Raw genomic sequence first — 113145 nt, 5'->3', positions numbered from 1 at the left:
GGAAGGTGTGCGCGGCCTCCAGCAGGGACCAGCCGCCCAGGGCCACCAGGACGCGCCGGCGCCGCCACAGGAACCGCCGGCCCTGGGCGGCCACCCCGGGGGCCTCCGGTCCGGCCGGCTCCGTCGCGGCCGGTGCGGCGGCCCGGGCCTCCACCGGCCCCGCCACGGTCTCCGTACCCGTACCCGTATGCGTATCCGTCTCTGTCTCCGCCGCCGTCACCGGTCCGCCTCCGGGGGTACCGGGGCGGCGGCCGGCGCCGGTTCGGTGTCCGGCTCCGGGACGGCGAAGAGGGCGCGGTAGCCGGGGTCCCGCCACAGCTCGTGGTGCGGCCCGGTGGCGCGTACCCGGCCCCGGTCCAGCCAGACCACCAGGTCCGCCCCGGCGGCGCGGGAGAGCCGGTGGGTGACGAGCAGCCGGGTGCCGGGCCGTACCTGCTGGGTGAGGGCCCGTTCGACCTCCCGCTGGGTGACGGTGTCCAGGCTGGACATGGCGTCGTCCAGCACCAGCAGCCGGCCGGCGTGGGCGAACGCCCGGGCGAGGCCGAGCCGTTGCCGTTCGCCGCCGGAGAGCGGGGCGTCCGCGACCGGGGTCCGGTAGCCGCCGGGCAGCCGCTGGACGAAGCCGTCGGCGCCCGCCGCCCGGCCGGCCGACCGTACGGCGCCGTCGTCCGGCGACGCGGCTCCGAAGGCGACGGCCGCGCCGACCGTGGCCCCGAAGAGCGCGGGACGGGCGAAGGCATGGCCCACCTCCCGGCGCAGTTCCGCCGGGTCGAGCGCGGCCAGGTCGACGCCGTCCAGCAGCACCCGTCCCCGGTCCGGGGCGAGCAGCCGGCCGGCCACGGCGGCCAGCAGTGACTTGCCGGCGCCGGACCGGCCGACGACCGCGACGGTGGCCCCGCCGGGCAGCGTCAGGTCCACATCGGCCAGCACCGCCGTCCCGGCCCGCTCCACGGTGACCCCGCGCAGCTCCAGGGCACCGGGACCGCCCGGGGGCAGCAGGGCGCGGCCGTGCGGCAGCGGCGGCAGGGCCGGCACCTCCGCCGTGCGGCGGGCGGCGGCGCGGCCGCGCACCACGGCGCCGAGCAGCCCGGAGACGGCGCCGACCCCGGCGGCCAGGGCGGCGTACCGGGAGGCGGCGACCAGTTCACCGACCCCGAGCGCGCCCTGCGCCAGCCGGATCCCCCCGACGGCCAGGACGACGCAGACCAGCACCGGCATCAGCACCCCGCTGTGGGCCACCGCCCGGCCGTAGACCAGCCACATCGCCCGTCCCTCGGCGGCCAGTTCGGGAAGCCCCGGGGGGCCGGTGAGGATCCGGTGGCGCTCCCGGGCGGCGGTGCCGGCGGCGGCGACGGTGTGGGCGCCGGCCAGGGTTTCCAGCAGCCGGCCGGCCATGGCGGACTGGACGCGCTGGTAGCGGGAGACGCTCTCGGTGGAGCTGCGGGCGAAGGCGCGCAGCAGCAGCAGGAGCAGCGGCACCCCGGCCAGGAAGGCGGCGGCCGTCCAGGCGTCGATGAGCAGCAGCGCCGCCACTCCGCCCAGCGGGGGCAGCAGGGCGGCGAGTCCGGCGGCGGCCGAGGCGGGTACGGTTCCGGCCTCGGTGGCGTTGGCGGTCAGCCGGGTGGCCAGGTCGCCGGGGGCGAAGCGGGCCGCGTGCTCGGGCGAGGCGGCGAGCAGCCGGGTGACGGCCCGGCCCCGGAGCCAGGCGGTGGACCGGGCGTTGGTGGTGCCGGTGAGCAGGGCCACCACGGCGTCCAGCACCACTTCGGCCACGATCAGCGCCGTGCAGAGGAGGACCAGACGGCCGGCGGCCGGGTCGTGGCCGAGGAGCAGATCCAGGGCGCGGCCGAGGACGGCCGGTTCGGCGAGCGCGGCCAGGGCGGAGGCGACCGAGCAGACCAGGATCGCCGCGCCACGCCCCCCGCTGTGCCGGGCGGCCCGCCACAGCAGCCGGTCGGCGGCGCTCCGGTCCTCCGGGTCCTTGCCCGGCCCGTCGCCGGGTTTCTCCGGAGCCGGCCCGGGCGGCCGGGCGACCGGAGTGGCCGTGGGGGGCGGGGAGGTCATGAGTGGGGTGCCTCCTCGGGGAACAGCTCGGGACACAGCCCGGTCCCGGACGGTGAGACGCCGTCCGGGACCGGGTGATCCTTTTACCGTCGGGCGCGCGGCATTCGGCACCGCGCGACCGACCCTGGATCAGTTACAGGTGGTGACGCTCAGGCTGCTGTCGCCGCAGAGCAGCAGGCTGGCGCGGCTGCCGGTGGCGACGTCGCCCGTGGCCTCGTCCTTCGGGGTCTCCATCGACTGCAGGTCGAGAAGGGTCATGATGGTTCCTCTCTCTCATGGGGACGGTGTGCGGTTACGACCCCTGGCTGGGGCCGGCTCATGGGCCGCCGGAGCGGCGGCAGGAACGGCAGCTGCGCGTGGCCGTCGGTGGCGGCGCTGCCGAGGGCGAGCAGACAGCCCGCGGTGCCCGTGGCGAGATCCATGGACAGCCGCATCATCTGTTCGCCGGGGAAGGCCAGATGGCCCTGGTACGGGACGGCGTGCCGGGCGAGCGCGTCGATCTGTCGGCGCACATCGGCCGGGGCGGTGCCGGGCCCCGGGGTGGTCGTCCGGCTGAGGTACAGGACCATGCCGGCGGCGCCCCGGAAGAGCCCGGGCTGGGCGTAGAAGGTGGCCTGGGCGGCCTGGACGATCTCCCGGCGCGCTTCCTCGAACTGCGCGTCGGTGCGGTGGGCCAGATAGTCGTCGAGGACCATTCCGATGCCGGCGCTGCCGGCGCCGAGGTAGGGCATGGTGCGCCAGCCCTCGTCCACCTGGAGGGTGCCGCCGGCACTGCGGACGCACCGCGCCAGATCCTGCCGGAGCGCCTCGGCGGCGCGGTCCAACAGGGCGCTGTCGCCCGTGCGTTCGTAGAGCCGCACCAGGAGCAGGGCGGCGCCGGAGGCACCGTACAGCAGCCCGGCCCGGGTCAGTCGCGGGGTGGCGGCGGCGACCAGTTCGGCGCAGCGCAGGGCGGCGTCGTGGAGTTTGGCCTCGCCGGTGGCGGTGGCCAGCGCGTCGAGCGCGAGGCCCACGCCGGCCAGTCCGCCGTGCAGATCGGGAGCGATGTCCTCCCACGGCCGGCGGAGGGTCAACTCCGCCAGTTCCACCGCGCGTTCGCTGTGGCCGAGCCGGTCCAGGGTCCAGGCGACCCCGGCGAGCCCGTCGTAGAAGCCGATCGGGGTGCCGGATTCCGGTTCCTTGGTCTGGCGGAGCAGCCACTCCTCGGCGGCCGGGCAGGGCGGCGCACCGGTCTCGGCGAGCGCGTAGAGGACTCCGGCGGTGCCGTAGCCGAAGGTCAGTCCCCCGCCGGCGGCGGCGAACTGGGCGATGTCGCCCGGGAAGTAGCGGTCCTCGCGGTCCGGGGTGGCCGAGGCGAGCACGGCCGCGGCCATCGAGTCCCGGCTGCGCGGCCAGTCGCCCGGGGCCACCGGGAGATAGGGCGCCGCACTCCTGCCCAGTCCGGTGCCGTCCAGGATCTCGTCCACCGCCTCGTCCAGGAACTCCCGGTCCACCGGGAACTGTTCGGCGGTGATCTCCGCGAGGTGCCGGGCCTTCTTCCGGTCCAGGGCGAAGAGGCTGGTCAGCGGGATGAACAGGGCGAGCCGCAGACAGGCGAGGGCATAGCGGTCGACGGCGAAGCCGCGCCGGTCGGCCGGGGCCACGAAGGCGGGGTTGGCGACGGTCTGCCGCCGGCCCTCGTCGATATGGGCCGCCGCCTCGAAGTCGAGCAGCGCCACGGCGGACTCGTCCTCGGAGACCATGATGTTGAAGAGATGGAGGTCGTTGAAGACCACGCCCCGGGAGTGCACCGCGGCGACGGCCTCCTCCACCAGCCGGTAGACGCGCAGCGCCCAGTGGGTGTACTCGGCCAGCCGTTCCGGGGTCGGGTCCGCCTCGATGAGCGGGTGGCGTCTGGCGAAGAAGGTGTTGAGGGGCTTGCCCTCCAGGAACTCCATGGCCAGGAAGTGATGGTCACCGAGGACGAAGGTGCCCCGGACCTCGGGGGTGCACGGCAGTCCGGAGAGCCGCTCCAGCGCGGTCTGTTCGCGCCGCAGCCTCGCCACCGCGTCGGCCCCGTCGGCGGCCAGTCCGGCGTGCGGACGGCCCTCCTTGAGGACCACCTTCTCGCCGGTGGCGCGGTCGCGGGCGATGTACACCCCGCCGCCGTTGGAGAAGTGCAGCGCCTGCTCGATGGTGTACGGGATCTCGGTGACCGTCACCGCCGAGCGGGCCTCCAGGTGCGGACGGAGGCAGTCGGGCGGCGTCACCCACTCCGGTATCCGGAAGGCCGGGCCGCGCGGGTCGGGCACCAGCCGCCCGTCGGCGTCCTCGATCGCCGGACAGAGCTCACCCTTGTCGTCGTAGCAGTGCCGGCGGGTGAAGCTGCCGTACCGGACGTAGACCGGGCCCTCGCCCCAGCGGAGGTCGCTGAGGATGTACGGGCCGGGCTCGCCGGCCAGCAGCTCCGCCAGGTCCTCGGCGATGACCCGGAACTGCTCGTCGTCGGCCGGGTAGACGGTGATGAACTTGCCGCTCGCCGCGCGGTCCGCGTACTTGGCGTTGCGGGTGTGCAGCAGATAGCGGCTCGGCACGAACTTGAAGGCGATGGAGCGGGTCAGGCAGTACTCCGAGACCCGGGCCAGCACCGACTCGGCGTTGCCGAGGGTGGCCGAGACGTGGATCTTCCAGCCCTGGGCGGGCAGGCGGTGGTCGACGGGGCGCAGCGCGAGCCAGTCGCCGCTGCGGTGGCGGTGCCAGCCCTCCGGCACCGGGGCCAGCGCCGCGTCGTACGGCGCTCCCCCACGGCCGGAGTCCGCGTCCTCGGACAGCCGGTACGGCGCGTCGTAGAAGTGGCGGTCCGCGTCGCAGTAGACGGCGTATCCCTTCATCACACCCCCACTCCCTTCCGTCCGGTAGTCCGGTACCGGTCTGCCCGGTTCTCCGATGTCCGCCGCGTCCGGTACCCCGGGTCTCCGGTGTCCGTTCGCCGCTGACGAGGAAGAGATTGCCAGCCGCCGGGAGGCGCCAACAGTCTCATCCGTCAGCAATCGGCCGTGCGGAACGCACGAGTAACCAGAGCGGTGATCGTGCCCCCATTGCCCCCATTTGCCAGCCGCTTCGCCCAACTACACCTCTGTATAGGGCAGTTGTGGAACAGCGAGCGGCCCGGTACGGCTCCGGTGCCGCGCCGGGACCTCACGTCGCCGGGCGGCACCGGCTCCGTGCCGGGCCGGTGGGGTGGGTACGGGCCTTCGCCGCCGCGCCGGTCAGGGCGCCGCGTCCCGGTCCTCCGCCGTCCTCCCCTCTCGGGCGGCCAGAGTGAAGGAGTGCCCGGCCGGGTCGGAGTAGGTGCGGACGTCCCGGGGGCCGGAGTTGTCACGGGTCTCGATCGGGCGGGCTCCGAGGCCGACCGCGTCGCGCTCCGCCTCGTCCATGTCCTCCTGGGCCACCAGAATGAAGAGATGGGCCTGCTGGGAGTCGTCCGGCCGGGGCCAGCTGGGCGGCGCGTAACCGTGGTCGCGGCGGACGGCGAGCCGTACGCCGGTGTCGTCCACCACCTCGATGAAGTCGGGGTCGTTGCCGCGGCGGGCCCGGGCGCCCAGAAGCTCCGCGTAGAAGCGCGCCAGATCCTCGGGTTCGGCGCAATCGAGCACGATCACACTGGTCTTGGGCACAGTCATGCCAGCCTTCTGCCCCCTGGGCGACCTTCCATGGCGCGGACGGCCGTGCGGGCGTCCCCGGCCGGGGCAGCCGTGCGGGCGTCCCCGGCCAGAACGGCCCGCAGCTTGGCGAGACCGCGCATCCGGTTGCGCTGGACCGTGCCCCGGTGCGCCCCGAGTCGCTCGCCCGCGCCGTCGTGGGTCAGGCCCTCGATGTCCACGAGGAACACCGCGGACGCCTCCTTGGGCGACAGCTTGCGCAGCAGCCCCAGCACCGTGACCTCCGCCTCCCGGGCGGCGAATCCGCCGTCCCAGCCCCGCTCGGGCAGCCGGTCGGTGCACTGCTCGCGCCGGGCCGGCCGGGCCCACTGGTCCCGCAGCAGGTTCAGCGCCGCCGCGCAGGTGTAGGCGTAGGCATGGCGCTGGTGGGCCAGGGTGCTGGCCCGGGCCCGGCGGGCGAGGCGCAGATAGGTCTCCTGCACCAGGTCGTCGGCGTCGTACGGGTCGCCGGTCATGGCCAGCAGCCGGCGGCGCAGCCTCGGCATCACGGCGGTGAACGCCGCGTCGAACTCGGCGGCCGTCATGGTGCCGTCGGGCTCACCCTCGGAGCCGGCACGGCCGGCCCGGTCGCTCCCGGGCGCCCGGGCCCCCGCGTTCCTCATCGTCCCGGCCGCCCCGGTCGGTTCGGTCGGTTCGGTCGGCTCGGCCGTCCCGGCCGGCGTCGGGGCCGGTGCCGGCCGGTTACGCATGGTCTCCACGGTGGTTCCCCCGGTGCGGTGATGGTGCGGCGTGCTGGTGTGCGCGGTGCCGGCGTGGCAGCCGGTGGGGCGGCGTACCGGAGCCGGACGCGGCGGATGGGCGGTGACGGGTGGACGGTGGGCGGGTGGACGGTGGGCGGGTGGACGGTGGGCGGGTGGACGGTGGGCGGGACGCTCCCGGTCAGGACGGCGGCGCGGACCGGTCGGCGGCCCGGGTGACGGGGCCGTAGAGGGCGCTCGGTGCGCCGGTGAGCAGGGCCCAGTACCGGTCGCCGTAGGACCAGTGCCACCACTCGGTCGGGTAGTTGACGAATCCGCCGGCGGTGAGCGCCCGGTCCATCAGCTCCCGGTTGGCCCGCGCCTCGGCGGTGATGCCGGGGGCGGCGGTCCGGCAGCGGCCCGCGCTCTCCTCGGGCGTGGCGTTCAGCTCGCTGCCGAGCGGCAGTTCGGTGCCGTCCTCGGTGCAGAGCGTCAGGTCCACCGCGCCACCGCTGACGTGCGGTGCCACCTCCGGCGGGGAGATGTACGCGCTCGCCAGCTCGCGTATCCGCTCCGGCGAGGCGTCCGGGTGCGCCGCGCGCAGGCCGGTGGCGTACCTGTCGAAGTACCGGCGCTGGAGGCCGGGCGGCCGGTACCCCTCCACCAGCAGGAAGCCGATGCCGTCCGGCAGTTGGCGCTGGGCCAGCAGCAACCGGCTCAGTACGTCCGTCCGGAGGTGGGCGTAGGAGCCATCGGCATCGGCCTTGCGTCCGTCGACCCGGAGCCAGGTGGCGTCCCGGGCATCGGCCAGCGGTTCTCCGTTGTCGGTGACGCGGACCCCGGAGACCCGTGGGTCCGAGAGCAGGATGACCTCCGTCATACGGACAGCGTGGCCGGACGTTCTGCAAAAGCTCTGCAGATTCTCTGCAGTCGTCTGCGGTCCCCCGCCGTTCCCCGCAGAGCACCGTCAGCAGGGCTGCCCGGCCCCGCCCGGTTCCTCGGCCCCGCCCGGCTCTCCGCTCCTAGCCGGTCGCCCGGCCCCGCCCGCCTCACTGGTCCCGTCCGGCTCTGCGGCCCCGTCCGGCTCACCGGCCTCGTCCAGCTCACCGGCCTCGCGGGCGCCCAGGGCGCGGAAGATCCCCAGCGCCTCGTCGCGCAGGACACGGGCGGCCCGCGGGTCACCCCGGCCCGCCGCGCCGGTGGCCAGGTCCCGGAGCGTACGGGCCCGCCACAGCGGCAGCCGCAGTTCGTCCCAGAGGGCGAGGGCACTCCGCAGCGGCTCCTCCGCCGCCCGCCACTCCCCGGCGGCGAGCCACCACTCTCCGAGCGTCCGCAGCACCAGGGCCTCCCCGAACCGGTCCTGGCGCTCCCGGGTGGTGGCCAGGCACCGGTCCAGCCGGGCGCGGGCCTCGGGCAGCCGGCCCTGCCGGAGCCGGACCTTGGCCAGCGACTGACCGGCGTACATCATGCCGAAGGTGTCACCGGTGCGCTCGAAGATCTCCAGCGCGGCCGTCAGCAGTTCCTCGGCCTCGGCCAGCTCCCCCAGGGCCCGGTGGCAGAGTCCCAGCGCCCGCAGCACCAGGGCCTCCCCGTGCCGGTCGCCGGCCGTTCCGTACAGGTGCCGGGCGGCGGAGAGCTCGTCCCCGGCCTCGGTGAAACGGCCCCGCTCGCGGTGCGTACAGCCGATGCCGTAGCGCACATGGGCCTGGCCCGCCCGGTCGTCCAGCACCCGGTAGGCCGTGAGCGCGGCGGTCAGCAGGGCCAGTGCCTCGTCGAAGCGGCCCTGTTCCCGGCGGGTGGTGCCGAGACCGGCCAGCGCGACCGCCCTGCCGCGCACCGATCCGGTCTCCCCGAACAGCCGCAGCGCGTCCTGGAAGAAGGCGTACGCGTCCTCGAATCTGTCCTGCTCCAAGCGGAGTTGGCCCAGGCCGCCGAGGAGCAGCGCCTCGCCCTCGACGTCTCCGCAGCGGCGCACCGCGTCCAGCGCCACGGTGTGGGAGTGCGACCAGGTGTCGAACTGGTTGTAGAGCGCCACCGAGCCGGCCATCAGCGCGGCTGCCAACTCCCGTGCCCGGTCGGCCAGACCGAGGGCGGCACAGTGCTTGACGGCGACCAGCAGGGAGGGGTGTTCCGCCGCGAACCAGGCGGCGGGGTCGGCCGCGGGCACCGCCGCCAGGCCGGGTGCGAGGGGCCCGGCCGGGTCGGGCCCCGGGAACAGCCGGGCCGCGCCGCCGGGTGCCCGGGCCGCGGCGACCCTGCTCAGCGCCAGCCAGCAGTCCACCAGCCGCCGGACGGCCGCCGCCCGTTCCACCGCCGGCTCCTCGGCCAGAGCGCGTTCCCGGGCGTGTTCCCTCGCCAGGTCGTGGATGCGGTAGCGCGTCCGGCCGGTGCCGTCCACGCCCACCACGTCCACGAAGTGGCAGTCCACCAACTGCTCCACCACCTCCTCCGCCTCGTCGGGGCCGAGGTCCAGCAGGGGCGCCGCGATCCAGGCGGCGAAGTCGGGCAGGTCCAGCAGGGCGAGCCGGCGCAGCGTCCGCCGCTCCGGCCCGGTGAGGTCGGCGTAGGCGAGGCCGAGGCTGCCGCGCACCTCCAGGTCCCCCACCTGGAGCTCGTCCAGCCGGCGGTGTTCGTCGCGCAGCCGGGCGGCCAGCCGGGTCGGGGACCAGTGCGGCCGGGCCGCCAGCCGGGCGCCGGCGATTCGTACGGCCAGCGGCAGCCGGCCACAGAGCGCCAGGATCTCCGCCACCGGGTCCGGTTCGGCGGCCGCCCGGTCGGCGCCGGCGACCCGGGCGAGCAGTTCCAGCGCCTCCGGCTCCGGCGGCGCCGTCAGGTCCAGGTGGGCGGCGCCCTCCAGGGCGACCAGCCGCCGTCTGCTGGTGATCAGCACGCCGGAACCGCCGCCGGGCGGCAGCAGGGGGCGCAGCGGGGTCTCTCCGACGGCGTTGTCCAGGACGAGCAGTATCCGGCGGTGGACGATATGGCCGCGGTAGAGGTCCACCAGCTCCGCCGGGTCGTGCCGGTGGCGGTGGAGGGTCCCGGGATCGGCGCCGAGCGCCCGCAGCAGCCGGAGCAGGGCGTCGGCGGTGTCCACCGGCTCGGAGCCGGCGGCGCGCAGATCGAGGAAGAGCTGCCCGTCCGGGAAGTGGGCCGCCACCCGGTGGGCGGCGTGCACCGCCAGTGCGGTCTTGCCGATGCCGGAGCGCCCCGAGATGACACCGATGAGCGGGGCGGTCCGCGGCGGGTCGCCCCCGGCGGCGGCGAAGAGACCGGCCGCCCAGGCGAGCTGCTCGGCGCGGCCCACGAAGTCCGCCATGTCAGGGGGGAGCTGGAAGGGCGGGGGCGGGACCGGGTGTTCGGCGGTCACCGGCCGGCGGACCGGCCGCTGCGGCAGGACAGCGGCCCCGGCCGGGCTCCCCGGCGCACCCGGGCCCGTCGTGGACCGGGCGCCGTCCGCGTTCCCCGGACCGGCCGGCGCGGGCGCGGAAGCCGGTCCGGCCTCCGGTGGCCCGGCCTCCGGTGGCCCCGGCGCCGCCCCGGGTACGGCCTCCATCCCCGGTACGGCCGCCGCCGGACGAGCGGGCGGTCCGGACCGGGGCCCGGGAAGGACGGGAGCGGGCGAGCCGGACCGGGGCCCCGGAAGCGCGGGCGCGGGCGGACCCGACCGGGATTCCGGAAGCGCGGGCGGACCCGACCGGGCCTCGGGGGCCCCGTGACCGGACGGCCCCGAACGGACCTCCGGAAGGCCGGCTCCCGGCGCGGCCGGCGGACCGGCGCCCGGCGCATCCGGCCGGGTGCCCGGCGGACGACCCGGGCGGAGCCCGCCGGAGAGCGGGGCCGGGTCCCCGGGGAGCGCCGGAGGCCCCAGCACCCCGGAGTCGCCACGCAGCACGGCCTGGTGCAGGGCCCGCAGCTCCCGCCCGGGATCGATGCCCAGTTCGGTGCGGAGCAGCCGGCTCCCCTCCTGGTAGACCCGCAGCGCGTCCGGCACCCGGCCGGTCCGGTGGAGCGCGATCATCAGCTGGCCGCGCGGCCGCTCCCGCAGCGGATTGGCGGCCACGTGCGCGAGCAGTTCCGCGACCAGTTCCGCCCGGCAGCCCAGGGCCAGTTCGGCGGCGAACCGCACCTCCTGGGCGACCAGCCGCAGCTCCGCCAGCCGCACCGCCTCCACCCGGGCGAAGGACTGGCCGAGCCCCTCCAGCGCGTCCCTGCCGCGCCAGAGCCGGACGGCCGCCCGCAGGGTGTCCACGGCTTCGGCGGCCCGGCCCGCGTCCGCCAGGAGCCGGCCCTCGGCCAGCGCCGCCTCGAATCTGCGGGCATCGACCCGGGCGGCCGGGAACTCCGCGAGGTAGCCGGGGGAACGGGTCCGGATGGCACCGTCCTCCCCGGTCGTCGCCAGCGCGCGCCGCAACCCGGAGACATGCGAGGCGACCAGGGCCCGGGCGGTGGCCGGCGGCCGCTCCTCCCAGACCATGTCCACCAGCCGGTCGACCGAGAGCACTTCACCCGGATGAATGACCAGCGCGGCGAGCAGCGCCGCCGGTTTGGGACCGTTCAGCGGAATTCGCCGTTCCCCGTGCCACAGCTCGACGGGTCCGAGAAGGCGCACTTCCATCGTCGTCCCCCGAAGAATCGCGGTGATCGCGTCGATCACGGTCGCGCAACAGGCAGGGACAACATACCGGTGGGCAGCGCCAGGGCATGCCTGGTCCCGGGCCGCCGTCGTGCCGCCGGGCGGTCCGTCCTCGCGCGCTTCCGCGCCGCTCACACCGGCCCTCCGGAGGCCCGCCCTCCTTCCTCACGCCTCCCCATGGGCTCGTGCACGAGAGGAGACGGCCGACGGGACCGTCCCGTATGACCGCCGGCCCGGCCGGTGCCGGCCGAGCCAAGGGACCCGGCCACGGTGATCGCCGGCGGAGGAACCCGGCCACGGTGGCCGCCGGCGGGGTCGACCGGCGCCGGACCGGCACCTACATTGCCCCTGTCGGTCCGGGCGCCCGGTGCTCCGCCCGCCGCCCGGCGGTCCCGCTGCCGGTCCGGGCGCCCCGGGCCGAACCGGAAGGCCGGGGCAACCACTGCCCGGTGTCCGCGTCGCCCACGTCCGAAGCACCCACGATCACCCATGACGCGCCGTCCGTGACCCGCCCCCCGCAACCCGTCATCCGCTCTTCGTCAGTCGTCATCCGTCCCCCGGTCGTCCGGTCGCCCGGTCCTCCGGTGAGAGGAGAGGGACCGTGTTCTACCGCCTGCTCAAGTACGTTCTCCTCGGCCCCCTGCTGCGTCTGCTGTTCCGCCCCCGCACGGAGGGCCTCGAGCATGTGCCCGAGTCGGGCGCGGCCATCGTCGCGGGCAACCATCTGTCGTTCTCGGACCACTTTCTGATGCCCGCGATGCTCAGCCGGCGCATCACCTTCCTCGCCAAGCGGGAGTACTTCACCGGTACCGGGGTCAAGGGCCGGCTGACGGCTGCCTTCTTCCGCGGCGCGGGGCAGATCCCGGTGGACCGGACGGGCCGGGAGGCGGGCCGGGCCGCGATCCGCGAGGGGCTGGCGGTGCTGGCCAGGGGCGAGCTCCTGGGCATCTACCCGGAGGGCACCCGGTCCCATGACGGCCGCCTCTACAAGGGCAAGGTGGGGGTGGCCGTGATGGCGCTGGAGGCGGGCGTTCCGGTGATCCCCTGCGCGATGGTGGGCACCTTCGAGGTCCAGCCGCCGGGCAAGCGGCTGCCGAAGCTCCGCCGGGTGACGATCCGCTTCGGCGCCCCGCTGGACTTCTCGCGGTATGCCGGGGCGGCGGGCGAGAAGGCCGTGCTGCGGGCCGTGACCGACGAGATCATCTATCGCGTACGGGAGTTGTCGGGACAGGAGTACGTGGACGAGTACGCCGCCGTGGTGAAGGCGGCCCGGGACGCGGAGCGGCCCGCCCGGCTGCCGGGCCTCGGCCGCTGAGCCGATACCGGCCACCGGGGTCGGCCGCCGAGCCGGATCGATCCCGGCCACCGGCCGGGGCGGCGGGCAGTCGCACGGGGCCGGTGTGCGCGGGAGGCATGCAATCGCCGGCCCGGGCAACACGGACTCCACAAGTTGCCCCAGAGCAGGGAGAGTTCTCATGGCCGGTTACGGCAGCAGCGGGACGCACGGGTACTCGGGATCGCGCGCGAACGGTCTGGCCATCGCCGGACTGGTCTGCGGCATCGTCGGCATCTTCTTCGCCAATGTGATCCTTGGCCCGCTCGCGATCATCTTCGGTGCGATCGGCCGGAAGCAGGCACCCGCGAAGGGCGGGGCGGGGATGGCGACGGCGGCGATCGTGCTCGGTGTCATCGACCTGCTGATCTTCTTCGTCCTGCTGGCGGTCGCCGCCTCCTCGGGCGGCTTCGCCTGGTACGTCGGCGGCTGACCCGGCCCTGTCACACCGGCCCGGGGTCCGGTGCCGGGCGGCGCCGACCGTCGCCGCCCGGCACCGGGCCCCGTCCTTCACCCGTGGTCCCCTCAGCCGGCCCCGAGCCGGGCCGCCGCCTCGTCCAGCGTCCGGCGCAGTTCCCGGGCATCGGCGGCGATCGCGGTGACCAGCGCGGCGGGGCCCGCGAGCGGCACGAGACACGCCGTCGGCCCCAGCGACTCCGGCTCCACCGGCTTCATGGCGAACTCCTGGCCCGCCACCAGAAGTTGCCCGACGGCCCGGTGCCCCGCCAGAACCGCGCCGCCGTCCCAGCCGCCGGGCACCCCCGGACCGAAGGAGAGTTCCTGGTCCAGCAGGGGGCGCCCGGCCCGGCGGACGGTGAGCCGGGTGGCGAGGGTGCCGGGTCCTTCCGCGTGCCGGCCGAGGATCTGCTCCTCGCGCAACACCAGCCGGGCGGTGGCGGCCAGTTCGACGACGGTACGCATCCGGAGGTCGGAGCCGCGCCCGGAGACCAACTGCTCCGGGAGCCAGCGTAGCTCGGCCTCCTCCCCCACCGTCAGCCGTACGTCGTAGTGGGCCCGCTCCCCCGTCCGCCCGGGCAGGGCGACGGTCGCCGCCGCCGCGTCGACGGTGAGCCGGGCCCCGTCCCGTACATCCGCCTCGATGGCCAGCCGGTCCCCGCCGAGCGGGGCGGTCATCGCTCCGACGACCGTCACCCGGGCCCCGGCCTCGGGCCGCCGGATTCCGGTGCGGCGCAGCGCGAGCGGTCCGTCGCTCTCCAGCACCGGCAGGGCGCCGCCCCGCTCGGCGACGATCCGCGCGGTGGCGCGGAGGCTCACGCGGTCCAGTCGGCGAGTCGCTCGCGCACCCAGCCGGCGACCGGGGCGACCCCGACCCCGCTGGTGAGCGAGGTGAAGAGCACGGGCAGGTCGCCGCGCTGCTCCTTGGCGTCCCGGGCCATCCGTTCCAGATCGGAACCGACGTAGGGGGCGAGGTCGGTCTTGTTGACCACGAGCAGGTCGGCGGTGGTGACGCCCGGGCCTCCCTTGCGCGGAATGTCGTCGCCGCCCGCGACGTCGATGACGAAGATCTGCGCGTCGACCAGCCCCCGGGAGAAGGTGGCGGTGAGGTTGTCGCCGCCGGACTCGACCAGGATGAGATCGAGCGGGCCCACCGCGTCCTCCAGGTCCTCCACGGCCTCCAGATTGGCGGAGATGTCGTCCCGGATCGCCGTGTGCGGGCAGGCGCCGGTCTCCACGGCCTGGATGCGCTCGGGCGGCAGTACCGCGTTGCGCAGCAGGAACTCGGCGTCCTCCCGGGTGTAGATGTCATTGGTGACGACCGCCAGGGAGAGCCGGTCGCGCAGTTCCCGGCAGAGCGCGGCGACGGTGGCGGTCTTGCCGGAGCCGACCGGCCCGCCGAGCCCGATGCGCAGGGCGCGGCGGCTTCCGTCGGGGCGGCGGGCATCGGCGCTCACGGCGGTGAGGTGGGTGTGGTCGTGGTCCAGGTGCATCGGGGTGGCTCCCTCGGTCATCGGGTCGGATCGGATCATCTCGGGGTGGTCACGTCGGCCGGGAGCGGCCGGGACGGCTCCACCGGAAGGAAGCGCCGGAAGGGCGGGGCAGAGGCCGGCGCGGCGCCGGCGGGCCGGGCGGCGGCCACCCGGCCCGTGCGGCCGGGACTTCACCGGCTCAGGAGGCGAAGAGCCGTACCGGCCAGGCCGCGTGCTGCTCGGCGGTGATGTCCAGCAGCGGCGCGGAATCGGCGGGCAGGGCGTCGACCCCCTCTCGCGCGGCGGTCGCGGCCCGCGCGGCCACCTGGTCCATCTCCGGGGCCAGCCGGGCCAGTACGCCGGTGGCCTCGAAGGGGTCGAGCCCCAGCAGCCGTACCGTCGCGGTGGCGGGCCCGCTGACGGTCTCGTACGCCACACAGTGCGCGGCCTCCTCGGGTCCGAGCCCCGCCGCCCGGGCCGCCACTCCGAGGACGACCGGCTGGTGCGTGCCGCGCGGGAAGGCGCGTACCAGTGCGTCGAGTTCGGGGCTCGGCCAGGTGGACCGGGCGGCCCGGGCCATTTGCCGGCCCAGCCTCCGGGCGGCGGCCCGGAGGGCGGGCGAGGGGGTACGGGCGTCGGCGGCGTCGTCCAGGGCACGGACGTCCAGGCCCAGCGCCGCCGCGGCGGCGAGGGCCGCCGAGGTGAGGCCGGTGGTGTGCAGCCGGCCCCGGCAGAAGGCGGCCAGTTCCGCCGCGTTCCGTATCCGGCCGGCCTTCACCGCCGCTTCGGCGCCCCCGGAGTGGGCGTGGCCGCCGGCCGGGAAGCGCCCGTCGGCGAGGACGAGCAGGGCGGCGCGGCTCATGGGGACTCCTTCTCGGACGGACATCGGGCCGGCGGCCGGCCCGCAGGTGGCACAGGCACCCCCTCAGAAGAGGAAGTACCGCTGCGCCATGGGAAGTTCGGCGGCCGGGGCGGGCTCCACCGGGACGCCGTCGATGGTCACGGTGAAGGTGTCGGCGTCCACCTCCACCCGGGGCAGGGCGTCGTTCTCCCGCATGTCCGCCTTGGTGATGCCCCGGGTGCTCCGGATCGGCACGAACCGCTTGCCGAGGCCCAGCCGTTCGGGCAGCCCGTCCGCCAGCGCCGTCGCCGTCACGAAGTTGAACGAGTTGGCCGCCGGGGCCGCGCCGACCGCGCCGAACATCGGTCGGGGCAGCACCGGTTGCGGGGTGGGGATGGAGGCGTTGGCGTCGCCCATCTGCGCATAGGCGATCTGCCCGCCCTTGAGCACGGTCTGGGGCTTCACCCCGAAGAAGGCGGGCTCCCAGACGACCAGGTCCGCCAGCTTGCCGGGTTCCACCGAGCCGATCTCCCGGTCGAGCCCCTGGGCGACGGCCGGGTTGATCGTGTACTTGGCGACATAGCGGCGGGCCCGGTGGTTGTCGGCGCCGCCGTCACCGGGCAGGGCGCCCCGGCGCCGCTTCATCACATGGGCGGTCTGCCAGGTCCGCAGGATCACCTCCCCCACTCTTCCCATGGCCTGGGAGTCCGAGGAGATGATCGAGATGGCACCGAGGTCGTGCAGGATGTCCTCGGCCGCGATGGTGGAGGGCCGGATACGGGATTCCGCGAAGGCCAGATCCTCCGGCACCGCCGGATTGAGGTGGTGGCAGACCATCAGCATGTCGAGGTGTTCCTCAAGCGTGTTGACGGTGTGCGGCCGGGTCGGATTGGTGGAGCTGGGCAGCACATGGGGCTCGGACACCACCGTGATGATGTCCGGGGCGTGCCCGCCGCCGGCGCCCTCGGTGTGGTACGCGTGGATGGTGCGGCCCGCGATGGCGGCCAGGGTGTCCCCGACGAAGCCCGCCTCGTTGAGTGTGTCCGTGTGAATGGCGAGCTGGGCCCCGCTCTCCTCGCAGACCCGGAGGCAGGCGTCGATGACGGCGGGGGTCGCTCCCCAGTCCTCATGGATCTTGAACCCCAGCGCCCCGCCCCGCAGTTGGGAGCGCATGGCCTCCTGGGACATGGTGTTGCCCTTGCCGAGCAGACCGATGTTGACCGGGTACGCCTCCAGCGCCGCGAACATCCGGGCCAGGTGCCAGGGGCCGGGGGTGACGGTGGTGGCCTTGGTGCCCTCGGCGGGTCCGGTGCCGCCGCCGACGAGTGTGGTGATCCCGGAGCCGAGGGCCTGGTCCACCACGGTCGGGGTGATGAAGTGGACATGCGCGTCGATCGCCCCGGCCGTGACGATCTTGCCGTTGCCGGCGATGATCTCGGTCTCCGGGCCGATGACCAGGGCGGGGTGGACGCCGTCCATGGTGTCGGGGTTGCCGGCCTTGCCGATGCCGGTGATCCGGCCGTCCCGGATGCCGATGTCGGCCTTGACGACGCCCCAGTGGTCCAGCACCACGGCGCCGGTGATCACGGTGTCGGGGGTGCCCTCGGCGCGGGTGGCGCGGGACTGGCCCATCGACTCGCGGATGACCTTGCCGCCGCCGAAGACCGCCTCGTCCCCGGAGCGGCCGGGGCCACCGCAGCGGTCCTCCTCGATCTCGATGAGCAGGTCGGTGTCGGCCAGCCGGATCCGGTCGCCCGTCGTGGGCCCGAAGAGGCCGGCGTAGTCGGCGCGGTGCAGCTCAGCCACGACGACCGTCCTTCGGCCCGTCCGCACCGGCCGGCCCGTCCGCACCGGCCGGCTCGCCCGGACCGGCCGGCCCGTCCGGACCGCTCGGCCCGTCCAGCGGTCCTGCGGTCTCGCCACGCAGCCCCGGGACGACCCGGAGCCCGCCGAGCGGAACGAGTTCGACATCGACCGGGACACCCGGTTCGAACCGCACCGCCGTGCCGGCCGCGACATGGAGCCGCAGTCCCCGGGCGGCGGAACGCTCGAAGCGGAGGCCCGGGTTGGCCTCGGCGAAGTGATAGTGGGAGCCGACCTGGACCGGGCGGTCGGCGGTGTTGAGCACGGTGAGACGGACGACGGGGCGCCCTTCGTTGAGGACGACCGGCTCGTCCGCGTACAGGATCTCTCCGGGGATCATCGGTGCCGCTCCCCGGTCAGATGATGGGCTCGTGGACGGTGACCAGCTTGGTCCCGTCGGGGAAGGTGGCCTCGACCTGCACGTCGTGGATCATCTCCGGGATGCCCGTCATCACCTCGTCGCGGGTGACCACCTTGCGCCCGGAGGCCATGAGTTCGGCGACGGTGTGGCCGTCCCGGGCCCCCTCCAGGATGTGCGCGGTGATGAGCGCGACGGCCTCGGGGTGGTTGAGCCTCACCCCGCGCGCCCGGCGCTTCTCGGCCACATCGGCGGCGACATGGATGAGCAGACGTTCCTGCTCGTGCGGAGTCAGTTGCACGGTCCACCTCACAGTCTTCCGCCCGACCGGTCCCGGGCTGGCAGCGGGACACTATCCGGCTTCAACACACTGTTGACCTTCGCCGACGAGTGTGACCGAGAGATATTTCAAACTCGGGCGCAACTTTTTCCGTGAGGTTAACTGCCGCTTTGCGCTTTCATGGCCATGACACTCATGACGCCGGGACCCGGCCCGCGCCGTATACGGCCCCGGTCGATCCCGGCCACCGACGCCGACGGTGGGCGTCACGCGCCGGAGGCCCGCTTCCGCGGTGCCGTTCGGGCCCGCGCGGGTGCCTGACCCGGGCCGGCGCGGTCACCTTCAGTGGTCGCGGCGAGAGCCGCCCTGCGGGGCGCCCGGGGAGCGATGCTCGGCCGCGATGCCGAACCGGCCCCGGTCGGCGGGCGCGGAGTAGGGGCGCGCCTCGGCGACCGTACTGATCACCCGCTCCTCGCCGCTCTCCGCCGGCTCCCCGGCGCCGGCGGCGTCCGCCTCCAGTCGTCGCAGATCCTCTGCGGAGACCAGGGCCACGAGGGGCTTTCCGTGCCGGGTGACGACCACGCGCTCGCCGCCGTACACGACACGGTTGATCAGCTCGGCGAGCTCGGCGCGTGCCTGTGTCACCGGAATTTCGTAGGCCATGGACCCATCATAACGCTCCGTACTTTCCTTACGATCTTTACGTCCTGTACATTTTTTACGGACGCTTCACCGCTGGAGGTACGTCATGAGCCCTGCCCTGCCCGAAGTTCCCCGCGCCACCGGTACCGCCGGCCCCCCGGACAGCCTCCGGGCCGGCCGGTCCCCGGCCGCCCGCCAGGTACTGCCCGAGTTCACCGAGCGCACCGGCGGCGGCTCCCGGACCCTCGATCCGTACGCCAAGCTGCTGGAGGAGCGGATCGTCGTCCTCAGCACCCCGCTGGACGACATCACCGCCACCGATGTGGTCGCCCAGCTCCTCTGCCTGGAGTACGCCGCGCCCGAGCGGGACATCTCGCTGTATCTCAACTCCCCGGGCGGCACGGTCACCGCCATGACGGCGGTCTACGACACCCTGACCGCGATCGGCTGCGACGTGGAGACGGTGTGCGTCGGCCAGGTGGCGTCCACCGCCGCCGTGCTGCTGGCGGCCGGCACCCCGGGCAAGCGGCTGGTGCTGCCCGCCGCGCGGGTGGTGCTGCGACAGCCCGCACTGGAGGAGACGTACCAGGGCCGGGCTGCGGATCTCGACATCCACGCGCGCGAGTTGCTCCGGCAGCGGGAGCAGCTGGCGGAGCTGCTCCGGCGCCACACCGGACAGTGCCGGGAGCGGATCGACGCGGACATCGAGCGGGACACCGTCCTCGACGCCACGGCGGCCCGGGCGTACGGCCTGGCGGACCATGTGGTCTCCGCGCGGGGCAGGTGACCCGGTGCTGCCACCCGAACCACCACCGCTCCCCGCGCTGACCCGTGCCGAGGGGGAGGTGATCGACGGCTATCTGGCGGCGGTCGACCTGCTGGGACGGATCAACCCGGCCCGCACCACCCACACCTATGGAGCCCTGCGCGCGGCCCAGGCGCTCGTCGGCCGGGCGGCCGCGCTGCGGGACGCGCTGGCACTGATGCACGACCGGGGCGAGACGGAACTGCACGCCCCGACCCTGGCGCGAGCACTCCGGATGCTGGACGGCGAACGGCGCACCGCCCGGACGACCCTCCCGGAGGCCGCGCCCCCGCACTGAGCCTCCGGGAAGACCCCACAGGACCCTCGACACCCCCCTCGACCCCTCGGCACCCCTCTCAAGGCCCGCCAAGGCCCTCTCAAGGCCCCTCCCAGTCCTCGCTCAAGGCTCTCTCATGGCTGAATCCGCTCCCTCGATGGCTGAAAATCCCCCACTTGTCGACCTCCGAGCCGGAGCCGTCCTGGAGGCGCGCCACCGCCTCGCCCATTCGGCGCAGGCAGACGGATGAAATTCACACGATCCAACTTGCGGTTTTCCCGTCCCAAGCTGCCGGAATCTCAGGTTCCGCCGCTGGTACGGGCGGTGCTGGAACTTCACATTCCGCGCTCTCCCGGGGCCCAAAACGGCCGTGTCCACCTGAACGGATCAGTCGTGAGGAGCCTCACAAAACATGGTTTCGGTTCGGAAAACCGCCCGGGCATGGGACAAGATCCGTGACGACGACAAGCCCCCGCCGCCGCGGCGGGGCGGTCCGGGCGGACGCCGAGTCCTGCCGCCGTCCGGATGACTGGTCGACAAGAAGTGGATCGGCAGGAGTGGAGGACCCAAGCAGTACGGAGTGACCGCCCACGGTCGCTCCTTGGGGTGAAGCCGCGCCAGCGGCCGGGCATCTTCGCCTGCCCGAACCCGACAGGTCATCCTTCTCAGGCGGACTGACGAAGGGTTGCGCATGACTGCGCAGATTCATGTCCCGTCTCTGCTGTCGCGAGCCGGTGCCGTCTCGGCACTGACCCTCGCCGCCGTCGGCGGCACACTGCTGGCGCCCGGCGCCACGCCGGAGGCTCAGGCCGCCCCGGCGCACGCGACCAAGGCGCTCAACATCGCCGCGTCCAAGAAGGGCGCACCCTACAAGTACGGAGCAGTGGGCCCGTCCCGGTTCGACTGCTCGGGACTGACGCTCTACGCGTACAAGAAGGCGGGCAAGGCACTGCCGCGCACCGCGCAGCAGCAGTACAACAAGACACGTCACATCTCGGCGTCCGGCCGCCAGAAGGGTGACCTGGTCTTCTTCCACAGTGGCAGCAGCGTCTACCACGTCGGTATCTACGCGGGTAACAACAAGATCTGGCACTCGCCCAAGACCGGCTCCGTGGTGAAGCTGGAGAAGATCTGGTCCAAGTCTGCCTGGTACGGCCGGGTGCGCTGACCCCGCACGTGTCCCACGGTGGTACAGGGGTGTTCGCGGCGCCGGCGCGCCCCTGTACCGCTCCCGGAGGTCCGTAGCGCGGAGCCGTACCGCGAGACGGCTCACTGAGACTCAGTGAGGCTCACTGAGGTACCGGGGTCGCCCAGGGAAGGGCGATCCACACCGTCTTGCCGCCCTCGTCGGTGGGGGTGACCGTGAGCCTGCCGCCGCACTCGGCGGCGAGCCAGCGAATGATGACCATGCCCCGGCCGTTGTCCTGCTGGACGGCCGCGGGGAGCCGGCGCGGCCGACGCGGGTGACTGTCGGTGACACCGATCCGGAGCCGCTCGTCCCGGTCCAGCCGCACGTCCACCGTGAAGGTCGGTGACTGACCGAGGGTGTGCTGGACCGCGTTGGTGGCCAGTTCCGAGACGATCAGCCGGACCGTATACGCGAGCTCCGCCGCGTCGGGGAGGCCCCACCCCACGAGAACGTCCGCCACATAGCGGCGAGCGGTGGCGACCGAGGCGGGATCGCTCGGCAGAGTGAGGGAGGCTTCCAGGTGGTCTGCCATGGCGATGGTGTCCCTTTCCCCCCGGGGCCGGGCCCCGGCACCAGGCGGATGCCGGACATGGGCGGCCTCGGATAGCGCTTCGCGCCAGAGTGCCACTTATGTCGCCCCGGCTGCGGGCGTTCCCTCAAGAACCGTCCGTATCCGGGTCATTCTGTCGCTCGATGCGGTGAGCCCTGCTACGGGAGACCGTATTCCACCAGAGGTCGCACCCCTGAGGTGATCACACAGCGTGACCAACCAGGGGCCCCTGTACGGCTGCGACTCCGGGGCTGCGACTCCCGGGCCGTGGCTCCGGCTCCGGCTCCGGCTGTGACTGCTGCCCCTGCCCCTGCTCCTGCTCCTGCTTCTGCTCATCACCGGTCGGCGGGCGTGGGCCGTCTCTGGCCGGCCGACACCTGACGCCCGGTATGACGGCCGGCTCGCCCGCGCCGTATGAGCGCCGGGACGGTGACGAGCGCGACCGCCCTCCCGATGAGAGCGATCGCCGGCCACCGGCCCGGGCGCCCGTGGCGGTACCGGCGCCTCTGCCGTACGGCCGGCCATATGGCCGAGAGGATGTCAGCGGGCCGGTGCGGTACGGAGGATGATGGCCACCGCCTCCGTGACCTCCCGCTCCGTCAGATCCGCCCGGGCGGTGAGCCGCAGCCGGGAGATCCCGTCCGGCACCGACGGCGGCCGGAAGCAGCCGACCGCGAGCCCCTCCGACCGGCAGTCGGCCGCCCACTGGAGCGCCTGCTCCGGGGAGGGGGCCCGGACGGAGACCACGGCCGCGTCGGGCCGCGCCGCCGTCAGTCCCGCGCCGGTCAGCCGGCCGTGCAGCTCCGCCGCCACCCGCCGGACCCGGCCCGGCAGTTCGGGCTCCCGGCGGAGCAGCCGCAGGCTCGCCAGGGCGGCGCCGGCGGCGGCCGGGGCGAGGCCGGTGTCGAAGATGAAGGTCCGTGCCGCGTTGACCAGGTGCTCGATGACCCGCGCCGGTCCGAGCACGGCCCCGCCCTGGCTGCCGAGCGCCTTGGAGAGGGTGACCGTGGCGACCACGTCGGGCGCGCCGGCCAGCCCGGCCCCGTACGGCGCACCCCGCCCGCCGGGTCCGAGCACACCGAGGCCGTGGGCGTCGTCCACCACCAGCGCCGCCCCACGCTCCCGGCAGACGGCGGCCAGAGCGGCGAGCGGCGCGGCGTCCCCGTCCACCGAGAACACCGAGTCGGTCACCACCAGCGCCGGGCGCCCCGGACCGGCCGCCAGCGCCCGGTCCACCGCGTCCGGATCGGCGTGCCCCACGACGGTGGTCCCGGCCCGGGCCAGCCGGCAGCCGTCCACCAGCGAGGCGTGGTTGCCCGCGTCCGAGACGATCAGCCCCGGGCGGTCCCGGTGCCCGCCGAGCGCGGTCAGCGCGGCCAGGTTGGCGGCGTAGCCCGAGGAGAAGACCAGCGCCGCCTCGAAGCCGCAGAACTCCGCCAGTTCCCGTTCCAGTTCGGTGTGCAGCTCGGTGGTGCCGGTGACCAGCCGCGACCCGGTGGCCCCGGCGCCCCAGCGGCGGGCCGCGCCGGCCGCGGCGGCGGTGACCTCGGGGTGCCGGGTGAGGCCCAGATAGTCGTTGCCCGCCAGATCGAGCGGCCCGGCCCCGGCGGGGCGCGGGCGCAGGGTGCGGACCAGGCCCGCGGCGGCGCGGCCGGCGGCCTCCGCGTCGAGCCAGTCGAAGGCGGCTGTGGCGGCGGCCCCGGGCGGAGCGGCCGCCGGCGGGTGCACGACGGCTCCGGGCGGAGCGGCCGCCGGCGCACGGGCGGCGGGACCGGGCACGGGGCCGGCCTCCGGCGGGCGAGCGGGGGCGCCGGGGGCGGACGGGGCAGGAGCGGGTGCCGGCGGCGCGGACCGAGGCAGCGGAGCCTGTGGCATGAGCGGGTCCCTGTTTGTAGGCAACGCACAGACCCTAACGGCGCGCAACCGGGGTGGGCGTGTGGTCATACACACACCTCGGGCCTGCTCTCTTGTCCGGTTCCTCCTTGGCCGGGAGGTGTCCGGTAGGACAGGATCGGCGCCATGGACCTGGACCTGTTGCTGGACACACTGGTGGACAAGGGCCTGCGGCGCGAGCTGCCGACCCGTGAGGAAGCGCTGGCCGTTCTGGCCACGTCCGACGACGACCTGCTCGATGTGGTGGCCGCCGCGGGCAGGGTGCGCCGCCAGTGGTTCGGCCGTCGTGTGAAGCTCAACTATCTGGTCAATCTCAAGTCGGGGCTGTGCCCCGAGGACTGCTCCTACTGTTCCCAGCGGCTGGGCTCCACGGCCGGGATCCTCAAGTACACCTGGCTGAAGCCGGACGAGGCGTCGAAGGCGGCGGCGGCCGGGGTGGCGGGCGGCGCCAAGCGGGTCTGCCTGGTGGCCAGCGGCCGGGGACCGACCGACCGGGACGTGGACCGGGTCTCCAGGACGATCGAGGCGATCAAGGAACAGAACGAGGGCGTCGAGGTCTGCGCCTGCCTGGGCCTGCTCTCGGACGGCCAGGCCGAACGGCTGCGGTCGGCGGGCGCCGACGCGTACAACCACAACCTGAACACGTCCGAGGAGACGTACGGGAAGATCACCAGCACCCATACCTACGCCGACCGGGTGGACACCGTCCAGAAGGCGCACGCCGCCGGGCTCTCCGCCTGTTCGGGGCTGATCGCGGGCATGGGCGAGAGCGACGCGGACCTGGTGGACGTGGTGTTCTCGCTGCGAGAGCTGGACCCGGACTCGGTGCCGGTCAACTTCCTCATCCCATTCGAGGGCACCCCGCTCGCCAAGGAGTGGAACCTCACCCCGCAGCGCGCGCTGCGCATCCTGGCGATGGTCCGCTTCGTCTGCCCGGATGTCGAGGTCCGGCTCGCCGGCGGCCGTGAGGTGCATCTGCGCACGCTCCAGCCGCTGGCCCTGCACCTGGCCAACTCGATCTTCCTGGGCGACTACCTGACCAGTGAGGGTCAGGCGGGCAAGGCGGATCTGGACATGATCGCGGACGCCGGCTTCACCGTGGAGGGCACCGACACCACCACCCTGCCCGCGCACCGGGCGGACGCGGCCACGGGCGGCTGCGGCGAAGGCGGTGGCGGTGGCGGTGGTTGCGGCTCCGGTTCGGTGTGCGGCCCGGCGGCGGAGACCGTGCCTTCGCCGGCGGAGCCGGCACCGGTGGGACAGCGGTCCGGACCGGAGGCCGATCCGGTCGCCGCGGGCGCGGGGGCCGCCGGGTCGCGCACCGATCTGGTGACGGTACGCCGCCGGGGCGCCGGTACGGATCTCGCGCCCAATGCCTGAGCCGCTTCCCGGCGCCGGGGGCGGGAACACCGCGGTGGCGCCGGCCGCCGGCGAGCGGGGCACACTGTCGCCCGCCGGGCTGGTGGCGCTGGACCGCGCGCACGTCTGGCATCCGTACGGTCCCATGCCCGGCCGCGAGGACCCACTGGTGGTGGAGTCGGCCTCCGGGGTACGGCTCCGGCTGGCCGAACCTGCCCATGGGCAGCGGGAGTTGGTCGACGGCATGTCCTCGTGGTGGTCGGCCGTGCACGGTTACAACCACCCGGTGCTCAACGCGGCGGCCCGCGACCAGCTGGACCGGATGAGCCATGTGATGTTCGGCGGGCTCACCCATGAGCCCGCCGTCCGGCTGGCCACCCGGCTGGTGGAGATCACCCCCGAGCCGCTGCGCCATGTCTTTCTCTCCGACTCGGGCTCGGTCGCCGTCGAGGTCGCGGTGAAGATGTGCCTCCAGTACTGGCGTTCGGTGGGCCGCCCCGGAAAACAACGACTGCTCACCTGGCGGGGCGGCTACCACGGGGACACCTGGCAGCCCATGTCGGTGTGCGACCCGGAGGGCGGGATGCACGGGCTGTGGGCCGGTGCGCTGCCGCGCCAGGTGTTCGCCGGTCCCCCGCCGGCGGCGTACGAGGAGGGGTACGCGGACGAGCTCCGCACCCTGATCGGGCGCCACGCGCACGAGTTGGCCGCGGTGATCGTGGAGCCGGTGGTGCAGGGCGCGGGCGGTATGCGCTTTCACGACCCGGCCTATCTGCGGGTGCTGCGGGAGGCGTGTGACGAGCACGAGGTGCTGCTCGTCTTCGACGAGATCGCCACCGGTTTCGGGCGGACGGGGACGCTGTTCGCGGCCGGGCACGCCGGGGTGGCCCCGGATGTGATGTGTCTGGGCAAGGCGCTGACCGGCGGCTATCTGTCGATGGCGGCCACCCTCTGCACGGCCGCGGTGGCCGAGGGCATCTCCTCCGGCGAGGTGCCGGTCCTGGCACACGGTCCGACGTTCATGGGCAATCCGCTGGCCGCGGCGGTGGCGTGTGCCTCGGTCGAGCTGCTGCTCGGCCAGGACTGGGCGGCCGAAGTGGCCCGGATCGGCGCCGGGTTGCGGACCGGTCTCGCACCGGCCGCCGGACTGCCCGGGGTGGCGGACGTACGGGTGCTGGGCGCCATCGGAGTCGTCCAGCTGGACCACCCGGTGGATGTGGCGGCGGCGACCGCGGCCGCGGTGCGCGAGGGAGTGTGGCTGCGGCCGTTCCGCGACCTGGTGTATGTGATGCCGCCCTATGTGACGGACGACGAGGACCTGGCGCGGATCTGCCGCGCGGTGTGCGCTGCGGCGCGGGAGGGCTGAGATGCCGGTACTGGTGGTCAGTGGTACGGGGACGGAGATCGGCAAGACGGTGGTCACCGCCGCCGTGGCCGCGCTGGCCCGGGCGGCGGGCCGGTCGGTGGCGGTGCTGAAGCCCGCCCAGACCGGGATGGCGCCCGGGGAGCCGGGTGACGCCGATGAGGTGGTCCGGCTGGCCGGGGAGGTGACCGCCGCCGAACTGGACCGGTTCCCCGAGCCGTTGGCACCGGTGACGGCCGCCCGCCGGGCCGGTATGGCACCGGTGCGGCCGGACCGGGTGGCCGAGGCGGCGGAGAAACTGGCCGCCGAGCACGATCTGGTGCTGGTCGAGGGCGCGGGCGGGCTGCTGGTGCGGTACGACGAGACGGGCGGCACGCTCGCGGACGCCGCCCGGCTGCTGGCGGCGCCGGTCCTGGTGGTGGCCACCGCCGGGCTCGGCACACTCAACCAGGTGGCCCTCACCGGCGAGGCACTGCGGGCGCGGGGCCTCGCCCAGCTCGGTGTGGTGGTCGGCGCCTGGCCCCGGGAGCCCGGCCTTGCCGAGCGGTGCAACCTGGGCGACCTGCCGGAGTCGGCGGGTGCCCCGCTGCTGGGCGCGGTCCCGGTGGGCGCCGGCCGGCTGGACCCGGCCCGTTTCCGGGCGGCGGCTCCCGGTTGGCTGGCCCCGCCGCTGGGCGGCACCTGGGACGCGGCGCGGTTCGCCGCCACCATCCACGAAAGTCCGTGAACACCGCTCCCGGCGCCTGATCCCTCTGCCTTCTTCCATCTCCTCCCCGTCTTCTTCCGCCTTCTTCGGCCGTCGCCTCCGGATCAGGCACGGATCGCGCGCGTACGCTCGGGGCCATGATCCGAGCACGTGTGGAAGAGATCGTCCTCGACTGCGCCGATCCGGCGGCGCTGGTCCGGTTCTGGGCCGCGCTGCTGGGCGGTGACCCGGTGGACCGCTCTCCGGACTGGTCCTATGTCGACCCGGAGGGCTTCGTACGGGTCGCCTTCCAGCGGGTGCGGGAGGAGAAGGCCGGCAAGAACCGGCTCCATCTGGACCTGTACGCGGGCGAGGTCGACCAGGCGGCGACGGCGGCGGTGGCGCTGGGCGCGACGCGGGTGGGCGGCATCGTGACCGACGAGTACGGCCACTTCCAGGTCCTGGAGGACCCGGAGGGCAACGAGTTCTGCTTCGTCCAGGGCTGATCCCCAGCGGCCCCGGCCGGCCCGGGCCGATCACGGCCGACCCGGGCCGATCACGGCCGACCCGGGCCGATCACGGTCGGGGCGGTGGGCCCGGTACCCATCCCACGTCGATGATGTAGTGCGACAGGGATTCGCGGAGGGCTTCGGCCGCCGGGTCGATCACGTCGCATCCGTGGGCCGAGGGGTGACCGGCATACAGGCCGCACACCTCGCCCTGGTCGGCGTTCACGTCCGGGCACCAGGCCAGCACTTCCTGACGTACGGTGTCGCCGGTCCAGAACAGCCACCTCTTTGTCGCGGTGCACTGTTTCGGGCGGAACCTCCCCGGCGGTGGTTGGCTGTCCGGCTCGGCCATGGCGCGCTCCTTGTTGTGGGCGAGGGCGCGGGCACGGTTGGCCTCGCCCCGGTCGCGGATCTCGACTCCGTCGTCCACGAGCCGTTCGCGCAGCCACTCGCACCTGACCGCGTACTGACGTGCCAGGACGGTCAGCGCGGTCCCGGACTCGTAGGCGCCCCGGATGTCGGAAAGGTGATTCAGTGCCTTGATCCTGTGTGCCTGGCGTTCGTGCGGCGACTGCGAAGGCATCGTGTCCCTTTCCCATGGGGTCCCTCCCCGCCCGGGGGATTCCAAGCCGTGGGGGACTCGGTTTCGGTACGTCCGGGCGGGGAGGGGCTTGTGGCGGCCTGGTGGTGGGAGTGCCCGCCCGGCTGCCGGCTGTCCCCTTGCGTGGCGGCAGCCGGGCGGATTCCCCGCCCCCTTCGTGCCGGATCCAGGGGCACATATAGCAAGGGGACGGGAGCCTTGAAGGGGGCGGGGTTTCAGCGCGTCAGCACGACGGCCAGCAGCCAGCCGAGCGCCGCGTAGGAAGCGAGAGCTGCCAGACAAATCAATGCGGTACGGGCCGCCGCCCATAAGCCCGTTCCGTGTCCACGCTTTCGATGACGGGCGGGCGGATCGCACTTCGCCCGACCAACACCATCCGCTGCGGGGGAGGTTGACCGGTTGGGGCGGGCCGAGAGCGTGACCCGGTGGTACGGGTCGGAGAACACGGTGGTCCACACCTGCCCCGCCTTGACGCGCTGGCGCGTGTCGCTCTGGCCGGCGGCGTCCTCGCACCAGGCCCGTAACTGCCCGGCACACGACACCACCACGCGTTCCCCACTGACCTCGGGCGCCCGGCCCAGCGGGTTGCGGTCCAGGGTCTCCGCCGCGCGCCAGGCCGCCGAGCGCAGCCAGCGAAGCACCAGCTTCGGCCCCAGCAGGGACGTGGGCGACGCGTACGCGTACGGCACCGTGACACCCTCGGCAATGAGTTCCTCCACCAGGACTTCGCACCGGTAGTAGCCGCTCTCCGCCGCGCTCACAGCGTCCGCCCCAGCCACCCGCGCTCCCGGCCCCGCCGAGCCTCCACAGCCCGCAGCCGCGCCGTGCCGGGCCTCTCCCGGCGCATCCCCTCCGGCGTCTGCGCCTTGTACGGGCAGTCGGGGTTGGGGCACCGGCACGGCGGCCAGGACAATACCGTCCGCGATGCCGGCTCCGGCGCGCTCACATCAACCGCCAGTCCGTGGAGCGCCGGTGCGGGTGCTGACGGATCACCGCGCCCCAGTCCAGCGCACCGGCCGAAGCCTGCTTCTCGCGCGCCGCCCGGCATACCAGGCACCGTTCGAAGACGACGGGCGCTGCTCGCTCCCCCGGCTGCGGATCAGTCCGCCGCCGCCCCCGGCTCAGCACCCAGGCGCGGGCACCGCCGAGGGCCCCTCCCGTCCTTGTCCGTGCGGACGTACTCTCGTTCACGTCGGCGCCCTTCCGCAGCGTCGTCCACGCCCCCGGGCCGGTCGCACGGTCGCGGGGGTCTTGCATGCATCCCCAACGTCCTCTTCACGCGAGTCGGGGCATAGCGGCCACGTGTCGGCCAACTGTCGGCCAGAATGGAGGCATGACCAGTGCCACTGGGGCCAACATCAAGCGCCTACGCAAAGAGAGAGGCTGGAGTCAGGCGCGTCTAGCACGAGAAACGTGCCGCGCCGCAGGCATCAGCGGGGATCCGATCGGCCGACAGGAGATCAGTCGGTACGAAGTGGGCAAGCGGACTCCCCGAGAGTGGTTGCCATTCATTGCGCAGGCATTGGGCGTCGCGGTACAGGCCCTCAGAGAGCCCGCGAAGCCTGCTGTGCCGCCTTTGCCGACACTGGCGGACTTCCTCCCCGATGGTGATCCACTGAGCCCCCTAAAGGCCCGCTCAGGGCGCCAAGTCGACGCCGCCAAAGTAGCTGATATACAAAAGCGCGTGCACGGACTACGACTGGCAGATGATTTCCTTGCTGGGGGTGACTTGATTCGCCCCGCACTTCGCGAACTCCGTGCCGTTGTAAAGCTTTACCGGGAGGGGAAGCACACCAGCGAGGTGGGGAGGGAACTGCTACGTCAAATTGGCGAGCTGGCACAAATTGCCGGATGGATTGCTAGCGATGCCGGCCAACATGAAGAAGCAGAGCGAATTTACCGACTGGGCATCAGCGCTGCGAAACAAGCAGAAGATAATACCCTTGCGGGAAATCTTGCCGGGTCTCTGGCCTATCAGATGGCCAACACCGGCCGTGAAGCCGAAGGGTTGATCCTCGCTCAGGCAGCGTTACATGGCGCGGGAGCGCAAGCCCCACCGAAAGCCCGCGCCCTGTATCTGGATCGCGTCGCATGGGCGCACACAAAAGCCGGAGGCGCAGAGAACGAACAACAGGCAATGCGCGCCCTGGGGGAAGCCTCTGAGGCGCTCGACACACACGATCAAGGAGAATCTCCCGCCTATCTGTACTGGGTTAATATTGGAGAACTAAGGGTGATGGAATCCCGCGTTTACACGGAGCTGCATCGACCGTTGCGTGCGGTCCCCCTACTCCGAGACGTGCTCACTGGATACGATGCAACACACACCCGAGAAATAGCTCTTTACCTCTCGTGGCTCGCGGTTGCCCTTCTCGATGCAAACGAGCCCGAGGAAGCGGCATCAGTAGCAGAGCGTGTAATTACATTGTCTTCTGAAATCACGTCCGAGAGGACAGCTCAGCGGGTCAACCTACTCCTTCACCGCTTGCAGAAATACGCAGACGTGCCAAAAGTTTCGGCTCTGCTCGCTGGGCATCAGGCGGCGTGAAAGCGGAAATCCCCGCACCTAGCTCACATAATTGAGGTAGGTGCGGGGTTTCTCTATTCACTCACGATTCCAGCGATACCATACATCCAGTTCCTTGTGATGCCTTCAGTCCCAGATATCCGAGTCGTCGTCATCAGGTTCCGGCACGGTGATCGCGGTGCGTGCGCTCGGGGAGAGTTCGCGGATTTAGCGGGCGAACTGGGCGCGGTACTGGCCGGCGATGGTGGTGGCGCCGTTCTTCTGCCACCCAGCGACCGCCGCGACTCCGGGAAGTGATCCGCCACCGTCGCCGGCGCGGAACACAGAACGCACCACGGGTTCGCGTACAGGTAGCGGCGGCGGATCCCCGGCCACCGAGGGCCGTACGCGCTCGTCCCCGCGTCACCCGCTGCGCCGTCGCTTCCCGCTGATGCGCCGGGCACCGACCGCCCCGGGCAGTCAGCTCCGGGCACCCGGGGACGGTGCACGGAGGGCGGGGTCGTCTGGGCATAGGGGTACCTCCTTCGGGAGTGGGGCGGCGTTGATCTTTGGCGCCTTTGGCGGCATTGGCCATTGACAGGTGTTGTGCGGGACACCCGGCTTCCGATCCCATAGAGACATGCCAATGGAAGCCCAGACCGACCACCGCCCCGCGCTCGAACTCCGCTGCGGCGGAATGCACTTGACCGTCCAGCGCATCCCCGGATGGCTCGTCGCCCTGGCCACCGCATTCGGCGGAGCCGCCGGGGCCTGGTGGACGCAGCGGTGAGCGGAGCCCGACCCGCGAGGCATCGTCAGGGCCGGGCACTGCCGAACTCGGTAGCGGTCTTCAACGCGTGGCACGAACGGCACAGCACCCGAACGTTGCTGTCCACGCCCTCACCCCCGAGGGCGAGCGGGCGCACGTGGTCGATCTCCACCTCGGCCGCCGGGAAGTCGTTCAGGCACCAGCCGCACCACGCGGTGCCCCGGTCGCCCACCCGGCAGCGAAGCCGTGCCGCAGCGCCCCGGCGGTCCGCCCTCCGCCGGCCACGGGACCGCCGACTCCGGATGGCCGGTCACCCCTCGTACGCCCCGTGGTGAACCTCGCAGCGGCCCCGATGGGTCGCGGGTTCCTGTCTCGCAGCGGCACCCCTGTCGTCAACCTGTGGCAGTCTCTGCGCCCGGGGCCGTGTCAGCCCATATGACCAGGACCGACGCCACCATGCCGACACTCCAGAACTGCTAGTTCTGAGTGTTGGGAGACCCGGAGGGCAACGAGTTCTGCTTCGTCCAGGGCTGAGACACCCGTACGGGGGGGGAGGGCCTGGGGGCACCGCCGCCGAGAGCGCGCCCCGAGGCGGCCAGGAGCGCGCCCAGGAGCCGCTCATGGCCGCGCTCAGGAGACGAGAGGCACGCTTCCGGCGCAGGGCGGCCCATATCCCGCAAAGCAGCTTGGACATGCCGTAAAGCGCATCTCTACGCATCCCTCACCCGACTCCGGAGGAGCCGTCGGCACCGGCAGACACTCCGTCAACTTTCGGCCGTCAACCTCTTGCGCCGTCACCCCGGTGTCTGCGAGATTCACCGCAGTCGAACCTGGCATGAACGCAACAGGGTCTACCCAGCCCGCGTTTATGCGCGCCTGCATGTTTATGCGGCGACTGTCCTCAAGAAGGACGCTCCAGCCCCCACACAATGGAGAAGACTGTGCGCATCACCCGTCTCGTTCCCGCCCTCGCGGCCACCGCGCTCTCGGTGCTCACGCTCGCCCCCACCGCGTCCGCCCAGGCACCGGCGCCCGCCGCCGTCCCGCAGGCCACCGCCGTCCAGCCGATCATCGGCGGCGGCTACGCCAACAACGCCCCGTGGGCGGCCCGGCTGTTCTCGAACGGTCAGCAGACCTGTAGCGCCTCGATCATCGCCCCGACCTGGATCCTCACCGCCAAGCACTGCGTCAGTGGCGGCGGGCTGTCCTTCCGCATCGGCAGCCTGGACCAGAGCAGCGGCGGTACGGTCGCCAACGGCGTCAGCGTCTACAACAACTCCTCCGCCGACCTCTCGCTGGTCAAGCTCGACCGCTCCGTCTCGGCCACCTACGCCCGCCTCGGCCAGCCCGGATCGGTGTCGGTGAACCAGACCGTGCAGGTGTACGGCTGGGGGGCCACCTCCCAGTGCGGCTCCGAGATCAACTGTCAGTCGCGGTACCTGAAGGTCGCGGACGTCATCGTGACCGGCGGCTGCCAGGACGCGTACAACGGCTCGGCCATCTGCGCCCGCCGGGGCAACGGCATCACCGCGGGCGGCGACTCGGGCGGTCCGATGGTGGCCAATGGCGCCCAGGTCGGTGTCGCCTCCACCAGCGACCGCCAGACCACCACGGCGTACACCAATGTGACCGCCTACCGCTCCTGGATCAAGAGCGTCGCCGGCGTCTGACCGGAGCGGCTCCGGAGGCCGAGCAGGGGTGGGACCCTTCCGCCAGGGCGGGGGGTCCCACCTCTTTCGTGTCCCCTCCCCCGGAGCCGGAGCCGCCGGCGATCCGGGGCGGGGCGGGAGCCGGGGACGAGGGTCCGCACCGCCCGGGAGCCGTACGTCCCGGAGCCGGGCGGGAGCCGCGACCGGGCCGGGGCCGCCCGGCGGTCGCCGGGTCGCGGGCCGCCCGTGCACACGGCCGGTGCCGCACGGGATCGCACGCGCGCGGAATCGTACGGCTCAGGCGGTCGCCGGGTCCTGGGGCAGGCGGGCCTCCCAGCCACTGCTGCCGAGCGGATAGTCGAACCCGGGCCGGGAGTTGTTGGCGCTGGTCCGGAACGGCTGCCCGTGGTCGTCGATCCGCAGGACCCCTCGCCGGTTCCCGCTCGACCAGTGCAGCTCCAGGTACCAGCTGACGTCATGGGCCCGGGTACGGGCCCGGACGTAGAACACCTCCGGGTCGCTGTGGCTGGTCTTGAAGGCGAACTCCGGCTGCCCGGCCTCCGGCGTGGTACGGGGCCGTGGCGAGTCCAGGTCGACCGCGTAGGAGGCCGTCTCCACCCCGCCGCCGCAACCGACGGCGCTGGAGAAATCGTTCCAGGCCAGCGGCGGCGCGGACCGGACGGTCCGGACGGCCAGTTGCTCCAGGACGACGGTCTCCGACCCGGTGCCCTGAACGGTGAGTCTGACGAGCTGCTCGTCCGAGGCCACGGCGCCCAGGGCCGACGTCCAGCCCGGGGCGTCCTGTTCGGTGGGCGGCGGCGGCACCTGGGTGGCCTGCCGGTCGACCAGGAAGTTGGGGCCGCAGGGGTTCTCCCAGACGTGCGACGTGACGCCGACGGTCACCGGGGTCCCGTCCGTCCCGCCCCCGGGCGCCGCCCCCTGCGGGCCCGCCTCGCCGTGGCCGCCGGACGACGCGGAGGCGGAGGCGCGCGAGGACGGGGATGGCGAGCCGCTCGTCCCCGGCCCGGCCGACCGGGACGGGGACGGGGACGCCGACGGCGTTCCGGCCGACCGGGGGGCCCGGGGCAGCGGAGACTGGGCGGCCCGGGCACCGGCCGTCGCCGCCACCTCGGCGCGCGCGCCTTCCTCCTTCTTCTCCCCCCAGGGGCTCAGCAGCGCGACGAGCGACCCGGCGCAGAGGGCCGTGGCGACGGCGACACCGATCAGCACGGTGGTACGACGGCGGGGCCCACGCCCGCGCACCGGAACGGCCACCACCCCGGCGGCCGCGCCCGGGGCAGGCGCACCGGCCGCGCCGGTCTCCCCCGCTTCCCCTGTCTCCCCGGCATCACCGGAGTCCGGCGTGCCCCGCGGGTCCGGTGCCGCGCCGGCCGTCCCGGAGGCGCCCGCACCGGAACCGTCCGGCGCCGGGTCACCACCGACCGGGTCACCACCGACCGGGTCACCACCGACCGGGTCACCGGACACCGGCGGCGCGCTCCGGTCCGTACCACCGGACGCCGGTCCCGACCCGGCCCGCGGGGCGGAAGCCGAGGGGACGGAAGCCGACGGGGCGGCGGCGCTCGGGGCGGCGCCCGCGGCCCCGGCCGCCTGTTCGGCGCGGCGAGCGGCCTGCCGGGTGGCGGTGGCGACCACCCAGAGCCGGTGCAGTTCGACCAGCTCGTCCGGCCTGGCCCGGCAGGCCCTGGCGAGCCGTTCCACCGGCGCGTAGTCCACCGGAACCGCGTCCCCGTTGCAGTAGCGGTGCAGCGTGGACGTGCTCAGGTGCAGCCTCTTGGCGAGCGTGCCGTAGCTCAGCCCGGCCCGCTCCTTCAACAGCCTCAGCAGTGCCGCGAACTCGTCCGTCGGCCCCGTGCCAGCCATCGTGTTCTCTCCCCCGAGCATGTCGTCCGTCCCGTTCCAGCGTCCCAGGGGAGGGTCGTTTCCCCAGGTCAGCGGCTGCGTGGCCGTTCCACCGTCCCATTCCCCCGGCATCGCTGGCCGATGGGACGGATCACCCCGCAAGCTGTGGCCATCCAAGCACGCCGCTCGCTGCGAACGACCGTGCACCCCGGTCACGTTGCCCGCCCGAGCGGCTTCCGGCGCCCCCGCGCGCCGGGCCCGGAGGCTCCGGCCGCCACCGGATACGTACACGATCACGTCTCAGCAGCGGTTCCCGCATCCGTATCAGTTCAGTTCAGTAAGGAACAGAGCCCATGCGTCTTCGCACCCGTCAGCTCCTCGCCGTCACCGGCACCGCCCTCGCCACCGCCGTCGCCCTGGGCGCGCCCTCGCAGGCGGTGGCGGCCGGCCGCGGCGAGCCCGCCCGGGTGACCTGCGCCGCCGCCACCACCAAGGTGACCGTCACCCCGGTGAAGAGCCCGGTCAACCACCTGCTGATCACCGTCAAGAACACCGGCAAGACGCTCTGTGACGCGTACTACGCCCCCGCGCTGCGCTTCGACGACGCTCAGGCCGCCACGACCGTCAACCGGGACAGCCAGCCGCAGGCCGTCGTCTCCCTCATGCCGGGCGAGAGCGCGTACGCGGGGGTGACCACCTCGGCGGCCGACGGCTCCGGTACGCACGGCTACACCGCCCACCGCCTGGAGGTCCACTTCGTGAACAGGACCGACACGGGCTCCGTCGGCGCGCCCGCCAAGCCCGCGCTGCCCAAGGCCGGTGTCTGGGTGGACAGCTCCGCCCAGGTGACCTACTGGCAGTACACCGCCGCCGACGCCCTCATGTGGTGACGACCGCACCGCCGGTCCACACACCCCGGGCCGTCCCGCCGCACCCTGCCCCCGGGTACGCGGCGGGGCGGCCCGGTCCCATGCCGTCCCCCTGCGGTGCGCGGCCGGGTCTCCCCCGCTCGGGCGGGAACTGGTCGGCGCCGAACCGGGTAGGGACGCTCCATGCAGACCTTCCTGCCGTACCCGGACTTCCTGGCCTCCGCCGCCGCGCTCGACACCCGCCGCCTGGGCAAGCAGCGAGTGGAGGCGCTCCAGGTGTTCCGGGGGCTGACCGTGCCGGGGTACGGCTGGGCCAGGCACCCGGCGGTGAGGATGTGGGCCGGGTACGAGGAGGCGCTGGTCCGCTACGGCCTGGACGTGTGCGGGCACTGGACGGCGCAGGGCCGGGCCGACACCTGCGCCGGCACCCTGCTGGCCGGGTTCGGCGACCACCGCCCCGGGACGGTCGTACGGGATCAGGGCCTGCTGGCCGGGGCGGGCGAGCTGCCGCCCTGGCTGGGTGACCCGGACTTCCACCGCAGCCACCAGTCGGCGCTGGTCCGCAAGGACCCGGACTTCTACGGGACGCGGTTCCCCGGCGTACCGGACGACCTGCCGTACGTCTGGCCCGGTTCCGACCGGGGCGAAGCCGGGAAGGCGGGCCGATGAGCGCCCGGCTCCGGACCGGGCCGGGCACCGTGCGGGCCCCCGGACCACCGGGTCCCGTCCCGTTCTGTCCCGTGTTCTGTCCCGTCCTGTCGTCATGCCCGCGCCCGGTGGCGGATCATGGAATGGAGGTGATCCGATGACCGAAGTGCTTCTGCTGTTCGTCGCGCTGCTGCTCTCCGTGCTGTGCGGCGCCTTCGTGGCAGCCGAGTTCTCCCTGACCACGGTGGAACGGAGCGAGCTGGAGCGGGCCGTCGAGCGCGGTGACCGGGGCGCGGCGGGCGCGCTCGGCGCCGTACGCTCGCTCACCTTCCAGCTCTCCGGCGCCCAGCTCGGCATCACGGTGACCAATCTGATCGTGGGCATGCTCTCCGAGCCGTCGATCACCGCCCTGATCCGGGGGCCGCTGCGGGATCTGGGTCTCGCCGACTCGATGGCCTCCTCGGTGGCGCTGGTCCTCGGCACGGGTCTGTCCACGGTGGTGCTGATGGTGGTGGGCGAGCTGGTGCCCAAGAACTGGGCCATCTCCTCGCCGCTGGCGGTGGCCCGGGTGGTGGCGACCCCGCAGCGGGTGTTCACGGCCGCCTTCAAGCCGCTGATCGGCCATCTCAACAACACGGCCAACCGGATCGTGCGCAAGCTGGGTCTGGAGCCCGCCGACGAGCTGGCCTCGGCGCGCGGACCGCAGGAGCTGGTGGCGCTGGCCCGGCACTCGGCCAAGGAGGGTGCCCTGGAGGCGGACACGGCCGAGCTGTTCGTCCGGACCCTGAATCTGGCCGAGCTGACCGCGGAGAACGTGATGACCCCCCGGGTGCAGGTGGTGGCGCTGGACGCGCAGGCCACGGCCGAGGACGTCGCCAACGCCACCCGGGCGACCGGGCTCTCCCGCTTCCCGGTCTACCGGGGCGGTCTGGACTCGGTGGTGGGCACCGCCCACATCAAGGACGTGCTGACGGTTCCGGCGGCGGACCGGAGCCGGAAACCGGTCGCGGACATCCTGCGGGAGCCGCTCTTCGTACCGGAGACGCTGACGGTGGACCGGCTGCTGGACCGGCTCTCCGGGAAGGCCACCATGGCCGTGGTCATCGACGAGTACGGGGGCACGGCCGGGGTGGTGACGCTGGAGGACATCGTCGAGGAGGTCGTGGGCGAGGTGCGCGACGAGCACGACCCGCACGAGACGCCGGATCTGGCCCGGGCGGGCGAGGACGCCGGGGGCCGGGCGCTGTGGTCGGCGGACGGCGCCGCCCGGACCGATCAGCTGGAGCGGATCGGGCTGCGGGTGCCGGACGGCCCGTACGAGACCCTCGCCGGTCTGGTCGCGACCGAGCTGGGCCGGATACCGGCGGTCGGTGACCGGGTGGAGCTGGCCGGCTGGTGTCTGGACGTGGTGGACTCCTCCGGCCGGCGGGCGGCCCGGGTACTGATGCACGCCCCCGACCGCCCGGAGCCCCCGGCCGGACCCGGCGGGCGCGGCGGCGCCGGCCCGGACACGCCCGGCCGCCGGGGCGGCGACGGCACCCCGGACGGCTCAGGACCGAACGGCCGCCGCTCCCGGCGCCGCTCAGGACCGGACGGCCGCGGGTCGGACACCGGCCCACGCGACGGCTCAGGACCCGGCACCGGCCCCGGCACCGGCTCGGATCCCGCGTCCGCCCCGGGCAGCGGCGCCGGCGACGGCGCCGGCCACGGCTCGGGCCCCGGACCCGCTTCCGGGAGCGGCCCGGACGGCCGCGCCTCCGGGAGCGGCCCGGCCACCGGGGAGGCGGGCCGATGACCGGGATCCAGTTGCTGATCGGCCTGCTCACCCTGGTCGCCAACGCGTTCTTCGTCGGCGCCGAGTTCTCCCTGATCTCGGTGCGCCGCAGCCAGGTCGAGCCGGCCGCCGAGCAGGGCGACCGCCGGGCACGCAGTGTCATCTGGGGCCTGGAGCACGTCTCGGCGCTGCTGGCGGCGGCCCAGCTGGGCATCACGCTCTGCACCCTGGTGCTCGGCATCGTGGCCGAACCGGCCATCGCCCATCTGCTGGAGCCGGTCTTCGACGCGGTCGGGGTGCCGCACGGCGTGGTGCACCCGATCTCGTTCGTGATCGCCCTCTCCGTGGCCACCTATCTGCACATGCTGCTGGGCGAGATGGTGCCGAAGAACATCGCGCTGGCCGAACCCTCCCGGCTGGCGCTGCTGCTCGGGCCCCCGCTGGTGGCCATGGCGCGGGCGCTGCGCCCGGTGATCTTCACGGTGAACGCCGTCGCCAACGGTCTGCTCAAGCTGTTGCGGGTGGAGACCCGGGACGAGGTGGCGGCGACCTTCTCGGACGACGAGCTGGCCCGGATGGTGACCGACGCCAGTGACGCCGGGCTGCTCGACGACCGGGCCACCGAGCGGCTGCACGACGCCCTGGAGCTGGGGCGGCGGCCGGTGCGGGACGTGGTGATGCCGCTGGAGCGGGTCGTCCGCACCCGGGTCGGCACCACGCCGGAGGAGCTGGAGGCGCTGGCCGCCGAGTCCGGGTTCTCGCGGTTCCCGGTGGTCGACGCCAACCGCCGGATCCTGGGCTATCTCCATGTGAAGGACGCGCTGGACGCCGCCCCGCGCGATGTGCCGTTCCCGGTCTCCGCGATGCGGCCGATCGCCCGGGTGCGGGCCGCCTCCCCGCTGGACGACGTGCTGACCGCGATGCGCCGCAGCCGCACCCATCTGGCCGCCGTGCTGGACGAGGACGGCCGGCTGGCCGGGCTGGTCACCATGGAGGACGTCCTGCGCGAACTGGTCGGCCGCCCGGCGTCCTGACACCGCCGGTCACCCGGGCGGTCCGCCGGCCGGCACGCGGGGCCGGCCCGGACCCCGCGCCCCGGCGTGCGGGGACGCCGCCCGGGACGCGGCCTCGGCATGGGGGTGCGCCGCCCGGGACGCGGACCCACCGGGCAGGGACACCGCCCGGGACGCGGACCCACCGGGCAGGGACACCGCCCGGATCGCGGACCCCTCGCACGGGGTGGCGCCGCTCCGTCTACCATGGGCTCGCCATGGAGACGGATGCTAGATACACCAGTTTTGTCGCGGTGGGCGACAGCTTCACCGAGGGCATGTCCGACCTGCTGCCGGACGGCACCTACCGGGGCTGGGCCGATCTGCTGGCGGCCCGGCTCGCGGCCCGGACGCCCGGCTTCCGGTACGCCAATCTGGCGGTGCGGGGCAAGCTCATCGCCCAGATCGTGGCCGAGCAGGTGGACCTCGCGACGGCGATGCGGCCGGATGTGATCTCGTTGGTCGGCGGGCTCAACGACACCCTCCGTCCGGGGTGCGACCTCGGGCGGATCCGCGCCTCGCTGGAGGAGGCGGTGGAGCGGCTGGCGCCCGCCTGCCGGACGCTGGTCCTGATGCGCAGCCCGGGCCGGCGGGGCCCTGTGATGGAGCGGTTCCGGCCGCGCATGGAGGGGCTCTTCTCGTACGTGGACGAGCTGGCCGCCCGGCACGGCGCCCTGGTGGTGGATCTGTACGGGGCCGAGGTGCTCGGGGACCAGCGGCTCTGGGACGTGGACCGGCTGCACCTGACGGCCGAGGGGCACCGGCGCGTCGCGGAGGCGGTCTGGCAGGCGCTCGGGCTGCCCGCCGAGGAGGACTGGCGGGCCCCGCTGCCGTCGCATGTGCCGCCGGGCTGGATGGCCCGGCGGATCGGGGACGCCCGGTTCGCCCGGGAGCACCTGGGCCCCTGGATCGGGCGGCGGCTGACCGGCCGCTCCTCCGGCGACGGCCGCCCCGCCAAGCGCCCCGAGCTGCTGCCGTACGGCGAGCCGGCGGACCGGGCCGTCCCCGACCCCGGGCACTTGTAGCAAGCCACAACCGGGACCGTGGCCCTGGCCTGCGTAAACCGACAGTACAATCTGGTCACGTGACTGCTGCGTCTGAGAAGCCCCGCATCCCCAATGTCCTCGCCGGCCGCTACGCCTCCACCGAGCTGGCCGTCCTCTGGTCGCCGGAGGAGAAGGTGAGGCTGGAGCGCCGGCTCTGGCTCGCCGTGCTGCGCGCCCAGAAGGACCTGGGGATCGACGTCCCGGACGCCGCGCTCACCGACTACGAGCGGGTGCTCGACCAGGTGGACCTGGCCTCCATCGCCGAGCGCGAGCGCGTCACCCGGCACGATGTGAAGGCCCGGATCGAGGAGTTCAACGCGCTCGCCGGCCATGAGCAGGTCCACAAGGGCATGACCTCCCGCGACCTCACCGAGAATGTCGAGCAGCTCCAGATCCGGCTCTCCCTGGAGCTGGTGCGCGACCGTACGGTGGCGGTGCTGGTCCGGCTGGGCCGGCTGGCCGCCGACCACGCCGAGCTGGTGATGGCCGGCCGCTCGCACAATGTCGCCGCCCAGGCCACCACCCTCGGCAAGCGGTTCGCCACCGCGGCCGACGAGCTGCTGGTCGCCTTCGCCCGGGTCGAGGAGCTGCTCGGCCGGTATCCGCTGCGCGGCATCAAGGGCCCGGTCGGCACCGCCCAGGACATGCTGGACCTGCTCGGCGGGGACGCGGCCAAGCTGGCGGAGCTGGAGCGCCGGATCGCCGCCCATCTGGGCTTCGCGCACGCCTTCACCTCGGTCGGCCAGGTCTATCCGCGCTCGCTCGACTACGAGGTGGTCACCGCCCTGGTCCAGCTGGCCGCCGCGCCCTCCTCGCTCGCCAAGACGATCCGGCTGATGGCCGGCAACGAGTTGGTCACCGAGGGCTTCAAGCCGGGCCAGGTCGGCTCGTCCGCGATGCCGCACAAGATGAACACGCGCTCCTGCGAGCGGGTCAACGGTCTGATGGTCGTCCTGCGCGGCTACGCCTCCATGACCGGTGAGCTGGCCGGCGACCAGTGGAACGAGGGCGACGTCTCCTGCTCGGTGGTCCGCCGGGTGGCGCTGCCGGACGCCTTCTTCGCGCTGGACGGCCTGCTGGAGACCTTCCTGACCGTGCTGGACGAGTTCGGTGCCTTCCCGGCGGTCGTCGCCCGCGAGCTCGACCGCTATCTGCCCTTCCTGGCCACCACCAAGGTGCTGATGGCCTCGGTGCGGGCGGGGGTCGGCCGCGAGGTGGCGCACGAGGCCATCAAGGAGAACGCGGTGGCCTCGGCGCTGGCCATGCGCGAGGGCGGCGCCGAGCGGAACGAACTGCTGGACAAGCTCGCCGCCGACGAGCGCATCCCGCTGGACCGGGCCGGGCTGGACGCGGCGATGGCGGACCGGCTGTCGTTCACCGGTGCCGCCGCCGCCCAGGTCGGCGTGGTGGTCACCCGGATCGAGGAGCTGGCGAAGCGCCACCCGGCGGCGGCCGGTTACGCCCCCGGGGCGATCCTCTGAGCCGGATCACCCGCGAGGAGCTGGAGGCCGCTCGCGATCGCACCGTGCCGGATGTGATCGCGAGCGGCCTGTCCGTGCTGTTCTGCGGGATCAACCCCGGTCTGCTCTCCGCCGTCAAGGGCGAGCACTTCGCCCGGCCCGGCAACCGCTTCTGGCCGGTGCTGCACCTCTCCGGCTTCACCCCGCACCGGCTGAAGCCCTCGGAGCAGGGGGAGTTGCTGTCGTACGGGCTCGGCGTCACCAACGTGGCGGCGCGTGCCACCGCCCGGGCGGACGAGCTGTCCGAGGAGGAACTGCGCGAGGGCGGACGGCTGCTGGCGGCGAAGGTCGAGACCCTGCGCCCGCGCTGGCTGGCGGTGGCCGGGGTGACCGCGTACCGTACCGCCTTCGGTGACCGGGCGGCCCGCATAGGCCCGCAGGAGCGGACCATCGGCGACACCCGGATCTGGGCGCTGCCCAACCCGAGCGGGCTCAACGCGCACTGGTCGCTCACCACCATGGCCGAGGAGTTCGGCCGGCTGCGGGCCGCCGCCGGCGAGCCGCCCAGGTCCTGAGCCGGAGACAGCGGCGCGCCCGGAGCCGGGGCCGGTGCCCCGGCTCCGGACGGTACCGGTCGGCGGGCGGGTGCCCCCGGGCGACCCCGGCAGAATGGCGCCCCGGCCGACGGCTCCCCCGGCTCGCCCCGGGCCGACTCGGGACCCCGTACGGGGCGGGCCGGCTCAGGGGGCGGGGCGGGCCGGCTCAGGGCGGGTCGGTCGTGGTGACGGCGGCGAGCAGCTGGAACGCCAGCTCCGGACCCCACTGCGCCACGCCCAGCGCCAGCCACCGCTCCCCCACCCGCCAGAGGTACAGGTCCGGCACGGTGTGCGCGAGCCCGGCCCAGGGCTCCGGTATCTCCTCGCCGGCCAGGGCGCGCCGCCGCAGCGACCAGAGGCCGAACCGCTGCGGCGGCCCCCAGCGGCCGGCGAGCAGCAGGGCGAGGGCCTCGCGCTCGGCGTCGTACTGCTCCTCGGCCGCCGCCCGGCCGGCGCCGCCGTCCTCGTGGAACGCCTCACCGGCGGCCAGCTCGGCCAGATGGAAACCCGGACCGCTCTCGACCGCGCCGGACCTGCCGCGCCGCCCGGGGAAGGGGCGGGAGCGCAGCTGATCGATGGTCAGCAGATGCCGGGCCGTGGTCATGGCTCCAGTAAAGCCCGCCCCACCGACAATTGGCGTTCCGTCACCGGGGGCCAGCGGTGCCGTCCGCCGGCGACCGGTCGTCCGGGCGGGTCCCGGCCCGGCGGAGGTACGGGCGGGGGCGCCGGCCGGAGCGAGGAGCGGCCGGACGGCGGCCGTCACGAGCGCGGGCCGTGGCTCGTGTGGGCGGCCACAGGTACGGACCGTCGCGGGCGCGAGCCGTCGCGGGCGCGAGCCGTCGCGGGCGCGGCCACGGGCCGTCACGGGCACGGGCCGTCACGGGCACGGGCCGTCACGGGCACGGGCCGTGGCTGGCGCGGGCCGCCACAGGTACGGGCCATCACGGGCGCGGGCCACCGCGGGTACGGACCGACGCGGGCGCGGGCCACCGCGGGTACGGACCGACGCGGGCACGGACCGACGCGGGCACGGCCGGAGGAGGGCGCGGGCCGACGCGGGCACGGCCGGAGGAGGGCGCGGGCCGTCGCGGGCACGGCCGGAGGAGGGGCCGGGTGCCGGCGGGGCGGGGCGGCGGGTGGCCGGGGGGCGCTCGCCGCCCCGGCGGCCATTGAGTACCATCCGGCAGACACGCGCTCGACCTGGGAGGACACACCGTGGGGCGGCTGACCGGCGGCGATCCGTCGCTGTTGCGGCGGATCAATTCCGCGGTGGTACTCCATGCGCTGCGCGGCGCCGATCTGCTCACGCTCACCGATCTGACCCGGATCACCGGGCTCTCACGGCCGACCGTCGAAGGGGTCACCGAGGGTCTGATCGAGAGCGGCCTGGTGGTGGAGGCGGCGCCCGAGGGGGGTGAGGCGCGGCGCCAGGGGCGTCCGGCCCGGCGGTTCCGCTTCCGCGCGGAGGCCGGGCATCTGCTGGGCATCGAGATCGGCCCGCACCGGGTGGCCGCGCTGATCTCCGGTCTCGACGGGCGGATCATCGGCGCCGGGTCCCGGGAGGTACGGGAGGACGCCCCGGCGGACGAACGGCTCGACCGGGTCCGGTCGGTGGTCGCGGATCTGCTGCGCCGGTCCGGGGTGGCCCGGGACAGCCTGCGGGCGGTCGGGGTCGGCACTCCCGGCATCGTCGAGGCGGACGGGAGGGTACGGCTGGGCACGGCGCTGCCCGGGTGGACCGGGCTGCCGCTGGGCGAGCGGCTGCGGCGGTCGTTCCGCTGCCCGGTGCTGGTGGAGAACGACGCCAACGCGGCGGCGGTGGCCGAGCAGTGGAAGGGCGCCGCCAGCGACTCGGACGACATCGTCTTCGTCCTGGCCGGGCTGAGCCCCGGGGCCGGTTCACTGATCGGCGGGCGGCTGCACCGGGGGTACGGCGGAGCCGCCGGGGAGATCGGCGCGCTGCATCTGCTGGGCCGGGAGGCGACCCCGGAGGCGCTGCTCTCGACGACGGACGAGCCGCTGCACCCGCTGGACGAACAGGCGGTGGCAAAGGTGTTCGCGCTGGCCCGGCAGGGGGACGCGCGGGCCGGGGCGGCGATGGACCGGTTCATCCAGCGGCTGGTGCACGATGTGGCCGCGCTGGTGCTGGCGCTCGATCCGGAGCTGGTGGTGGTCGGCGGCTGGGCGGCCGGTCTGGACGGGGTGCTCCAGCCGCTCCGGGACGAGCTGGCGCGGTTCTGTCTGCGCCCGCCCCGGGTGGCGCTGTCCCTGCTGGGCGAGGCGGTGGTGGCCACCGGGGCGCTGCGGCTGGCGCTCGACCATGTCGAGGAGCAGTTGTTCGCGGTGGAGGGCACGGTGACGGCCCGCCGCTGAGGCGGGGACCCGGGACGGCGGACCCGGACGGGGAGCCGGGAATTCCCCGGCCGGGCCGGCCGGGGCGCGGGCCGGCCGGGTGAGACCCCGGCGGTGGCTCAGGAGGCGATGCGGAAGTCGCCCGCGTCGCCGAAGGTGAGCCGGCAGGTGTCGGCGCGGTAGGTCGCCACCGAGACGGCGGCGGTCCGGCCGGCCGAGAGATAGCGGGTGGTGACGACCAGCACCGGGGCGCCCGGCAGCCGGTCCAGCTCGCGGGCGTCGTCCGCCCGGGCCGAGCCGAGCTCCACCGACCGGTCCTGGCCGGCCAGGCTGAGGCGCTGGAGCTCGCGCAGCACCGCCCGGGCGCGGTCCTGACCGGCCGGGGCGTCGGCGGCCGGGAGCCCGGGCACGGAGGCGGCCGGGACGTACAGCTGCTCGGCGGCGAGGGCCTGGCCGTGGCTCAAGCGCAGCCGGCGCACGGTGTGTACGGCCTCGTCCCCGGCCAGCTCCAGCAGCCGGGCCACCGCGGCGGGCGGCACGGCCGAGGCGCAGTCCACCGGGTCCCAGCCCTCGTCGGAGGCGTCCGGCCAGGCGTGCTGGGAGGTGGAGACGTCCACCCCCATCCGGGGCGGGGCGACGGTGGTGCCGACACCGCGCCGGCGCTGGAGGCGGCCTTCGAGCTCCAACTGCTCCAGGGCCTGGCGGAGCGTGGCCCGGGCGACGCCGAAGCGGGCGGCGAGTTCACGCTCGTTGGGCAGGATCTCCCCCACCGCGAACTCCGAGTCGAGTGCTTCCGCGAGAACGGTCCGAAGGTGCCAGTACTTGGGCTCCGGCACCGTCTCCAGCTGCGTGGTCCCCACCCTGATCCTCCGCCATCGCCGCGCCGCCGACCGGCTTTCCGTGGCCTTGTTTATTAAAGGTTCCTGCACTAACCGCTCGACCATAGGACGGCACACCCCCTTGGTCAAGACCAATGCCGGACGGCTCGCTCTCCGTGCCCGGCCGGCAGCCGACCGTGCGGGCGCGGCGGCGGTACGGGCTCCGGCGACGCGTGGCGGATTCCCGGCGGTCGGGGACCGGGGCCGCGACCGCCGCCGGGAGACGGGACCGGGCGCGGCTCCGCCGGGAGTCGGGGACCCGTTCCGTCCGGGGACCGGGGGCGAAAGTCCGATCGACCGGCCGGCGGTGGCCCGGCCAGGATGAGGGCGTGTTCCTCGACTCCCCCGAACCCCTCGGACCTCCCGGAAGGCAGGACCGTCATGCCCCTCGGTGCTTCCTCGCACATCCGCGTCGCCCGCCCGTGCCGCGATCTCGCCGCGGCCGAGCGGTTCTGGTCCGGAGGGCTGGGGCTGCGGGTGGTGCACCGCGACCCCGGCGGGCGGCGCCCGGGCGAGCACGCGCTGCTGATGCTGGGGTGGCCGGAGGCCGGCTGGCACCTGGAGCTGGTGCACGAGGCGGCCCACCCCGTCGAACCGCGCCCCACCGAGGAGGACCTGCTCGTCGTCTGTCTGGCGGAGCCCGTGCCGGCGGGGCTGGTGGCCCGGCTGGAGGAGTACGGCGGCAGGCAGGTCGCCTCGCCCAACCCGTACTGGAACGAGTGGGGCGTCACCATCGAGGACCCGGACGGCTACCGGCTGGTCCTCTGCGCCCGCGCATGGGCCAACACCCCGGTCGAGTGAGGAACACCGGCCCCCTTCTCACGGCACCCCCCACCCCAGCCCCGCCACCACCGCCGCCGTCCCGGCCCCCGGTCCGTCCGGTGATCCGCCTCCCGGTCCGTCCGGGTGATCCGCCAGGTGGCCTGGGTCCGCCATGCGGGTGATCCACCAGGTGGCCGGGGCCGCCGTCCGGGTGACCGAAGGAGGGAGAAAACCGGACACCGGAGGACCAGAGCGGCGCTTAACCCATCAGTCACAAAGCGTTTGTGATCACGCAACACCACTCCGCCAGAGTGCCGGTATGACCCCTGCGACATCCGCGAAGAGCACCCGCGAGCACACCCGCCACCACCGCTCTCACCGCCACCACTGGCGCCGGGACCTGGTCGAGCTGGCCGCCCTGTTCACGGCGGTGGCCGTGGCGGACGCCGTCGCCAACACCGTGGCCCACGGCCCGGACGGGCCCTATCTGCTGGTGGTCTCCGCGATCGCGCTGCTCGCCACGGCCGGCTTCCACATCTGGTGGTCCCGCCGCCCCGGCCATGCCCCACCCGCCCCGCCGGGCACCGATACCGGCGGCGTCCCGGCACCGGAGACCTCGGCGGCACCGTCCGCCGGGGCCTCCGCCGCCGGGGCGCCGGCCGGCGGTGGGCGGGCGGCGGCCGGTACCGCGCTGTGGCGGATGCGTACCACCGTGCGCGACGAGCCCGGCAGTCTGGCCGCGCTGTGCACGGCCCTGGCCGGGCTCGGTGTCGACATCCTCACCCTCCAGACCCATCCGCTGGCCGACGGTACGGTGGACGAGTTCCTGCTGCGCGCCCCCGCCGCGCTCCGGCCCGCCGAGCTGAACCGCGCGGTCGCGACAGCGGGCGGCCGGGACACCTGGGCCGAGCGGGCGGACGCCCACGATCTGGTGGACACCCCGACCCGGGTGCTCGGGCTGGCCACTCGCACCGCGCTGGACGCCGCCGAACTTCCGCTGGCTCTGCGTCAGTTGCTGGGCCGCTGCACCATCCACTCGGTGCCCGCGGTGTCGCTGAGCGGCCGGCCGACCGGGGCCACCGCCCCGGTGGAGGGCGCGCTGGAACGGGGCGAGACGGTGATGCGGCTGCGGGACCCGAACGGCGGTGTGCTCACCGTCGAGCGGCCCTATCTGCCGTTCACCCCGACCGAGTTCGCCCGCGCCCGGGCGCTGGTGGAGCTGGACGCGCGGCTCGGGCCCCGGATGCCGCACGACCGGGACGTGGCCCTGCTGCCGGAGGGCGACCGGATCACGGTCCGCCGGGCCGGGCCGGACGATCTGCCGGCCGCGCGGGCGATGCACGACCGCTGCTCGGACCGGACCCTGGGGCTGCGGTACCACGGGCCGGTCGCGGACGCCGACCGCTATCTCGGCCATCTGCTGAGCCCGCGCTTCGGGCGGACCCTCGCGGCGGAGACCGCCGGGGGCCGTCTCGTCGCCCTGGGCCATCTGCTGTGGGACGGCGACGAGACGGAGGTCGCCCTGCTGGTGGAGGACGACTGGCAGCGCCGGGGCGTCGGCGCCGCGCTGCTCGAACGGCTGGTGGCGCTGGCCACCGAGGCGCGGTGCGAGAGCGTCTACGCGGTCACCCAGGCGTCCAACACCGGCATGGTGACGGCGATGCGGGCGCTCCGCCTCCCCCTGGACTTCCAGATCGAGGAGGGCACCCTGGTCATCACCGCGCGGCTGGACCCGTCCGGTGCGCCCCGGCTGCGGCCGGCCGGCCGGGCCGAGCGCTGAGCCGGCCGGCCCCGCCGGTCCGGTCGCCGAGCGCCTCGGCGAGATCGCGCCAGAGGTCCTCGACGTCCTCCAGGCCGACCGAGAGGCGGAGCAGCCGGTCGCTGACGCCGGCCGCCCGCCGGTCGCCCTCGTCCACCACCCGGTGGCTGATGGAGGCCGGGTGCTGGATGAGGCTGTCCACGCTGCCGAGGCTCACGGCGGGGGGGATCAGCCGCACTCCGGCGATCACGTCGTGCGGGTCGCCGTACACCTCGAAGGCGACCATGGCCCCGCCGATCCCCGGGTAGCGCACCCGGGCGACGCGCGGGTCCACGGCGAGCCGCCGGGCCAGCTCGGCGGCGGAGCCGGAGGCGGCCCGTACCCGTACCGGCAGCGTGGCCAGACCGCGCAGCAGCAGATAGCCGGCCATCGGGTGGAGCACTCCCCCGGTGGCGAACCGGATCCGCCGGAGCTGGGCGGCGAACTCCTCGTCGCAGGCGACCACCCCGCCGAGTACGTCGCCGTGGCCGCCCAGGTACTTGGTGGCGCTGTGCAGGACGATCCGCGCCCCGTCGCCGGCCGGCCGCTGGAGGACCGGGGTGGCGAAGGTCGAGTCGACCAGGAGCGGCACCGAGCCGCAGGAGTGCGCCACGGCCCGTACGTCCACCTCGGCGAGGGTCGGGTTGGCGGGGGTCTCCACCATCACCAGGCCGGTGTCCGGCCGGATCGCCGCCGCGATGCCCGCCGGATCGGTCCAGGTGACCTCGGTGCCGAGCAGCCCGCCGGTGAGCAGATGGTCGCTGCACCCGTAGAGCGGGCGGACGGCGACGACATGGCGCAGACCGGCACTCGACCGGGCCAGCAGTACGGCGGTGAGCGCGGCCATGCCGCTGGCGAAGGCGACCGCGCTCTCCGTTCCCTCCAGCCGGGCGAGCGCGGTCTCGAACCGGGCGGTGGTCGGGTTGTCGAGCCGGGCGTAGACGGGCGGGCCCGCGGGCCGGGCGCCGGTCGCGGCGAAGGCGTCGACCCGGGCCGCTTCGGCCCGGGCGTCGGCGGAGGGGTAGGTGGTGGAGAAGTCCAGCGGCACCGCGTGCAGCCCCTGGGCCGCCAGGTCCTCGCGCCCGGCGTGCACCGCCTCGGTGGCGAACGCCCGGTCGCCCCGGGGGGCCGTACCGCAGGCCGGGGAGAAGGCGGTCGCGGGAGAACCCATGGAGGGGGCCGGGGAAGGTGCCGTGGAAGCCTGCGGGCGGGAGCGGGGGAACGTTCCGGAGGCGTCCGGGGTGCCGGTGGCACCCGCGCCTCCCTCCTTGAACATGTCCATGGCGGCACTGTGAACACCGGACGGGGCACGGCGGGGAAACCCCGTGCTACGTTCGCCGCATGGCTGATTCCGTCGTACTGGATCCGGTCGATCTGCACATTCTGCGCCTTCTGCAGAACGACGCCCGGACCACCTACCGGGATCTGGCCGCCGAGGTGGGTGTCGCCCCCTCCACGTGTCTGGACCGGGTGGCGCGGCTGCGGCGGACCGGGGTGATCCTGGGCCACCAGCTACGACTGGATCCGGCCAAACTCGGACGCGGACTCGAAGCACTGCTCTCGGTCCAGGTACGCCCGCACCGCCGGGAGCTGATCGGCCCGTTCGTGGAGCGGATTCGCGCCCTGCCGGAGTCCCGGGCGCTGTTCCATCTGGCGGGACCGGACGACTATCTGGTGCACGTCGCCGTGGCGGACACCGCTGACCTGCAACGACTCGTGATCGACGAGTTCACCTCACAGCGGGAGGTGGCCCGGGTGGAGACCCGGCTGATTTTCCAGCAGTGGCACTGCGGCCCGCTGCTGCCGCCCCTCCCCCCGCCTGCGCGCATGTCGGCCGACCGGCCTCCGGACGCCGCCGGGCACGGATGACGGCGGCCCCGGCGGCATAGAAGGATGGCCGCATGCCAGACACCGCCAGCAGCGCTCTCCCCCGCCAGGTCGCCGACGCCCATGTGGACGACCTTGTCGAGCTCGACCCGATCACCGGCACCTATCTCGGCGTGCGGACGAGCGCCGGGCTCCTGCCCGATCTCTCCCCGGCCGGTCAGGAGCAACTCGCCGCGCTCGCCCGGGAGACCCTCCGCCGGCTCGACGCGGCGGAGCGGCTGCCCGGGGCCGCCGGCGACGCGGAACGGCGCTGCGCCCGGCTGCTCCGCGAGCGGCTGACCGCCGAACTCGCCGTGCACGAGGCCGAGGAGGGGCTCCGCGCGGTCGGCAATCTGCGCTCCCCCGCGCACAGTGTCCGGATGGCGTTCACGGTGATGCCGACCGCGACGGAGGACGACTGGGCGGCGGTGGCCGAGCGGCTGCGGGCGGTGCCCGCCGCCCTGGAGGGCTACCGCTCCTCCCTCGAACTGGGCCTGAAACGCGGCCTGCTGGGCGGCCCCCGGGCCACCGCCACCTTCATCGGCCAGCTCACCGAGTGGTCCGGCGGGATCCACGGCGGGCGTGGCTGGTTCGAGGCGTTCGCGGCCGACGGCCCGGCGGTGCTCGGCGCGGAGCTGGAGACGGCGGCGCACGGGGCCACCGAGGCGGTACGGGCGCTGCGCGACTGGATGCGCGAGGTGTACGCGCCGGGCGTCGAGGGCGCGCCGGACACGGTGGGCCGGGAGCGGTACGCCCGCTGGTCCCGCTACTTCAACGGCACCGACTTCGACCTGGACGAGGCGTACGCCTACGGCTGGGACGAGTACCACCGGCTGCTCGGCGAGATGCGGACCGAGGCGGACAAGATCCTGCCCGACTCCGACCCGTGGGAGGCGCTGGCCCATCTGGACGTCCACGGCACCCATATCGAGGGCGTGGAGGAGGTACGGCTCTACCTCCAGGGCCTGATGGACGAGGCGATCGACGCGCTGGACGGCACCCACTTCGAACTGGCCGAGCGGGTACGGCGGGTGGAGTCCCGGATCGCCCCGCCGGGCGGCGCGGCGGCGCCGTACTACACCGGCCCCTCGGAGGACTTCTCGCGTCCCGGCCGCACCTGGCTGCCGGTCGACGGCGAGACCCGCTGGCCGGTGTACGACCTGGTCTCCACCTGGTACCACGAGGGCGTGCCGGGCCACCATCTCCAGCTCGCCCAGTGGGTGCACGTGGCCGACCAGCTCTCCCGCTACCAGGCCACCGTGGGCGGGGTGAGCGCCAACGCCGAGGGCTGGGCGCTCTACGCCGAGCGGCTCATGGACGAACTGGGCTTCCTGCCCGACCCGGAACGCCGGCTGGGCTATCTGGACGCCCAGATGATGCGTGCCTGCCGGGTGATCGTGGACATCGGCATGCACCTGGAGCTGGAGATCCCGGCGCACTCGCCGTTCCGGCCGGGCGAGCGCTGGACGCCGGAGCTGGGCCAGGAGTTCTTCCGGCGCCACACCGGCCGGCCGGACACCTTCGTGGAGAGCGAGCTGACCCGCTATCTCTCCACCCCGGCCCAGGCGATCGGCTACAAACTGGGCGAACGCGCCTGGCTGCTGGGCCGGGAGAACGCCCGCAAGGCGCGCGGCGCCGCGTTCGACGCCAAGAAGTGGCACATGGCCGCGCTGTCCCAGGGCCCGCTGGGCCTGGACGACCTGGTGGACGAGCTGTCCCGGCTCTGAGCCCGCGCCGACCGGCGGGCGGTGCCGACGAGTCGACGGAACCGTCCGGGTTCCCGGCCGGTACCGGCTGCGGGCGCCGGCCCGGCAGCCGTACGGGCACCCGTGCCGTACCGGGTGCGGAACGGCACGGGTGCCGGTGCCGCACCGGTGCGGAGCCGTACGGGCTCCGGCCCCGCGACCGTCGCGGAGTCGGGCCGGTGACCGGAACCGTACCGGCCGCACAGCCGTACCGGGGCCGGAGCCGTGGTGGTGGTGAGCCGCTTCCCGCGCCGGGCCCGCACCGGCGTCACGCCGGGCACACCGGCTCGGAGCGGTACGGATCCGAGTCGTGCGGCTTCGCGTCGTACGGCTCCGGCGCCGTGCCCGCGCCCCGGCCGCCGGACAGGGCCCACGGCTCCGGCCCCGGCGGCCCACGAGGGCCCCGGCACCCGCCGCCCGGGAGAAGCAGCGCCCGCCGGGCGGCCCCGGACCGGCGTACCCGGCCGGGGGCAGCCGAGTGGGAGGCGGCCGGCGCGTACCCGGCGCATCGCCCCGCGCCGGGGCGGCCCGCGGTCACGGCCTTCCTCCGGCCCGAAGGGGCACTCGGCCCCGGGAAGCCCGGGCCCGGGCCCCTCAGCCCGCGTACGTACGGAGCCGGACCGCCGAGCCGCCACGCTCCTTGACGACCTCCAGCTGGGCCGGGACCCGGCGGCGCAGGTCCGCGACATGGCTGACGATGCCGACGCAGCGGTCCCGCTCCCGGAGCGAGTCCAGCACGTCCAGCACCTCGTCCAGGGTCTGGTCGTCCAGGCTGCCGAAGCCCTCGTCGATGAAGAGGGTGTCCAGCCGTACGCCCCCGGCCTCCTCGGTCACCACGTCCGCGAGGCCCAGCGCCAGGGCGAGCGAGGCGAAGAAGGTCTCCCCGCCGGAGAGGGTGGCGGTGTCCCGCTCCCGGCCGGTCCAGGCGTCCACCACATGGAGTCCGAGTCCGGATCTGCGGGTGCCGGACCGGGCGTCGGAGTGGACCAGGGTGTACCGCCCGCCCGACATCCGGCTCAGCCGGGCCGTCGCCGCGGCGGCCACCTGCTCCAGGCGGGCGGCGAGGACGTACGACTCCAGCCGCATCTTCCGCTCGTTCGCGGCGGAGGTGCCGGCGGTCAGCCCGGCGAGCCCGGCCACCCGGTCGTACTCCGCGCGCAGCGGTCCGAGTCCGCGCGCCTCGCGGGCCGCCTCCCGGGAGAGCCGGTCGAGTTCGGCACACCGGTCCCGGTGGGCGGCGAGCGCGGTGTGGGCGGCCCGCAGCGCCTCCTCGGCGGCGGTGTGGGCGGCCTCGGCGGCGGCCGGGTCGGCGGGCGGACGCCCGGCGGCGGCCCGGGTCTCCGGTTCCGCGAGCCGGTCCGCGACCGCCGCCTCCTCGGCCGCCCGGGCGTCCAGCCGGTGCTGGAGCTCCCGCCGGGCGTCGTCGCCGAGCAGCGCGGCGGCGGCCTCGTCGGAGGTGTCGAACCCGGCCCGGAAGGCCGCCTGGGAGAGCGCGCCCTCGGCCTCCTTGAGCCGCCGTGCGGTGTCCTCGACCGCCCGGGCCGCCTCGGTGGCCCCGGTGAGCCGCTCGATCCGGGCCTCCAGCCGGGCGGCGTGCTCCGCGACGGTGCCGGTGCCGCCGCCCCGGATCCGCGCCAACTCGGCTTCCAGCGCGGCGATCTGCTCGTCCAGGGCCTCCCGCCGGGAGGTGCGGGCGGCGATCCGGCGCTCGGCCTCCTGGCGGACGGCGAGGCGTTCGGTGTGCTCCCGCTCGGCGCGGTCCAGCGCCTCCCGGGCGGCGTGGGTGCCGGCGGCGAGGGCGTGCGCCCCGGCGTGCTCGTCCGCCAGACCGGCCACCAGCTCCGCGAGTGCCGCGACCGGCGGCTGCGGGTCGCCCGGGGCGTCCACCGCCTCGGCCCGGGCCGCCGTCAGGGCCTCCCGGACGACGGCGAGGGCACGCTCGGCCTCGCCCCGGGCCGTGTCGGCGCGGGTGTGCTCCGCGTACGCCGTCTCCTCGGCCGCCCGGTCCACATGGCCGTCCCCGGCGCGGGCGGGCGCCGGGTGGTCCGGGGAGCCGCAGACCGCGCAGGGCTCCCCGTCGGCCAGCCGTCCCGCCAGCTCGGCGGCGATCCCGCGCAGCCGGCGTTCGCGCAGGTCGAGCCAGCTCTCATGGGCCGTGTTGGCGCGCTCCCGGGTGGCGCTCAGCTCCCGCTCGGCCGCCGTGACCCGGCCGGCCAGCTCGTCCCGGCGGCGGGCGGCGGCGAGCCGGCGGCGGGCGGGCTCGATCCGGCCGGCCAGCCGCTCGGCGCGGGTCCCGGCCTCCAGGGCGGTGTCGATCCGCTCCTGGAGCTCCCGGCGGCGGGACGCCCAGCCGTCGAGCCAGCCGGCCGCCTCCTGGCGGGTCTCCTCGTCGGCGCCCGCCTCCCGGTCGGAGTCGGCGCGCTCCCGGGCGAGTTCGTCCCGGCGCCGCTCGGCCCCCCGGGCGGCGTCCAGTTCGGCCAGCTCCCGGCGCGCCCGCCGGGCCCGGTCGTCGAGCTGCTCGGGCCCGGCCCCGGCGAGCTCCGGTTCCAGCGCGGCCCGGGCCCGGTCGTGGCCGGCCACCGCCGCCCGGTGCCGTGCCTCGGCGTCGTCCCGCAGCGCCAGCGGCCCGGCCACCCGGTCGGCCCGCCGGGCCCGGTCCAGCGCGGCCCGCCACTCCTCGTACTCGCCCCGCCGCCCGGCCAGTTCGGCCCGGCGCAGCTCGGCGTCCGCGTACCGCCGCTGCCGGGCGGCCAGTTCGCGCGCGTCCTCCAGCAGCCGTGCGGCGGCGGCCCGGCGGCTCCCGGCGGCGTCCAGCGCGCAGCCGGCGGCGGCCAGCCGCTCCCGGGCGCCCGAGCGGGCGACGGCGGCCCAGGCCAGCACCTCGGCGGCGAGCCCGGGCTCGCCCGGCCGGGCGGCGGGCGCCGGCCACTCCCCGGCGGCCCCGGCGGCCTCCTGGCCCATCCGGTGGGCGAGCGCCAGCAGCCGCTCGTCGCCCGATTTGACCCGCTGCTCGGAGGCGCGGCGCAGCTCCGCGAGGCGTTCCTCGACGGCGGCGAACCTGCGGGTGTCGAAGAGCCGGCCGAGCAGTTTGCCCCGGGCCTCGGCGTCGGCCCGCAGAAAGCGGGCGAAGTCGCCCTGCGGCAACAGCACCACCTGGCAGAACTGCTCCCGGCTCATCCCGAGCAGCTCGGTGATCTCGTCGCCGATCTCCTGGTGGGAGCGGCTGAGCGCCTGCCAGGCGCCGGTGACCGGGTCGTACTCGCGCAGCCCGGACGAGGCGCGCTCGGTGGTGTACCCGCTGCGGCCGCCCCGCTTGGGGCGCTGCTGGGCGGGGCGCCGGGTGATCTCCAGCCGCCGCCCGGCGACCGTGAGGTCGAGTACCACCTCGGTGGGTGTCCCGGCCGGGGCGTGGTCGCTGCGCAGTGTGGTGCCGGGGCTCTGCCGGGCGCCGGGCACCGCCCCGTACAGCGCGAAGCAGACCGCGTCGAGCACCGAGGTCTTGCCGGCGCCGGTGGGTCCGTGCAGCAGGAAGAGCCCGGCCTCGCCCAGCGCGTCGAAGTCGATGTGCTGGGCGGTGGCGAACGGCCCGAAGGCGGTGACGGTCAGCCGGTGGAGCCTCATCCGGCCGCCTCCCGCTCCGCCGCCGCGATCCGTACGGTCTCGAACGCCTCGGCCAGGGTGGCCCGTTCGGGGGCGTCGGGTCCGGCGCCGCGCACATGGGCCACGAAGTCCTCCGCGATCTGGCGGTCGTCGCGGTCGCGCAGCCGCTGGGCGTAGGAGCGGGCCGGGTCGTCGGCGGCCCGCTCCGGCGCGAAGAGCAGGCTGAGGGTGTGCGGGAAGCGGCGGGCCAGCCGGGCCATCGGTTCGGCGGGGCGCACCGGGTCGGTCAGGGTCGCCTCCACCCAGGCGTCCTCGTGGCGGGCGAGGGCCGGGTCGGCGAGCAGCTCGTCCAGGCGCCCGCTGATCCGGGCGAGCGGCCGGGGCACCGGGCAGTCGATCCGCTCGGCGGCGATCTCCCCGGCGGGTCCCAGATCGACCAGCCACATGGTCTTGCGGTGGTGGACCTCGGAGAAGGAGTACGCCAGCGGGGAGCCGGAGTAGCGCACCCGCTCACCGACCGTCTGGCAGCCGTGCAGATGGCCCAGGGCCGCGTAGTCGACGCCGTCGAAGACCCCGGCGGGCACCGACTGCACCCCGCCGACGGTGATGTCCCGCTCGCTCTCGCTCGGCAGGCCGCCGGCCACGAAGGCGTGCGCCAGGACGACCGAGCGGGTGCCGTGCGGCCGGGTGGCGAGATCGGCGCGGACCCGGTCCATGGCGGCGCCGAGCACCGCCGCGTGGCTCGCCTTCCGGACGCCGAACGACTCCCGCACCAGGGCCGGTTCGAGGTAGGGCAGGCCGTAGAGTGCGACCGGGCCGTGGGCGTCGGCCAGCAGCACCGGCGTCCCGGCGCCGGCCGGGTCGGTACGGAGATGGACGCCGGCCCGCTCGATGAGCCCGGCGCCCACGCCGAGGCGGCGGGCCGAGTCGTGGTTGCCGGAGATCATGACGGTGGGTACCCCGGCCGCCGCCAGCCGGTGCAGGGCCGCGTCGAACAGCTCGACCGCCCGCAGCGGCGGGATGGCCCGGTCGTAGATGTCCCCGGCGACCAGGACGGCGTCCACCTCGCGCTCCCGGGCCACGGCCACCAGATGGTCGAGGAAGGCCGCCTGGGCGTCGAGCAGGCTCACCCGGTGGAACGAGCGCCCCAGGTGCCAGTCCGAGGTGTGCAGCAGCCTCATACGACCTCTCCGACCCGCATGTCTCCCCTGTCTCCCCTTGCTCCGCTGCTTCGCACCGCTCGTTCCGCATCGCTCGTCACGCATCGCCCGGCGGCCCGCGCTCGCCGCCATGGCTCCCGCACCCGCGCCCGCGCCGGCCCGAGGGCCCCGGGCATCCGACCGAACCGGCCATCCGGCCGGGCCCGCCGGTCGGTCGGTTCGGTCGGTTCGGTCGGTCGGTCGGTCGGTCGGTCGGTCGGTCCACGCTAACGTCCCGCCGGGCCGTCCCCGCACCCGCCTCCGCGCACGCCTCCCGGCCGGTGACCGCCCACGACCGGGCCGTCGCCCGGCGCCGGGCGACCCGCCGAGCGCCCACGGTACGGGGCCCGGGCCCGGCGCCGCAGCCGATTCCCGGCACTCCCGCCCGGCCCGGGCGGCACGGATGGCCCGGGCGGCACGGACGGCCGCCGTCCTCGGCGCCGCAGCTCTCCTGGCCGCCACCGACGGCGACCGCCAGGTGCGCACGCAGAACGGCAACCCGCGCGGGCGTCGCCCCGGTGCCGTCGCGGGGCGCCGGGGGTGATGGCGCGTGCTCAGGCGTCGCCGTACGCCTCGCCGCCGAGCTCCAGCCGGGCGGACCCGGCGGTGGCGTCGGCCAGCCAGGACCGGAACTCCGCCACCTCGGCGTCGGGCAGCCCCAGTTCCAGGGTGACCGCCTCGGCGTACCGCACGTCCCGCACCGCCCTGCCGCCCGCCCGGAGATCGTTCTCCAGCTTTCCGGCCCGCTGGTGGTCCACCGTGACGGTGACCAGCCGGAACCGCCGCCGGGTCCGGGTGCCGAGCGTGTCCAGCGCCTCGCCGACCGCCCCGCCGTAGGCCCGGATCAGCCCGCCGGCGCCGAGCTTGACCCCGCCGTAGTACCGGGTGACCACGGCGGCGGTGTACCGCACGTCCCGGCGCAGCAGCATCTGGAGCATCGGCACCCCGGCGGTGCCGCCGGGCTCGCCGTCGTCGCTCGCCTTCTGCACGCCCGCGTCCGCGCCGATGACGTACGCGTAGCAGTTGTGGGTGGCGGTGGGGTGCTCCCGGCGGACGCGAGCCACGAACTCCTGGGCCTCCGCCTCGGTGGCGGCGGGGGCCAGCGCGCAGATGAAGCGCGACCGGCTGATCTCGGTCTCATGGGTGCCCGCGCGGGCGACGGTCCGGTACTCCTCCTGCATCCCGCCAGCCTATGCCCTCCGACCTGGCCGTCTCTCCGCCCGGCCGGACCGGCCCAGGGCCGGCGGACGGCTCCCGGCGGACGCGGGTACGGGAATCAGCCGGGCGGCCGGCCGGTTGGCCCGGTGGAGAAGCGCGTACGACGAGGAAAGGTACGGAGCGGTGGCGGAGCGGAACGAGCGAACCGGGGACGAAGGACAGCGGCAGAGCGGGGAGAACGGGCAAAGCGGGGAGAACGGCGAGGCCGGGTACGAGGCGGCGGCCGTCCGGCGGATCCTGCGGGAGAGCGGCGACACCTGGGCGGTGGTGGGGCTCTCCAACAACACCGCCCGCGCCGCCCATGGGGTGGCCGCCGTGCTCCAGCGGTTCGGCAAGCGGATCGTGCCGGTGCACCCCAAGGCCGAGACGGTGCACGGGGAGCGGGGGTACGCCTCACTGGCGGACGTCCCGTTCCCGGTGGACGTGGTGGACGTCTTCGTCAACAGCGAGCTGGCCGGGGCCGTGGCCGACGAGGCGGTGGCCAAGGGCGCCCGGGCGGTCTGGTTCCAGCTCGGGGTGATCGACCGGGCGGCGTACGAGCGCACCCGGGCGGCCGGCCTGGACATGGTGATGGACCGCTGCCCCGCCATCGAGATCCCCCGCCTGGGCTGAGCCGCCGGGACCGGCCGCCCGCCCGCGCCGAGCGCCCCTGCCGCCGGCCACCGGGCCCGTGGGCGGCTGCCCGTCCGGGAGGCGGCCGGGTACGGCTCAGGCGTCGCCCAACTCCGCGAGCGCCAGCAGCTGTTCGGGGCTGAGCCCGTCCGGTACGGGGACGGGCGGGGGCGTACGGAGCGGGGGCTGCCAGCCGTTCTCGGCGTCCCAGCGGCGTACCACCCGGGCGGGCGCGCCGGCCACCACCGCGTGGTCCGGCACCTCGCCCCGGACGACCGCCCCGGCGGCCACCACCACATTGCGGCCGAGCCGGGCGCCGGGCAGGATCACCGCCCCGGTGCCCAGCCAGCAGCCCGGGCCTATCCGGACGGGCTCGGCGCGCGGCCACTGCCGGCCGACCGGCTGGTGCGGATCGTCGTAGCTGTGGTTGGTCGAGGTGATGTAGACGTACGGGCCGCAGAAGGTGTTGGCGCCAATGCTGACCGGGGCCTCGGCCACCACATGGCTGCCCCGGCCGAGCACCACCCCGTCGGCCAGGGTGACCACCGGCTCGGGGCCGAGGTCCAGGCCCGGCAGCATGCCCGCGGAGAGGGTCACCTGCTCCGCGATGATGCAGTGGTCCCCCAGCTCGATCCACTCCTCGCCGAACACCGTGCCCTGCGGAAAGGCGAGCCGGGTGCCCGGGCCGAGCCTGCGGAAGCGCAGCCGTCCGGGGTGCTCGGCGGTGACCGCGCCGGCCTCGCGTACCCAGTGCCAGCCGCGGTGGACGGCGCGGGAGAGCATCCGGCGCCGCCAGGCGGTCAGAGACGAGAACGTGTTTCTGTTCTTGGGCACTCGCTCACGGTAGTGCGCCCCGCCGGGCCCGGCCCCCCGGCCGTACTGTGACGTTCACCATCACCCGGGCGCCCGGGCCGAACGGCCGGTCAGCCCGTGCCCGGGGCCGGCGGCCGGACCGGGCCGGGAGCGAGCGACCCGGCCGACGGCCAGTCCGTGCCCCGGCCCGCGATCAGTCCGCGTCCGGGCGCACGATCAGTCCGTGCCCCGGCCCGCGATCAGTGCGTGTCCGGTCCCGCCGGGCCGGACTCATGGGCCTCGCGGTGGGCGCGGGCGAGTTCCAGATAGGCGGCGGCGTTGAGCCGGATGCCCTCGCGCTCCTCCTCGGTCAGCTCGCGGCGGACCTTGGCCGGCACCCCGGCGACCAGCGAGCCCGGCGGCACCCGCATGCCCTGCGGCACCAGGGCCTGCGCGGCGATCAGCGAACCGGCGCCGATGTGCGCGCCGTTGAGCACCGTGGCGCCCATGCCGACCAGCACGTCGTCCTCGATCACACAGCCGTGGAGCACCGCGTTGTGACCGACCGAGACCCGCTCCCCCACCGTCACCGGGAAGCCCAGGTCCACATGGACCGAGCAATTGTCCTGCACATTGCTGTCGGCACCGATGACGATGGGGCCGCCGTCGGCGCGGAGCACGGCGTGGTACCAGACGCTCGCCCCGGCCGCCAGCGTGACATCGCCCAGCACCACGGAGGTGGGGGCGGTGAAGGCGTCCGGATCGATCTTCGGCTCCGCCCCGGCCACGCCCATCCGCAACGCCCGGTCGGTCATCGTGTCTCTCCTGTCGTCTGGGAGGTGTCGCCCCGTACGCCGCCCCGTGCCTCGTGCGCCGTGCTCCGCACGCTGTACGGCCCTGCCCCGTACGCCGTCCGCGCCCCGGTCAGTCGGCGGTGGTGGCCCGGGCCGTACCGGAGGCGGAAGTGGCCTGGCCCGTACCGGAGGCGGTGGGCTCGGCGGCGGTTCGGGCGGCGGCCTTCTTGGCGCGGTTCTTGAGCACCAGCATGGAGACGAGCCCGATCAGCACCGCAGCCACCAGACCCAGCCAGGAGAAGCGCTTGAGCCAGGCCTCCGCGACCACGCCCACCGAGTAGATGACGGCCGTGGTGCCGCCGGCCCAGACGATGCCGCCGAGGACATTGGCGATGAGGAACTTCCAGTACGGCATGCGCAGGACGCCGGCCAGCGGCCCGGCGAAGATCCGCAGCAGCGCCACGAACCGGCCGAAGAAGACGGCCCACATGCCCCACTTCTGGAAGGACCGCTCGGCCGTCGCGATATTGGCCTCGCCGAAGTGCTTGGGGAACTTCCCGCCGAGCCAGGCGAGCATCGGGCGACCGCCCTTGCGGCCGATGGCATAGCCGATGGAGTCACCGACGATGGCGCCGGCCGTGGCACAGGCGCCGAGTACATAGGGGTTGATCTGTCCGTGCTGGGAGGCGAGCAGCGCGGAGCTGACGAGGACGATCTCGCCCGGCAGCGGTATACCGAGGCTCTCCAGACCGATGACCACGCCCACCAGCACATAGATGCTGACCGCCGGCACGGTCTCGAGCCATTCCTGAACGTGCACCGCCGGTTCCTCCGTACTGGTCCGCTGCTGCCCGGTGCCCGCGACACGGCGCACTCGCCGGGCAGCCTACCCGGTGGGACAGACGGCCCGGCGGGCGGCGGAGTTCCCGGACCGCCGGCCGGGCGGGACCGGAGACTCCGGGCGCGGGACTCAGGAGTGGGGGCGCAGGGTCCAGACGATGGTCATCTCACCGGTGACGCCGCCGTCCTCGCGAGTGATCTCGATGTTCACCGGGAACTCCGGACGCTCCCCGGCGTCCAGCTCCGCGACGACCTCCGCCTTGGTGCGGCCGAGCGTCGCGGTGGCGGTCACCACTCCCATGGCGAGCTTCTTGTAGCCGATCTCGGCCCGGACGGCGAGCGGCACGGCGCGGTTCATCTGGTCGCCGAAGGCTCCGATGACGATGGCGCCGCTGGCCGACTCGGCCAGGGTGAACATCGCGCCCGCGTGCGGGCCGCCGACGTGGTTGTGGAACGCGCCCTGGTCGGGCAGACGCAGCACCGCCCGCTCGGCGGTGGCCTCCACGACCTCCAGGTTCAGGGTCTTGGCCATGGGCACGGTGGCCAGCAGCATGTCGCCGATGTTCGGCGGGGTCTCGGACATGCCCCGAAGTTACCAGGCAGTAGCAAGCACGGGAACCCTGGTGAGAGAGGAGGGGAACCCCGCTCGGGGGGGGGAGGACGGGGATCCCGGCCGGGAAGGGCGCGAACCGGTCCGGAACGGGACGGCACCACCGCACAGGGGCGTTTCCGGCCATCGGAGCGGACGTGGCGGAGACCTTTCGCTCCCCTCTATGGTTACTCGCCATGTGGCCAGGACAGCAGCCGCCCGGGGGCGAGCAGGACCCGCAGGATCCGCGGGCCCAGGGGAACCAGCAGCAGCATCAGAACCCGTACCGGCAGCCGGGGTACCAGCAGCCGAACCCCTATCAGCAGCCGGGGCCGCCGCAACCGCCCACCCAGCCGGGCCACCTGCCGCCCGGCCCGCCGCCGGCCGGCCACGGTGCTCCCAACCCGTACCAGCAGCCCACCGTCGGGGCGTACGCCGTGCCCGGACAGCAGCCGGGCGCCCCGGTACCGCCGGACGGCGGAAACCGGAAGAAGACGACCGTCACCGCGATCGTCGCGGCCCTCGCGGTGCTGGCGGCCGCCGGAGTGACCGGTTTCCTGGTCCTGGGGAACAAGGACGACACGGGCGACAAGGACCCCAGCCAGGTGACGGCCGGCCGGAGCGCCGGCTCCTCGGCCGCCGCTCCCGGTCCGGCCGGCTCGGCGCCGGCGGCGGACACCGCGAGTTCCCCGCCGGCCGCCAACCCCCGGAGCGGCGCCGGCGCCGCCAAGCCGACCGTCCCCGGCTGGAAGGTCGTCTTCAACCCCAAGTACGGCACCCTGTTCGACGTGCCGCCCACCTGGGAGGTGCGGTCGCCGGGCTCCTACATCGGCTTCGACGACCTGAAGGCCGGCGACGGCAGGCCGGTCGTCACCATGAGCAGCCCGGCCGAGTACAAGTCCGCCTGGTGCTCGGAGGACGCCGACCACGACGGAAGCCAGGAGAAGACCGGGCTCGCCACGGCCGGCTCCAAGGGCGCCCAGGGCGCCAGGAACACCGCGGAGGTGGCCACGGTCGCGGCCGCCAACTGGGTCTGGGCGGCCTATGCGCAGCAGGAGCCCAAGGGAGTGGTGAAGGTCTCCAAGGCCCAGCCGTTCACCGCCAGGTCCGGGCTGACCGGCCATGTCGCCACCGCCACCGCCGTGGGCACCAAGAAGTCCGGCCGGTGCGACTCGGACGGCAAGTCCATCGCCTTCGGCTTCAAGAACAGCGCGGGCGACTTCGTCAGCTGGATCCTGTACGGCGCCAAGGGCGTGCCGGACGAGCTGCCCGAAGCCACCGTCCAGCAGATCCTGGGCACGGTACGCCTGGCCCCGGCGGGCTCCTGACGGGCGGAGCCCCGGCGGGCTTCCGGCAGCCGGCTCCGCCGGTACGTACCGGCCGGGCGTGCCGGCAGGCCACGGTGCCACGGACCGGGCGGGCGCGCCGAAGGCCACGGCGCCGCGGACCGGTCGGATCCACCGGTGGGCGATGCCGGTACGGGACCGGCCGGGCCCACCGGCAAGAGGACGGCGGCGAAACGGTTTGGCGGACGGGCACGCCGGCGGCGATAGTCTCGGCGTGAGTTCTCCCGCCGCCGCACACCAGCCCGAGCCCGGTCCACCGTCAGGACCGGCGACACCCCCGGCCGACCCGGCCCGGCCCCGCTGGGCGGACCGGAATTACCTGCTGCTCACCTCCGCCGCCGTGGTGACCAATCTGGGTACCCATGGCGCGCTGATCGCGGCGGCCTTCGCCGTGCTGGAGACCGGCGGCGACGGCGGGGACGTGGGCCTGGTCACCGCCGCCCGCACCCTGCCGCTGGTGCTCTTCCTGCTGGTCGGCGGGGCGCTCGCGGACCGGCTGCCGCGCCACCGGGTGATGGTCGCCGCCAACGCGCTCAACTGCGTCTCGCAGGGGCTCTTCGCGCTGCTGGTGCTGGCCGGCGAGCCGAGGCTCTGGCAGATGATGGTGCTGACCGCGCTCTGCGGCACCGGCCAGGCGTTCTTCAACCCGGCCGCCGAGGGCATGCTGCTCTCCAGCGTCAGCGGCGAGCACACCAACCGCGCCTTCGCCCTCTTCCGGCTGGCCATGAACGGCGCGGGCATCGGCGGCGCCGCGCTGGGCGGTGCCCTCATCGCCGTGGTCGGCCCCGGCTGGGTGCTGGCCATCGACGCGGCGGCCTTCGCGGTGGCGGGGACGCTGCGGGCGTTCCTGGACGTGAGCCATGTCGCCGAGCGGACGCCCGGCGGCGGTCTGCTCGCCGATCTCCGGGACGGCTGGACGGAGTTCGTGAGCCGGCCCTGGCTCTGGTCGATCGTGGCCCAGTTCGCGGTGGTGGTGGCGGTGATCGGGGCCGCCGAGGCGGTGTACGGGCCACTGGTCGCCCGGGATCACCTGGGTGGGGCCCGGCCCTGGGGGCTGGCGCTGGCCGCGTTCGGCGTCGGCACGCTCTGCGGCGCGGTGCTGATGATGCGCTGGAAGCCGCGCCGGCTGCTGCTCGTCGGCACCCTCTGCGTCTTCCCGCTCGCCCTGCCATCGGCGGCGCTGGCGGTACCGCTGCCGGTGGAGGCGCTGGCGGCGGTGATGTTCGTCAGCGGGGTCACCCTGGAGGGGTTCGGGGTGGCCTGGATGACCGCCCTGCACCAGGAGATCCCGGAGGAGAAGCTCTCCCGGGTCTCGGCGTACGACTGGTTCGGCTCGACGGCGATGCTGCCGCTGGCGACCGGTCTCGCCGGACCGGTGGAGAACCTGGTCGGCCGGGGCACCGCGCTCTGGGGCTGCGCGGCGCTGGTCGTGCTGGTGACCGGACTGGTGCTGCTGGTGCCCGACGTCCGCAACCTCACCCGGCGCACCGGGCCGGCCGCCGGCGGAGCCGTACCCACCGGGCCGGCGGGCACCGAGTCGACGGCCGCGACCGACGGGAGCGTTCCCTCAGCCGATGCCGAAAGCCCCGCCGGGCGGCTCGGGTGAGGGCACCGCGTCCTCGTCCCGTACCGGAACGGCGTCCCCGGTGAACGCGGCCAGCGCCGCCCCGTCCGTCACCCGCGCCGGAAAGGCGTCGGCGGCCACCCGCCGGGCCAGCCGGGCGGTGTCGAACGGCCGGTGGGAGGCGACCAGCACCACATTGCCGTACCGCCGGCCGCGCAGCACCCCGGGCTCGGCGACGAGCGCCAGCTCCGTGAAGACCGAGGCGAAGGTGGCGAGCTGGGAGCGGAGGAAGCCGAACGGTGCCCCGTCCGCCAGGTTGGCCAGGTACACCCCGTCGGGGCGCAGCACCCGCTCGGCCACGCGGGCGTAGTCGACGGAGGTGAGATGCGCGGGCACCCGGGAGCCGCCGAAGACGTCCGCGATCAGCAGGTCCGCCGACCGCGCGGGCGCCCCGGCCAGCCAGGCACGGGCGTCGGCCGGGTGCACGGTGACCCCGGAGCCGGCCGGCAGCGGCAGCACCTCTTCCACCAGCTCCACCAGCCCCCGGTCGGCCTCCACCACCCGCTGCCGGGCCCCGGGCCGGGTGGCGGCGACGTACCGGGGCAGGGTGAGCGCCCCGCCGCCGAGGTGCAGCACATCGAGCGGCTCGCCCTCGGGCGCCGCGCAGTCCACGGCATGGGCGAGCCGGCGGGCGTACTCGAACTCCAGATGGGTGGGGTCGTCCAGATCGACGTACGACTGGGGCGCCCCGTCCACGGTCAGCAGCCAGGCACGGGCACGGTCCACATCGGGCAGCAGTTTCGCGGTGCCGTGATCGACCTGACGGAGTACGGGAAGGGGCTCGTCCACCGTCCCATTGTGCGGGGCCCCGCGGGGTCCCCCCGGGGCGGGGCCGCACGGGGCACCCGGGGCGGGACCCTGCGGGGATCCCCGGGCGGGGGCCGGGCAAACGCCTTCTGGGGCACGAGGCCGCACGGCCCCGGGCCGAGAGAGCCGCACGGGCCCCCGGGGGCGGGAGCCGTGCGGGACCCGGGGCCGGCCGGGCGGGAACCTCGGGGTCGGGATCGCGCGGGGGCCTGGGGCAGGGGTGCTCCGCCGGGACCTGACGCTCCGGCAGTTTCCGTACGCGCCCGGGGGATGCGCCCGGCGACGTGACGGTTCTCTCCCCCGTCCTGGGAGCCGGGTTACGGCGATCATCGGAGTGCGTCGGTTAGTCTCCCCGGATGCTCGACCCCGTCGTCCGGCCCTCGGCCGGACTCGCCGTCCGCTGCTCCCGGGCCCTGCTGTCGCCCCGGTCGCGGCTGTCCCTGCTCGTCGTGGTCCTCGCCGCCGCCGGTGTCTCGGTGGCGCTGTTCGAGCCGCAGAGACTGCTGTCGGCCGGCTGGCCGCCCCAGGTCAACGGCGCGGCGGCCGTGGTGCTGTTCGCCCTGGCGTACGGCCTCTGCACCGCCGCCTTCGTGCCGCGCCCGATTCTCAATCTGGCGGCCGGCGCGCTGTTCGGCTCGTGGGCCGGGGTGGTGGCGGCGGTGGCCGGGACGGTGCTCGGGGCGGGGATCGCCTTCACGCTGGGCCGGCTGCTCGGCCGGGAGGCGCTGCGGCCGCTGGTGCGCGGGCGCTGGCTGACGGCGGCGGACGGACAGCTGAGCCGGCACGGGTTCCGCTCGGTGCTGGCGCTCCGGCTCTTCCCCGGCGTCCCGTTCGCCGCCGCCAACTACTGCGCGGCGCTCTCCCGGACTGGTTACGCGCCCTTTCTGCTCGCCACCGGTATCGGCTCGGTGCCCAACACCGCCGCGTATGTCGTCGCCGGCAGCGCGGCGGGCTCACCGGCCTCGCCCGCGTTCCTGCTGGCGCTGGGCTTCATCGCGGTGACCGGCTGCGCCGGCGCCCTGGTCGCCTGGCGCAAACGACACCGGCTGCGCGCCCGGTGACGGCCCCTCGGGCGGCCCGGCGCGCGGCCCCGGCCGGTCGTTCATCTGGGGGCGGTACCCTGCGCACCGGCCGGCCGCCGATCTTGTGCGGGCCGCGCCGCACTGCCCCACCCGCTGCACCGCACGGCCCCTTTCCACGACCGCACGAGCACTTCCGGGACGGCCTGGCCCCATGAGTTGGTTCGAATCGTTCATCCTCGGACTCGTCCAGGGGCTGACGGAGTTCCTGCCCGTCTCCTCCAGCGCGCATCTGCGGCTGACCGCCGCCTTCGCCGGCTGGCACGATCCGGGGGCCGCCTTCACCGCGATCACCCAGATCGGCACGGAGACCGCCGTGCTCATCTACTTCCGCCGGGACATCGCGCGGATCATCTCGGCCTGGGCCCGCTCGCTCACCAACAGGGAGATGCGCTCCGACCACGACGCCCAGATGGGCTGGCTGGTCATTGTGGGCTCGATCCCCATCGGGGTGCTCGGGGTGACGCTCAAGGACCAGATCGAGGGCCCGTTCCGCGACCTCCGGCTCACCGCGACGACGCTGATCGTGATGGGTCTGGTGCTCGGCTTCGCGGACCGGCTGGCCGCCCGCGACGAGACCGGCGGACGGCACCGGGTGGTCCGGCGCCGCAAGTCGCTCCAGGAGCTGGGCATCCGGGACGGACTGATCTTCGGCGTCTGCCAGGCGATGGCCCTGGTGCCGGGCGTCTCCCGGTCGGGCGCCACGATCAGCGGCGGCCTGCTGATGGGGTACACCCGCGAGGCGGCGGCCCGCTACTCGTTCCTGCTGGCCATCCCGGCGGTGCTGGCGTCGGGGGCGTACGAGCTGAAGGACGCCGGCGAGGGGCATGTCTCCTGGGGGCCGACGATTTTCGCCACGGTGATCGCCTTCGTGGTGGGATACGCCGTCATCGCATGGTTCATGAAGTTCATCACCACCAGGAGCTTCATGCCGTTCGTGATCTACCGGATCCTGCTCGGCATCCTGCTCTTCGCCCTGGTCGGCGCGGGCGCGCTCAGCCCGCACGCGGGTGAGTCGGCGGGCTGAGCCGAGGTTCCCGCGAGGTATCCGCCTTCCGCTCGGCTGACGCTTGGCGTCCGCTCGGCTTCCGCTCGGCTTCCGCTCGCCTTCCGCTTGGCGTCCGCTCGGTGGGGTCGCCCCGGTGCCCTGTCCGCGGGTGGCCGCGTTCCCGCACACTGGAGGCGGAGATCGTTTCCGCCGGCGCGAGGAGGCGCGGTATGCGGAGCCCGGCCGTTCGACGGCGGGAGACGGACGGAGCGGCACGGCCCGGGGAGCCGGCGGGCGCCGGACCGTGGTGGTTGCGCCGGTGGCCCCGGGCTGCGGCGGCGGTGGCCGCGGGGGCGCTGCCCGCGCTCGCCTTCCCGGCCCCCGGGCTCTGGTGGTTCGCCTGGGTGGCGCTGGTGCCCTGGCTGCTGCTGATCCGTACGGCGGTGAGCGGCCGGCGCGCGGCGCTGGACGGCTGGCTGGGCGGAGCCGGCTTCATGCTGGCGGCGCACCACTGGCTGATGCCGAGCCTGCACGTCTTCATCCTGGTCCTGGCCGCGCTGCTGGGGACGCTCTGGGCGCCCTGGGGGTGGCTGGTGCGCTCGGTGTTCACCGGGGCGGCCTCTCCGGCGCGGGCCCTCGGGGCGCTGGTGGTGGTCCCGGCCGGGTGGCTGATGGTGGAGCTCGTCCGGTCCTGGCAGGGGCTGGGCGGCCCATGGGGACTGCTGGGCGCCAGTCAGTGGGAGGTCACGCCCGCGCTGCGGCTGGCCTCGGTGGGCGGGGTGTGGCTGGTGTCGCTGCTGGTGGTGGCGGCCAATACGGCGGTGGCCCTGGTGCTGGCGGTGGAGCGGGCCCGCGCGGTCGGGGCGGTGGCGCTGCTGGCGGGTGCGGTGGCGGTGGGCGCGGTGGCGTTCTGGGTGCGCCCGCCGCAGCCGGACGGGCGGTTCCGGGTGGCGGTGGTGCAGCCCGGGGTCGTCGAGGGTGCCGGGAGCCCGGTGCGGCGGTTCGCCCGGGAGGAGCAGCTCACCCGGGAGCTGGCGGGGCGGCACCCGGACCTGGTGGTGTGGGGCGAGAGCAGCGTCGGCGCCGATCTGGCGACCCGCCCCGACCTGTCCGCCCGGCTGGCGGCGCTGTCGGGGGAGGTGGGTGCTCCGGTGCTGGTCAACGTCGATGCGCGGAGCGCATCGACAAGAGGAGGCGCGCGGAGCGCATCGACGGAACGAGGCGCGCGGAGCGCGTCGGCAGAAGGGTCCACACGCCCCCGCCCCGGCATCTACAAGAGCAGTGTGCTGGTGGGCCCGGACGGCCCGACCGGTGACCGGTACGACAAGATGCGGCTGGTGCCGTTCGGTGAATACGTGCCGGCCCGCTCCCTGCTGGGCTGGGCCACCTCGGTCGGCAAGGCGGCCGGTGAGGACCGGATGCGCGGCACTCGGCCGGTGGTGATGACCCTGCCCGGCGCCCGGGGCACCCGGATCGGCCCGCTGGTCTGCTTCGAGACGGCCTTCCCGGACATGAGCCGTCAGTTGGCGGCCCGCGGCGCCCGGGTGCTGGTGGCTCAGTCGTCCACTTCGACCTTCCAGCACAGCTGGGCGCCGGCCCAGCACGCCTCGCTCGGGGCGCTGCGGGCGGCCGAGACCGGGCGGCCCATGGTGCACGCGACGCTCACCGGGATCAGCGCGGCGTACGGCCCGGACGGCGCCCGGGTGGGGCGGTGGCTGGGCACCGACCGGAGCGCGGCGGCGGTGTACGACCTGCCGATGGCGTCCGGCACCACTCTCTACACCCGGCTGGGCGACTGGCCGGTGTACGGCTCCGTCGCCGCCCTGGCGGTCTGGGCGGGCGCCGGCGCGGCCCGGCGGCTCGTCGCCCGCCGCCGGGGCCCGCGGAGGACTTCGTTCAGGACCGGGCGGCCCGCACGGTCCGCTCGGCCTGCTCGGTGATCTCCCGTACCACCCGCTCGCACAGCTCATGGGTCTCCAGGGCATCCCGGGCGCTGAGCGTCCGCCCCTCCGCGACCGCCGTGAGGAAGGCGTCCACGATCTGTTCGATGCCCCGCTGCCGGGCGACCGGCTCCCAGTCGCCGCGCCGCCGTACGGTCGGCTGCCCCTTGTGGTCGACGACCTCGGCGAGGTTGACCACCTGGCGCTTGGTGTCCTGGCCGGAGACTTCGAGGATCTCCTCGGTGGAGCCGTTCCGCCGGTTCATGGTGCCGATGGCGGTGAAGCCGTCGCCGGAGAGCTGGAGCACCACATGGTGGAGCAGGCCGTCACGGACCCGGGCCCGGACATCGGTGTGCTCGACCGGGCCGGGCAGCAGGAAGCGCAGGGTGTCCACGACATGGATGAAGTCGTCCAGGACCAGGGTGCGCGGGTCCTCGGGCAGCCCGGTCCGGTTCTTCTGCATCAGGATCAGTTCGCGCGGGTGGTCCAGGCACTGGGCGTAGCCGGGCGCGTAACGGCGGTTGAACCCTACGGCCAGGCTGACGCCCCGCCGTTCGGCCAGCTCCACCAGCCGGCGGGAGTCGGCCGGCTCATAGGCGAGCGGCTTGTCGACATAGGTGGGCACCCCCGCCTCCAGCAGCCGGGCGACGATCTCCGGGTGGGCGGCGGTCGGGGCGTGCACGAACGCCGCGTCGGGCCGGGCGGCGAGCAGTGCGTCCAGGTCGGTGTGGCAGTGCTCGGCCGGGACGCGGAAGGTCTCGGCGACGGCCGCCAGGGTGGCGGGGGTGCGGGTCTGGAGGTGCGGCTCGACTCCGGGGCGGGTGGTGAGCACCGGCAAGTACGCCTTGCGGGCGATGTCGCCGAGTCCGATGCAGCCGACCTTCACGGAGTGACCCCTCTCACCAACCTGCCCGATCATCCGATCGGGCGCCCGGCCAGGATACGGGGAGGCCCCCACCGCCGACGGCCCCCGGCCGACCGGGGCCCCGTACAGACAACCGGACGCCCGGACACGTACGGACGCCCGGACGCGCCGAGGACGGCGTCCGGCGGCCCCGCCGGCGCCGGCCCGCCTCCGGTTCCGGTCCCGCCTCCGCCTCCGGCTCCGGATAACCGCTGGCGTCCGGGTGTCCGGTGCAAGAAGATCCCGGACATGAGCACTCCGGAGAAGACCGAGCCTCCCGTCCCCGGCGGCCCCACCGGCACCCGCACCGACCGGGCCGAGCCGTCCGGCCTCGCCGGGGAGCGGGAGATGCTGGAAGGATGGCTGGACTACCACCGGCAGACCCTCGCCATGAAGTGCGAGGGGCTGGACGAGGAGCGGCTGCGGCACCGCTCGGCGCCGCCCTCGGACCTCTCCCTGCTGGGGCTCGTCCGGCACATGGCCGATGTGGAACGCGGCTGGTTCCGCCGGGTCCTGGCGGGAGAGGTGGCGGACCCGCTCTTCTACTCGGAGGACGACCTCGACCGCGACTTCCACCCCGGCGAGGAGGACAGCTGGGAGCAGGCGTACGACGCCTGGCAGGAAGAGATCGCGCACGCCAGGGAGCTGGCCGCGCCGCGCGGCCTGGACGACGTGGCCGAGGGCACCCATCGCAGCGGGCGCACCTTCAATCTCCGCTGGATCTACACCCATATGATCGAGGAGTACGCCCGGCACAACGGCCACGCCGATCTGCTGCGGGAGCGGATCGACGGCGCCACCGGCGACTGACGACGGCTCCGGGCGCGCCCCCGGCCCGGTCCGGGCGCCCTTCAGCCCCGTCCGGGCTCCCGGCCCACGGGCCGGCCCCGGCCCGGCCGCGTCACTCCGCCGCCAGCCGGCGCCCCAGCCGGTCCAGGGCGGCCCGTACGCCGCGGCCGTACCCGTCGTCGGCGAGGGCCGGGGCGGCTGCCCGGGCCCGGGACAGATGGACCCGGGCGTCCGCCGGGCGCCGCAGCTCCAGATAGTCGGTGGCCAGGTTGAGATGGAGCGACGGGAGCAGCGCCCGCAGCGCGGCGGCCGGTCCTCCGCCGGGGCCCCGCTCCTCCCCCCGGGGCGCCCGGGGCGGCCGCACCGCCACCGGCTCCCCGGTGGCCCCGGTCGCCGCGGTGAGCGCCCGCAGATGCCAGGCGAGCCGGTCCTCCGGGTCCTCCTGGGCGTCGGCCATGCAGTGGGCGAGGGTGCACCGGTGGAGCGGGGCCCCGTCGGCGCCGAGCCGGGCCCAGAGCTCGGCGAACCGGTTGCGCGCCTCCTCCCGGTCCCCGGCGTGGAGCAGCATCGCCGCCTGCCCGATCCTGGTCATGACGGCGTCCTCGGACACGTCCGCGCGCTGCTGCTCCGTCATCCGGCCCTCCGCTCCTCCGCCCGTCCGACGGGCATCTCGCCGAGCATGTGTGCCGACGCTAACCGGCGGGGCCGGGGAAGGCGGTCAGGCACGGAGCGAGCGCCCCTACCGCCCCCGGAACAGCCGCACACCGCGCGTCCGGGCAACCGGGGGGGGGCCGGACGGCTCAGCCGAGGTTCGGGATGCGCCAGTCCACGGGCGCGTGGCCCTGCGCGGCGATGGCCTCGTTCATCTTGGTGAACGGGCGGGAGCCGAAGAACTTCTTCGCCGAGAGCGGCGAGGGATGGGCCCCTTTCACCACCACGTGCCGGGTCTCGTCGATCAGCGGCAGCTTCTTCTGGGCGTAGTTGCCCCAGAGGACGAAGACCGCCGGGTCGGGACGGGACGCCACCGCGCTGATCACCGCGTCGGTGAACTTCTCCCAGCCCTTGCCCTTGTGCGAGTTGGCCTCTCCCGCCCGGACGGTCAGCACCGCGTTGAGCAGCAGGACCCCCTGCCGGGCCCAGGGCATCAGATAGCCGTTGTCCGGCACCGGGTGCCCCAGCTCCTCGTGCATCTCCTTGTAGATGTTCCGCAGCGACGGCGGAGTCCTGACCCCCGGCCGCACCGAGAAGCAGAGCCCGTGCCCCTGGCCCTCGCCGTGGTACGGGTCCTGGCCGAGCACGAGGACCTTCACCTGGTCGTACGGGGTGGCGTCGAGCGCGGCGAGCACCTCCTCGCGGGGCGGATAGACCGGCCCGCGGGCCCGCTCCTCCTCGACGAACTCGGTGAGCAGCTTGAAGTAGGGCTTCTGCAGCTCGTCCCCGAGGACGCCGCGCCAGGACTCGGGCAGCATGTCGGTGTCGGTCACGTCAACAACCTCCGGTGTGGAATCGCCTTTCGCCCACAGAACTTACCGGCGACCACCGACAACCGGTCCTGCCTCCGTGTTCCCCGGCCGACCGGCCGACCGGGGAGGCGTACTCCCGCCCGCGGCCCCGGAGTACGGACACCGGCCCGGAGTACGGACACCGGCCCGGAGTACGTCCACCGGGCCGGAGTACCGTCCACCCGGCCCGGAGTACCGCCCGGAACTCAGGACCGGAACACCACCCACCCGACCGGAGTTCCGCCGGCCACGCCCCTCCCCCGGCGGCTACCAGCTGGCCTTGCGGTGCAGCTCCCACATCTGCATGACGGTCTGCGGGTCCAGCGCCCGCTCACTGCCCGCGATGTCCTCGCTCGCCGCGATGTAGAGCTTGCCCTGCCAGAGCGGCAGCAGCCGCACGTCCTCGACCAGGATCTCCTGGGCCTCCGCGAACTTCTCGGAGACCTGGGAGGTGCCCCGGTCGCTCTCCCGCCGCGTCTCGGGCAGCAGGGAAGCGGTGATCTCGGGCTTGTCGTACGGCGTGGAGAGGACGTTCTCCTTGCCGACGAACGGGGCGATGAAGTTGTCCGGGTCCGGGAAGTCGGGGAACCAGCCACGGCCGAAGACCGGGTACTGGCCGTTCTGGTAGCCGACCTGGAAGTCCTTCCACGGCCGGCTCCGCAGCGTGACCCGGAACAGCCCGGAGCTGTCCAGCTGGCGCTTGAGCTCCGCGAACTCCGCCGCGGTGCCGGAGCCGTAGCGGTCGGTGGTGTACCAGAACGTCAGGGCCACCGGCTTGTCGATGCCGGCCGCCCGCAGCAGCTTCTTCGCCTTGGTGGCGCTGGGGTCCCCGTAGTGGTCGTAGAAGCCGGTGGTGTGCCCGGCGATACCCTTCGGGACCATCGAGTACAGCGGCTCGGCCGTGCCCTTGTACGCCCGCTTCACCAGTTCCTCGCGGTCGACGAGCTGGGCGACGGCCTGGCGGACGGCGAGCTCGGAGACCGACGGGTCCTTGGGGTTGAAGACCAGGTAGCGGATGTCGGCGCCGGTCGACTCGACCACCTGAAGGGGATCGCCCGCGAGCTTGCTGTCCTGGAGGTCCAGCACCTCCTGCGCGGTGAGCCCGCGGTAGGTGGCGTCGATCTCCTTCTTCCGCAGGGCCGCGACCATCGCCTCGGACTCCTTGAAGTACCGGATGGTGACGGCGTCGTTCTTGATGTCGGCGAAGCCCTTGTAGCCCGGGTTCCTGACCAGTTCGGCCCGGTCGTTCTCGGCGTACGAGGCGAGGGTGTACGGGCCGGAGCCGGTGACCCCGCCGTCCTGGCGGAGCTTGTCGGCGGGGTACTTGGCCGGGTCCACGATGGACATGGCGGGCGTGGCGAGGATGAACGGGAAGGTGGCGTCGGACTCCTTGAGGTGGAAGACCACCTCCTGGCCGCCGAGCGTCTCCACCCGGTCGAGCGAGCCCAGCAGTCCGCTGGGGCCGCCCGGCACATCGATGGTGCGGATGCGGTCGATGGAGTACTTGACGGCCTTGGCGTCGAGGGCGGCGCCGTCCGAGAACGTGAGCCCGTCCCGGAGCTTGCAGCGGAGCACGGTGCTGGTCGTGTCGGTGAACTTGCAGTCGGCGGCGTCCGACCGGGGAGACGTGGAACCGGTCGGGAAACTCAGCAGCGTCTGGAAGACATTCCGGTACAGCTCCCAGGAATTGTCCCAGGCCGCGGCGGGATCGAGCGTGGTGGGCGCGCTCGTGGTGCCGACAGTGATCTTGTTCTGCCCCTCGGCGACATCATCGGAGAACAGACCGCATCCCGCCAGGAGGGACATGGACACAAGGGCTGCAGCGGCCTGCAGGCTGGTCCGGTTGAACACGTGCACGCTCCTCGTTCAGCCATGGGTCGGCCGACCATACCGCAGTGCCCCACCAGGTCAATGGGAAAGACTGGTGGGGCACTTGAGGCGATCGATGCCAATCCGGAAGAATCCGGATCAGCCGACACCGGCGTTGAGGAAGATCCCTCCGTCGATCACCAGGGTCTGTCCGGTGATCCAGTCGGACTGCCCGGAGGTGAGGAATGCGGCGGCCCCGCCGATGTCCTCCGGAACGCCCAGCCGGCCCAGCGGATAGGCGGCCGCCGCCTCCGCCTCCCGGCCCTCGTAAAGTGCTTCCGCGAATTTCGTCTTCACCACGGCCGGGGCGATGGCATTGACCCGGACCGCCGGCGCGAATTCATGCGCGAGCTGCAAGGTCAGATTGACCATGGCCGCTTTGCTCATGCCGTACGCGCCGACGAACGGCGAGGCGGCGACGCCGGCGACGGAGGCGATGTTCACGATCGCACCGCCGTGGTCCCGCTGCCACGCCTGCCAGGTCCGCTGGGCGAAGCCGAGCGCGGAGATCACATTGGTCTCGTAGACCTTGCGGGCGACCGCGAGGTCGAGGTCGGCGAGCGGTCCGAAGACCGGGTTGGTACCGGCGTTGTTGATCAGATTGTCGAGGCGGCCGAAGGCCTCCATGGTGCGTTCCACGGCGGCCGCCTGATGGGCCTCGTCGTGCGCCTTGCCGGGGACGCCGATCACCCGGTCGGCACCGAGCCGGTCGACGGCCTCCGCCAGGGCCTCCTCGCCCCGGCCCGTGACGCAGACCCGGTCGCCGCGGGCCACCAGCGCCTCGGCGATGGCGTACCCGATGCCCCGGCTGGCCCCGGTGACCAGGGAGACCCGGCCGGAGAGCTCGGGCAGTCGCTGTGCCGTCATCGGACCTCCCCTCAGTTGAGCGGGCCGCCGGCCACGTACAGCACCTGGCCGGAGACGAAGCCCGCGTCGTCGCCGGTGAAGAAGGCGATGGCGTTGGCCACATCCTCCGGGTGGCCGACCCGCTGGACCGGGATCTGGGTCGCGGCGGCGGCCTGGAACTCCTCGAAGTCCATGCCCACCCGGGCGGCGGTCGCCGCGGTCATCTCGGTGGCGATGAAGCCGGGGGCGACCGCGTTGGCGGTGATCCCGAACTTGCCGAGTTCCTTGGCGAGCGTCTTGGTGAATCCCTGGAGGCCGGCCTTGACGGCGGCGTAGTTGGCCTGGCCCCGGTTGCCGAGCGCGGAGGACGAGGAGAGGCTGACGATCCGGCCGAAGCCCGCGTCCACCATGTGCTTCTGGCATGCCTTCGCCATCAGGAAGGCGCCCTTGAGGTGGACGTTCACCACGGTGTCCCAGTCGGACTCGCTCATCTTGAAGAGCAGGTTGTCGCGGAGCACGCCCGCGTTGTTGACCAAGACGGTCGGCGCGCCGAGTTCGGCGGCGACCCGGGCGACGGCCGCCTCCACCTGCCCGGCGTCGGAGACGTCGCAGCCGACGGCGAGGGCGGTGCCGCCGGCCTCGGTGATCTTCCCGACGGTGTCCGCGCCGGCGGCCTCGTCGAGATCGAGTACGGCGACCTTGCGGCCCTCGGCCGCCAGCCGGACGGCGGTGGCGGCGCCGATGCCCCGCGCCGCCCCGGTCACGACCGCGACGCGCTGCTCGGTGGTGGACATGCTGGATCTCCTCGCCCTCGGTTGCGGCTCCGGGCGCGGCTGCGGCCCGCGCCCGTGAACCCCGTGATTCCCGTGCCTCCGGTGAGCGGTGCCCCGTCCCGTACACCTCCACCGGGATGAGCGACCGCTTAGTACCTTCGGTGGACGAGACGCTAGAGATCCCGGCACCCGGTGTCAACGGCCCACCGGGTGCCGCGCCTCGCCGGGCGCCGGGATCCCGGACCCGTCGGGTCAGCGCACCAGCAGATCGAGCAGCCGCTCCGTCTCGGCGCCGGGGTCGGCGGTGAGGCCGGTGTGCACGGGGCCGGGCTGGAGCACGGTGGAGCGCGGTGCGATCAGCCAGCGGAACCGCCGCCCGGCGTCGTCGCGCGCCGCCTGCCCGGCCTCGGGGCCGCCCGCGCAGACCCCCTCCACGGCCCGCAGCGCGGCCCGTACCCCGGTCACATCGGCCGCCGGGTCCAGCGCCCGCAGCTTGGCCTCGTCCAGATGGGTGCGGGCGGCCACGAACGACCGGGCGCGGCAGTAGACGACCACGCCCGCGTTGAAGCACTCGCCGCGCTCGACCCGCGGCACCACGCGCAGCAGCGCGTACTCGAAGACGTCCCGGTCGCTCACTTCTCGCCGTCCTTCACACCGTCGACGCCGTCACCACTGCCGTCGCCCGCCCCCGGTTCCTTCTTCGCGGTGTGCGGCCAGGGCCGGGCCTGCTCGGTGAGCCAGCCGGGAGCCCTGGACGAGGGGCGAGTGGTACGCGCCCCGAGGGTGATCCGCTCATGGATGTCCACCGCGCGGGAGAGCAGGGTCTCCACATGGGCGCGGCGGAGCGCGTCGGTGGTGTCGAAGCCCGGCTCGTCCACCAGCCACTCGTCCGGCACCTCGGCGGCGATCTCGGTCAGCAGTTCCTCGGTGACCCGGGGCGCCAGCTCGGCGGCAGCGGCGGCCACATCGGGACCGAAGGAGGCCAGTACGTGGTCGGAGGCGTCGTACGGCTTGGCCGCCGACGCCCGCGCCCCGGGCCAGTTGTGGTGCCAGATCATGGTGGCGCCGTGGTCGATGAGCCACGGGTCGCCGTGCCAGACCAGCAGGTTGGGGTTGCGCCAGGAGCGGTCGACATTGTTGATCAGGGCGTCGAACCACACCACCCGGCCCGCCTCGGCGGCGTCCATCTCATAGGCGAGCGGATCGAAGCCGATCGAGCCCGGCAGATAGTCCATCCCCAGGTTGAGGCCGCCGCTCGCCTTGAGCAGCTCCTGCACCTCCTGGTCCGGTTCGCCCAGACCGATGACCGGGTCGAGCTGGATGGTGACCAGCTCGGGGACGCGCAGCCCCAGCCGCCGGCCGAGACCGCCGCAGATGACCTCGGCGACCAGGGTCTTGCGCCCCTGCCCGGCTCCGGTGAACTTCATGACGTACGTACCGAGATCGTCGGCCTCGACGATCCCCGGCAGTGAGCCGCCCTCGCGCAACGGCGTGACATAGCGGGTCGCTACGACCTCTTGCAACACTTTCCCAGGCCACCCATCTCTTCAACCTCGCAGACCACAGACGTCCACCAAGGAGCACGGCAGCGGAAGCCCGCAGTCGACGGCGCTGGGGAGAATGCGGGGAGTTTCCGTCGGCATGCCAGGCTCCTCGCTCCCCACGCAATCCGTCGATGACGCCGCGTCCCTTGCTGCCGGCATCCGGCATGAAGTGAGCATAGTAACTGAGGGTGATCGCAGTGTTCACCGAGATGGCGTCGCGAGATGGGTGGCGAGCAGCAAGGAGAGCTTCCTCCTCTTCCCCTTCCGGCCCTTCGGGAGGGCAAAGTGCGACTTTTCGCGAATGGCCTGAACCTGGCGCCGGACAGCGCGGTGCCGGCCCGGGCTTCGCGGGCGCCGGAGTCCTCGCCCGCGCGCGTACCGACCGGACGGTGCCGGCCGTGGCTGCCTGGCACCGTCCGGAGTCCATAAGGGCAGCGGTCTCTGCCCGGGATCGCGCACTGCGGTCCCTTGTGCGGCTGCGGCACGCGCGCTTGGATGACCGGGACATGATCCCCCACACACGCGGAGGCGAACCAGATGCGGTCGCGGTCGGAGCTGTCGGACGGGGACGCGCTCGGCGCTCGGCGGAAGGCCTCCGCCCCGGCCTCGCCCGCACCCCGTCCGCTCACCTCCGCGGAAGTGACCTCGCTCCAACGCCTGGCGGATCCCGGCGTCGTCGCCCGTGACGCCGGGCCGGACCAGCATGTCCACGGCTCCGGCTGTGGTCACGACGGTGGTGGGGGCGTCGACCCGGCCACCCAGAGCGCGCTGCTGGCGTCCGCCATCTCCTCGCCGAGCCGGCCGCTGTCCGGTGCGCTGCGCGCCGAGGCGGACGCCTTCTACCGGAACGACTTCTCCAGCGCCCGTATCCACGACAATCACGTGGCGCAGCGGGCGACCGAGGCTCTGGGCGCACAGGCGATGACGGTAGGGGCGCATGTCTTCCTGGGGCCGGGCATGGCCGGCAACAAGGAGGTCATGGGTCACGAACTGGGTCACGTCGACAAAAACCTGAGGGGCATCCGGGAGACCGGCAACGACAACGGCGCCGGCCTCAGCGTGACCGACCCCGGGCAGGACTCCGAGCGGACGGCCGCGGCCGACGGCGCGGCGTTCGCGGCGGGTGCCCGCACGGCCCCGTCGGCCGGCGCGGGTCACCACGGGACCGCGTCGGCCAGGGCGGTCCAGCGATCGGCCGGCGGGGCCGCCATGGCCCGCATGCGCTTCCTGCAGGGCGCGGCGGGCAACAACGCCGTCGCACGCCTCCTCGCTCCGGGTACGGCTCCCGTGCAGCGCGCGGGCAAGGACAAGAAGACGCCCCGGCAGAAGGCGAAGGAGATCGACGAGGCCGTCAAGGACGAGTGGAAGAAGGCCTACGGCGGCGGACGGCACGGTCAGGGCCCCGAGCAGGTCCGGCGACGGTACGCGCGTTCCATGAAGGATGACGCGACCTCCCAGACCCTGTCTCACCAGGCCTTCTTGGTGTACGACGCCGTCGCGGGGGTGCAGGAGCAGCAAGGCGCCAGGGACAACCGGGAGCGCGAGGTCCAGGGCATGCTGATCAACAACCGGCTGCTCTTCGCCTCGAATTACAACGAGTCGATGGACGCCCTCAAGAAGTTCACGACCCGCGACACCGAAGACGGCTACGCGGACATGGTCTCGACGCACCAGAGCACGGCCGGCCGGGAGCGCGGGATGGCGGGACCGGACGCCCGGGAGTATTCGGACCGGGTGGACCGGGCCGCCCTCAAGACCCAGGCGGTCATGACGGGCCAGCGCGGTGGAGAGGACGACGCCACGGCCGAGGCGCTGCGCAAACGCCACGGCAAGCCCGTGGCCCTCGTGGATGTGAGCGATCCGCAGCTGCACAAGCTGCTCACCAGCGAGAAGTTCGAGGGCTCGATCTTCCTGCTCACCTTCAAGGAGGAGAAGGGGCTGCTGCACGCCGAGCAGAAGCTGCTGCTGGCCCTGCGCCGGTCCGGGGTCAAGCCCAAGGAAGTCCGCGGCGAGCATGCCATCATGGGCCGGTACCGTGGCTGCCTCTGCTGCACCGCGGCCCTGGCGTACTACCGGAACAAGGCGGGGTTCGGAAACCTCGTCTTCGACCCGAACCCCGGCTTCTACTACTGGGAATCGCTCCAGAACCTCTACCAGCACCAGGCGCACGTCGTCAACGATCCCGATTTCAAGAACTACATGCTGGGCCTGGCGTCACAGCTGCCGGCCACGCCCGCCCTGTCGCGCATGCAGCCGCCCGAGGACGCCCACGAGAAAAACGGCCCGGAGAGCATCGTGGACGCCGGGCTAGCCGCACGGCGGAACTACCGGACCCCGTCCCTCAGCGACATCGAGACGGACTACGACGCGAACGGGCAGCCGGTCTTCTCCTCCTACACCCGCGCTCAGGACATCGCGGGCACCGAGGCGGGCGCCGCCCGAGTCGGCCAGGGGGCGGACACGATCAAGTCGAGGCTGCGCGCCGACCGCATCATCACCGACCCCGAACACCGGCGGCAGATCCAGGACACCTGGCTCAACGGATCGCCGGAAGCTAAGAAGACCCTCTTCAAGTACTGGGAAGAGACGGCGAGGGCGAGCCGTCCAGAGCTCGCCGAGATCATCAGCGAGGTGGACGGCAGGCGGACCATTGACGCCATCAAGTCCGCCATCTACCGGTGCGTGAACGACCGGACCGGCCACGAGGCCCGCGACGGCCGTGAGGCCGGGGCGCCCGTCACCCGCAGGCCGGACAAAGGCAAGTACGCCGAGAAGAAGTCGGACTCGGGCAAGAAGAAGTCGTCCAAGCCCAGCCGCAAGTCGATGAACAAGGAGTCCTCCGGCTGGGCCACGATCAAGTCGGTGATGGCGGCCGACACGGACTTCTACGCCAAGTGGCGCGAGAGGGAGAAAGGCAAGGGCAAGGGCAAGTCCATCGAGCCCAAGAGCATGCCATATGCCCTGGCCCAGACCGTGGCCGAACTCAGCAACAGGTACACCGTGTCGTCGATGGCGCGGATGCTGCACATGGCGGAACGGTCCCTCACCCGTCGCGTCAACGAGGTGGAGGCGGCCAACGTGCCGGGCGGCTGGGAGTCCGGGCCGGTGTATGACGAGGACGTGCCGATGTCCGGAATGGGCGGCGACGCTCCGGAAGCCGGCTACTCCGGGAACCAGTCCGCCGCAGGCGGTGCCTACGCCTACGTGATCGCGGACGTGGGAACGTCCACCGGAACCATCCAGTACCGCGACTTCCCGGGCTACACCCGACAGGTCGACTCCACCGGGCAGGTGACCTACCTCGACGACGAAACCGGCTCCGTCAGCATCTGGCACGAGGAGACCCAGCGCATGGTCGTGATCGCTGGACCGGTCCAGTACAGCGCCATGGACTTGAGTTACTCCTAGTGCTGCGCCGCGGCAGTTCCCACGATGGCTAGTGGGCGGTAAGGAGTTCGCCGATGTCCTCGATGTCCTCGATGTCGAGGTGGTCGGGATCGAAGGCGCGCCGAGCGTGGACGGTGCGCGTACTGCGATGAGGGCCCGGTCCACTGCCCCGTGCCGCGTCGTCGATGTTGTACACGCCCGCGCATACCGCGGCGAGCAGGGATATCACTTCGGCGGCCGGGTTGGCGCCGGCACTCCCACGTCGGCGATCAGGTTCGATTCAGCTGTAGACCGAGGTGTTCTCGGCCGGCGGAGTCCAGGCGCCGCGACCGGGCGCCCGACGGGCAGTCCAACTGTCCTGCCGCACAGCAGAGTTCAGGACGGCGTCCCACCCGCCGTATGGGGGCGCGACGGTACGGCGCCAGAAACGGAGTCGGGGGCAGGCCGCGCCGTCGCGGTCCACTCCACGCGCGCCCATTCCACGAAGGAGCTGCCATGCGTGTGCGCGCGTGGATCACTGCCCTGGCCGTCGCACTGGAGACCGTTGCCGAGTTCGGCCTCACGACCGGGCGGGCGGTGGCGGCGAGGTTGGGGACGACTCCGCTGATCACTTACGACATGCAGGTGCAGAACGGTAGCGGGGAGAGCATGCGTGTTGCTCCCGGGCCGGAGCGCCGTCACGCGGCCAGCGCCGTACCGGCCGGGTCCGGGACCGCCGCGGCGGCGAGCAGTGTCTCCGCGACGGTGAGCGCCTCACCGATGTGCCGCGTTCCGGTCAGGACGCACAGGGTATAGCTGACGTCCTCCAGCGACGGCTCGCCCGCCGCCTCGCCGCGGCCGGCTCGCAGCTCGGTGTAGCGGGTGAGCTGGGAACGCAGATAGTGGGGATCGGGTATCAGCATGGCGCAACCCTCCGTCAGCGACCGGTGTCGCCCTTCGCTTTCCCCGGTCGCGGCGGTACATGCCCGCTACATGAAAGGTCAACAGCACGGGTGCCGCGCGGGACCGCGGTCGGGCGCCGGACGCGGACCACCCCTGTGCAGGGCGGTGAAGTCCCCGATGAGGGCGGAGAGCGCGCCCGGGGCGCTGTAGTGCGCGGCGTGCGCGGCGCCCTCGATCACGGCGGTGTGCCCGTCGCCCACTGTCCGGGCCACCCGCCGGACCCACGGAGCGGGGGCGAGGGTGTCGCCCGCTCCGCGCACGACGAGCGTCGGCACCCGGACCCGGGCCAGGTGCGCCTCGAACAGGGTGGTGGCATCGCGCAGGGCGTGGCGGAAGGACGCGGTGAACCGCAGGGGGCCGGTCGTGAGGTAGTCGCTCGCCGCCACCGCGAGCAGGGACAGCGGCTCCCGGGGTATGTCGGCCAGCAGCCGTCCGGCCTGGCCGCCCGTGGACACCCGGGGGTCGAGCGCCGGGCCGACGAGGACCATATGGCGAGCGGTGTCCGGGTGGTGGGCGACGAGCGCGGCGGCCACCTGGCAGCCCACCGAGTTGGCGACCAGCAGGCTCGGCCCCAGGGCCAGGGCTTGGTACCAGCGCGCCAGGGCGTCGGCGGCCTGGCCGATGTCGGGCATCCGGCGCGCGGCGCTCCGCGAGCGGGCGTTGCCCGGCAGATCCGGTACGAACACGGTCGCACCCCGCGCCGCGAGCCGCCGGGCGAGCGGGGCGAAGTAGCGCCCCGACAGTCCAAGGCCGTGCACCAGCACCGCCGTTGGGCCGCCCGGCCGCACCGGCGGACCGAATCGGCGGGTGAAGAGCCCGGCACATGTCGTCTGCTGCATCCCCCTACCTTCTCCCCCGGGCGGTGGCCCCGGACGGCCGGGCCGGTGCTTCGGCCCGTGTGGTGGCGGGTAGGGACGGGTGCATGCCAGAGATCCCGGAGATCATCGAGGCCGGCCTGTGGGGTCTGGTCGCCGGCTCGGCGCTGCTGGTCGGGGCGGTGATCGGCTACGGGGTGCGAGTGCCCCGGTGGCTGACCGCCTCGGTCATGGCGTTCGGGGCCGGAGTGCTGCTGTCCGCCGTGTCGTTCGAGCTGGTGGCGGAGGCGTACGAGGAAGCGGGCCTCGCCCCGGCGGCGATCGGGACGATCGGCGGCGCGCTGGCCTACACCGGCGGCAACGCCTGGCTCGCCCGGCGCGGTGCGCGCCACCGCAAGCGGAGCGGTGGCGCGCAGCCCTCGGAGGAGCAGCAGGAGGGCTCGGGGTTGGCGCTGGCCCTGGGAGCGCTGCTGGACGGGGTGCCCGAGTCCGCCGTCATCGGCGTGAGCCTCCTCAAAGGGGGCGCGGTCAGCCTGGTCACCGTGATCGCCGTCTTCATCAGCAACGTCCCCGAGGGCCTGTCGAGCGCGGCCGGCATGCGGCAGGCCCGCCGCTCCAAGGTGTATGTGTTCACGGTGTGGGGCGCGATCGCGCTGGCCAGCACCGTCGCGGCGGTACTTGGCTACGCCGTGGTCGGCCCGCTGTCGGCCACGGTGGTGGCGGCGGTCACCGCCGTGGCGGCCGGCGCCATCCTGGCGATGATCGCCGACACCATGATCCCGGAGGCGTTCGAAGACGCCCATCTGGCCATAGGACTGATCACGGTGGCCGGATTCCTGGTCTCCTTCGCCCTGTCCCACGCCTGACCCCGCGCCCCGGGCCGGGGCCGCCGGTGGTCGCCGGCCCCGGCGCACCGCCGCCGGGGCCGGTAGGGGTCACCGGGGCCGGCCGATGGTCACCGGGGCTGGTAGGCGGTGGCCAGCACGGAGACGGTGACCCGGCCCGGGAGGGGGCCGTGGGCGTCCAGGGCCGCGCGGTCCAGGTGGCGTGCGCTCGGCGTCATCCCCACGAGGTCCAGGGCCTGTTGCCGGGCCAGGGGCATGACGTACTCGACCCGCTGGGTGCGGGCGGCCTCGAAGTAGGGGCCCAGCGTCTGCCTCAGGCGCTCTTCCTTGGCCGGATCGACCGTGACCATCCCGGGCAACCTCCCGCACAGTTCGGCCAGGTGCCGGCCGGTAGGACGGACCACCATCAACCGGCCGGCCGGGCGGAGCACCCGGTGGAACTCGTACGGGTTGCGGGGGGCGAACACGTCCAGCACGACATCGGCCGCCCGGTCGGCCAGGGGCAGGGGACGGAAGACGTCCCAGCTCGCCGCGGCGGCCCGCCGGTGGGCCCGGGCCGCCGAGCGCAGTGCGCGTACCGAGGAGTCCAGGCCCAGGCCGCGGGCGGCGGGCGACCGGTCGAGCACACCGGCCAGGTAGTAACCGGTGCCGCAGCCGACGTCCACCACCGTGCCCCGGCCGGGCAGGGCGCCGGCCGTCAGAGCGGCCACGGTCCGGCGGATCGGGTCGTACCCGCCGGTGGACAGGAACCGGTCCCGGGCCCGCGCCATGGCCGCGTCGTCCCCGCTGGTGGCGCGGGCGCCGGTCAGCAGGCCGACGTAGCCCTGGCGGGCGAGGTCGAAGGCGTGGCCGGCCGGGCAGCGCAGCGCACCGCGCCCGGGGTGGAGGCGGGCGCGGCACAACGGGCAGTGCAGCGGGCCGAGGAACGGTTCGAGAGCAGGGGGAAGCGATACGGGCACCAGACACTCCGGGCAGCGGTGAGGAAGAGGGACCATGCCCGCGTGCGTGGGGGGCGAGAAGCGCCGCTTCAGGAGCGGCGAGGCCCGGCGTCCGGCCGCCCCGGTACCGGGGAACCGGGCTACCGGTGGCGCGAGTGGACGTGTCCCACACAGCGGGCGCACCGAGGAGGGCGACGCCCTGCGGCATCGCCCTCAAAGCCTCGTGATCACACGAACTCGAAGTGCGGGGTCCTCACACCGGCATCCTCATTCGTTCCGCCGGAAGCCCCCTCCGGCCCCCGGCGGTGGGAAGACATGGTCCGGCCGGGGCACTTGGGCCCACGGGCCGGGGCGGGTCCGGCCCATTCCGCGCCTCTCTCGCACAGAGATTCGCACGACCACTCGAAGGGCTTGACACCGGCATCTCCGCCACCGGGGCGGGATACGCTCCGCCCATGTGGTCCCACGACGGGGAACCCGCCTCCCCGAGACACCACGTTCCGACGGATCTGGCACCCGTCGCCCGGACAGCCCTGTGGGCGCTTCACCACCGGGCGTCGGCCGCCCGCCGTTCTCCACCGCTTCTGTCGGACCCCGCCGCGGTGGAACTCGTCGACCGGTGCGCCTGGCCCCTGACGGCCTGGTTCGGCGCCCCGAACACACTCGTCGAGCAGTACCTCGCCCGGCGGGCCCGCATGTACGACGCCGCGACGGCGCACTTCCTGGCCCGGCACCCCGGGGCGACGGTCATCGCCCTCGGGGAAGGACTGGAGACACAGTTCTGGCGCGCGGACAACGGCACCGCGCAGTGGCTCTCGGTCGACCGGCCCGAAGTGATCGCCCTGCGCCGCGCGGTTCTCCCGCACGGACCTCGGCAACACACCCTCACCTGCTCGGCGACCGACCCCCGGTGGACCGACCACGCCGTCGCCCGCCCCCCGGTGCTCATCACGGCCCAGGGCCTGTTCATGCACCTGCCGCCGCCCCAGGGTGCCGCCCTCGTCCGCCTCTGTGTCCGGCGCTTCCCGCACAGCGTGCTGCTCTTCGATGTCCTTCCTCCGGCTCTCACTCATCTGGCTCCGTACATCCTGCTTCGCGGCGGAACGTTCCGCTTCCCGTCCCTGCGCCGCACCCCCGGGCCGTCCGCCTGGCGCCGTGCCCGCGCCGGGACGGGGTGCGTGTCGACGGTGCGGAGCATCGGCCCGTACGCGGTCGGGCCGTACGCCGTCGCCCGAACCATGCTCGCCGCCCAGCGTTCACCACTGGTGCGCGACGCACTGCTCCCGGCCCTCGTCCGGATGGAGATCCCCTGAGGCCGCCGCTCCACTCGGGCCGGCCGCCGTCACCGCCGACGGCGACACCGTCAGGCCGGCCTCGCCGGCATGGCCGGTCCCCTCACCCCGCCACCCGCCAGTCCGCTCACTCCGCCGCCCGCCGGCCCGCCTCCCGCAGCGCGTCCACCACCGCGCGGATCGACGGGCGCCGGTCGGCGTCGGCGCGCCAGGTGGCGTGGATGTGCCGCCGCAGCCGGTGTCGTACGGGGACCAGCGCCACGCCCTCCGGCAGCGGGTCGCGCCCGAGGCGGGGGGCCACGCACACCCCGAGCCCGGCCCGGACGAAGGCGAGCTGGGTGTGGTGCTCCTGCGCGAAGTGGGTGATGCGCGGCTCGATCCCGGCGGACCGCAGGGTGAACATCAGCCAGTCGTGGCAGGCCTCTCCCTCGGGCCAGGACACCCACTCGTCGTCGGCGAAGTCCCGCAGGTCCACCTCGCCCCGGCCCGCGAGCGGATGGCCGGCGGGCATGGCGACATCGGCGGTGTCGTCCAAGAGGTGGGCGCGGTTGAGTCCGACTGGTGTCGGGAACCGCTTGTTGCTCCAGTCCAGCACCACGGCGAGATCCGTGTCCCCGCGCGCCACCTGGCGCATCCCGTCCTCGGGCTCCAGCTCGGCGGTCCGGACCAGCAGGTCGGGATGGTCGCGGCGGAGCGCCGAGACGGCGAGCGGGAAGAGGCCCCTGGCCACCGTGGGAAAGCCGGCCAGCCGCACCTCCCCCACCACTTGGCCGCGCTGCGCCTCGATGTCCGCCTGGGCCAGCTTCACCTGGGAGAGGATGCGGGCCGCGTGGTCCGCGAGCAGCAGTCCGGCGTCGGTGAGCCGCACCCCGCGCCCGTGCTTGGCGAGCAGTTGCTGCCCCACTTCCCGCTCCAGCTTGGCGAGCTGCTGGGAGACGGCCGACGTGGTGACATGCAGACCGTCGGCGGCGGCGCTCACCGAGCCGTGCCGGGCGAGGGCGTCCAGGGTGCGCAGGCGCTCCAGATTCAACATGTAAGCAATGCTAAGCGATGGGGTTCAAGAAATATCGCTTGTTCTAATATGAAGCCGGAGGTCAAGGTGGTCAGCATGAGCCTCGCGTCCCCCTCCCGTCCGCCCTCCGATCCTTCGCGCCCGGCGCCACCGTCCTCCGCCGGCACTCCGGCGCAACGGCCCGCCGCTGATGTTCCGGCGCCGCCGCACTCCACCCCTGCCACGGTGCCGCCGGCCGACTCCCGGGCGGCATCCCGGCCCGCCGTGGACTGGCGGATCCGGTTCGCGGCGCTCTGTGCCATCTGGGGGTTCAGCTTTCTGCTGATCAAGCTGGGAACGGGGGCCTACGCACCACTCCAGGTGACCTTCGGGCGGCTGCTGTTCGGTACGGCGGTGCTGGCCGTGGCGATGGCGGTGAAGCGGGCCCGGCTGCCCCGCGGGGCCGGCACCTGGGCCCGGCTCTTCGTGGCCGGCTTTCTGCTGAACGCCCTGCCGTTCTCGCTCTTCGCCTATGCCGAGCTGACCATCCCCTCCACGCTGGCCGGCATCTGCAACGCGACTTCGCCGCTCTGGGGCATGGTGCTGTCGCTGGTGGCCCTCTCCGAGGACCGGCCGACCCGCCGCCGGGTCGCCGGCCTGGGGCTCGGCTTTCTCGGGGTACTGACCGTGCTCGGCGCCTGGCAGGGCTTCTCGGGGGTCGACACCACCGGTACGGTCCTGGCGCTGTTCGCCTCGCTGAGCTACCCGGTCGGCTGGATCTGGGTGCGCCGGACGCTGGCCGGGCGACCCGAGTCGCACTTGTCGCTCACCGGGGCGCAGCTGGGCCTGGCCACCCTGCAACTGGCGCTGGTGACACCGCTGTTCACCACCTGGCCGGGCAGCCTCCAGGTCGGTCCGCTGCTGGCGGTGGCGGCGCTCGGCGCGCTGGGGACGGGCTTCGCGGTACTGCTCCAGTACGGGTTGGTGGCCGAGGTCGGGCCGACGACCGGGCAGATGGTCACCTACTTCGTCCCGGTCATCGCGACGGCGGCCGGAGTGACGCTGCTGGGCGAGCCGCTGAGCTGGAACACCCCGGTCGGCGCGGTGATCGTGCTGGCGGGCGCCGCGCTCACCCAGAGCCGCCCGCGCGCCGGCCGGACGCCCCGCCGTGCCCGGATCCGCACCGGCCGGCCGGGCGCGTAGCGCGCGGCGCCCGGACCCGCACTGACCCGGAGCCCGCCGGACATCGCGCCGGGCCGGGACCCGCACCGGCCGCCCCGGCTGGCAGCACGTATCACCCGGGAACGGTGGCGCCCCGAGGCGCCAGGGCCCCCCGCACTCGTCCGTCGTGGCACGGGCGGCGCGCACGGCTCGGCCGTGACCGGGCGGCCTCCGGCCCCGGCCGGCCGGCTCAGCCGTGGCTGCGCGGGGCCACCGGGGCGGTCGCCGCCGCCACCGCGTCGGCCAGCGGGGCGATGTCGGGGAGCGCCAGGTCCGAGACGGTCAGCCGCATCCCGGGCCCGGCGGCCTGCCGGAACCGGGCGCCCGGGGCCACCGCCCAGCCCGCCTGCGCCAGCCGGGCGACCGCCCCGGTCTCGTCCGCCACCGGCACCCAGACGTTCATCCCGCAGCGCCCGTGTGCCCGCACACCCCGCTCGGCCAGCGCGGCGATCAGCCCCTCCCGGCGCTCCCCGTACGACGCGGCGACCGCCCGCGCGTCCAGGGCCTCCGTCTCCCAGAGCCGTACCACCGTGCGCTGGAGCAGCCGGCTCACCCACCCGGGCCCGAGCCGCTGCCGCCCCAGCAACCGGTCCACGGTCACCGGGTCGCCGGCCAGCGCCGCCACCCGCAGGTCCGGTCCGTACGCCTTGGCCAGCGACCGGACGAACGCCCAGTGCGTGGTGGCCCCGGCCAGCGGGTGCGGCGCCAGGTCCACGAACCCGTGCCCGTTGTCGTCCTCCACCACCAGGGTGTCCGGGTACCGGGCGAGCAGTCGCCGCAGCTCCGCCGCCCGGGCCCGGCTCACCGCCGCCCCGGTCGGGTTCTGCGCCCGGCAGGTCACCAGCAGCGCCCGCGCCCCGCCCCGGAGCGCCCGCGCCACCGCGTCGGGCAGCGGCCCCTCGTCGTCCAGCGCGACGGGCACCGGGCGCAGCCCGAGGGCCGGCACCAGATCGAGGAGCCGGTCCCAGCCGGGGTCCTCCAGCGCGACCGCGTCGCCCGGGCGGAGGTGCGCCATGAGCACCCGCTCGGTGGCGTCGAGCGCCCCCGAGGTGACGGCCGGCGGCCCGTCCGGCACTCCGTCGGCGGTCAGCGAGGCCCGGGCCAGCCGTCCGAACTCCGGGTCCACCGGTTCCTCGCCGTACAGCCCCGGGCGCTCGTCGCTCCACCGCGCCGTCTCCGCCAGCGCCCCGGCCAGCGGGGGCAGCAGTGCGGGGTCCGGATTGCCCCGCCCCAGATCCCGTACGCCCTCGGGGGCATCGATCAGCAGAGCACCCCGGGCGGTGGTGGCGGGGGCGGGCCGCACCCGAGTGCCCCGGCGACCGGCCGTCTCCACGACCCCCCGGTCCCGCAGGGCGCGGTAGGCGGCCGCGACGGTATTCGGATTCACCCCCAGCTCCTGCGCCAACTCCCTCATGGGGGGCAGGGGTTGCCCCGGCGCCAGGGCACCTTCACCGACTCCCCGCTCGACGCTGGCGACGATCTCCACAGCACGACGGCCCGCAATCCGATAATGTCCTAGCACGAAGATAATTATGCACTAGTTCAAAGGAGCTGTCATGCCGGACACGACCAGGAGCGGGAAAACGGCGGACGAACGGTCCACGCCCGGCACCTACGCGCCGACCGACCGCACGGTGCCCACCCGGGCCCGGGAGCGGGCCGCGTACGACCGGGAACTGGTGCACGCGATCCTGGACGAGGGGTACGTCTGCCACCTCGGGTTCGTCCGGGACGGCGCGCCGGTGGTGCTCCCCACGCTCTACGGGCGGATCGGCGAACGGCTCTACATCCACGGCTCCACCGGTTCCCGGCCGCTGCGGGCGGCGGGCCGGACCGATCCGGGGCTGGCCGTCTGCCTCACGGTGACCCTGCTGGACGGTCTGGTGCTGGCCCGTTCGGCCTTCCACCACTCGATCAACTACCGCTCGGTCGTGGTGCACGGCACGGCCCGGACGGTGACCGACCCGGAGGAGAAGCGGGTGGCGCTGGACGCCCTGGTCGACCAGGTGGTGCCCGGCCGGTCCCGGGACTCCCGGCCCGCCGACACCAAGGAGCTGGCCGCCACCGCCGTACTCCGCCTGGAGCTGGCCGAGGTGTCCGCGAAGCTGCGCACCGGCGGCCCGAACGACGACCCCGAGGACCTGGCGCTGCCCCACTGGGCCGGTGTGGTCCCGGTCGCGCCCCGGTACGCCGCCGCCGTCCCCGCGGCGGACCTGGATCCGTCGATCGGCACCCCCGCCTATCTGCCCGGCGGCTGATCCCACCGGGAGGCGGCCCCCCCTCTCCTGGCCGGGTGCCACCCGCGCGGACGGCGCCCGGCCCGCAGCCGGGCGCCCAGCCCACCGCGCTCGGCACTCCCCGGCGCTCAGCCCACCGCGCTCGGGATCCCCGGGGGCGTGGCGCCGGCCGGCTCCCCGGCCGCCGTCCCGTCGCCCCCGGGCCCCGGCGGCGGGGGCGGGGCGCCGGGGGTGGCGGCCTGGGCGACCAGAGCGCCGGCGAGGACCACCGCCCCGCCCACCAACTGCGGCGCCGACAGGTGCTCCTTCAGCAGCACCCACGCCAGCACGGTGGCGACGACCGCCTCCAGGCAGGCGACCACGCCCGCGACCTGCGGGGAGAGCCGGCGCACCGAGATCACTCCGGTGAGGTACGCCAGTACGGTCGCCACCAGCACGATCCAGCCGAGCAGCAGCCAGACCGGCAGGCGGGTGCCGCCCATCGAGGCGGTACCGGCCAGCACCTGCCAGTCCAGCGTCCACGGCCGCGCCACCGCCGTCAGAAGGCCGGCGCCCACCAGCAGGCCGTACGCGATCACGCCGAACGGATCGACCGGCTCCGCCTCGTTACCGCGGTGGTCGGACAGGACGAAGTAGCCGACCTGGCAGCCGGCCGCGCCGAGCGCGAGCAGCAGCCCCAGGGCGTCGAAGCGCAGCCCCGACCACACCTCCACCACACAGGCGAGCCCGCCGACCGCCAGCACCGCCCCGGCCACCGCCGCCCGGCCGACCGGTCGGCGCCGCACGAAGCGCACCCAGCCGAGCACCAGCGCCGGGGCGAGGTACTCGACCAGCAGCGCCACCCCGACCGGGATACGGGAGAGCGCGGCGAAGTAACAGGCCTGCACCCCGGCCACGGCGAGCAGCCCGTAACCGACCAGCAGAGCCGGCCGGCGGCGCACCAGCTCCCGGTGCCGCCAGGCGACCGGGAGCATCACCAGCGCGGCCCCCGCGACGCGCAGCCACACCATATGCAGACTGTCGAGCCCCGCCCCGATCAGCGGCTTGGCCGCCACCCCGGACCCGCCGAACGCGAAGGCGGAGGCCAGGGCGAGCCCGAGACCGGTGTTCTTCCCCGTGGACGTGCGCATCGGGCCATCATGGCAGTGGGCCGTCAGGAGCGTAAGGCCCATGACACCTGTTGAGACGCCCGCCGCCCGGGCACCCGACCGGGCCGGCGGGCACCCGGCACGGGCCCGCACGCCGATCGCCGGCCGTCGGCCCTCCGGAAGCCCGGCGACCGACGACCGGCGATCAGCCCTCGCCCGTCAGCCCCCGTCGATCAGCACTCGTCCATCAGTGCTCGTCGGCGAGGATCAGATACAGCTTCTTACGGGCCTCGTTGACGACCGCCAGGGCCTTCTGCCGCTGCTCCGGGCTGCCGGTCTTCCAGACCTGTCCGAAAGCCTCGAACAACCCCATCCCCGCCTGCCGGACCTCGTGCAGGGACTCCCAGTCGATGCCGCGCCCGGCCTCCTCCCAGGGGGTGGCCGACCCCGCCTCGGCCTCCGCGCGCCCGGCCTCGGTCAGCGTGAACAGCTTCTTGCCGCCCTCGCTCTCGCTGGTGATCAGCCCCTCGTCCTCCAGCATCTGGAGGGTCGGGTAGACGGAACCGGGACTGGGCCGCCAGGCCCCGCCGCTGCGCTCGCCGATCTCCTGGATCATCTCGTACCCGTGCATCGGACGGTCCTTGAGCAGCGCCAGGATCGAGGCGCGCACATCACCGCGCCGCGCCCGCCCCCGGCCACCGCCACGACCCCGGCCGCCGAAGGGCCCACCACCGAACGGCCCGCCGCCACCGAATCCGGGCCCGAACGGACCGAAGGCGGCCCGCCGCCCCTCGAAGTCCCCGTGACCGCCCCGACCGTGATGGCCGGGCCCACAGCGCCCGGGGCCGTGCTCATATCCGTGTCCTTGAGGATGCATCGCAACGCTCCTTTCATCGTTGATCTGTCGCGATGCCTCAACGATATATCGGAACACGTCGCCAAGCAATCGTCTGCGTCCTAGTAGCGTTCCGGCCATGTCCTCCCCGAACGACGACACCGACAGCACCGACAGCACCGACAGCACCGACAGCACACCCAGCGTGACCATTCGCTGCCGGGACAACGCGTCCGTCAGCGTGACGTTCTGCGATCGCTTCAGCTTCGACTCGGACTCCGTGCACTACGCCGTCGAGCTATGCGCCCCAGGTCTGACCGCTCGCGTCAACGAGGTCGTCGCCTGGGTCCGGGACAGCGATCTCACGCCGTTCCTGGAAGGGCTCGCCGGCGACTATCAGGGGTGGAACGGCGAACGGAACTGGCAGGCCCAGGACCGAGACGTGGCGGTGTCGGCCGCCTTCCGGTCCGGCGGCCACGTCGGGCTGACCTGGACCCTGCGACCATGGACGCAGGCCGCCGGCGGCTGGGGCGCATCGGTGACCACCTGGCTGGAGGCCGGCGAGCAGATGGCTGCGCTGGCGACCGACATCCGGCACTTCCTCGCCCAGGAGAGACGGTGACGTCCGGCATCCGCATCACCTGGACGCCGGGGCACACGGATGGGCCGACCGCACCCTGGAGGATCATTACGCGAGACCCGAACTCACCGACACCGGCCGGCCCCGGGCTCCGCCTTCGGACGCGGGCCCTGGCACACTCCCCGGGTCCCGACCGGCGAGCGGCGGAAGCGTTCGGGTGAAGTGAGACGGCTCCAGCGGGCGGGCCCAGGACGGTTCGCCGCGGGGGGCCGGTCGCCGGGGGCACCCCACCAACAGGTGTGACGGACGGGTCCGCCACCCGGTGCCCACACGCTCACCCCGGCCCGGCCCCTCGGCACACGGTCCGGTCCCGAGGGCGACCGGCCGGCCCGCCTCGCACCCGGCCACCCGGCCACCCGGCACCGACTCCCGGCACGACACCGGGTTCCACCGGCGCGGAACATCAGGCCACCCACCCCGAATTGGCCTTGGCCGACGAGGTCACCACGCCCTTAACGTCACGGCATGCGGATACGAATCGTGGATGCCTTCACCGACCGGCCCTTCTCGGGCAACCCGGCCGGGGTGCTGTTGCTGGACGCCTTTCCCGACGACGACTGGCTGCAGCGGGTGGCCACGGAGGTGAACCTCTCCGAGACCGCCTTCGCCCACCCGCTGCCGCCGGGCGGCGAGGCCGACTGGGCGCTGCGGTGGTTCACCCCACTGACCGAGGTCGACATGTGCGGGCACGCCACCCTGGCCACGGCCCATGTGCTGGCCGGCACCGGCCGGGTGAGCGGCACCGTCCGGTTCGCCGCCCGCTGCGGTGTCCTGACGGCCACCGCGGGCGAGGACGGCACACTGACCCTGGACTTCCCCACCTCCTCCCTCACCCCCGCCCCGGCCCCCGACGGGCTGGCGGAGGCGCTGGGCGCCCGCGTGCTCTCCACGCACGACACCGCGGAGCACGTCGGCTACCTGCTGGTGGAGCTGGCCGACGAGCGGACCGTACGGGAACTGGCCCCGGACCCCTCCGCCATCAGGAAGCTGCCGGTACGGGGGATCGTGGTCACCGCGCCGGCCGAGGACCCCGGGCGCGGCTACGACTTCGTCTCGCGCGGCTTCTTCCCGGCGGTCGGCATCGACGAGGACCCGGTGACCGGCAGCGCCCACACCGCCCTCGCCCCCTTCTGGTCGGCCCGCACCGGACGCACCGAGCTGACCGGTCTCCAGGGCGGGGCGCGCACCGGCATCGTGCGCACCGCGCTGCGCGGTGAGCGCACCCTGCTCACCGGGTCCGCCGTCACGGTCATCGAGGGCGACCTGCTCGGCTGACGGAGCGCCGGGGGCGCGCCACGGAGCACGCGGGTCTCCGGCCGAAATGATTCCGGGGGTACGGGCGGAACGCACCGGAGGGGCCGTACGGAGTGATCCGTACGGCCCCTCCCCCACCCGGGATCACCGGGTGGGCAGCCAGTCCACCTGCCCCTTCAGCAGCGCGTAGCCCACGAAGGCCACGATGTCGAGCAGCGCGTGGGCGGCGACCAGCGGCCCCACCCGGCCCCACCGCCGGTACAGCAGCACGAAGACCGCGCCCATCACCACGTTGCCGATGAACCCGCCGATCCCCTGGTAGAGGTGGTACGAGCCCCGCAGCACCGCGCTCGCCGCCAGCGCCGCCCTCGGGGTCCATCCCAGCTGGCCGAGCCGGCGCAGCAGATAGCCGACGACGACGACCTCCTCCAGTACGGAGTTCTGCACCGCCGAGAGGACGAGGACCGGGTACTTCCACCACACACCGGGCAGCGACTCGGGCACCACCGTGAGGTTGAATCCGGATGCCTGCGCCACCAGGTAGAAGGCGAGCCCGGCGCTGCCGATGGCCGCCGCGACCAGGGCGCCCCGCCCCAGGTCGGACCAGGGCCGGTCCCGGTCGAGGCCGATGACCCGGGGCCCGGTTCCCTCCCGCAGCAGGAGGTGGACCACCAGGGCCACCGGCACGAGCGCGGTCGTGATCCCGAAGAGCTGCCAGGCCAGGTCGAGCCAGGGACGGCCGGGCGCGGACGAGGCGTTGAGCCGGGCGGCCTGGTCGCTGAGGCCCCCGGGCCGAGTGAGCGCCCCCACGAAGCTGATGGCCGAGGACACCCCGCTGGCCCCCAGCGAGAGCGCGAGCACCAGCAGCAGTTCGGCCCGGAGCATGCGACGGGACGGCCCCGCCGGGCCGCCCGGCGCCGGAACGCTTCCCGGTTCCGGTCCGGCGGGCGGCTCCGGGGCAGCGGGGGAAGCCGGCGAACGAGAGGAATCGACCACACCTGTCTCCACATCACGGGTCACAGGCGTCTCAGCTTGCCCGACCCCTCCCGGCCCGGCTACAGCGGGGCCGGGGCCCTCCCGGCCGACGGCCCGGTCGACGTCCCTGTCGACGGCGCGAGACCCGTCCACCCCGGCCCCACCGGCCCGGCCGCGGGGCGCGGCCCCGCCACTCCCCGTCGGCACCGCCCACCGGCGTACGGCCACCACCGCCCAAACGCCCACCGCCCGGCCCGGCGGCACGGCCCCACCGCCGCCCACCGCTCACGGTCCACCGGCGCCGCCCGGTTCAGGAAGGACCGGGGAACCCCACCGGCCAGGTGTGCACGGGCTCGCCCTCACGCATGAGCTCGCAGTACCTCCGGGTGGTGGCCGCCAGTGCCGCGTCCCGCCCCAGCCCGGCGTCGAGCGCCCGGTGGAAGGTCTCCACCTGCCAGGAGGCGCCGTTCACCCGGCGCCGGCAGCGCGCCTCGATGATGCCGAGCAACCGGTCCCGGTCGGCCGGCTCCACGCCCCAGGCGTCGAGCCCGGCGGCGGCGAGCGGCAGCAGCTCGTCCCGGACCAGCTTCACGGCCGGCACCGTGGTCACCCCGCCGCTCCGGCCGGGTCGCGGCCAGCGCAGCTCGGCGTCGATGCCGTACCGGCAGGCGGTCTCGAAGTTGTCCGCCGCGTCCTCGAACGGCAGCCGCCGCCACACCGGCCGGTTCTCCTCGGCCAGCGCCCGTACCAGCCCGTAGTAGAAGGCGGCGTTGGCCACCACGTCGTCGACGGTGGGCCCCGCCGGCAGCACCCGGTTCTCCACCCGCAGATGGGGCACCCCGTCGACCACGCCGTAGACCGGGCGGTTCCAGCGGTAGACGGTGCCGTTGTGCAGGACCAGCTCCTGGAGTTTGGGTACCCCGCCGGCGTCCAGTACCTCCAGCGGCTCTTCCTCGTCGCAGATCGGCAGCAGGGCCGGGAAGTAGCGCAGGTTCTCCTCGAAGAGTTCGTACGCCGAGTCCACCCACCGCTCCCCGAACCAGGTACGGGGCCGGACGCCCTGCGCCTGGAGTTCCGGCGGACGGGTGTCGGTGGCCTGCTGGAACAGCGGCGGCCGGGACTCGCGCCACACCTCGCGCCCGAACAGGAACGGGGCGTTGGCGCCCACCGCGATCTGGACCGCCGCCACCGCCTGGGCGGCGTTCCACACGTCCGCGAAGCGGGCGGGGGTCACCTGGAGGTGGAGCTGCACCGAGGTACAGGCGGCCTCGGGCGCGATCGAGGAGGCGGTGCAGCTCAGCCGCTCCACCCCGTCGATGTCGAGCGCGAACTCCTCGCCCCGGGCGGCCACGATCTGGTCGTTGAGCAGCATGTACCGGTCGACGTCGGAGAGGTTCGAGGAGACCAGGTCGCCCTCGGCGAGCGTCGGCAGAATACCGATCATGACAATGCCCGCATCGACTTCCCGGGCCTTGCGGTGGGCATATCCCAGCCCGGTTCGCAACTCCTCGGCGAGTTGGTCGAAAACCCGCCCTCCGATGCGGTGCGGTGCGATGTTCACTTCCAGGTTGAACATGCCGAGTTCGGTCTGGAAATCCCCGCTGGCGATGCGCTCGAGTACTTCGGCATTCACCATTCGGGGCATGCCGTCCGCGCCGGCGAGATTGAGCTCGATCTCCAGACCGATCAGGTTCTTCGGCCGGTCGAAGCGCTTCTCGTCCAGCAGCCGCCCCAGGCCCGTCAGACACCGCTGGAGCTTCTGGCGGTACCGCTGCCGATCGGACAGATCGAAGCCGCCTGCCGCGATCTTCTCCCCCATCGAAGGGTCCCTCCTCGCATGGGCGGTGGGCGGCACGGGCCGCTGTGTCACGGACGATGATGCCCAGCCCGCCTGATCTGTAACGCCCTCACGCGGTCCGGATGAACGGTAGGCTGGACAGGTAAGTCGCCGGGCACATTCCGGTGACATGCCGCGGTCGGCAGTTACCGGCGGCGCGGGGGCGGCGATTAATGCCGACGACCGGCGGCGACATCCGGCCGACCGTTTCGGCGGAAAATTTCCAGGTCGACGGCACCCCGGCGGGGCTAAATCCCCCGAAAGGCCACAGAAGAAGGACCGGATGCGGCCTTGTATGCAATACGACCGACGGCTAGCGGAAACATCGCGTGAACACGCGTCGTATAAACTCCGCAGGTGAGGCGCTGACGAGGCAGAGGGCCGGTGGCCGGCCACCGGCGTCCTCCGGCCCGCCGCTGACAGTGCCGTCCGCACCGTGCCCTCGCATCATCCTTCACTTGAGTGAGAGGCGACCCGCCATGCCGCTCCACGTCTCCCCGGCCCCCGCGCCCGCCCTCCGCAGCGTCCTCGCGGCGCTCGGCTCCTCCGCCGTCCGCGACGTCCACACTCCCGCCCTGCGCTCGGTCCAGGGGCCGCTCAGTCCGGAGCTCCCGCTCGCCGTCCACGTCCTCGACATCCGCCGCGTACCGGCCGTCTCGGGAGTACCGGGAGTACCGGGAATGGCCGGGGTACCCGGGGTTCCGGCGGTCTCGCGCCGGGTCATACCGGCGTCCGGACGCCCGGTGGTAACGGCTCCGGCCGCCCCGAACACCAGGCTCGCCGGCTGGCGTTTCCTGATCCGCAGCGGCGACCGCTCAGTGGCGGCGGCCGACACCGTGATCAGGCCGGACGGCTTCGCCTTCTCGCACTTCTTCGAGGGGCCGTACCTCTCGTCCACCGAGCGCGCGCTGCTCCAGGCGGAAGCCCTGCCGGCGCGCTACCAGCCGCGGCTGCTGTCGGTGCCGGAGCTCTACATGCTGACCCTGTGGCTGCACGGCGACACCGAGGCCGACCCGGCCACCGGCTCCCCGGTACCGGCGGATCTGCTGGTGCCGCTGGCCCCGGCGCCGCCCGGCATCGCCGCCCACCGGCCGCACCGGGTGGCCGACCTGCTGCCGCTGCTCACCCTGCGGCTGGCACCGCCGCTGCTGGAGCCGACGGCCTGACGGGCGCGCGCCGGGGGCGTACCGCACCCGGCGCCGCAGGAGACACGGAGGCGGCCCCGGGGACACCTGAGGCGCACGGGCCCCCGGGCATCCCCGGAAGACACCCGGGGCAGCCGGGGCGCCGCCCCGTCAGGTGCCCCGGACACGCGCCTCCGGGGCACCGAAGAGGCCCGCATCAGGAGCCCTGGCCCGTACGGACTAGCCCGGACCGGCCATCGCGAACCACCCGAAGGGACAGGGGGGTTGGGTTGAACCATCCGGCCGGGTGATACGTCCTTCACCAGTAGGAAGCGCTGCCGCGAAATGCCTGCGGATCGGGGCGGGGGCGGCGACACTGAGAAGGACCGACCGACACCACGGGGGCGGCCGTGAACATCGCGCACACCGCATCGAGCCGCGGGACAGAGACCACATCGCAGCGAAAGAACCCACTCATGTGCCAGCACCAGCCAGCCTGCCCGACCGCCGACTCCGCCGACCGGGAGGCGGCGCGCCTGGTGGCTCACCACCCCGAGCAGGGCTGGAGCCTGCTGTGCAACGGTGTCCTCGTGTTCGAGGACACCGGTGAGCTGCTGCCCGACGGAAAGATCATCGCACCGCACCGCCCCCTGGGGGCCTCGCGGGTGATGACCGCCGCCTGACCAGCGGCCGGGCGCCGGACCGACCCCCCGGGGCGGCGGGCGACCCATCGGCGCGGCTGTCCGGGCACCTCGCCCGGGGCGGCCCGCCCGTACGAACGACCGGAGCGACCAGTAGCGACCGACAGAGGCCGGGAAACACCCGGGAGACCCGAAGGCACAGCGCGGAACACCTCGCGCCGGAACGGCATCCGGAGTCCGGCGCACGACGAGGGGCCGGGTGCGGAGAAGAACTCCGCACCCGGCCCCTTCCGTCGTTCCGGCGCGTCCGGCCGGCCTCAGCCGTCGTACTCGTCCAGCGGCGGGCAGGAGCAGACCAGATTGCGGTCGCCGAAGGCGCCGTCGATCCGGCGCACCGGCGGCCAGTACTTGTCCGCGGCCGAGACCCCGGCCGGGAAGACCGCCTCCGCGCGGGTGTAGGCGTGCGCCCACTCGTCGCCCAGGGCCGCCGCGGTGTGCGGGGCGTTGCGCAGCGGGTTGTCCTCGGCCGGCCACTCACCGGTGGCCACCTTCTCGATCTCGGCACGGATCGCGATCATCGTGTCACAGAACCGGTCGAGCTCGGCCAGGTCCTCGCTCTCGGTGGGCTCGATCATCAGCGTGCCGGCGACCGGGAAGGACATGGTCGGCGCGTGGAAGCCGTAGTCGATCAGGCGCTTGGCGATGTCGTCCACGCTGACCCCGGTGGCCTTGGAGAGCGGGCGCAGGTCCACGATGCACTCGTGGGCCACCAGCCCGGCCGGGCCGGTGTAGAGGACCGGGTAGTGCGGCTCCAGGCGCTTGGCGATGTAGTTGGCGGCCAGCACCGCGACCTGGGTGGCCCGCTTCAGCCCCTCGCCGCCCATCAGCCGGACGTACGCCCAGGAGATCGGCAGGATGCCCGCCGAGCCCCACGGGGCCGCCGAGATCGGGCCGACACCGGTCTCCGGGCCGGCGGTCGGCTGGAGCGGGTGGTTGGGCAGATACGGCGCGAGGTGCTCCCGGACGCCGACCGGTCCGACGCCGGGGCCGCCGCCGCCGTGCGGGATGCAGAAGGTCTTGTGCAGGTTCAGGTGCGAGACGTCGCCGCCGAACTTGCCCGGCTTGGCGAGGCCGACCAGCGCGTTGAGGTTGGCGCCGTCGACGTACACCTGGCCGCCGGCGTCGTGCACCTGCGCGCAGATGTCCGCGACATGCTCCTCGAAGACGCCGTGGGTGGACGGGTAGGTGATCATCAGCACCGACAGCTCGTCCCGGTACTGCTCGATCTTGGCCCGCAGGTCCGCCACATCGATCTCGCCGTCGTCGGCGGTCTTGACCACGACCACCTTCATCCCGGCCATCACGGCGCTGGCCGCGTTGGTGCCGTGCGCCGAGGACGGGATCAGACAGACGGTACGGCCGGTGTCGCCGTTGGCCCGGTGGTACGCGCGGACCGCGAGCAGACCGGCCAGCTCGCCCTGGGAGCCGGCGTTGGGCTGGATGGACACCTTGTCGTAGCCGGTGACCTCGGCCAGCCGCTCCTCCAGCTCCCGGATGAGGGTCAGATACCCCTGGACCTGGTCCACCGGCGCGAACGGGTGGATCTGGCCGAACTCCGGCCAGGTGACCGGCTCCATCTCCGTGGTCGCGTTGAGCTTCATGGTGCAGGAGCCCAGCGGGATCATGCCCCGGTCCAGGGCGTAGTCGCGGTCGGCGAGCCGGCGCAGATACCGCAGCATCGCGGTCTCCGAGCGGTGCGCGTGGAAGACCGGGTGGGTCAGATACGCGTCGGAGCGCAGCAGCTCCCCGGGGAGCGCGTCCACGGTGGCGGTGTCCAGCGCCTCGATGTCGCCGGACACCCCGAAGGCGTCCCAGACGGCGGCGAGCTGGGCCCGGCCGGTGGTCTCGTCGCAGGCGGCGGAGACCTGGTCGGCGTCGATCAGGCGGAGGTTCACGCCGTTCTCCCGGGCGGCGGCGACCACCTCGGCGGCCCGGCCCGGCACCCGGACGGTGACCGTGTCGAAGAACGCGCCGTGCACCACCTCGGCACCCCCGGCGCGCAGCCCCTCGGCGAGGATCGCGGCGTAGCGGTGGGTGCGCCGGGCGATGGTCCGCAGTCCCTCGGGGCCGTGGTAGACCGCGTACATGCCGGCCATCACGGCCAGCAGCACCTGGGCGGTGCAGATGTTGCTGGTGGCCTTCTCCCGGCGGATGTGCTGCTCGCGGGTCTGGAGGGCGAGGCGGTACGCCTTGTTGCCGTCCGCGTCCACCGAGACGCCGACGAGCCGGCCGGGCAGGCTGCGGGCGTGCTTGGCCTGGACCGCCATGTAGCCGGCGTGCGGGCCGCCGAAGCCCATGGGCACGCCGAACCGCTGGGTGGTGCCGACGGCGATGTCGGCGCCCAGCTCGCCGGGCGAGGTGAGCAGGGTGAGCGCGAGCAGGTCGGCGGCGACGGTGACGATCGCGCCCAGCTCATGGGCCCGGTCGACGAGCGGCTTCAGCTCCCGGACGGCACCGGAGGCACCGGGGTACTGGAGCAGTACGCCGAAGACACCGCGCTCGGCGATCTCCTCGGGGATGCCGTCGCTCAGGTCCGCCACGACGACCTCGACCCCGGTCGGCTCGGCGCGGGTCTCGATGACGGCGATGGTCTGCGGCAGGGTGTCGGCGTCGATCAGGAAGACACCGTTCTTGACCTTGCCGACCCGCCGCGAGAGCGCCATGGCCTCGGCGGCGGCGGTGCCCTCGTCCAGCAGCGAGGCGCCGGAGGTGGGCAGTCCGGTCAGCTCGGCCACCATGGTCTGGAAGTTCAGCAGCGCCTCCAGCCGGCCCTGTGATATCTCCGGCTGGTAGGGCGTGTACGCGGTGTACCAGGCCGGGTTCTCCATGACATTGCGCAGGATGACCGGCGGGGTGAAGGTGCCGTGGTAACCGAGGCCGATCATCGGCGCGACCACCTGGTTGCGCTGGGCGAGCGAACGCAGCTCGGCCAGCACCTCCGCCTCGGTGCGCGCGTCGGGCAGCCCGAGGGCCTCCGCGGTCTTGATCACATCCGGCACGGCGGCGGCGGTGAGCTCGTCCAGCGACCCGTAGCCGACCTGCGCGAGCATCTTGGCCCGGGCCTCGTCATCGGGACCGATGTGGCGCTGCTCGAAGGGGATGCCTCGCTCCAGCTGGGAGAGCGGAATGCGGTTGGCGGTCATGTACGGGGGCCTCCTGGTCGACGCGACCTGCGAGGGGCACCTCGGCGCGGGTGCCCGGACGGCCTCCCCCTCTGTCATCTCAACCTGAGAGCTTCACCGGGCCCCGCTGCGCTGGCGGCCCGGTTTTCACCGTCGGTGAGGGCGGATGCCGTCCGACGCCCGCCCTGCTTTCCAGAGTGACCTCGTCCGTGCGGTACGGGTGCCTGAGAGATTCCGGGGAGGATTTGCTCCTTCGGCGCCCCCGGTTGGTCTCCGGAGGACTCTCCCGCGCGGGTTCAGCGGCCGCTGTCAGCGTACCAGCGGCGCCCCTGACCGGTCCCTCGAGTGGCCGACGTCACCGTTCTGCCCTTTCGTAGAACTGAGCACTCCGGTGCCACGGTGCCACGGAACCCGCCCCGCGGTGCGAAGCCGGGGGCCGGGCAGCGGGGTCGGGCCCTGCTGGCGGGACACCGGTCGGACGGAAGAAGTACTGGTGGGAGGGACGAAGCACCGGTCGGAGCGAAGGAGTACCGGGCGGAAGCGACGAAGGACGGGGGACGAGGCGGCGGGTCCGGGGGCCGGGGGCGGGGGGCGGTATTCCCGGCGCTCGGGCCCGACGAGTGGAGCGACCGACTGGAGGGACCGTGCAGACCGACACCGATCCGCGCAGCCTGATTGGCCGCAGGGTCTTCGACAGCGAGGGCCACCGACTCGGCACCATCGACGAGGTCTATCTGGACGACGCGACCGGAGTGCCCGAGTGGGCTGCGGTGCGCACCGGCCTCTTCAGCCGGGACGCCTTCGTCCCGCTCGGGCCGAGCCGGCTGGACGACGACGGCCTCCAGGTGCCGTACGAGCGCGCCCTGATCAAGGACGCCCCGGACTTCGGGGTGGGCCGGCACCTCTCGCCGGAGCAGGAGCTCCAGCTCTACCACCACTACGGCATCGCCCTGCCCCCGCCCGGAGGCTCGGCCCCGCCCGCCGACCGCGACTTCGGCCGCCTGGCCGGCCGGGACGAGTAGCTCGGGCCACCTGACCCGTCGGGCGGCCTTCGGGAACGGCGCCTCCGGGCGATGACACGGGGAACCCCGTCCCCGGAGGGTCCCCGGCCGTGCCACGCCCCGGGGCACCGGGCGGCCGCCGACAGTGCCCGGGCCACGCTCCCGGGGCGCTGTCGGCATCGGCGGCAACCGGGTGGGGCGGGGCCCGTACGAAGATTCAGTAACCCGGACGCCCGGGCCCGGATCGACACCCCGGCCTAGCTCCCGGTCACCGCCCGGCCCGGCCCGGGCACCAGGGGCAGCGGCTCGGAGGGGGTCAGCTCGGGGTCGTCCACCCGGAAGGTACGCACCCGTCCGGGGGGCGAGCCAGGCTGCTCGAAACGCACCGTCACCAGGCCGATCCCGCTCCCCTGCACCCAGCCCGGCCCGTACGCCGAGTGCCGCACATCGTGGCCGGCCGGCCAGCGCCGCTCGGCGGGTTCCTCGGCGCGGGCGCCCCGGGGCCCGACCGGTCCGGCGCCGCCCGGGGCGTCCGTACCCGGCACATCCGCGCCCGCCGGTTCCGGCGCGCCGGGCCCCGGGACCGGGGCCGCCCCGGCGGCCGACCGTTCCGCGGCGGCCTGGGCGAACAGGTCCTCCTGGGTGAAGTCGGCCAGCCCCGAGACACCGACGCCCAGCAGCCGTACCCCGCCCGTGGTGTCCACCGTGTCCAGCAACCGCGCCGCCGCCTCCCGCACCACTCCCGGATCGTCGGTCGGCCCGCGCAGGGTCTCGGACCTGGTGAGCGTGGAGAAGTCGTACCGCCGCACCTTGAGCACCACCGTCCGCCCGGACCGGCCCGCCGCCCGCAGCCGCTGGACGCACCGGTCGGCCAGCCGCTCCACCTCGAGCCGGACCCGGACCCGGTCGTGCAGGTCCACGTCGAAGGTGTCCTCGACCGACACCGACTTGGCGTCCCGCTCGGCCACCACCGGCCGGTCGTCATGGCCCAGCGCCATTCTGTACAGCGCCGCCCCGTGGGCTCTGCCCAGCAGCCGTACGAGTTCGTCCTCGCCCGCCTCGGCCAGCTCCGCCACGGTGGTCATGCCGGCCCGCCGCAGATGCTCCCCGGTGGCCGGGCCGACCCCGGGCAGCGTCCGCACTGGCAGCGGGCCGAGCAGCTCCCGCTCGGTGCCCGGCACGATGAGGGTCAGTCCGTCCGGCTTGGCCTGCTCCGAGGCGATCTTGGCCAGCATCTTGGAGCCCGCGAGCCCGACCGAGCCGGGCAGCCCGGTGGTGGTGTAGATGTCCCGCCGCAGCCGCTCACCGGCGGCCCGGGCGGTCGCCGCGTCATGGGCCGCGCCGCCCGCCTCCAGGTCCACGAACGCCTCGTCCAGGCTGAGCGGCTCCACCAGCGGCGACAGCCGGCCGAGCAGCTCCATGACCTGCTCGCTGATCGACCGGTAGAGCAGAAAGCGCGGGACCAGATAGGCGGCGTTCGGTGCCAGCCGCCGGGCCTGCGCCGTCGGCATCGCGGAGTGCACGCCGAAGCGTCTGGCCTCGTAGGAGGCGGTGGCGACGACCCCGCGCGGCCCCAGCCCGCCGACCACCACCGGCTTCCCGCGCAGACTGGGCTTCGCCGCCTGCTCGACAGCGGCGTAGAAGGCATCCATGTCCAGATGCAGGATGGTCGGGGCGGCTCTCACGGTTCCGATGCTCCCGCACACCACTGACAATCGCCCGCACACCCGTACGGACACGCACACCGCGCGGCTCGGACCCATCGGTACCGGCCACCCGCCGCGCCCCGTACGGCACACGGATCCGTACCGGACGGCCGGCGCGCGTACGAACGGCACACGGATCCATACCGGACAGCCGGCGCGCGTACGAACGGCATGCGCACCCGTACCAAACAGCCGACAGGGACACGGCCGGCCCGGGGCCGACGGGGACGGCCGGCCCGGAGGAGCCGGGGCCGGACCGACCGATCAGCCGGCCGGCTCAGACGGCCTTGTCGCGGCGGCGCCGGGCCAGCTCGTCGGTCGGGTTGTTGCCGATCAGGGTCTCGCCGGTGTCCACCCGCTCGCCGTGGAGCTGCGACAGCGCCGTCTCCACGTCCCGCCAGACGACACCCACGGCGATCCCGAAGACCCCCTGGCCGCCCTGCAGCAGATCGACCACCTCGTCCGGCGACGAGCACTCGTAGACCGTGGCGCCGTCGCTCATCAGCGTCATCCGCTCCAGGTCGCAGAAGCCCCGGGCCCGCAGGTGCTGGACGGCGGCACGGATGTTCTGGAGCGAGACCCCGGTGTCCAGAAAGCGCTTGACAATCTTGAGGACGACCACATCGCGAAAGCTGTAGAGCCGCTGGGTGCCGGAGCCGTACGCCGCCCGCACACTCGGCTCGACCAGCCCGGTGCGGGCCCAGTAGTCCAGCTGGCGGTAGGTGATCCCGGCCGCCGCGCAGGCGGTGGGGCCCCGGTAGCCCACGGGATCGGCGTCGTCACCCGCCTCCGTCGCCGCTCCGGTCGCGCCCGTGCGCGGGACGACCGTGCCGTGCAGCGGGTACGGACCACTGCCCCCCGGACCGACCGCGGGAGGACCCCCTGCTGTACCGCCGCCGCTGCTGATCACGCCGACCCTCCGTCCTTGACCTGCCATCACGACGGTAGGCAGTCGCCTGGGGTGCGTCAACGATCGCCACACTCGGCACGCCGAGTGATAAGCACCCTGAGAGTGGTTTCTCGTGTCCCTCTTCGGGGAAAGGCTACTCGAATGGTTCGAATGGCCTGATGACGACGGCCGAGGGCGGGCCGGACGAGGGCGGCCCGGACGGCGGCGGGCCGGTGGTCACCGGAGGGCGGCCGCGCGTGTCACTGGCTGCTGGTGCCGAAGTCCTCGGGCGAGATCTGGTCGAGGAACTCGCGGAACTTCTCCACCTCGTCCTCCTGCTCGTCCGGAATGGCGATGCCGGCGTCGTCGAGCACCCCGTCACTGCCGAAGATGGGCGTACCGGTGCGCAGCGCCAGCGCTATGGCGTCGGACGGCCGGGCGCTGACCTCCACCCCGCTGGCGAAGACCAGCTCGGCGTAGAAGACACCCTCCCGCAGGTCCGTGATCCTGACCTCGGTCAGCTCCTGTCCCACGGCCTCCAGCACGTCCTTGAAGAGGTCGTGCGTGAGCGGCCTGGCGGGCGCCATGCCCTGCTGGGCGAAGGCGATCGCCGTGGCCTCCCCCGGGCCGATCCAAATGGGGAGGTACCGGTCGCCTCCCACTTCACGTAGGAGCACGATCGGCTGGTTGGACGGCATTTCCACCCGGACACCGACGACATCGAGCTCGTTCACATGGCAACCCTAGGCCGTGTCGGACCGGTTTGGGTAGTCGGGGGGCCACCAAGATCAGGACGGCCGGACCCCGAGGGCCGTACGGACCAGGGCGGCGTGCAGCCGCACGGAGAGGTTCGCCAGCTCCCGGGCGGTGGCCTCGGCATGGGCCCTGGTCTGCGGATTGCGGTGCCGGCGCAATGGCGCGACCACCTGTTCGACCAGCCCGGCCTCGCGATCGGCGGCGGCCTTCACGGCTCGCAGATGGCGCGGTTCCAGACCGAACCTGCCCAGATCCGCGACCAGTTTCGCCACCGTCACCGCCCCGGCGTCATAGCCGCCGTCCGGCAGCGGGGCGATCAGCCCGTACGACTCCCACTCGGCCAGCCGCGCCTCGTCCACCTCGGCGGCGGCCAGCAGCTCGTCCCGCCCGATCCGGGCGGCGGCGGGCCGGTGGTCCGCCGCCGGCGGCTCCCACGGCTCCTCGTCGGCGGCCTCGCGCGGCGCGGCCTGGGCCGGCAGCTGGATCTGCTCCCCGCGCTCGTACGCCTCAAGGTGCTCCCGGATGACCCGGAGCGGCAGGTAGTGGTCCCGCTGCAGGCGCAGGATCAGCGCCAGCCGCTCCAGATCCCCGCGGGTGAACTTCCGGTACCCGGAGGCCGTGCGCTGGGGTTCGACGAGCCCCTCGGCCTCCAGGAACCGGATCTTGGAGATGGTGATCTCGGGGAATTCCTCGCGCAGTCTGTTGAGCACCGCGCCGATGCTCATCAGCCGGCCGGCCGCGGTACCGCGCTCTCCGGCACCGCTCATCGGTGTGTGCGCCATGGATCTCCCCCGCCGGTCACACGCCCCGCTGGCTCGCGTAGAACACCAGCCGGTACTTGCCGATCTGCACCTCGTCACCGTTGGCCAGCGGTACCGCGTCGATGCGCTCCCGGTTGACATAGGTGCCGTTCAGGCTGCCGACGTCGGAGACCGTGAAGGCCCCGTCGGCGGCCCGGCGGAACTCGACATGGCGCCGCGAGACGGTGACGTCGTCGAGGAAGATGTCGCTCTGCGGGTGCCGGCCGGCCGTCGTCAGGTCGCTGTCCAGCAGGAAGCGGCTGCCCGAGTTCGGCCCCCGGCGCACCACCAGCAGCGCCGAACCGAGCGGCAGGGCCTCCACGGCCGCCTGCGCCTCGGGCGAGAGCGACGGCAGCTGGGTCTGGCCGGTGACCTCGGAGTCGTACGCCTCCAGACCCGAGATCGAGATGGTCGACGTCGTCTCGGAGGCCCGCTCGGCGGGAACCCCGGCGCGCAGCGGGGCGCCGCAGTTGGAACAGAACCTGCTGGCCGCTGCGTTGCGGTGGCCGCACCGCGTACAAACCGGCATGGACGAATCCTCCTGGCGCGGCTGGCCCGCGTGGGCACGGGTCGCATAGGGGTCGGGCGCGTGGCCGCCACCCGCGGGAGAGGGAGAGGTCGACGGGCTCCCGAAACCTATGCGGCCGGAACCGGCAGGGTCAACAGACGCGCCCTGGCCCCCCGGAATGTCACCGCCCGCGCCGCCGACCTCGTCCCGGAAGAGGGGACGCTCAGCGGCCTGCTCCTCACCACTCTGGCCATGGCGCGGGGCGCGGTGCCGGGCGGCGTTGCCGCCGTCCTCGCGTGCGCTCTTGCCGAACAACTTCGCAAACAACTTCACGGGCGATTCCCCTTGAACGAAACAGACCCGCCCGTGGGGCAGGACGAACCCTCGATGATCAGACCTGCGGACCCGGACACCATCACAACGTCCGTACCCTCCGGACAGTTTCCACCACGCGTCACCTCGATGACGCGCCGACCTCCGGCATCCTCCTGTGCCGGACCGTCTACCCCGACCCCCATGCACCCCTGCCTCACTGCGATGACGACCGAGCGTAGTCAGGCCGCTCCGCAGGTCGCAAGGCATCCACGACGATCTTCTCCGAGCGGTCCACCGTAACGGTGGCCTGCTCCTTCTCCAGGGTCTGCACGACGCCTCCCGGGATGTTCAGTGCCGGTTCCAGATCCTGCGGCCGGCCGATCACCGTGAAACGGTACGGCGCGCCGATCTTGCGACCGTCCACCTCGATGGCGCCCGCCTCCCCGGAGAAGTAGGTGCCGGCCACCACCCGGACGCCATTGACCTGAATCGCCTCGGCGCCGGCCGCGCGCAGCTCCTGGATGGCGTCCAGCAGCATGTCCGGCTCCACCGCCCCGGCGCTGTCGGTCACGGTCACCGTGATGCCGGGCCCCTGGGCCGCCACCGTACCCGCCAGGATGCCGAGCTGACGCTCCTTCTCCTGCGTCTGCTTGCGCGCCTCTTCCGCCTGGTCGGAGCTGTTCTCCAGCTCGGCGCGCTGCGCCCCCAGCCGGGTCTTCTCCTCCTCCAGCCGCTGCGTCCGGTCGTCCAGCTCGTCCAGAATGCGCACCAGGTCCTCCTGGCGGGCGCCCCGCAGGGCGCTGTTGTCGCTGGTCGAGCGGACCTGGATGGCGAGCCCCAGCCCGAGGCCGAACAGCAGCACGGCGACGATGAGTTGGGCCCGGGTGATCCGGGGCGGCCACAGCCCGGCCCGGAGCCGCTGACGGCCGGACGGCTCCGGCGGTTCCGACGGCGCCTCGGCCCCGGTCCACCCGCTCGGCCCGTCCTGCGGCGGCTGCGCACCCGCACCCGCGGTACCGCCGGCGGTGCTTTCCGCCGGGCGGCCCGGGGCGACCTGGCCGCCGGCCGATACAGGGGACGGGCCGGGCTCCGGGCGCGGTGCCGGCTCGGGTACGGGCTCCGGGTTCGCCAGCGGCATCGGTCCGGGCAGTGGACCCGGCACCGGCCGTCCGGCGCCCGGCGGCCGCGGCTCCGGGGACGGCGGCGAGGTCCGGGGATGTCCCGGATCCCCCGGCGTCCGACCGTTCTCCGGCCCGGGCGCCCCGGGGCTCTCAGGGTTCTCGGGGTCTCCGGGGGTCCCGTGGCCCCCGGCGCTCTCGGGGTGCTCGCTCATCGGCCTCACGCCCGGAACACATGCCGCCGGATGGCGGCGGCGTTGGAGAAGATCCGGATGCCCAGGACGACCACCACACCGGTGGACAGCTGGGCGCCGACGCCCAGCTTGTCGCCCAGGAACACGATCAGCGCGGCCACGACCACATTGGACAGGAAGGAGACGACGAACACCTTGTCCACGAAGATGCCGTCGAGCATGGCCCGCAGCCCGCCGAAGACCGCGTCCAGCGCGGCGACGACGGCGATGGGCAGATAGGGCTCCACCACGGCGGGCACCTCGGGCCGGACCAAGAGCCCGGCCACGACTCCCACGACGAGGCCCAGTACGGCGATCACGATGTGCCCTTCCCTGTGTCGGCCGTGCCCTGCCCGTCGCCCTTTCCGGGGCCGGCGGTGGTCGGCTCTGCTGTACGTACGATCAGACTGGGCGCGGCCGGAAGGCGCAGCGCGTTCTGATCCGAAATCCCGGTGCGGATGCCGAAGTTCTCCTGCAACGCGTGCAGGTACTGGCCGTCGGCGCTGTCCTGGAACGCGGTGCTGAGCTTCTTGCCGTCACCGACCGCCAGCACCGTGTACGGGGGCACCAGCGGCTTGTTGTCGACCAGTATGGCGTCTCCCGCCGCCCGGATGGCGGACAGGGCCGTCAGCCGCTGGCCGTTGATCGCGATCGCCTCCGCGCCCGACTCCCACAGTCCGTTGACGACCCGCTGCATGTCCCGGTCGCGGACCCGGCCGGTGTCGGCGAACCCGTCGCTGTCACGCGGCCCGTCGCCACCCTGGTTGGTCTCCTTGGCGTCGTCGACCACCAGCTTCACGCCGGGCCCGGTCACCTCGGTCGCACCGGACAGCAGTTCCACCAGGTCCCCCTGGTCGCCCCCGTGATCGCGGAGCGCCTCGCGCTGCCGCTCCCCCACCTCGGTACGGAGCCTCTCGACGTCCGTGGCCAGACCGTCGGCGGTACGGGTCTCCGCGTCGATGCGGCCGATCAGTTCCTCGCGCTCCTTCGCCACCACCGGAGCCGACATCCGCGCCTGCGCCGCCCCCAGAGTGACCACGAAGGCCGCCAGTACGAGCCCGGCGGCCAGCCCCAGCTTGGCCCGGAGCGGACGGGGCAGGCCGGCCCCCTTCTCCGCCCGGCGGGCGGTGGCCTCGGCGTAGCCGTCGTCCAGCGCGTGGTCCATCACATTGGTCAGCAGCGACATGGACGCGTCGGGACGCGGAGGCAGGGAGCCAGTGCTCCGAACGGGGGGCTGCTGCGGCATGCCGCACATCGTCGCACGTCGGAGGGGCTACCGCCGAATGGCCCCACCGGTGCGCCGGAACCCGCTCACGGGCGGGCCCGGCACACCGGTCGCCGGAGCCGTCAGTGACCTGCGCTGTCCACCACGGCCGCCCACTCGTCGAGCAGCGCCTCGGCGGAGGCGTCGTCCGGGCCCTCGGCCCACAGATGGGTGACGGCCTCGGCGGGGTCGGGCAGCACCATCACCCACCGGCCGTCGGCCTCCACGACCCGCACGCCGTCGGTGGTGTCGACATGCCGGTCGCCGGCGGCCTCCACGACCCGCCGCATCACCAGGCCCTTGACGGCCCACGGCGTCGCCAGGTCCCGCTTGAGCACATGGGCACGCGGAATCCGGGCATCGATCTGGCTGAGCGTCAGCTGGGTCCGCGCCACCAGGCCGATCAGTCGTACGAACGCCGCCGTACCGTCGAAGACACTGCTGAACTCCGGCACGATGAAGCCGCCGCGCCCGTCACCGCCGAAGATCGTGGAGTCCTCCCGGCCGACCCGGGTCAGATCGTCGGGCGACGTCGTCGTCCAGTCGACCTGGGTGCCGTGGTACGCGGCGACCTGCTCGGCGATCCGGGTCGTCGTGACCGGCAGGGCCACCCGCCCGCTCCGCCGCTCGGCCGCCACCAGGTCCAGCAGGACCAGCAGCGCCCGGTCGTCCTCGATGATCCGGCCCCGCTCGTCCACCAGCGAGAGCCGCTCACCGACCGGATCGAAGCGGACGCCGAAGGCCGCCTGGGCGGAAGCCACCATCTCCCCGAGCCGCACCAGTCCTGCCCGCCGCGACTCGGCGGTCTCGGTGGGCCGCGACTCGTCGAGCCCCGGGTTGATCGTGAGCGAGTCCACGCCGAGCCGGCCGAGCAGGCTCGGCAGAACGAGACCGGCGCTGCCGTTGGAGGCGTCCACCACGACCTTGAGCCCGGCGTCCGCGATCCCGCTGGTGTCGACGTTCCGCAGCAGCGAGCCGGTGTACGAGTCGAAGACGCTGGACGGGAAGCTCAGGTCACCGATCTCGCCGGGGAACGCCCGCCGGTACTCCTGGCGCGCGTAGACCCGGTCCAGCTTCCGCTGGCCGGCCTGCGACAGGTCCGCGCCCCGCTCGTCGAAGAACATGATGTCGACCGAGTCCGGAACCCCCGGCGTGGTCCGGATCATGATGCCGCCGGCGCTGCCCCGCGCCGTCTGCTCACGGGCGACCGGCAGCGGTACGTTCTCCAGGTCCCGGACGTCGATGGCGCTGGCCTGGAGCGCCGAGATCACCGCCCGCTTCAGGGCGCGCGCGCCTCGGGAGTGGTCCCGGGCGGTGGTGACCGTGGCGCCCTTCTTGAGCGTGGTCGCGTAGGCGCCGGCCAGCCGGACGGCCAATTCCGGGGTGATCTCCACGTTGAGGATGCCGGAGACGCCCCGCGCCCCGAAGAGGTGCGCCTGCCCCCGGGACTCCCAGATCACCGAGGTGTTGACGAACGCGCCGGCCTCGATGGTCTTGAACGGATAGACCCGCACATTGCCCTGGACGATCGATTCCTCACCGACCAGGCACTCGTCACCGATGACCGCGCCGTCCTCGATCCGGGCCGCCCGCATGATGTCGGTGTTCTTGCCGATCACACAGCCCCGGAGGTTGCTGTGCTGGCCGATGTAGACGTTGTCGTGAACAACCGCCCTGTGCAGGAAGGCGCCGCTCTTCACGACCACGTTGGAGCCGACGACGGTGTGCTCCCGGATTTCGACGTCCGCCTCGACCTTGGCGTAGTCACCGATGTACAGCGGCCCGCGGAGCACCGCGTCCGGGTGCACCTCGGCGCCCTCGGCGACCCAGACGCCCGGCGAGATCTCGAAACCGTCCAGCTCGACGTCGACCTTGCCCTCCAGGACGTCGGCCTGCGCCTTCACATAGCTCTCGTGGGTGCCCACGTCCTCCCAGTAGCCCTCGGCGACATAGCCGTAGATCGGCTTGCCTTCCTTCATGAGCTGCGGGAACACGTCTCCCGACCAGTCGACCGGCACATCCGCCTCGACGTAGTCGAAGACCTCGGGCTCCATCACATAGATGCCGGTGTTGACCGTGTCCGAGAAGACCTGGCCCCAGGTCGGCTTCTCCAAGAAGCGCTCGACCTTGCCCTCCTCGTCCACGATCGTGATGCCGAATTCCAGTGGATTGGGCACCCGTGTCAGACACACGGTGACCATCGCACCCTTTTCCTTGTGGAAGCGGATGAGATCGGTCAGGTCGAAATCGGTGAGGGCGTCGCCGGAGATGACCAGGAAGGCGTCGTCCTTGAGCGCCTCCTCGGCGTTCTTGACACTCCCCGCGGTGCCGAGTGGCTTCTCCTCGTTGGCATAGGTGAGCTCCATACCGAGCTCTTCGCCGTCACCGAAGTAGTTCTTGACGAGTGAGGCGAGAAATTGCACCGTTACCACGGTTTCATTGAGCCCATGCCGCTTGAGCAGCCGCAGCACATGCTCCATGATCGGCCGGTTCGCGACCGGCAGGAGCGGCTTGGGCATACTCGAAGTCATGGGGCGAAGGCGTGTGCCTTCGCCGCCGGCCATCACGACGGCCTTCATGTCGGAAGCGTCCTCCTTGCACAGATGACGGTCCAGCCGGCTGCGCCCGTCCGGGGCTCACGTCCAGCTCACCTGAGACGGCGCCGCGATGGCTGGACCGGTGGTGAGGAGACGAACTCAATCGGCTGCGGTATCCGCCTTGACGAGTCGGCGGACCTGGACCACATACAGGATCCCTGCCCACCAATACAGACTTGTACCCCATCCGGCGAAGGCCCACCCGAAAACTTCAGCGAGCGATGCCAGCCATCCTTCCCGGTCGCTGAGCAGCAGCAACGGGAAGGCGTACATCAGGTTGAAGGTGGCCGCCTTGCCGAGGAAGTTGACCTGCGGCGGCGGGTAGCCGTGCCGGCGGAGGATGCCGACCATCACCAGGAGCATCAGCTCCCGGGCCAGCAGCGCGAGCGTCAGCCACAGTGGGAGAATCTCCCGCCAGGTCAGCCCGACCAGGGTCGACAGGATGTAGAGCCGGTCGGCGGCCGGATCCAGCAGGCGCCCCAGGCTGCTGATCTGGTTCCAGCGGCGGGCCAGCTTGCCGTCCAGATAGTCGCTGACCCCGCTCAGCATCAGCACGAGGAGAGCCCAGCCGTCGCTGTTGGGCCCGTGGAAGACGGGGCGAAGAATCAGCCACAGGAAGAGCGGCACTCCGACCAGGCGCGCCATGCTGAGGATATTGGGGATGGTGAGGACCCGGTCCGTCTGAACGCGAGTCTCCTGGACCTCCACCCGGGGGCCTCCTGTGAGGAATGTGCCGACAATGCCCCCCGACCTTACCGTCACCCCCGGCCGGCCGGGCACACGGGTTCTCGGGGACCCGGGTGAAAAAGGTCCGGAAATGCGTGAAAGCCCCGCACCAGGAATCAATCCCGGTACGGGGCTCTCACTCAACAATA

The 113145-nt window shown here is 73.8% G+C and carries 102 protein-coding genes, 1 pseudogene and 1 riboswitch (1 of these 104 only partly in view); of the genes and pseudogenes, 41 read left to right on the top strand and 62 right to left on the bottom strand.

The window, feature by feature from the left end; all coding sequences use genetic code 11:
• The 8 genes from NX801_RS08450 to NX801_RS08415 all read right to left on the bottom strand — a co-directional run.
• A protein-coding gene (locus NX801_RS08450) for an ATP-binding cassette domain-containing protein (protein ID WP_428986099.1) crosses the window boundary here: on the bottom strand, positions 1-166 show its 5' portion. 1844 nt of this gene lie to the left of the window's left edge; the window shows 166 of its 2010 coding nt (coding positions 1-166); its start codon is at positions 164-166; the stop codon falls past the left edge of the window.
• A gap of 50 nt (positions 167-216) precedes the next feature.
• Positions 217-2064, bottom strand: a complete 1848-nt coding sequence (locus NX801_RS08445) for an ATP-binding cassette domain-containing protein (protein WP_258786575.1) — start codon at positions 2062-2064, stop codon at positions 217-219.
• A gap of 129 nt (positions 2065-2193) precedes the next feature.
• Complete coding sequence (locus tag NX801_RS08440) at positions 2194-2322, bottom strand: SapB/AmfS family lanthipeptide (protein ID WP_248634227.1); 129 nt, start codon at positions 2320-2322, stop codon at positions 2194-2196.
• On the bottom strand, positions 2319-4937 hold the full coding sequence (lanKC, locus tag NX801_RS08435) for a class III lanthionine synthetase LanKC (protein WP_258786574.1): 2619 nt from the start codon (positions 4935-4937) through the stop codon (positions 2319-2321). Before lanKC ends, NX801_RS08440 begins: the two co-directional genes overlap by 4 nt.
• Positions 4938-5312: 375 nt before the next feature.
• Positions 5313-5726: a VOC family protein gene (locus NX801_RS08430; RefSeq protein WP_258786573.1), complete on the bottom strand. Its 414-nt coding sequence runs from the start codon at positions 5724-5726 to the stop codon at positions 5313-5315.
• Positions 5723-6454 (bottom strand): RNA polymerase sigma factor, encoded by a 732-nt coding sequence (locus tag NX801_RS08425; RefSeq protein ID WP_258786731.1) that lies wholly within the window; start codon positions 6452-6454, stop codon positions 5723-5725. The genes NX801_RS08430 and NX801_RS08425 overlap by 4 nt, the downstream gene beginning before the upstream one ends.
• Positions 6455-6644: 190 nt before the next feature.
• Positions 6645-7322, bottom strand: coding sequence for a M15 family metallopeptidase (locus NX801_RS08420; protein WP_258786570.1), 678 nt, complete (start codon positions 7320-7322; stop codon positions 6645-6647).
• Between the two features lie 87 nt (positions 7323-7409).
• Positions 7410-11057 (bottom strand): AfsR/SARP family transcriptional regulator, encoded by a 3648-nt coding sequence (locus NX801_RS08415; RefSeq protein WP_258786569.1) that lies wholly within the window; start codon positions 11055-11057, stop codon positions 7410-7412.
• Positions 11058-11676: 619 nt separating this feature from the next.
• Between NX801_RS08415 and NX801_RS08410 the strand changes: the two genes are divergently transcribed.
• Both NX801_RS08410 and NX801_RS08405 read left to right on the top strand, forming a co-directional pair.
• Positions 11677-12390 (top strand): lysophospholipid acyltransferase family protein, encoded by a 714-nt coding sequence (locus tag NX801_RS08410; protein ID WP_258786568.1) that lies wholly within the window; start codon positions 11677-11679, stop codon positions 12388-12390.
• Between the two features lie 160 nt (positions 12391-12550).
• The gene (locus NX801_RS08405) at positions 12551-12841 is read left to right on the top strand and encodes a DUF4190 domain-containing protein (RefSeq protein ID WP_258786564.1); all 291 of its coding nucleotides are present in this window, start codon (positions 12551-12553) and stop codon (positions 12839-12841) included.
• A gap of 92 nt (positions 12842-12933) precedes the next feature.
• Here the strand turns inward: NX801_RS08405 and NX801_RS08400 are convergent, their stop codons facing one another.
• The 7 genes and pseudogenes from NX801_RS08400 to NX801_RS08370 form a co-directional block, all read right to left on the bottom strand.
• The gene (locus NX801_RS08400) at positions 12934-13683 is read right to left on the bottom strand and encodes an urease accessory protein UreD (protein WP_258786563.1); all 750 of its coding nucleotides are present in this window, start codon (positions 13681-13683) and stop codon (positions 12934-12936) included.
• Positions 13680-14357, bottom strand: a complete 678-nt coding sequence (ureG, locus tag NX801_RS08395; RefSeq protein ID WP_258786730.1) for an urease accessory protein UreG — start codon at positions 14355-14357, stop codon at positions 13680-13682. The genes NX801_RS08400 and ureG overlap by 4 nt, the downstream gene beginning before the upstream one ends.
• A 178-nt stretch (positions 14358-14535) precedes the next feature.
• A complete protein-coding gene (locus NX801_RS08390) occupies positions 14536-15198 on the bottom strand; it encodes an urease accessory protein UreF (RefSeq protein WP_258786561.1) in 663 nt (220 codons plus the stop codon).
• Positions 15199-15261: 63 nt separating this feature from the next.
• Positions 15262-16983 carry an urease subunit alpha gene (locus NX801_RS08385; protein ID WP_258786560.1) on the bottom strand — a complete coding sequence of 574 codons (1722 nt, stop codon included), beginning with the start codon at positions 16981-16983 and terminating at the stop codon, positions 15262-15264.
• A gap of 91 nt (positions 16984-17074) precedes the next feature.
• Positions 17075-17380 (bottom strand): annotated as a pseudogene (locus NX801_RS08380) (urease subunit beta); the annotation flags it as partial.
• Between the two features lie 16 nt (positions 17381-17396).
• Positions 17397-17699 (bottom strand): urease subunit gamma, encoded by a 303-nt coding sequence (locus tag NX801_RS08375; RefSeq protein WP_258786558.1) that lies wholly within the window; start codon positions 17697-17699, stop codon positions 17397-17399.
• A gap of 321 nt (positions 17700-18020) precedes the next feature.
• Complete coding sequence (locus tag NX801_RS08370) at positions 18021-18341, bottom strand: type II toxin-antitoxin system Phd/YefM family antitoxin (RefSeq protein ID WP_258786557.1); 321 nt, start codon at positions 18339-18341, stop codon at positions 18021-18023.
• A gap of 85 nt (positions 18342-18426) precedes the next feature.
• Between NX801_RS08370 and NX801_RS08365 the strand changes: the two genes are divergently transcribed.
• The 3 genes from NX801_RS08365 (at position 18427) to NX801_RS08355 (ending at position 20570) form a co-directional block, all read left to right on the top strand.
• The gene (locus tag NX801_RS08365; RefSeq protein WP_258786556.1) at positions 18427-19107 is read left to right on the top strand and encodes an ATP-dependent Clp protease proteolytic subunit; all 681 of its coding nucleotides are present in this window, start codon (positions 18427-18429) and stop codon (positions 19105-19107) included.
• 4 nt (positions 19108-19111) lie between these two features.
• Positions 19112-19423, top strand: a complete 312-nt coding sequence (locus NX801_RS08360) for a hypothetical protein (protein ID WP_258786555.1) — start codon at positions 19112-19114, stop codon at positions 19421-19423.
• Between the two features lie 670 nt (positions 19424-20093).
• Positions 20094-20570 (top strand): C40 family peptidase, encoded by a 477-nt coding sequence (locus NX801_RS08355; RefSeq protein WP_258786553.1) that lies wholly within the window; start codon positions 20094-20096, stop codon positions 20568-20570.
• Positions 20571-20691: 121 nt separating this feature from the next.
• On the opposite strand, the gene NX801_RS08350 is transcribed toward NX801_RS08355, so the two are convergent.
• Positions 20692-21123 (bottom strand): ATP-binding protein, encoded by a 432-nt coding sequence (locus NX801_RS08350; protein ID WP_258786552.1) that lies wholly within the window; start codon positions 21121-21123, stop codon positions 20692-20694.
• Between the two features lie 558 nt (positions 21124-21681).
• Positions 21682-22869, bottom strand: coding sequence for an 8-amino-7-oxononanoate synthase (locus NX801_RS08345; protein ID WP_258786550.1), 1188 nt, complete (start codon positions 22867-22869; stop codon positions 21682-21684).
• A 291-nt stretch (positions 22870-23160) separates the two neighbouring features.
• On the opposite strand from NX801_RS08345, the gene bioB reads away from it, so the two are divergent.
• The 4 genes from bioB to NX801_RS08325 all read left to right on the top strand — a co-directional run bounded on the left by bioB (position 23161) and on the right by NX801_RS08325 (position 26947).
• Positions 23161-24414, top strand: coding sequence for a biotin synthase BioB (bioB, locus tag NX801_RS08340; RefSeq protein ID WP_258786549.1), 1254 nt, complete (start codon positions 23161-23163; stop codon positions 24412-24414).
• Entirely contained in the window at positions 24407-25759 is a 1353-nt protein-coding gene (locus NX801_RS08335) for an adenosylmethionine--8-amino-7-oxononanoate transaminase (protein WP_258786548.1), read from the top strand. Before bioB ends, NX801_RS08335 begins: the two co-directional genes overlap by 8 nt.
• A 1-nt stretch (position 25760) precedes the next feature.
• Positions 25761-26483 carry a dethiobiotin synthase gene (gene bioD / locus NX801_RS08330; protein WP_258786547.1) on the top strand — a complete coding sequence of 241 codons (723 nt, stop codon included), beginning with the start codon at positions 25761-25763 and terminating at the stop codon, positions 26481-26483.
• 119 nt (positions 26484-26602) lie between these two features.
• Positions 26603-26947: a VOC family protein gene (locus tag NX801_RS08325; protein WP_258786729.1), complete on the top strand. Its 345-nt coding sequence runs from the start codon at positions 26603-26605 to the stop codon at positions 26945-26947.
• A 70-nt stretch (positions 26948-27017) separates the two neighbouring features.
• Here the strand turns inward: NX801_RS08325 and NX801_RS08320 are convergent, their stop codons facing one another.
• Positions 27018-27533, bottom strand: a complete 516-nt coding sequence (locus tag NX801_RS08320) for a hypothetical protein (protein ID WP_258786546.1) — start codon at positions 27531-27533, stop codon at positions 27018-27020.
• 233 nt (positions 27534-27766) lie between these two features.
• Entirely contained in the window at positions 27767-28312 is a 546-nt protein-coding gene (locus tag NX801_RS08315; protein WP_258786545.1) for a hypothetical protein, read from the bottom strand.
• Between the two features lie 572 nt (positions 28313-28884).
• On the opposite strand from NX801_RS08315, the gene NX801_RS08310 reads away from it, so the two are divergent.
• Positions 28885-30099, top strand: a complete 1215-nt coding sequence (locus tag NX801_RS08310; protein ID WP_258786544.1) for an NsdA family TPR-like regulatory protein — start codon at positions 28885-28887, stop codon at positions 30097-30099.
• A gap of 186 nt (positions 30100-30285) precedes the next feature.
• On the opposite strand, the gene NX801_RS08305 is transcribed toward NX801_RS08310, so the two are convergent.
• On the bottom strand, positions 30286-30411 hold the full coding sequence (locus tag NX801_RS08305) for a hypothetical protein (RefSeq protein ID WP_258786543.1): 126 nt from the start codon (positions 30409-30411) through the stop codon (positions 30286-30288).
• Positions 30412-30703: 292 nt separating this feature from the next.
• On the opposite strand from NX801_RS08305, the gene NX801_RS08300 reads away from it, so the two are divergent.
• Entirely contained in the window at positions 30704-30847 is a 144-nt protein-coding gene (locus NX801_RS08300) for a hypothetical protein (RefSeq protein WP_258786542.1), read from the top strand.
• Between the two features lie 25 nt (positions 30848-30872).
• Here NX801_RS08300 and NX801_RS30725 read toward each other — a convergent pair whose 3' ends face one another.
• On the bottom strand, positions 30873-31058 hold the full coding sequence (locus tag NX801_RS30725; protein ID WP_309505802.1) for an HNH endonuclease: 186 nt from the start codon (positions 31056-31058) through the stop codon (positions 30873-30875).
• A 709-nt stretch (positions 31059-31767) separates the two neighbouring features.
• On the opposite strand from NX801_RS30725, the gene NX801_RS08290 reads away from it, so the two are divergent.
• Positions 31768-32496: a S1 family peptidase gene (locus NX801_RS08290; protein WP_258786541.1), complete on the top strand. Its 729-nt coding sequence runs from the start codon at positions 31768-31770 to the stop codon at positions 32494-32496.
• 276 nt (positions 32497-32772) lie between these two features.
• Here the strand turns inward: NX801_RS08290 and NX801_RS08285 are convergent, their stop codons facing one another.
• Entirely contained in the window at positions 32773-34359 is a 1587-nt protein-coding gene (locus NX801_RS08285; protein ID WP_258786540.1) for a helix-turn-helix domain-containing protein, read from the bottom strand.
• Positions 34360-34691: 332 nt separating this feature from the next.
• Between NX801_RS08285 and NX801_RS08280 the strand changes: the two genes are divergently transcribed.
• From NX801_RS08280 to mug, 7 genes are all read left to right on the top strand, one after another.
• Positions 34692-35228 (top strand): DUF4232 domain-containing protein, encoded by a 537-nt coding sequence (locus NX801_RS08280; protein WP_258786539.1) that lies wholly within the window; start codon positions 34692-34694, stop codon positions 35226-35228.
• 162 nt (positions 35229-35390) lie between these two features.
• Positions 35391-35876 (top strand): MSMEG_6728 family protein, encoded by a 486-nt coding sequence (locus NX801_RS08275; RefSeq protein ID WP_258786538.1) that lies wholly within the window; start codon positions 35391-35393, stop codon positions 35874-35876.
• Between the two features lie 136 nt (positions 35877-36012).
• Positions 36013-37650 carry a hemolysin family protein gene (locus NX801_RS08270; RefSeq protein WP_258786537.1) on the top strand — a complete coding sequence of 546 codons (1638 nt, stop codon included), beginning with the start codon at positions 36013-36015 and terminating at the stop codon, positions 37648-37650.
• Positions 37647-38663, top strand: a complete 1017-nt coding sequence (locus tag NX801_RS08265) for a hemolysin family protein (RefSeq protein ID WP_258786536.1) — start codon at positions 37647-37649, stop codon at positions 38661-38663. The genes NX801_RS08270 and NX801_RS08265 overlap by 4 nt, the downstream gene beginning before the upstream one ends.
• 236 nt (positions 38664-38899) lie before the next feature.
• Positions 38900-39706: an SGNH/GDSL hydrolase family protein gene (locus NX801_RS08260; protein WP_258786534.1), complete on the top strand. Its 807-nt coding sequence runs from the start codon at positions 38900-38902 to the stop codon at positions 39704-39706.
• Positions 39707-39765: 59 nt separating this feature from the next.
• The gene (gene purB / locus NX801_RS08255; RefSeq protein WP_258786533.1) at positions 39766-41208 is read left to right on the top strand and encodes an adenylosuccinate lyase; all 1443 of its coding nucleotides are present in this window, start codon (positions 39766-39768) and stop codon (positions 41206-41208) included.
• A complete protein-coding gene (gene mug, locus NX801_RS08250) occupies positions 41205-41762 on the top strand; it encodes a G/U mismatch-specific DNA glycosylase (protein WP_258786726.1) in 558 nt (185 codons plus the stop codon). The genes purB and mug overlap by 4 nt, the downstream gene beginning before the upstream one ends.
• A 187-nt stretch (positions 41763-41949) precedes the next feature.
• Here the strand turns inward: mug and NX801_RS08245 are convergent, their stop codons facing one another.
• On the bottom strand, positions 41950-42387 hold the full coding sequence (locus tag NX801_RS08245) for a hypothetical protein (protein ID WP_258786531.1): 438 nt from the start codon (positions 42385-42387) through the stop codon (positions 41950-41952).
• 611 nt (positions 42388-42998) lie between these two features.
• Between NX801_RS08245 and NX801_RS08240 the strand changes: the two genes are divergently transcribed.
• On the top strand, positions 42999-44156 hold the full coding sequence (locus NX801_RS08240; RefSeq protein WP_258786530.1) for an ROK family transcriptional regulator: 1158 nt from the start codon (positions 42999-43001) through the stop codon (positions 44154-44156).
• 98 nt (positions 44157-44254) lie between these two features.
• Here NX801_RS08240 and NX801_RS08235 read toward each other — a convergent pair whose 3' ends face one another.
• Positions 44255-44995: a GntR family transcriptional regulator gene (locus tag NX801_RS08235; protein ID WP_258786529.1), complete on the bottom strand. Its 741-nt coding sequence runs from the start codon at positions 44993-44995 to the stop codon at positions 44255-44257.
• Positions 44996-45394: 399 nt separating this feature from the next.
• On the opposite strand from NX801_RS08235, the gene NX801_RS08230 reads away from it, so the two are divergent.
• Positions 45395-45814, top strand: coding sequence for a VOC family protein (locus tag NX801_RS08230; protein WP_258786528.1), 420 nt, complete (start codon positions 45395-45397; stop codon positions 45812-45814).
• Between the two features lie 280 nt (positions 45815-46094).
• Entirely contained in the window at positions 46095-47555 is a 1461-nt protein-coding gene (locus NX801_RS08225; RefSeq protein WP_258786526.1) for a GNAT family N-acetyltransferase, read from the top strand.
• Here the strand turns inward: NX801_RS08225 and NX801_RS08220 are convergent.
• On the bottom strand, positions 47491-48744 hold the full coding sequence (locus tag NX801_RS08220) for a trans-sulfuration enzyme family protein (protein WP_258786724.1): 1254 nt from the start codon (positions 48742-48744) through the stop codon (positions 47491-47493). The two genes, NX801_RS08225 and NX801_RS08220, sit on opposite strands and share 65 nt — an antisense overlap.
• Positions 48745-48914: 170 nt before the next feature.
• Here NX801_RS08220 and NX801_RS08215 point away from each other — a divergent pair, with 170 nt between their 5' ends.
• Together NX801_RS08215 and NX801_RS08210 are read left to right on the top strand one after the other, a co-directional pair.
• Positions 48915-49442 (top strand): Lrp/AsnC family transcriptional regulator, encoded by a 528-nt coding sequence (locus tag NX801_RS08215; RefSeq protein ID WP_258786525.1) that lies wholly within the window; start codon positions 48915-48917, stop codon positions 49440-49442.
• A gap of 32 nt (positions 49443-49474) precedes the next feature.
• Entirely contained in the window at positions 49475-51166 is a 1692-nt protein-coding gene (locus tag NX801_RS08210; protein ID WP_258786524.1) for a DUF885 domain-containing protein, read from the top strand.
• A 612-nt stretch (positions 51167-51778) separates the two neighbouring features.
• On the opposite strand, the gene NX801_RS08205 is transcribed toward NX801_RS08210, so the two are convergent.
• From NX801_RS08205 to NX801_RS08195, 3 genes are all read right to left on the bottom strand, one after another.
• Complete coding sequence (locus NX801_RS08205) at positions 51779-54805, bottom strand: AAA family ATPase (protein WP_258786522.1); 3027 nt, start codon at positions 54803-54805, stop codon at positions 51779-51781.
• Positions 54802-55965 carry an exonuclease SbcCD subunit D gene (locus NX801_RS08200; RefSeq protein WP_258786520.1) on the bottom strand — a complete coding sequence of 388 codons (1164 nt, stop codon included), beginning with the start codon at positions 55963-55965 and terminating at the stop codon, positions 54802-54804. Before NX801_RS08200 ends, NX801_RS08205 begins: the two co-directional genes overlap by 4 nt.
• A 572-nt stretch (positions 55966-56537) precedes the next feature.
• The gene (locus NX801_RS08195; RefSeq protein WP_258786519.1) at positions 56538-57164 is read right to left on the bottom strand and encodes a YigZ family protein; all 627 of its coding nucleotides are present in this window, start codon (positions 57162-57164) and stop codon (positions 56538-56540) included.
• A 271-nt stretch (positions 57165-57435) separates the two neighbouring features.
• Between NX801_RS08195 and NX801_RS08190 the strand changes: the two genes are divergently transcribed.
• Positions 57436-57813 carry a CoA-binding protein gene (locus NX801_RS08190; protein WP_258786721.1) on the top strand — a complete coding sequence of 126 codons (378 nt, stop codon included), beginning with the start codon at positions 57436-57438 and terminating at the stop codon, positions 57811-57813.
• A 96-nt stretch (positions 57814-57909) separates the two neighbouring features.
• On the opposite strand, the gene NX801_RS08185 is transcribed toward NX801_RS08190, so the two are convergent.
• From NX801_RS08185 to NX801_RS08170, 4 genes are all read right to left on the bottom strand, one after another.
• Entirely contained in the window at positions 57910-58647 is a 738-nt protein-coding gene (locus tag NX801_RS08185; protein ID WP_258786518.1) for an acyltransferase, read from the bottom strand.
• 218 nt (positions 58648-58865) lie between these two features.
• The gene (locus tag NX801_RS08180; RefSeq protein ID WP_258786516.1) at positions 58866-59420 is read right to left on the bottom strand and encodes a gamma carbonic anhydrase family protein; all 555 of its coding nucleotides are present in this window, start codon (positions 59418-59420) and stop codon (positions 58866-58868) included.
• Positions 59421-59529: 109 nt separating this feature from the next.
• Positions 59530-60219, bottom strand: a complete 690-nt coding sequence (locus tag NX801_RS08175) for a DedA family protein (protein WP_258786515.1) — start codon at positions 60217-60219, stop codon at positions 59530-59532.
• A gap of 150 nt (positions 60220-60369) precedes the next feature.
• On the bottom strand, positions 60370-60822 hold the full coding sequence (locus NX801_RS08170) for a DUF4442 domain-containing protein (protein WP_258786513.1): 453 nt from the start codon (positions 60820-60822) through the stop codon (positions 60370-60372).
• Between the two features lie 203 nt (positions 60823-61025).
• On the opposite strand from NX801_RS08170, the gene NX801_RS08165 reads away from it, so the two are divergent.
• Together NX801_RS08165 and NX801_RS08160 are read left to right on the top strand one after the other, a co-directional pair.
• Positions 61026-62156: a DUF8017 domain-containing protein gene (locus NX801_RS08165; RefSeq protein WP_258786720.1), complete on the top strand. Its 1131-nt coding sequence runs from the start codon at positions 61026-61028 to the stop codon at positions 62154-62156.
• 232 nt (positions 62157-62388) lie between these two features.
• A complete protein-coding gene (locus NX801_RS08160; protein ID WP_428986098.1) occupies positions 62389-63780 on the top strand; it encodes an MFS transporter in 1392 nt (463 codons plus the stop codon).
• Here NX801_RS08160 and NX801_RS08155 read toward each other — a convergent pair.
• The gene (locus tag NX801_RS08155) at positions 63742-64587 is read right to left on the bottom strand and encodes a spermidine synthase (RefSeq protein ID WP_258786512.1); all 846 of its coding nucleotides are present in this window, start codon (positions 64585-64587) and stop codon (positions 63742-63744) included. The two genes, NX801_RS08160 and NX801_RS08155, sit on opposite strands and share 39 nt — an antisense overlap.
• Before the next feature lie 374 nt (positions 64588-64961).
• Here NX801_RS08155 and NX801_RS08150 point away from each other — a divergent pair, with 374 nt between their 5' ends.
• The 3 genes from NX801_RS08150 to lnt all read left to right on the top strand — a co-directional run bounded on the left by NX801_RS08150 (position 64962) and on the right by lnt (position 68612).
• Complete coding sequence (locus NX801_RS08150; RefSeq protein ID WP_258786511.1) at positions 64962-65666, top strand: TVP38/TMEM64 family protein; 705 nt, start codon at positions 64962-64964, stop codon at positions 65664-65666.
• A gap of 172 nt (positions 65667-65838) precedes the next feature.
• Positions 65839-66711: an undecaprenyl-diphosphate phosphatase gene (locus NX801_RS08145; RefSeq protein ID WP_258786510.1), complete on the top strand. Its 873-nt coding sequence runs from the start codon at positions 65839-65841 to the stop codon at positions 66709-66711.
• Positions 66712-66902: 191 nt separating this feature from the next.
• Positions 66903-68612: an apolipoprotein N-acyltransferase gene (lnt, locus tag NX801_RS08140; RefSeq protein ID WP_428986097.1), complete on the top strand. Its 1710-nt coding sequence runs from the start codon at positions 66903-66905 to the stop codon at positions 68610-68612.
• On the opposite strand, the gene NX801_RS08135 is transcribed toward lnt, so the two are convergent.
• The gene (locus NX801_RS08135; protein ID WP_258786506.1) at positions 68569-69498 is read right to left on the bottom strand and encodes a Gfo/Idh/MocA family protein; all 930 of its coding nucleotides are present in this window, start codon (positions 69496-69498) and stop codon (positions 68569-68571) included. The two genes, lnt and NX801_RS08135, sit on opposite strands and share 44 nt — an antisense overlap.
• A 267-nt stretch (positions 69499-69765) precedes the next feature.
• Here NX801_RS08135 and NX801_RS08130 point away from each other — a divergent pair, with 267 nt between their 5' ends.
• A complete protein-coding gene (locus NX801_RS08130) occupies positions 69766-70326 on the top strand; it encodes a DinB family protein (RefSeq protein WP_258786505.1) in 561 nt (186 codons plus the stop codon).
• 91 nt (positions 70327-70417) lie between these two features.
• Here the strand turns inward: NX801_RS08130 and NX801_RS08125 are convergent, their stop codons facing one another.
• The 7 genes from NX801_RS08125 to NX801_RS08095 all read right to left on the bottom strand — a co-directional run bounded on the left by NX801_RS08125 (position 70418) and on the right by NX801_RS08095 (position 76821).
• Positions 70418-70939 carry a hypothetical protein gene (locus NX801_RS08125; RefSeq protein WP_258786504.1) on the bottom strand — a complete coding sequence of 174 codons (522 nt, stop codon included), beginning with the start codon at positions 70937-70939 and terminating at the stop codon, positions 70418-70420.
• Positions 70940-71105: 166 nt separating this feature from the next.
• Positions 71106-71789, bottom strand: a complete 684-nt coding sequence (gene ung / locus NX801_RS08120) for a uracil-DNA glycosylase (protein WP_258786503.1) — start codon at positions 71787-71789, stop codon at positions 71106-71108.
• 285 nt (positions 71790-72074) lie between these two features.
• Entirely contained in the window at positions 72075-73658 is a 1584-nt protein-coding gene (locus tag NX801_RS08115; protein ID WP_258786502.1) for an ABC transporter substrate-binding protein, read from the bottom strand.
• Between the two features lie 117 nt (positions 73659-73775).
• On the bottom strand, positions 73776-74543 hold the full coding sequence (locus NX801_RS08110) for an SDR family oxidoreductase (protein ID WP_258786500.1): 768 nt from the start codon (positions 74541-74543) through the stop codon (positions 73776-73778).
• Positions 74544-74554: 11 nt separating this feature from the next.
• Positions 74555-75316 (bottom strand): 3-oxoacyl-ACP reductase FabG, encoded by a 762-nt coding sequence (gene fabG / locus NX801_RS08105; RefSeq protein ID WP_258786499.1) that lies wholly within the window; start codon positions 75314-75316, stop codon positions 74555-74557.
• A gap of 231 nt (positions 75317-75547) precedes the next feature.
• Complete coding sequence (locus NX801_RS08100; protein WP_258786498.1) at positions 75548-75931, bottom strand: DUF3037 domain-containing protein; 384 nt, start codon at positions 75929-75931, stop codon at positions 75548-75550.
• Complete coding sequence (locus NX801_RS08095; protein WP_258786497.1) at positions 75928-76821, bottom strand: HipA family kinase; 894 nt, start codon at positions 76819-76821, stop codon at positions 75928-75930. The genes NX801_RS08100 and NX801_RS08095 overlap by 4 nt, the downstream gene beginning before the upstream one ends.
• 657 nt (positions 76822-77478) lie before the next feature.
• On the opposite strand from NX801_RS08095, the gene NX801_RS08090 reads away from it, so the two are divergent.
• Positions 77479-80247, top strand: a complete 2769-nt coding sequence (locus NX801_RS08090) for an eCIS core domain-containing protein (protein ID WP_258786495.1) — start codon at positions 77479-77481, stop codon at positions 80245-80247.
• A 28-nt stretch (positions 80248-80275) separates the two neighbouring features.
• Here NX801_RS08090 and NX801_RS08085 read toward each other — a convergent pair whose 3' ends face one another.
• From NX801_RS08085 to NX801_RS08075, 3 genes are all read right to left on the bottom strand, one after another.
• Positions 80276-80422: a hypothetical protein gene (locus NX801_RS08085; protein WP_258786493.1), complete on the bottom strand. Its 147-nt coding sequence runs from the start codon at positions 80420-80422 to the stop codon at positions 80276-80278.
• A 481-nt stretch (positions 80423-80903) separates the two neighbouring features.
• Entirely contained in the window at positions 80904-81128 is a 225-nt protein-coding gene (locus NX801_RS08080) for a DUF5133 domain-containing protein (RefSeq protein ID WP_258786491.1), read from the bottom strand.
• Positions 81129-81206: 78 nt separating this feature from the next.
• The gene (locus NX801_RS08075) at positions 81207-82007 is read right to left on the bottom strand and encodes an alpha/beta fold hydrolase (protein WP_258786490.1); all 801 of its coding nucleotides are present in this window, start codon (positions 82005-82007) and stop codon (positions 81207-81209) included.
• A gap of 83 nt (positions 82008-82090) precedes the next feature.
• On the opposite strand from NX801_RS08075, the gene NX801_RS08070 reads away from it, so the two are divergent.
• On the top strand, positions 82091-82849 hold the full coding sequence (locus tag NX801_RS08070) for a ZIP family metal transporter (protein ID WP_428986096.1): 759 nt from the start codon (positions 82091-82093) through the stop codon (positions 82847-82849).
• A gap of 89 nt (positions 82850-82938) precedes the next feature.
• On the opposite strand, the gene NX801_RS08065 is transcribed toward NX801_RS08070, so the two are convergent.
• A complete protein-coding gene (locus NX801_RS08065) occupies positions 82939-83787 on the bottom strand; it encodes a putative RNA methyltransferase (protein ID WP_258786489.1) in 849 nt (282 codons plus the stop codon).
• 434 nt (positions 83788-84221) lie between these two features.
• On the opposite strand from NX801_RS08065, the gene NX801_RS08060 reads away from it, so the two are divergent.
• Positions 84222-85079 carry a class I SAM-dependent methyltransferase gene (locus NX801_RS08060; protein WP_258786488.1) on the top strand — a complete coding sequence of 286 codons (858 nt, stop codon included), beginning with the start codon at positions 84222-84224 and terminating at the stop codon, positions 85077-85079.
• A gap of 106 nt (positions 85080-85185) precedes the next feature.
• Here the strand turns inward: NX801_RS08060 and NX801_RS08055 are convergent, their stop codons facing one another.
• Positions 85186-86091: a LysR family transcriptional regulator gene (locus tag NX801_RS08055; RefSeq protein WP_258786487.1), complete on the bottom strand. Its 906-nt coding sequence runs from the start codon at positions 86089-86091 to the stop codon at positions 85186-85188.
• Between the two features lie 75 nt (positions 86092-86166).
• On the opposite strand from NX801_RS08055, the gene NX801_RS08050 reads away from it, so the two are divergent.
• A complete protein-coding gene (locus tag NX801_RS08050) occupies positions 86167-87252 on the top strand; it encodes a DMT family transporter (RefSeq protein WP_428986095.1) in 1086 nt (361 codons plus the stop codon).
• 208 nt (positions 87253-87460) lie between these two features.
• Here the strand turns inward: NX801_RS08050 and NX801_RS08045 are convergent, their stop codons facing one another.
• Positions 87461-88792, bottom strand: a complete 1332-nt coding sequence (locus NX801_RS08045; protein WP_258786483.1) for an aminotransferase class I/II-fold pyridoxal phosphate-dependent enzyme — start codon at positions 88790-88792, stop codon at positions 87461-87463.
• Between the two features lie 34 nt (positions 88793-88826).
• Here NX801_RS08045 and NX801_RS08040 point away from each other — a divergent pair, with 34 nt between their 5' ends.
• On the top strand, positions 88827-89528 hold the full coding sequence (locus NX801_RS08040; protein ID WP_258786482.1) for a pyridoxamine 5'-phosphate oxidase family protein: 702 nt from the start codon (positions 88827-88829) through the stop codon (positions 89526-89528).
• A gap of 107 nt (positions 89529-89635) precedes the next feature.
• On the opposite strand, the gene NX801_RS08035 is transcribed toward NX801_RS08040, so the two are convergent.
• Positions 89636-90637 (bottom strand): EamA family transporter, encoded by a 1002-nt coding sequence (locus NX801_RS08035; RefSeq protein ID WP_258786480.1) that lies wholly within the window; start codon positions 90635-90637, stop codon positions 89636-89638.
• A 205-nt stretch (positions 90638-90842) separates the two neighbouring features.
• Positions 90843-91472, bottom strand: coding sequence for a PadR family transcriptional regulator (locus NX801_RS08030; protein ID WP_258786479.1), 630 nt, complete (start codon positions 91470-91472; stop codon positions 90843-90845).
• 97 nt (positions 91473-91569) lie between these two features.
• Between NX801_RS08030 and NX801_RS08025 the strand changes: the two genes are divergently transcribed.
• The gene (locus NX801_RS08025) at positions 91570-92052 is read left to right on the top strand and encodes a DUF6228 family protein (RefSeq protein WP_258786477.1); all 483 of its coding nucleotides are present in this window, start codon (positions 91570-91572) and stop codon (positions 92050-92052) included.
• Between the two features lie 483 nt (positions 92053-92535).
• Positions 92536-93345, top strand: a complete 810-nt coding sequence (locus NX801_RS08020; RefSeq protein ID WP_258786476.1) for a PhzF family phenazine biosynthesis protein — start codon at positions 92536-92538, stop codon at positions 93343-93345.
• A 123-nt stretch (positions 93346-93468) separates the two neighbouring features.
• Here the strand turns inward: NX801_RS08020 and NX801_RS08015 are convergent, their stop codons facing one another.
• Both NX801_RS08015 and NX801_RS08010 read right to left on the bottom strand, forming a co-directional pair.
• Positions 93469-94209 (bottom strand): CPBP family intramembrane glutamic endopeptidase, encoded by a 741-nt coding sequence (locus tag NX801_RS08015; RefSeq protein ID WP_258786475.1) that lies wholly within the window; start codon positions 94207-94209, stop codon positions 93469-93471.
• Between the two features lie 400 nt (positions 94210-94609).
• Entirely contained in the window at positions 94610-96118 is a 1509-nt protein-coding gene (locus NX801_RS08010; protein ID WP_258786474.1) for a glutamate-cysteine ligase family protein, read from the bottom strand.
• 497 nt (positions 96119-96615) lie between these two features.
• Here NX801_RS08010 and NX801_RS08005 point away from each other — a divergent pair, with 497 nt between their 5' ends.
• Positions 96616-97302 (top strand): hypothetical protein, encoded by a 687-nt coding sequence (locus tag NX801_RS08005; protein ID WP_258786717.1) that lies wholly within the window; start codon positions 96616-96618, stop codon positions 97300-97302.
• Between the two features lie 434 nt (positions 97303-97736).
• Complete coding sequence (locus NX801_RS08000) at positions 97737-97943, top strand: DUF5999 family protein (protein ID WP_258786473.1); 207 nt, start codon at positions 97737-97739, stop codon at positions 97941-97943.
• A 275-nt stretch (positions 97944-98218) separates the two neighbouring features.
• Here the strand turns inward: NX801_RS08000 and gcvP are convergent, their stop codons facing one another.
• Positions 98219-101104 (bottom strand): aminomethyl-transferring glycine dehydrogenase, encoded by a 2886-nt coding sequence (gcvP, locus tag NX801_RS07995; protein WP_258786471.1) that lies wholly within the window; start codon positions 101102-101104, stop codon positions 98219-98221.
• A gap of 181 nt (positions 101105-101285) precedes the next feature.
• Positions 101286-101382, bottom strand: a riboswitch (glycine riboswitch).
• Positions 101383-101727: 345 nt separating this feature from the next.
• Between gcvP and NX801_RS07990 the strand changes: the two genes are divergently transcribed.
• Positions 101728-102105 carry a PRC-barrel domain-containing protein gene (locus NX801_RS07990; RefSeq protein ID WP_258786470.1) on the top strand — a complete coding sequence of 126 codons (378 nt, stop codon included), beginning with the start codon at positions 101728-101730 and terminating at the stop codon, positions 102103-102105.
• 236 nt (positions 102106-102341) lie between these two features.
• On the opposite strand, the gene NX801_RS07985 is transcribed toward NX801_RS07990, so the two are convergent.
• From NX801_RS07985 to clsA, 10 genes are all read right to left on the bottom strand, one after another.
• The gene (locus tag NX801_RS07985; protein WP_258786468.1) at positions 102342-103769 is read right to left on the bottom strand and encodes a DNA polymerase IV; all 1428 of its coding nucleotides are present in this window, start codon (positions 103767-103769) and stop codon (positions 102342-102344) included.
• Positions 103770-104067: 298 nt separating this feature from the next.
• A complete protein-coding gene (locus NX801_RS07980) occupies positions 104068-104697 on the bottom strand; it encodes a MerR family transcriptional regulator (RefSeq protein ID WP_428986103.1) in 630 nt (209 codons plus the stop codon).
• Positions 104698-104939: 242 nt separating this feature from the next.
• A complete protein-coding gene (locus NX801_RS07975; RefSeq protein ID WP_028797289.1) occupies positions 104940-105413 on the bottom strand; it encodes a bifunctional nuclease family protein in 474 nt (157 codons plus the stop codon).
• Positions 105414-105467: 54 nt separating this feature from the next.
• On the bottom strand, positions 105468-106217 hold the full coding sequence (gene ftsR / locus NX801_RS07970; protein ID WP_258786466.1) for a transcriptional regulator FtsR: 750 nt from the start codon (positions 106215-106217) through the stop codon (positions 105468-105470).
• A 16-nt stretch (positions 106218-106233) separates the two neighbouring features.
• Entirely contained in the window at positions 106234-107184 is a 951-nt protein-coding gene (locus NX801_RS07965; RefSeq protein ID WP_258786715.1) for a double zinc ribbon and FHA domain-containing protein, read from the bottom strand.
• Positions 107185-107272: 88 nt separating this feature from the next.
• Entirely contained in the window at positions 107273-108196 is a 924-nt protein-coding gene (locus NX801_RS07960) for a DUF881 domain-containing protein (protein ID WP_258786465.1), read from the bottom strand.
• Positions 108197-108396: 200 nt separating this feature from the next.
• Positions 108397-108729 (bottom strand): small basic family protein, encoded by a 333-nt coding sequence (locus tag NX801_RS07955; RefSeq protein ID WP_006376801.1) that lies wholly within the window; start codon positions 108727-108729, stop codon positions 108397-108399.
• Positions 108726-109655: a DUF881 domain-containing protein gene (locus NX801_RS07950; RefSeq protein ID WP_258786464.1), complete on the bottom strand. Its 930-nt coding sequence runs from the start codon at positions 109653-109655 to the stop codon at positions 108726-108728. Before NX801_RS07950 ends, NX801_RS07955 begins: the two co-directional genes overlap by 4 nt.
• A gap of 101 nt (positions 109656-109756) precedes the next feature.
• The gene (locus NX801_RS07945; RefSeq protein ID WP_258786463.1) at positions 109757-112252 is read right to left on the bottom strand and encodes a mannose-1-phosphate guanyltransferase; all 2496 of its coding nucleotides are present in this window, start codon (positions 112250-112252) and stop codon (positions 109757-109759) included.
• A gap of 117 nt (positions 112253-112369) precedes the next feature.
• Positions 112370-112978, bottom strand: coding sequence for a cardiolipin synthase ClsA (gene clsA / locus NX801_RS07940; RefSeq protein WP_258786714.1), 609 nt, complete (start codon positions 112976-112978; stop codon positions 112370-112372).
• Positions 112979-113145 lie beyond the last annotated feature (167 nt).

The sequence above is a fragment of the Streptomyces pyxinae genome, from assembly GCF_024756275.1.
In the GTDB taxonomy this organism is placed as follows: domain Bacteria; phylum Actinomycetota; class Actinomycetes; order Streptomycetales; family Streptomycetaceae; genus Streptomyces; species Streptomyces pyxinae.
The sequence above is the reverse complement of the archived record's forward strand: the minus strand, read 5'-3'. Positions and strand labels throughout refer to the sequence as shown.

What these genes read in the sequence shown, in the direction of transcription:
- NX801_RS08265 (WP_258786536.1), top strand. Translation starts at nt 37,647, where the DNA reads ATGACCGGGATCCAGTTGCTGATCGGCCTGCTCACCCTGGTCGCCAAC.
- NX801_RS08170 (WP_258786513.1), bottom strand. Translation starts at nt 60,822, where the DNA reads ATGTCCGAGACCCCGCCGAACATCGGCGACATGCTGCTGGCCACCGTG.
- NX801_RS08420 (WP_258786570.1), bottom strand. Translation starts at nt 7,322, where the DNA reads ATGACGGAGGTCATCCTGCTCTCGGACCCACGGGTCTCCGGGGTCCGC.
- NX801_RS08025 (WP_258786477.1), top strand. Translation starts at nt 91,570, where the DNA reads ATGTCCTCCCCGAACGACGACACCGACAGCACCGACAGCACCGACAGC.
- NX801_RS08230 (WP_258786528.1), top strand. Translation starts at nt 45,395, where the DNA reads ATGCCCCTCGGTGCTTCCTCGCACATCCGCGTCGCCCGCCCGTGCCGC.
- NX801_RS08285 (WP_258786540.1), bottom strand. Translation starts at nt 34,359, where the DNA reads ATGGCTGGCACGGGGCCGACGGACGAGTTCGCGGCACTGCTGAGGCTG.
- NX801_RS08355 (WP_258786553.1), top strand. Translation starts at nt 20,094, where the DNA reads ATGACTGCGCAGATTCATGTCCCGTCTCTGCTGTCGCGAGCCGGTGCC.
- NX801_RS08390 (WP_258786561.1), bottom strand. Translation starts at nt 15,198, where the DNA reads ATGAGCCGCGCCGCCCTGCTCGTCCTCGCCGACGGGCGCTTCCCGGCC.
- NX801_RS08145 (WP_258786510.1), top strand. Translation starts at nt 65,839, where the DNA reads ATGAGTTGGTTCGAATCGTTCATCCTCGGACTCGTCCAGGGGCTGACG.
- NX801_RS08200 (WP_258786520.1), bottom strand. Translation starts at nt 55,965, where the DNA reads ATGAGGCTGCTGCACACCTCGGACTGGCACCTGGGGCGCTCGTTCCAC.
- NX801_RS08280 (WP_258786539.1), top strand. Translation starts at nt 34,692, where the DNA reads ATGCGTCTTCGCACCCGTCAGCTCCTCGCCGTCACCGGCACCGCCCTC.
- NX801_RS08110 (WP_258786500.1), bottom strand. Translation starts at nt 74,543, where the DNA reads ATGACGGCACAGCGACTGCCCGAGCTCTCCGGCCGGGTCTCCCTGGTC.
- NX801_RS08050 (WP_428986095.1), top strand. Translation starts at nt 86,167, where the DNA reads ATGAGCCTCGCGTCCCCCTCCCGTCCGCCCTCCGATCCTTCGCGCCCG.
- ftsR (WP_258786466.1), bottom strand. Translation starts at nt 106,217, where the DNA reads ATGGCGCACACACCGATGAGCGGTGCCGGAGAGCGCGGTACCGCGGCC.
- NX801_RS07950 (WP_258786464.1), bottom strand. Translation starts at nt 109,655, where the DNA reads ATGCCGCAGCAGCCCCCCGTTCGGAGCACTGGCTCCCTGCCTCCGCGT.
- NX801_RS08300 (WP_258786542.1), top strand. Translation starts at nt 30,704, where the DNA reads ATGGAAGCCCAGACCGACCACCGCCCCGCGCTCGAACTCCGCTGCGGC.
- NX801_RS08125 (WP_258786504.1), bottom strand. Translation starts at nt 70,939, where the DNA reads ATGACGGAGCAGCAGCGCGCGGACGTGTCCGAGGACGCCGTCATGACC.
- NX801_RS08010 (WP_258786474.1), bottom strand. Translation starts at nt 96,118, where the DNA reads ATGGGGGAGAAGATCGCGGCAGGCGGCTTCGATCTGTCCGATCGGCAG.
- ureG (WP_258786730.1), bottom strand. Translation starts at nt 14,357, where the DNA reads ATGCACCTGGACCACGACCACACCCACCTCACCGCCGTGAGCGCCGAT.
- NX801_RS08080 (WP_258786491.1), bottom strand. Translation starts at nt 81,128, where the DNA reads ATGCTGATACCCGATCCCCACTATCTGCGTTCCCAGCTCACCCGCTAC.
- NX801_RS08030 (WP_258786479.1), bottom strand. Translation starts at nt 91,472, where the DNA reads ATGCATCCTCAAGGACACGGATATGAGCACGGCCCCGGGCGCTGTGGG.
- NX801_RS08430 (WP_258786573.1), bottom strand. Translation starts at nt 5,726, where the DNA reads ATGACTGTGCCCAAGACCAGTGTGATCGTGCTCGATTGCGCCGAACCC.
- NX801_RS08060 (WP_258786488.1), top strand. Translation starts at nt 84,222, where the DNA reads ATGTGGTCCCACGACGGGGAACCCGCCTCCCCGAGACACCACGTTCCG.
- NX801_RS08415 (WP_258786569.1), bottom strand. Translation starts at nt 11,057, where the DNA reads ATGGAAGTGCGCCTTCTCGGACCCGTCGAGCTGTGGCACGGGGAACGG.
- bioD (WP_258786547.1), top strand. Translation starts at nt 25,761, where the DNA reads ATGCCGGTACTGGTGGTCAGTGGTACGGGGACGGAGATCGGCAAGACG.
- NX801_RS08320 (WP_258786546.1), bottom strand. Translation starts at nt 27,533, where the DNA reads ATGCCTTCGCAGTCGCCGCACGAACGCCAGGCACACAGGATCAAGGCA.
- lnt (WP_428986097.1), top strand. Translation starts at nt 66,903, where the DNA reads ATGCGGAGCCCGGCCGTTCGACGGCGGGAGACGGACGGAGCGGCACGG.
- NX801_RS08015 (WP_258786475.1), bottom strand. Translation starts at nt 94,209, where the DNA reads ATGCTCCGGGCCGAACTGCTGCTGGTGCTCGCGCTCTCGCTGGGGGCC.
- NX801_RS08440 (WP_248634227.1), bottom strand. Translation starts at nt 2,322, where the DNA reads ATGACCCTTCTCGACCTGCAGTCGATGGAGACCCCGAAGGACGAGGCC.
- NX801_RS08370 (WP_258786557.1), bottom strand. Translation starts at nt 18,341, where the DNA reads ATGGCCTACGAAATTCCGGTGACACAGGCACGCGCCGAGCTCGCCGAG.
- NX801_RS08365 (WP_258786556.1), top strand. Translation starts at nt 18,427, where the DNA reads ATGAGCCCTGCCCTGCCCGAAGTTCCCCGCGCCACCGGTACCGCCGGC.
- NX801_RS08210 (WP_258786524.1), top strand. Translation starts at nt 49,475, where the DNA reads ATGCCAGACACCGCCAGCAGCGCTCTCCCCCGCCAGGTCGCCGACGCC.
- NX801_RS08020 (WP_258786476.1), top strand. Translation starts at nt 92,536, where the DNA reads ATGCGGATACGAATCGTGGATGCCTTCACCGACCGGCCCTTCTCGGGC.
- NX801_RS08275 (WP_258786538.1), top strand. Translation starts at nt 35,391, where the DNA reads ATGCAGACCTTCCTGCCGTACCCGGACTTCCTGGCCTCCGCCGCCGCG.
- fabG (WP_258786499.1), bottom strand. Translation starts at nt 75,316, where the DNA reads ATGTCCACCACCGAGCAGCGCGTCGCGGTCGTGACCGGGGCGGCGCGG.
- NX801_RS08445 (WP_258786575.1), bottom strand. Translation starts at nt 2,064, where the DNA reads ATGACCTCCCCGCCCCCCACGGCCACTCCGGTCGCCCGGCCGCCCGGG.
- NX801_RS08040 (WP_258786482.1), top strand. Translation starts at nt 88,827, where the DNA reads ATGCCGGACACGACCAGGAGCGGGAAAACGGCGGACGAACGGTCCACG.
- NX801_RS08245 (WP_258786531.1), bottom strand. Translation starts at nt 42,387, where the DNA reads ATGACCACGGCCCGGCATCTGCTGACCATCGATCAGCTGCGCTCCCGC.
- NX801_RS08055 (WP_258786487.1), bottom strand. Translation starts at nt 86,091, where the DNA reads ATGTTGAATCTGGAGCGCCTGCGCACCCTGGACGCCCTCGCCCGGCAC.
- gcvP (WP_258786471.1), bottom strand. Translation starts at nt 101,104, where the DNA reads ATGACCGCCAACCGCATTCCGCTCTCCCAGCTGGAGCGAGGCATCCCC.
- NX801_RS08000 (WP_258786473.1), top strand. Translation starts at nt 97,737, where the DNA reads ATGTGCCAGCACCAGCCAGCCTGCCCGACCGCCGACTCCGCCGACCGG.
- NX801_RS08220 (WP_258786724.1), bottom strand. Translation starts at nt 48,744, where the DNA reads ATGGGTTCTCCCGCGACCGCCTTCTCCCCGGCCTGCGGTACGGCCCCC.
- NX801_RS08260 (WP_258786534.1), top strand. Translation starts at nt 38,900, where the DNA reads ATGGAGACGGATGCTAGATACACCAGTTTTGTCGCGGTGGGCGACAGC.
- NX801_RS08150 (WP_258786511.1), top strand. Translation starts at nt 64,962, where the DNA reads ATGCTCGACCCCGTCGTCCGGCCCTCGGCCGGACTCGCCGTCCGCTGC.
- NX801_RS08310 (WP_258786544.1), top strand. Translation starts at nt 28,885, where the DNA reads ATGACCAGTGCCACTGGGGCCAACATCAAGCGCCTACGCAAAGAGAGA.
- NX801_RS08350 (WP_258786552.1), bottom strand. Translation starts at nt 21,123, where the DNA reads ATGGCAGACCACCTGGAAGCCTCCCTCACTCTGCCGAGCGATCCCGCC.
- NX801_RS07945 (WP_258786463.1), bottom strand. Translation starts at nt 112,252, where the DNA reads ATGAAGGCCGTCGTGATGGCCGGCGGCGAAGGCACACGCCTTCGCCCC.
- NX801_RS08405 (WP_258786564.1), top strand. Translation starts at nt 12,551, where the DNA reads ATGGCCGGTTACGGCAGCAGCGGGACGCACGGGTACTCGGGATCGCGC.
- NX801_RS08165 (WP_258786720.1), top strand. Translation starts at nt 61,026, where the DNA reads ATGTGGCCAGGACAGCAGCCGCCCGGGGGCGAGCAGGACCCGCAGGAT.
- NX801_RS08225 (WP_258786526.1), top strand. Translation starts at nt 46,095, where the DNA reads ATGACCCCTGCGACATCCGCGAAGAGCACCCGCGAGCACACCCGCCAC.
- NX801_RS08180 (WP_258786516.1), bottom strand. Translation starts at nt 59,420, where the DNA reads ATGACCGACCGGGCGTTGCGGATGGGCGTGGCCGGGGCGGAGCCGAAG.
- NX801_RS07960 (WP_258786465.1), bottom strand. Translation starts at nt 108,196, where the DNA reads ATGCCGCTGGCGAACCCGGAGCCCGTACCCGAGCCGGCACCGCGCCCG.
- NX801_RS08070 (WP_428986096.1), top strand. Translation starts at nt 82,091, where the DNA reads ATGCCAGAGATCCCGGAGATCATCGAGGCCGGCCTGTGGGGTCTGGTC.
- NX801_RS08335 (WP_258786548.1), top strand. Translation starts at nt 24,407, where the DNA reads ATGCCTGAGCCGCTTCCCGGCGCCGGGGGCGGGAACACCGCGGTGGCG.
- NX801_RS08215 (WP_258786525.1), top strand. Translation starts at nt 48,915, where the DNA reads ATGGCTGATTCCGTCGTACTGGATCCGGTCGATCTGCACATTCTGCGC.
- NX801_RS08205 (WP_258786522.1), bottom strand. Translation starts at nt 54,805, where the DNA reads ATGAGGCTCCACCGGCTGACCGTCACCGCCTTCGGGCCGTTCGCCACC.
- NX801_RS08270 (WP_258786537.1), top strand. Translation starts at nt 36,013, where the DNA reads ATGACCGAAGTGCTTCTGCTGTTCGTCGCGCTGCTGCTCTCCGTGCTG.
- NX801_RS08425 (WP_258786731.1), bottom strand. Translation starts at nt 6,454, where the DNA reads ATGCGTAACCGGCCGGCACCGGCCCCGACGCCGGCCGGGACGGCCGAG.
- NX801_RS08195 (WP_258786519.1), bottom strand. Translation starts at nt 57,164, where the DNA reads ATGCAGGAGGAGTACCGGACCGTCGCCCGCGCGGGCACCCATGAGACC.
- bioB (WP_258786549.1), top strand. Translation starts at nt 23,161, where the DNA reads ATGGACCTGGACCTGTTGCTGGACACACTGGTGGACAAGGGCCTGCGG.
- NX801_RS08035 (WP_258786480.1), bottom strand. Translation starts at nt 90,637, where the DNA reads ATGCGCACGTCCACGGGGAAGAACACCGGTCTCGGGCTCGCCCTGGCC.
- NX801_RS08075 (WP_258786490.1), bottom strand. Translation starts at nt 82,007, where the DNA reads ATGCAGCAGACGACATGTGCCGGGCTCTTCACCCGCCGATTCGGTCCG.
- NX801_RS08130 (WP_258786505.1), top strand. Translation starts at nt 69,766, where the DNA reads ATGAGCACTCCGGAGAAGACCGAGCCTCCCGTCCCCGGCGGCCCCACC.
- NX801_RS08005 (WP_258786717.1), top strand. Translation starts at nt 96,616, where the DNA reads ATGCCGCTCCACGTCTCCCCGGCCCCCGCGCCCGCCCTCCGCAGCGTC.